This window comes from Nesterenkonia sp. (genome assembly GCF_029265375.1).
Classification (GTDB): domain Bacteria; phylum Actinomycetota; class Actinomycetes; order Actinomycetales; family Micrococcaceae; genus Nesterenkonia.
Genome location: NZ_JAJUJJ010000009.1, coordinates 1 through 93022, shown reverse-complemented (window position 1 = coordinate 93022; position 93022 = coordinate 1). Strand labels below are relative to the sequence as shown.

83 protein-coding genes, 1 tRNA gene and 6 pseudogenes are annotated in these 93022 nt (G+C 66.9%); 48 read left to right on the top strand and 42 right to left on the bottom strand.

Annotated elements, in window-relative coordinates; translation table 11 throughout:
• Positions 1–183 precede the first annotated feature (183 nt).
• Positions 184–696: an integrase core domain-containing protein gene (locus Q1K09_RS05650; protein WP_300343911.1), complete on the top strand. Its 513-nt coding sequence runs from the start codon at positions 184–186 to the stop codon at positions 694–696.
• 23 nt (positions 697–719) lie between these two features.
• Here Q1K09_RS05650 and Q1K09_RS05645 read toward each other — a convergent pair.
• A pseudogene (locus Q1K09_RS05645) lies at positions 720–893 on the bottom strand (ISL3 family transposase); the annotation flags it as partial.
• Positions 894–1271: 378 nt separating this feature from the next.
• Here Q1K09_RS05645 and Q1K09_RS05640 point away from each other — a divergent pair.
• Complete coding sequence (locus Q1K09_RS05640) at positions 1272–1652, top strand: metalloregulator ArsR/SmtB family transcription factor (RefSeq protein WP_300343905.1); 381 nt, start codon at positions 1272–1274, stop codon at positions 1650–1652.
• Complete coding sequence (locus tag Q1K09_RS05635; RefSeq protein WP_300343904.1) at positions 1649–3328, top strand: SulP family inorganic anion transporter; 1680 nt, start codon at positions 1649–1651, stop codon at positions 3326–3328. Before Q1K09_RS05640 ends, Q1K09_RS05635 begins: the two co-directional genes overlap by 4 nt.
• Before the next feature lie 204 nt (positions 3329–3532).
• Here the strand turns inward: Q1K09_RS05635 and Q1K09_RS05630 are convergent, their stop codons facing one another.
• From Q1K09_RS05630 to Q1K09_RS05615, 4 genes are all read right to left on the bottom strand, one after another.
• Positions 3533–3862 (bottom strand): hypothetical protein, encoded by a 330-nt coding sequence (locus tag Q1K09_RS05630; protein WP_300343903.1) that lies wholly within the window; start codon positions 3860–3862, stop codon positions 3533–3535.
• A gap of 115 nt (positions 3863–3977) precedes the next feature.
• Positions 3978–4706 (bottom strand): hypothetical protein, encoded by a 729-nt coding sequence (locus tag Q1K09_RS05625; RefSeq protein ID WP_300343902.1) that lies wholly within the window; start codon positions 4704–4706, stop codon positions 3978–3980.
• A gap of 336 nt (positions 4707–5042) precedes the next feature.
• Positions 5043–5357 (bottom strand): phosphotransferase, encoded by a 315-nt coding sequence (locus tag Q1K09_RS05620; RefSeq protein WP_300343900.1) that lies wholly within the window; start codon positions 5355–5357, stop codon positions 5043–5045.
• Positions 5358–5362: 5 nt separating this feature from the next.
• Positions 5363–5611: a hypothetical protein gene (locus Q1K09_RS05615; protein ID WP_300343899.1), complete on the bottom strand. Its 249-nt coding sequence runs from the start codon at positions 5609–5611 to the stop codon at positions 5363–5365.
• Positions 5612–5765: 154 nt separating this feature from the next.
• Between Q1K09_RS05615 and mobF the strand changes: the two are divergent.
• Positions 5766–9310, top strand: a pseudogene (gene mobF, locus Q1K09_RS05610) (MobF family relaxase).
• Here the strand turns inward: mobF and Q1K09_RS05605 are convergent.
• From Q1K09_RS05605 to Q1K09_RS05595, 3 genes are all read right to left on the bottom strand, one after another.
• Positions 9307–10548 carry an ATP-binding protein gene (locus tag Q1K09_RS05605; protein WP_300343898.1) on the bottom strand — a complete coding sequence of 414 codons (1242 nt, stop codon included), beginning with the start codon at positions 10546–10548 and terminating at the stop codon, positions 9307–9309. The pseudogene mobF and the gene Q1K09_RS05605 overlap by 4 nt on opposite strands.
• A 150-nt stretch (positions 10549–10698) precedes the next feature.
• Entirely contained in the window at positions 10699–11049 is a 351-nt protein-coding gene (locus tag Q1K09_RS05600) for a hypothetical protein (protein ID WP_300343897.1), read from the bottom strand.
• A 97-nt stretch (positions 11050–11146) separates the two neighbouring features.
• Complete coding sequence (locus Q1K09_RS05595) at positions 11147–12157, bottom strand: DNA-processing protein DprA (protein ID WP_300343896.1); 1011 nt, start codon at positions 12155–12157, stop codon at positions 11147–11149.
• Between the two features lie 216 nt (positions 12158–12373).
• Between Q1K09_RS05595 and Q1K09_RS05590 the strand changes: the two genes are divergently transcribed.
• Positions 12374–12727: a sulfate permease gene (locus tag Q1K09_RS05590; protein WP_300343895.1), complete on the top strand. Its 354-nt coding sequence runs from the start codon at positions 12374–12376 to the stop codon at positions 12725–12727.
• 338 nt (positions 12728–13065) lie between these two features.
• On the opposite strand, the gene Q1K09_RS05585 is transcribed toward Q1K09_RS05590, so the two are convergent.
• Positions 13066–14868 (bottom strand): ABC-F family ATP-binding cassette domain-containing protein, encoded by a 1803-nt coding sequence (locus Q1K09_RS05585; RefSeq protein WP_300343894.1) that lies wholly within the window; start codon positions 14866–14868, stop codon positions 13066–13068.
• Between the two features lie 134 nt (positions 14869–15002).
• Positions 15003–15461, bottom strand: a pseudogene (locus Q1K09_RS05580) (ATP-binding cassette domain-containing protein); the annotation flags it as partial.
• 190 nt (positions 15462–15651) lie between these two features.
• On the opposite strand from Q1K09_RS05580, the gene Q1K09_RS05575 reads away from it, so the two are divergent.
• Entirely contained in the window at positions 15652–16965 is a 1314-nt protein-coding gene (locus Q1K09_RS05575) for a serine/threonine-protein kinase (protein WP_300343893.1), read from the top strand.
• Here Q1K09_RS05575 and Q1K09_RS05570 read toward each other — a convergent pair.
• Entirely contained in the window at positions 16962–19241 is a 2280-nt protein-coding gene (locus tag Q1K09_RS05570) for a VWA domain-containing protein (protein WP_300343892.1), read from the bottom strand. The genes Q1K09_RS05575 and Q1K09_RS05570 overlap by 4 nt on opposite strands.
• 65 nt (positions 19242–19306) lie before the next feature.
• The gene (locus Q1K09_RS05565; protein WP_300343891.1) at positions 19307–20665 is read right to left on the bottom strand and encodes a hypothetical protein; all 1359 of its coding nucleotides are present in this window, start codon (positions 20663–20665) and stop codon (positions 19307–19309) included.
• A gap of 314 nt (positions 20666–20979) precedes the next feature.
• Here Q1K09_RS05565 and Q1K09_RS05560 point away from each other — a divergent pair, with 314 nt between their 5' ends.
• The 6 genes from Q1K09_RS05560 to pth all read left to right on the top strand — a co-directional run bounded on the left by Q1K09_RS05560 (position 20980) and on the right by pth (position 25567).
• On the top strand, positions 20980–21510 hold the full coding sequence (locus Q1K09_RS05560; protein ID WP_300343890.1) for a DNA-binding protein: 531 nt from the start codon (positions 20980–20982) through the stop codon (positions 21508–21510).
• Positions 21511–21542: 32 nt separating this feature from the next.
• Positions 21543–21614 (top strand) — tRNA-Gln (locus Q1K09_RS05555).
• Between the two features lie 31 nt (positions 21615–21645).
• The gene (gene glmU / locus Q1K09_RS05550; RefSeq protein ID WP_300343889.1) at positions 21646–23121 is read left to right on the top strand and encodes a bifunctional UDP-N-acetylglucosamine diphosphorylase/glucosamine-1-phosphate N-acetyltransferase GlmU; all 1476 of its coding nucleotides are present in this window, start codon (positions 21646–21648) and stop codon (positions 23119–23121) included.
• A gap of 29 nt (positions 23122–23150) precedes the next feature.
• Entirely contained in the window at positions 23151–24131 is a 981-nt protein-coding gene (locus tag Q1K09_RS05545; protein WP_300343888.1) for a ribose-phosphate diphosphokinase, read from the top strand.
• Positions 24132–24316: 185 nt separating this feature from the next.
• Positions 24317–24961, top strand: coding sequence for a 50S ribosomal protein L25/general stress protein Ctc (locus tag Q1K09_RS05540; protein WP_300343887.1), 645 nt, complete (start codon positions 24317–24319; stop codon positions 24959–24961).
• 27 nt (positions 24962–24988) lie between these two features.
• Entirely contained in the window at positions 24989–25567 is a 579-nt protein-coding gene (pth, locus tag Q1K09_RS05535) for an aminoacyl-tRNA hydrolase (RefSeq protein ID WP_300343886.1), read from the top strand.
• A 15-nt stretch (positions 25568–25582) separates the two neighbouring features.
• Here pth and Q1K09_RS05530 read toward each other — a convergent pair whose 3' ends face one another.
• Positions 25583–26083: a DUF2505 domain-containing protein gene (locus Q1K09_RS05530; RefSeq protein WP_300343885.1), complete on the bottom strand. Its 501-nt coding sequence runs from the start codon at positions 26081–26083 to the stop codon at positions 25583–25585.
• A 138-nt stretch (positions 26084–26221) separates the two neighbouring features.
• Here Q1K09_RS05530 and Q1K09_RS05525 point away from each other — a divergent pair, with 138 nt between their 5' ends.
• Entirely contained in the window at positions 26222–27424 is a 1203-nt protein-coding gene (locus tag Q1K09_RS05525) for a calcium/sodium antiporter (protein WP_366909043.1), read from the top strand.
• Positions 27425–27554: 130 nt separating this feature from the next.
• Positions 27555–27854: a thiamine-binding protein gene (locus tag Q1K09_RS05520; RefSeq protein ID WP_300343883.1), complete on the top strand. Its 300-nt coding sequence runs from the start codon at positions 27555–27557 to the stop codon at positions 27852–27854.
• A gap of 5 nt (positions 27855–27859) precedes the next feature.
• On the opposite strand, the gene Q1K09_RS05515 is transcribed toward Q1K09_RS05520, so the two are convergent.
• The 8 genes from Q1K09_RS05515 to Q1K09_RS05480 are packed head-to-tail and all read right to left on the bottom strand — an operon-like array spanning position 27860 to position 35158.
• Positions 27860–28096, bottom strand: coding sequence for a hypothetical protein (locus Q1K09_RS05515; RefSeq protein ID WP_300343882.1), 237 nt, complete (start codon positions 28094–28096; stop codon positions 27860–27862).
• Positions 28097–28102: 6 nt separating this feature from the next.
• On the bottom strand, positions 28103–29239 hold the full coding sequence (locus tag Q1K09_RS05510; RefSeq protein WP_300343881.1) for a S8 family serine peptidase: 1137 nt from the start codon (positions 29237–29239) through the stop codon (positions 28103–28105).
• A 43-nt stretch (positions 29240–29282) separates the two neighbouring features.
• Positions 29283–30212, bottom strand: a complete 930-nt coding sequence (locus tag Q1K09_RS05505; protein ID WP_300343880.1) for a DMT family transporter — start codon at positions 30210–30212, stop codon at positions 29283–29285.
• Between the two features lie 51 nt (positions 30213–30263).
• A complete protein-coding gene (locus Q1K09_RS05500) occupies positions 30264–31301 on the bottom strand; it encodes a nitronate monooxygenase (RefSeq protein ID WP_300343879.1) in 1038 nt (345 codons plus the stop codon).
• Positions 31298–32035 carry an aminoglycoside 3'-phosphotransferase gene (locus tag Q1K09_RS05495; RefSeq protein WP_300343878.1) on the bottom strand — a complete coding sequence of 246 codons (738 nt, stop codon included), beginning with the start codon at positions 32033–32035 and terminating at the stop codon, positions 31298–31300. The genes Q1K09_RS05500 and Q1K09_RS05495 overlap by 4 nt, the downstream gene beginning before the upstream one ends.
• Positions 32028–32555: a methylated-DNA--[protein]-cysteine S-methyltransferase gene (locus Q1K09_RS05490; RefSeq protein ID WP_300343877.1), complete on the bottom strand. Its 528-nt coding sequence runs from the start codon at positions 32553–32555 to the stop codon at positions 32028–32030. Before Q1K09_RS05490 ends, Q1K09_RS05495 begins: the two co-directional genes overlap by 8 nt.
• Complete coding sequence (locus Q1K09_RS05485; protein ID WP_300343876.1) at positions 32545–34176, bottom strand: AlkA N-terminal domain-containing protein; 1632 nt, start codon at positions 34174–34176, stop codon at positions 32545–32547. The genes Q1K09_RS05490 and Q1K09_RS05485 overlap by 11 nt, the downstream gene beginning before the upstream one ends.
• A 55-nt stretch (positions 34177–34231) precedes the next feature.
• Positions 34232–35158, bottom strand: coding sequence for a DUF4031 domain-containing protein (locus tag Q1K09_RS05480; protein ID WP_300343875.1), 927 nt, complete (start codon positions 35156–35158; stop codon positions 34232–34234).
• Between Q1K09_RS05480 and Q1K09_RS05475 the strand changes: the two genes are divergently transcribed.
• Positions 35120–35353 (top strand): hypothetical protein, encoded by a 234-nt coding sequence (locus Q1K09_RS05475; RefSeq protein ID WP_300343873.1) that lies wholly within the window; start codon positions 35120–35122, stop codon positions 35351–35353. The two genes, Q1K09_RS05480 and Q1K09_RS05475, sit on opposite strands and share 39 nt — an antisense overlap.
• 3 nt (positions 35354–35356) lie before the next feature.
• Here the strand turns inward: Q1K09_RS05475 and Q1K09_RS05470 are convergent, their stop codons facing one another.
• Positions 35357–36067 (bottom strand): maleylpyruvate isomerase family mycothiol-dependent enzyme, encoded by a 711-nt coding sequence (locus Q1K09_RS05470; protein ID WP_300343871.1) that lies wholly within the window; start codon positions 36065–36067, stop codon positions 35357–35359.
• Complete coding sequence (locus Q1K09_RS05465; RefSeq protein WP_300343870.1) at positions 36064–36729, bottom strand: VTT domain-containing protein; 666 nt, start codon at positions 36727–36729, stop codon at positions 36064–36066. The genes Q1K09_RS05470 and Q1K09_RS05465 overlap by 4 nt, the downstream gene beginning before the upstream one ends.
• Before the next feature lie 153 nt (positions 36730–36882).
• Here Q1K09_RS05465 and Q1K09_RS05460 point away from each other — a divergent pair, with 153 nt between their 5' ends.
• The 6 genes from Q1K09_RS05460 to mfd all read left to right on the top strand — a co-directional run bounded on the left by Q1K09_RS05460 (position 36883) and on the right by mfd (position 45307).
• Positions 36883–38205, top strand: a complete 1323-nt coding sequence (locus tag Q1K09_RS05460; protein ID WP_300343869.1) for a sensor histidine kinase — start codon at positions 36883–36885, stop codon at positions 38203–38205.
• Positions 38196–38873, top strand: coding sequence for a response regulator transcription factor (locus Q1K09_RS05455; protein ID WP_300343868.1), 678 nt, complete (start codon positions 38196–38198; stop codon positions 38871–38873). Before Q1K09_RS05460 ends, Q1K09_RS05455 begins: the two co-directional genes overlap by 10 nt.
• The gene (locus tag Q1K09_RS05450) at positions 38870–39700 is read left to right on the top strand and encodes a DUF4097 family beta strand repeat-containing protein (protein ID WP_300343867.1); all 831 of its coding nucleotides are present in this window, start codon (positions 38870–38872) and stop codon (positions 39698–39700) included. Before Q1K09_RS05455 ends, Q1K09_RS05450 begins: the two co-directional genes overlap by 4 nt.
• Before the next feature lie 111 nt (positions 39701–39811).
• Positions 39812–41038: a glycosyltransferase family 1 protein gene (locus tag Q1K09_RS05445; RefSeq protein WP_300343866.1), complete on the top strand. Its 1227-nt coding sequence runs from the start codon at positions 39812–39814 to the stop codon at positions 41036–41038.
• Entirely contained in the window at positions 41022–41648 is a 627-nt protein-coding gene (locus Q1K09_RS05440) for a VTT domain-containing protein (RefSeq protein WP_300343865.1), read from the top strand. The genes Q1K09_RS05445 and Q1K09_RS05440 overlap by 17 nt, the downstream gene beginning before the upstream one ends.
• A gap of 50 nt (positions 41649–41698) precedes the next feature.
• On the top strand, positions 41699–45307 hold the full coding sequence (gene mfd / locus Q1K09_RS05435; RefSeq protein WP_300343864.1) for a transcription-repair coupling factor: 3609 nt from the start codon (positions 41699–41701) through the stop codon (positions 45305–45307).
• Here mfd and Q1K09_RS05430 read toward each other — a convergent pair.
• The 7 genes and pseudogenes from Q1K09_RS05430 to Q1K09_RS05400 form a co-directional block, all read right to left on the bottom strand.
• A complete protein-coding gene (locus tag Q1K09_RS05430; protein WP_300343910.1) occupies positions 45297–46271 on the bottom strand; it encodes an acyltransferase family protein in 975 nt (324 codons plus the stop codon). The genes mfd and Q1K09_RS05430 overlap by 11 nt on opposite strands.
• Positions 46272–46315: 44 nt before the next feature.
• Positions 46316–46648, bottom strand: coding sequence for a hypothetical protein (locus tag Q1K09_RS05425; RefSeq protein ID WP_300343863.1), 333 nt, complete (start codon positions 46646–46648; stop codon positions 46316–46318).
• A gap of 39 nt (positions 46649–46687) precedes the next feature.
• Positions 46688–47383 (bottom strand): deoxyribose-phosphate aldolase, encoded by a 696-nt coding sequence (gene deoC, locus Q1K09_RS05420; protein WP_300343862.1) that lies wholly within the window; start codon positions 47381–47383, stop codon positions 46688–46690.
• Positions 47384–47423: 40 nt separating this feature from the next.
• The gene (locus tag Q1K09_RS05415; RefSeq protein WP_300343861.1) at positions 47424–49265 is read right to left on the bottom strand and encodes a phospho-sugar mutase; all 1842 of its coding nucleotides are present in this window, start codon (positions 49263–49265) and stop codon (positions 47424–47426) included.
• 36 nt (positions 49266–49301) lie between these two features.
• Positions 49302–50237 carry a purine-nucleoside phosphorylase gene (locus tag Q1K09_RS05410; protein ID WP_300343860.1) on the bottom strand — a complete coding sequence of 312 codons (936 nt, stop codon included), beginning with the start codon at positions 50235–50237 and terminating at the stop codon, positions 49302–49304.
• Positions 50238–50247: 10 nt separating this feature from the next.
• Positions 50248–51903 (bottom strand): annotated as a pseudogene (locus Q1K09_RS05405) (DUF885 domain-containing protein).
• A 20-nt stretch (positions 51904–51923) separates the two neighbouring features.
• The gene (locus Q1K09_RS05400) at positions 51924–53369 is read right to left on the bottom strand and encodes an NAD(P)H-quinone dehydrogenase (protein WP_300343859.1); all 1446 of its coding nucleotides are present in this window, start codon (positions 53367–53369) and stop codon (positions 51924–51926) included.
• Between the two features lie 146 nt (positions 53370–53515).
• Here Q1K09_RS05400 and Q1K09_RS05395 point away from each other — a divergent pair, with 146 nt between their 5' ends.
• Together Q1K09_RS05395 and Q1K09_RS05390 are read left to right on the top strand one after the other, a co-directional pair.
• A complete protein-coding gene (locus tag Q1K09_RS05395; RefSeq protein ID WP_300343858.1) occupies positions 53516–54490 on the top strand; it encodes a hypothetical protein in 975 nt (324 codons plus the stop codon).
• Positions 54491–55795 carry a phosphotransferase gene (locus tag Q1K09_RS05390; RefSeq protein WP_300343857.1) on the top strand — a complete coding sequence of 435 codons (1305 nt, stop codon included), beginning with the start codon at positions 54491–54493 and terminating at the stop codon, positions 55793–55795. It begins immediately after the preceding gene.
• Here the strand turns inward: Q1K09_RS05390 and Q1K09_RS05385 are convergent.
• Positions 55749–57536: a hypothetical protein gene (locus tag Q1K09_RS05385; protein ID WP_300343856.1), complete on the bottom strand. Its 1788-nt coding sequence runs from the start codon at positions 57534–57536 to the stop codon at positions 55749–55751. The two genes, Q1K09_RS05390 and Q1K09_RS05385, sit on opposite strands and share 47 nt — an antisense overlap.
• A gap of 57 nt (positions 57537–57593) precedes the next feature.
• Here Q1K09_RS05385 and Q1K09_RS05380 point away from each other — a divergent pair, with 57 nt between their 5' ends.
• The 3 genes from Q1K09_RS05380 (at position 57594) to Q1K09_RS05370 (ending at position 61249) form a co-directional block, all read left to right on the top strand.
• Positions 57594–58655, top strand: a complete 1062-nt coding sequence (locus Q1K09_RS05380) for a hypothetical protein (protein ID WP_300343854.1) — start codon at positions 57594–57596, stop codon at positions 58653–58655.
• Positions 58656–58718: 63 nt separating this feature from the next.
• On the top strand, positions 58719–59978 hold the full coding sequence (locus tag Q1K09_RS05375; protein WP_300343852.1) for a pyridoxal phosphate-dependent aminotransferase: 1260 nt from the start codon (positions 58719–58721) through the stop codon (positions 59976–59978).
• Between the two features lie 26 nt (positions 59979–60004).
• Positions 60005–61249: a pyridoxal phosphate-dependent aminotransferase gene (locus tag Q1K09_RS05370; RefSeq protein ID WP_300343851.1), complete on the top strand. Its 1245-nt coding sequence runs from the start codon at positions 60005–60007 to the stop codon at positions 61247–61249.
• A gap of 2 nt (positions 61250–61251) precedes the next feature.
• Here Q1K09_RS05370 and Q1K09_RS05365 read toward each other — a convergent pair whose 3' ends face one another.
• From Q1K09_RS05365 to Q1K09_RS05355, 3 genes are read right to left on the bottom strand one after another with little or no spacing between them, the layout of a single operon-like run.
• Positions 61252–61629: a hypothetical protein gene (locus Q1K09_RS05365; protein ID WP_300343850.1), complete on the bottom strand. Its 378-nt coding sequence runs from the start codon at positions 61627–61629 to the stop codon at positions 61252–61254.
• Between the two features lie 3 nt (positions 61630–61632).
• Positions 61633–62262, bottom strand: coding sequence for a hypothetical protein (locus tag Q1K09_RS05360; protein ID WP_300343849.1), 630 nt, complete (start codon positions 62260–62262; stop codon positions 61633–61635).
• A gap of 23 nt (positions 62263–62285) precedes the next feature.
• A complete protein-coding gene (locus Q1K09_RS05355) occupies positions 62286–63803 on the bottom strand; it encodes a hypothetical protein (RefSeq protein ID WP_300343848.1) in 1518 nt (505 codons plus the stop codon).
• A 125-nt stretch (positions 63804–63928) separates the two neighbouring features.
• Here Q1K09_RS05355 and Q1K09_RS05350 point away from each other — a divergent pair, with 125 nt between their 5' ends.
• Together Q1K09_RS05350 and Q1K09_RS05345 are read left to right on the top strand one after the other, a co-directional pair.
• Positions 63929–65812 (top strand): OmpA family protein, encoded by a 1884-nt coding sequence (locus Q1K09_RS05350; protein WP_300343847.1) that lies wholly within the window; start codon positions 63929–63931, stop codon positions 65810–65812.
• 536 nt (positions 65813–66348) lie between these two features.
• Positions 66349–66645: a hypothetical protein gene (locus Q1K09_RS05345; protein WP_300343846.1), complete on the top strand. Its 297-nt coding sequence runs from the start codon at positions 66349–66351 to the stop codon at positions 66643–66645.
• A gap of 4 nt (positions 66646–66649) precedes the next feature.
• Here the strand turns inward: Q1K09_RS05345 and Q1K09_RS05340 are convergent, their stop codons facing one another.
• The 3 genes from Q1K09_RS05340 to Q1K09_RS05330 are packed head-to-tail and all read right to left on the bottom strand — an operon-like array spanning position 66650 to position 68765.
• Positions 66650–67177: a hypothetical protein gene (locus Q1K09_RS05340; protein WP_300343845.1), complete on the bottom strand. Its 528-nt coding sequence runs from the start codon at positions 67175–67177 to the stop codon at positions 66650–66652.
• The gene (locus Q1K09_RS05335) at positions 67174–68409 is read right to left on the bottom strand and encodes a hypothetical protein (RefSeq protein ID WP_300343844.1); all 1236 of its coding nucleotides are present in this window, start codon (positions 68407–68409) and stop codon (positions 67174–67176) included. The genes Q1K09_RS05340 and Q1K09_RS05335 overlap by 4 nt, the downstream gene beginning before the upstream one ends.
• A complete protein-coding gene (locus Q1K09_RS05330; protein ID WP_300343843.1) occupies positions 68406–68765 on the bottom strand; it encodes a DUF192 domain-containing protein in 360 nt (119 codons plus the stop codon). The genes Q1K09_RS05335 and Q1K09_RS05330 overlap by 4 nt, the downstream gene beginning before the upstream one ends.
• A gap of 458 nt (positions 68766–69223) precedes the next feature.
• On the opposite strand from Q1K09_RS05330, the gene Q1K09_RS05325 reads away from it, so the two are divergent.
• From Q1K09_RS05325 to Q1K09_RS05265, 13 genes are all read left to right on the top strand, one after another.
• Positions 69224–69820: a hypothetical protein gene (locus tag Q1K09_RS05325; RefSeq protein ID WP_300343842.1), complete on the top strand. Its 597-nt coding sequence runs from the start codon at positions 69224–69226 to the stop codon at positions 69818–69820.
• Positions 69817–70644 carry a Flp pilus assembly protein CpaB gene (gene cpaB / locus Q1K09_RS05320; protein WP_300343841.1) on the top strand — a complete coding sequence of 276 codons (828 nt, stop codon included), beginning with the start codon at positions 69817–69819 and terminating at the stop codon, positions 70642–70644. Before Q1K09_RS05325 ends, cpaB begins: the two co-directional genes overlap by 4 nt.
• Positions 70644–72311 (top strand): AAA family ATPase, encoded by a 1668-nt coding sequence (locus Q1K09_RS05315; RefSeq protein ID WP_300343840.1) that lies wholly within the window; start codon positions 70644–70646, stop codon positions 72309–72311. Before cpaB ends, Q1K09_RS05315 begins: the two co-directional genes overlap by 1 nt.
• The gene (locus tag Q1K09_RS05310; RefSeq protein ID WP_300343839.1) at positions 72308–72715 is read left to right on the top strand and encodes a TadE family protein; all 408 of its coding nucleotides are present in this window, start codon (positions 72308–72310) and stop codon (positions 72713–72715) included. The genes Q1K09_RS05315 and Q1K09_RS05310 overlap by 4 nt, the downstream gene beginning before the upstream one ends.
• Positions 72716–72840: 125 nt before the next feature.
• Positions 72841–74157 (top strand): CpaF family protein, encoded by a 1317-nt coding sequence (locus tag Q1K09_RS05305; RefSeq protein WP_300343909.1) that lies wholly within the window; start codon positions 72841–72843, stop codon positions 74155–74157.
• Positions 74158–75087, top strand: a complete 930-nt coding sequence (locus Q1K09_RS05300; RefSeq protein ID WP_300343838.1) for a type II secretion system F family protein — start codon at positions 74158–74160, stop codon at positions 75085–75087.
• On the top strand, positions 75087–75989 hold the full coding sequence (locus tag Q1K09_RS05295; RefSeq protein ID WP_300343836.1) for a type II secretion system F family protein: 903 nt from the start codon (positions 75087–75089) through the stop codon (positions 75987–75989). Before Q1K09_RS05300 ends, Q1K09_RS05295 begins: the two co-directional genes overlap by 1 nt.
• Positions 75983–77161 carry a histidine kinase gene (locus Q1K09_RS05290; protein ID WP_300343835.1) on the top strand — a complete coding sequence of 393 codons (1179 nt, stop codon included), beginning with the start codon at positions 75983–75985 and terminating at the stop codon, positions 77159–77161. The genes Q1K09_RS05295 and Q1K09_RS05290 overlap by 7 nt, the downstream gene beginning before the upstream one ends.
• Entirely contained in the window at positions 77158–77862 is a 705-nt protein-coding gene (locus tag Q1K09_RS05285; RefSeq protein ID WP_300343833.1) for a response regulator transcription factor, read from the top strand. Before Q1K09_RS05290 ends, Q1K09_RS05285 begins: the two co-directional genes overlap by 4 nt.
• Before the next feature lie 117 nt (positions 77863–77979).
• A complete protein-coding gene (locus Q1K09_RS05280; RefSeq protein ID WP_300343832.1) occupies positions 77980–79812 on the top strand; it encodes an OmpA family protein in 1833 nt (610 codons plus the stop codon).
• A 137-nt stretch (positions 79813–79949) separates the two neighbouring features.
• Positions 79950–80162 (top strand): hypothetical protein, encoded by a 213-nt coding sequence (locus tag Q1K09_RS05275; protein WP_300343831.1) that lies wholly within the window; start codon positions 79950–79952, stop codon positions 80160–80162.
• Positions 80163–80186: 24 nt separating this feature from the next.
• Entirely contained in the window at positions 80187–80864 is a 678-nt protein-coding gene (locus Q1K09_RS05270; protein ID WP_300343830.1) for a pilus assembly protein TadG-related protein, read from the top strand.
• 93 nt (positions 80865–80957) lie between these two features.
• Positions 80958–81437, top strand: coding sequence for an A24 family peptidase (locus Q1K09_RS05265; RefSeq protein ID WP_300343908.1), 480 nt, complete (start codon positions 80958–80960; stop codon positions 81435–81437).
• 236 nt (positions 81438–81673) lie between these two features.
• Here the strand turns inward: Q1K09_RS05265 and Q1K09_RS05260 are convergent.
• The 4 genes and pseudogenes from Q1K09_RS05260 to xseA form a co-directional block, all read right to left on the bottom strand.
• Positions 81674–81814: pseudogene (locus Q1K09_RS05260) on the bottom strand (integrase core domain-containing protein); the annotation flags it as partial.
• A 54-nt stretch (positions 81815–81868) separates the two neighbouring features.
• Positions 81869–81970: pseudogene (locus Q1K09_RS05255) on the bottom strand (IS481 family transposase); the annotation flags it as partial.
• Positions 81971–82070: 100 nt separating this feature from the next.
• On the bottom strand, positions 82071–82337 hold the full coding sequence (locus tag Q1K09_RS05250; protein WP_300343829.1) for an exodeoxyribonuclease VII small subunit: 267 nt from the start codon (positions 82335–82337) through the stop codon (positions 82071–82073).
• Positions 82330–83616, bottom strand: coding sequence for an exodeoxyribonuclease VII large subunit (xseA, locus tag Q1K09_RS05245; protein ID WP_300343828.1), 1287 nt, complete (start codon positions 83614–83616; stop codon positions 82330–82332). Before xseA ends, Q1K09_RS05250 begins: the two co-directional genes overlap by 8 nt.
• Positions 83617–83685: 69 nt before the next feature.
• On the opposite strand from xseA, the gene Q1K09_RS05240 reads away from it, so the two are divergent.
• The 5 genes from Q1K09_RS05240 to Q1K09_RS05220 all read left to right on the top strand — a co-directional run bounded on the left by Q1K09_RS05240 (position 83686) and on the right by Q1K09_RS05220 (position 89510).
• Positions 83686–84618, top strand: coding sequence for a hypothetical protein (locus tag Q1K09_RS05240; RefSeq protein WP_300343826.1), 933 nt, complete (start codon positions 83686–83688; stop codon positions 84616–84618).
• Positions 84615–85730: a 4-hydroxy-3-methylbut-2-enyl diphosphate reductase gene (locus Q1K09_RS05235; RefSeq protein ID WP_300343825.1), complete on the top strand. Its 1116-nt coding sequence runs from the start codon at positions 84615–84617 to the stop codon at positions 85728–85730. Before Q1K09_RS05240 ends, Q1K09_RS05235 begins: the two co-directional genes overlap by 4 nt.
• A gap of 57 nt (positions 85731–85787) precedes the next feature.
• On the top strand, positions 85788–86546 hold the full coding sequence (locus tag Q1K09_RS05230) for a sulfite exporter TauE/SafE family protein (RefSeq protein WP_300343823.1): 759 nt from the start codon (positions 85788–85790) through the stop codon (positions 86544–86546).
• On the top strand, positions 86543–87721 hold the full coding sequence (locus Q1K09_RS05225) for an MFS transporter (RefSeq protein WP_300343822.1): 1179 nt from the start codon (positions 86543–86545) through the stop codon (positions 87719–87721). The genes Q1K09_RS05230 and Q1K09_RS05225 overlap by 4 nt, the downstream gene beginning before the upstream one ends.
• Positions 87722–87902: 181 nt before the next feature.
• Complete coding sequence (locus Q1K09_RS05220; RefSeq protein ID WP_300343907.1) at positions 87903–89510, top strand: DASS family sodium-coupled anion symporter; 1608 nt, start codon at positions 87903–87905, stop codon at positions 89508–89510.
• On the opposite strand, the gene rmuC is transcribed toward Q1K09_RS05220, so the two are convergent.
• The gene (gene rmuC, locus Q1K09_RS05215) at positions 89500–90642 is read right to left on the bottom strand and encodes a DNA recombination protein RmuC (RefSeq protein ID WP_300343821.1); all 1143 of its coding nucleotides are present in this window, start codon (positions 90640–90642) and stop codon (positions 89500–89502) included. The two genes, Q1K09_RS05220 and rmuC, sit on opposite strands and share 11 nt — an antisense overlap.
• 80 nt (positions 90643–90722) lie before the next feature.
• Between rmuC and Q1K09_RS05210 the strand changes: the two genes are divergently transcribed.
• On the top strand, positions 90723–91757 hold the full coding sequence (locus tag Q1K09_RS05210; protein ID WP_300343819.1) for a PPK2 family polyphosphate kinase: 1035 nt from the start codon (positions 90723–90725) through the stop codon (positions 91755–91757).
• Between the two features lie 173 nt (positions 91758–91930).
• A complete protein-coding gene (locus tag Q1K09_RS05205) occupies positions 91931–92923 on the top strand; it encodes a TerC family protein (RefSeq protein ID WP_300343818.1) in 993 nt (330 codons plus the stop codon).
• Positions 92924–93022 lie beyond the last annotated feature (99 nt).

The following is a 93022-nucleotide window of genomic DNA, read 5'->3' as shown; positions in this document are numbered from 1 at the left end:
CGGGAGGGGTGGGACATCGGGCGTGACCAGACCGCGCGGCTCATGAAGCTCGCCGGGGTGCGCGGGGTGGCGCGGTCGAAGAAGGTGTTCACCACGAAGTCCGACCCGACCATCGCGCAGCCGATGGATCTCGTCGAACGCAACTTCTCCGCTCCCGCGCCGAACCGGTTGTGAGTCGCGGACATCACGTATGTCGGAACGTGGGCGGGGATGGCGTATGTCGCGTTCGTGATCGACGTGTTCTCCCGCATGATCGTCGGTTGGAACGTCGCCGGGACGCTGCGCGCGGAGGTGCTGCCGTTACAGGCGTTGAACATGGCCGCGTGGGGCGCGCGCGGGTCGCTCGATGACCTCGTCCACCACGCCGATCATGGGTCGAACTACCTCTCGGTCGTCTACACGGATCGCATCAACGAGCTCGGCGCGACCCCGTCGACAGGGAGCGTCGGTGACAGCTACGACAACGCCCTCGCCGAGGCCGTCAACGGGCTCTACAAGACCGAGCTGATCCGTCGGAAGGGCCCGTGGCGGACGGTCGAGCAGGTCGAGCTCGCGACGCTCGAGTACGTGTGGTGGTGGAATAACGCTCGTCTCCACGGCGAGCTCGATTACCGCACGCCGGTCGAGGTCGAGGAGGCGTACTACGCTGGCCTCGAATCAGCCCAGCCAGCGCTCGCTGGACAGGGAAGCAGGTAGGAACAAAACCCAGGGCGATTCAGACCCTCTCCGCCGCAGTCGTGGCACCAGCGGTCGGGCTCGACGACCCGACAGGAGAGAACCGCGCGATCGGGCTCGAGGCGCTGCCCGATCACCGACAGGCCGAGGCCGTCGAGTCGGGCGAAGATGGTCAGGCCAGGCCGGCCGAAGCCGGCCGGCGGGGTAGCGTCGGGCACGTCGAGGTCTTCCAGATGTCAGGCGTCAGAACCTTCATCTTCGGAAGACCTCGACCCCCACCCGGGGACCGACGCGCCAGCAGGACCTACACCCTCATACGGGAAGAGCCGCTTGAGCGATGCCTTTGAGTGTGTCGAACTTGCGCACGCTCAGTCCGGACACAACCGGGAGGGAGAGCACGATGTCGGGGCCAGGGAAACTCTCGAATACCTGCCCGCACCGAAACTCTGCGCGGTGTCCGAAACGCGCGGCGAATCGTTGCTTGATCACGGCGGCCTGAGTGACGCGGATGCGGTTCCCGATCACCGCCTACGCCGCTGCCTCCCAAGGAGTCGGGAACAGCACCGGGTAACAGACTGTGGCATGATGATTTCATCATGCCACTAACTCACTTGCAGCGCCCCCTATACGAGGTCAAGGCGAACCTGTTCAAAGGGCTGGCGCACCCATACCGCATCCGAATCCTGGAACTGCTTGCCGGCGCCCCAGAGGTCAGCGTGGCTGAACTCCAAGAGGACACCGAGCTCGAAGCCTCCCACCTCTCCCAGCATCTCGCCGTGCTACGCAGACACCGCCTGGTGGTCTCACAACGGCGGGCGAGCCACGTCTACTACCGGCTGCAGGATCAACGCACCGCGGAACTGCTCGCCGTCGCCCGGGGCCTGCTCCTGACAATGCTGGAGGAGGACGAGGGCCGGCTCGCCGACGCCAGAGAACTCCCCGCCCTTCCGCCGACGGCCGGTGCCTCTGCTTCATGAGCAAGAACCGGACAGCCTCACGGTGGCGCGCCACGCTGCGGCACGGCACTTCGCTACTGCCCTCACCCGCTGACTACCGGGAAGCCCCACGGTCCTGGCCAAGGGATCTGGTTGCCGGAGTTACCACGGGGATTGTCGCGCTGCCTCTGGCCCTGGGCTTCGGAGTCAGTTCGGGGCTGAGCGCTGAACAAGGCCTGATCACCGCCATCGTCGCGGGATTCCTCGCCGCAGTCTTCGGCGGCTCACACGTCCAGGTCTCCGGGCCCACCGGCGCGATGGTCGTGGTGCTGGTACCGATCGTGGCCTCCCACGGTCCCGGAGCAGTGGTCGCAGTGACTCTCATCGCCGGGGTGCTGGTCCTGGCCGCCGGTCTGCTGCGGCTCGGCCGGGCAGTCTCCTTCATCCCCTGGCCCGTCATCGAGGGGTTCACCCTCGGGATCGCGGCGATCATCTTCCTTCAGCAGGTTCCGCTCGTCACCTCAGCGGGCTCACCTGGCCCTGGGGAGCACAGCACCAACGCGTTCATCGCCGCCGGCCAACTCATCACCGAGGCCGATTGGTCTTATGTGCCCTACAGTATGGCGGCAGTGGGCATCGTGGCAGTGTGCATGGTGCTCATTCCACGGATTCACCCAGCGATCCCAGGATCACTGATCGGCATCGCCGTAGTCACGGTACTGACCACCATCATCCCCACTCCGCTGGAGACGATCGGGGAGATCCCGCGCTCCCTACCCTCGCCCGCCCTGCCGGAGATCACCTTCGAAACGCTGGGCACTCTGCTACCGGCCGCTGGAACGATCGCCGCCCTGGCCGCTATCGAGTCCCTGCTCTCCGCTCGAGTAGCGGCGTCGATGTCAGACGCCGGCGCCTATCACCCGGACCGAGAGCTCCTCGGGCAGGGACTGGCCTCAGTCGGCTCATCCCTCTTCGGCGGTATGCCGGCCACCGGCGCCATCGCCCGCACGTCGGTGAACATCCGCTCCGGAGCCCGGACCCGGCTCTCGGCGATCATGCACAGCGTTGTCCTGCTGATGATCGTGCTTGCCGCCGCCGGTCCGGTGAGCCACGTCCCACTGGCTGCGCTGGGCGGAGTACTCTTCGTCACTGCGCTGCGGATGATCCATCTGGCCACAGTGCTGGCGATCATGCGTTCCACCCGGGCCGATGCAGTTGGCTTCGCGGTCACAGCGGTCATCACCGTCTCCTTCGACCTCATCGTCGCAGTGGCGATCGGAATGGTGGTGGCTGCCGTCTTCGCACTGCGCAGCCTTTCTCGGACCACCGGCGTGACAGTCGAGCGAACCCCCTCCATCAAGGAGCCGGAGCAGATGGAGCCGTCAATTGCGATCGTGCGATTCGATGGTCCGCTGTTCTTCGTCTCCTCCGATCGCATCTTCGAGGAGGTCACCCGGCTCGATGGCGTCAGCGTGGTGATCCTTAGGATGTCTCAGCTCGAGCTCGTCGACGCAACGGGCGCACGCATCCTCTCTGAGGTGGTGCGGACCCTGGAACGCCGAGGGATCACCGTGCTCATCAAAGGCGTGCAGGAAGGCCATCTCAAGCTGTTCCAGCGCATCGGGGTGCTCAGCGCGCTGCGCCACCACAAGCATCTCTTCGATGATCTCGATGCCGCCGTCGGCCATGCCCACTCACATGTGAACCGCGCTGGCTGATATCGGAGGCTTGAGAGGACGCCTCGGCACACCATGGCCACACGACCCTGCTCACCCCCAATTCCCGGTCGCACTCACGGAAACATCGGGCTCACGCTCCGCCGACTGTGGGCTCTGGCGATAACTGACATCCGGTACATGCCGAATCTTCCGGCGGCATCGTCGTCGCGCTCGGTCGGCGGGCCGCCCGGGTCCAAGTGTGGATTAGGCGTCGGTCGTGACGAGCTCGTTGGCGTGCGTTGTGGCCGGTTCGGCTGGTTTCTTGTATCGGGGGATGAGGAGGGTAAGGGCTACGGCGACGAGTGCGGCGGCGGCTCCGATGGTGAAACAGGTCTGGAAGGCGCCGCGTGCGGGGATGGCGGCCTCTGCGCCGGGGATGGTGATGGTCTGGCTGGTCAGGACGATCGCCATGACGGCGCCGGCGGTCGTGCTGCCCATCGAGCGCATGAGGGTGTTGACCCCGACGCTGGAGGAGGCCTCCTCGCGGGGGACGTGCTTCATGATCAGGCTCAGCATGGCGGCGTAACCGATCACCGGAGTTTGTCCTTGTTGGCGCCCTCTTTTGTCGTTACTGAGACCGAACCGGTGAATACGAGGGTACCGTCATCGGGAAAGGTCCGTGACGGATCGACGCGGCTGACTTCGCGTCTCAGCGCTGTTCGACGGTGGTGACGCGGGCCTCCTCGGCGGCCGCCTCCCACTCGTTCCAGGAGTCGAGCAGCGCAGTGGCGACGTCCGTGATGAATGTGTCGTCTTCGAGCATCGCGTTCGTCGGGGAGGAGTCCATCGCGCTGGCGGTCACGTCGATGCTGATGGTCCCGTCGACGCAGGTGAATGCTGAGGCGTAGCCGTCTTGCAGCGTCACCCACATGTCGCGTTCCGCGTCATAATCCTCGTCGTCCGGGGAGAGGAAGCTCTCACAGCCGGCCGCGTCGTCCCGATGGACGATGACCGTGACGATCTGGGAGTCGTTACTTTCCTCGAAGGCCCGGTACTCGCACTCCATGATCGGGTGGTTCTCCGGGGCGATCATCTCAGCCTGGGAGAGCCCGGTACCGGTGAACCCGGCGATCTGCTCGATCACGTCATCGGGGAACTGGTCGGCGCATAGCGCGTCGAACTCGTCATAGGCGCCGACGCGGGCGGCTTCACGCCAGCTGGCGACCAGCTCCTCTCCCGCCGCTTCGCCCTCCTGCCCGTCGTCCTCCTCGGTGCCGCCCCCGCTGGGCTCGCCGCCCTCCCCTGGCGCTTCCGTTGTCCCGGCCGTCTCGGCTGGCGGGTTCTCTTCCTCGTCGGAGCTGCAGGCGGTCAGCGCGAGCGGAAGCACCAGCAGCGCCGCGGCGGACGTGGCGAGACGGACGGAAGGACGGACAGGCATCAAGACCCCCTGACGCGATGAAGGCAAAACGTTCCAATCATAGTCCAGACCCCCACTTAGCCCCCTGCCCGAGCGAGGCAGGACGAGCTCCTCGACGTCCAAGAAGAACGGGTGCAGAGGTAGATCGCGGAGCGGACCTGTAGGAGCCCTATGTCGAAGCCCGTCGGGCTCCGCACAGCGCTGGCGCGGCAGCAGGTGCCGCTGTTCATCGACGGTGTGATAGGCACCTGTGGTGTTGCGTGGGGATGACTGGCGGCGTCGTGGGCCAAGACCAGCGTCGCTGCCTTGCCGCTGTGCGCGCCGCCGTCGCGGCCTGTGAGCGCCGGCGGTCCAGGGTCACAGGGCTACGCGCAGTTCCTCGAAGGCGCGGAGCTGGGCAGCCTCGTAGGCGATGTCGTCGGGGTCAGTTGCCGCTCCCCAGGTCCCGATGGTCTTGCTGTAAATGACGTCCTGCCGGGTCCGGTGCCGGACGAGCTGTACATACTCCTCGCGCGTCAGGGGGGTGGCAGTGCCGCCTGCTCCGGCATAGCGTCGCGCGAAGGCAAGGCCGGCGTCGATATCCAAAGTGCTGCGTCCGTTGGTCCACTCCCACGCGGCCCAGGCCAGCTCCTGTACGGGTGGGCCCACGAGGGCGTCGTCCCAATCGATCACACCGGTCAGGCGGTCGCCGTCGGCAGCGGCGAGGCTGCCTCGGGAACTGTGGTGGCGGCACCGGCGGCGACCCGGTAGGCCCATTCGAGTTCGGCGTCAGTACGCCAGGCGGGGCTGATGCGGACGATAAATCCGTCGCAGCGGAAGCTGTCGGACTCCTCGCTGCCCGACAGCGGTAGGCCCCGGTCAATCGACAGGCCCCAGTGCCTCGCGATCCCCTCACGAATGCGGTTCAGCGGATCGACAGAACTCACGACGTCGAGTATAGGAAGCGCCCACGGGGGACCGTCGCTGTTGGGCCGGATTCCCGCCCTAGGCCCAGACTTCGCTGGATGCTGAGACCTCACATCATGGCGGCATGTGCCTCGGCCTCTTGTGCCGAGTGGCCGTGTTGTTCACCTCGTCGGTATGACGGTGTCGATGCGGGTGATGAGCGCGGGCGATGGTTACAAGTACCTGCTGCGCACGATCGCTGCCGCAGACGGTGACAGGTCGCTCTCGACCCCGTTGACCAGGTACTACACGGAAGCGGGAACACCACCCGGCTCTTGGATGGGCTCGGCGCTGCCCGGCCTCGGTGACGGACGGATCGGTGCTGGGGATGAGGTGTCCGAGGCGCAGTTGCAGTTGCTCATCGGGATGGGCCGCGACCCCATCACCGGCGAGCCGCTGGGCCGGGCGTTCCCGCGGTACGTCTCCGTGACGGATCGGATCGAGAAGCGGGTTGCCGACCTCGACCCCGAGTTGGGGATGGGTGAGCGTGCCGAGCAGGTCGCCCGCATCGAGGCCGAGGAGACCGAGCGGGGCAGCCGTCGTGCGGTCGCGGGCTTCGATTACACGTTCTCGGTGCCGAAGTCGGTCTCGGTGCTGTGGGGCGTCGCCGACGCCGGTACCCAGGCGCTGATCGCTCAAGCACATCACGACGCAGTGGCCGAGGTGCTGGAGTTCATGGAGCGCGAGGTCGCAGCGACCCGCACCGGCTATACCGCCGCCGATGGCGCGGTCGCCCAGGTCGATGTCACCGGGCTGATCGCGACAGCCTTCGATCACTACGACAGCCGCTCTGGTGACCCCCAGCTACACACTCACGTCGTGATCTCTAACAAGGTCCAGACCGCGTTAGACGGGAAGTGGAGGTCGCTGGATGGCCGGCCCATGCACGCGGCAGTGGTCGCGTTGTCGGAGCATTACAACGCGGTGCTGGCCGACCGGCTTACCGGGATGCTCGGCCTGCAGTGGGAGGCGCGGGATCGGGGCCGGGATCGGAACCCGGCCTGGGAGATTGTCGGGGTCAGTGAGGAGTTGATCGAGGAGTTCTCCTCCCGGTCCCACGAGATCGATGCCGAAACCGACCAGCTCATCGCCGCCTACGTCGCCGAACACGGCCGCCGGCCATCTGCAAAGACGATCGTGCGGCTGCGTGCTCAGGCGACGCTCGCCACGAGGCCGGAGAAGCAGGTGCGCTCACTGGCAGACCTCACCGCCGGCTGGCGTGAACGTGCAACCGGTCTGCTTGGTGCGGACGCGACCGGCTGGGCCAGCATCATCACTGGCGGGCAGGCGGCCCGGCCGTTGCGGGCCGATGACATCCCCCTGGTGACGATCGCTGAGCTCGGTGCATCCGTGGTGGAGGTAGTGGGTGAGAAGCGGTCGACCTGGCGGCGGTGAAACCTCCACGCCGAAGCGAGCAGGCAGTCGATGGGCTGGCGATTCGCGACCGTCCAGGATCGGGAAGCGACCGTAGGGATGATCGCCGACGCCGCCGAACAAGCGTCGTTGCGGTTGACGCCGCCGGAGCTGGCATCGAGCCCGGCCGTGTTCCGCCGCACCGACGGGACATCGGTTTTTCGTCCGAAGCATTCGACGGTGTTCTCCTCGACCGTGCTGCTGGAAGCCGAGGATCGGCCGGCACCCGTACTGGCCCGGTCGTGGATGTCGGAACGGTGGAGCGAGTCGTCGCCAAGCCGGACCTGCAGGGGCGCCAGCTCGGGCCGGATCAGGCCGACGCGCTCATGCGGGTCGCGGTCTCTGGCAGGGTGCTCGATGTGCTGGTCGGGCCCGCCGGGGCGGGGAAGACCACGGCGATGAACGCGTTGCGCCGTGCGTGGGAGAAGCAACACGGTGACGGGTCCGTGGTCGGGCTGGCACCGTCGGCGGTGGCCACCCAGGTCCTCGGCGATGACCTCGGGATCGCCACGGAGAACACAGCGAAGTGGTGGCAGAACCACCTCATGTATGGCGAGACCTTCCAGTCCGGCCAGCTGGTCATCATCGACGAAGCATCGTTAGCGGGCACTCTGTCGCTGGATCGCATCACCGCCCTGGCCGCGGATGCGGGGGCGAAGGTGCTGCTGGTCGGCGACTACGGGCAACTCCAGTCGGTTGATGCCGGCGGGGCGTTCGGGATGCTCGTGGCCGACCGCCACGAAGATGCCCCAGAGCTGGTGGAGGTGCATCGCTTCACCCACCAATGGGAGAAGGCCGTCTCCCTCGACCTGCGCCACGGGCGCACCGAGGTGATCGACACCTACCTGGGCCATCACCGCATCACCGACGGGGACGCGGAAGCGATGATCGACGCCGCGTACACCGCGTGGCGCGCCGACCGGAGCGCCGGGAGGGCGTCTGTGCTGATCGCCGAAACAAGGGAGGACGTGACCGCCCTCAACGCGCGGGCTCGCGCCGACCTCATCCTCGAAGGCCGCATCACCCCGACAGGTGAAGTGACACTGGCCGAGGGCACTCAAGCCGGGGTCGGGGACACGATCATCACCCGACGCAACGACCGACGTCTGCGCACCGGGACGGGCCGGGATTGGGTACGCAATGGCGAGACCTGGCAGGTGACGGATGTGCGCGAGGACGGGTCGATCACGATCCGTAAGCCCGGCCGGCGGTTCGGGTCGATCGTGCTGCCGGCGGACTACGTGGCCGCGCACGTCGACCTCGGCTACGCGGTCACCGCCCACCGTGCCCAGGGCATCACCGTCGATACCGCGCATGTGCTGGTCGAGCCAACGACGACGCGGGAGAACTTCTACGTCGCCATGACCCGCGGCAAGACCTCCAACCGGGCCTACGTGGTCCTGGACCGACCCGACTCGGTCCATTCGGCTCCGCATCCCTCGGACAACGAGGAAGCGACTAGCCGGTCGGTGTTGTTCGGGGTGTTGCAGCACTCTGGTGCCGAGGTCTCCGCGCACGAGACCATCACGGCCGAGCAGGAGCACTGGGGTTCGATCGCGCAGCTCGCTGCGGAGTACGAGACCATCGCCGCAGCCGCCCAGCACGACCGCTGGGCCACCCTCCTCCGCACCAGTGGCCTCACCGAGGAGCAGGCCGAGGCCGCGTTGGGTTCGGAAGCGTTCGGGGCGCTGACCGCCGAGCTGCGCCGCGCCGAAGCGAACCATCACGACGTCGACGCGCTGTTCCCGCGCCTGGTCGCGGCCCGCGGGTTCGACGACGCCGAGGATATCGCCAAGGTCATGCACTACCGCCTCGCTCGCGCCACTGCCCGCCCTGCCGGGTCGGGCCGTACGAGGAAGGCCCCGCGGTTGATCGTCGGCCTGATCCCACACGTGCAGGGCCGGATCACCGCCGGCATGCGCAAGGCCCTGACCGAACGCCGCGAGCTGATCGAAGCCCGCGCCGACGCGATCTTCGACACCGCCCGCCACGCAGGCGAGCCCTGGGTTCAGTCACTCAGCGACCAGCCGGCCGGCCACCGTGAGCAGACGCGTTGGCGAGAGGATGCCCGCACCATCGCCGCCTACCGCGACCGCTACCAGATCAGCGACGATTCCCCGCTCGGCCCGGTGCCGGAGGCTGCGTCTCAGAAGATCGACCATGCCCGTGCCGCTGCCGCGTTGCGCCGCCTCGCCCCGTCGGAGCAGTCGCAAGACCCTGCCGCGCGCACTCCGGTCGGTATCGACCGGCAGGGACCTTCCCTCTAGCCCTCTGGAAGCGGCTCGATGACCTGGAGATAGGTCAGGCCGCCTTGGTTCACGCAGTCTTCGGCCAGCTCGTGCACCTGCCGATGGAAGTTGGTGTCCGAAACGGCCGCGGTCACGGTCGAGCGCACCGAGGTGAACGACCGGAGCGGGGTCGAGACCCCGTCGTAGGTGTAACCCGAGCCATCGACGGTCAGGATGCTCAATGCCTGTTCGCCGCTCCACTCGACGCCGACCCGAACGTCGTACTCATCGTGATGCGTGGTTCGGGCTGCGGCGCGGACGAGTGCCATGAAGTCGGCCACCGCGCATTCGATGCCCCGACCCTCAACCTGCCAGCCTTCGAAGTACCCATCGGAGCTCTTGCGGTGCCCGCCGATGGCTGCGGCCAGAGACACTGACCCGTCGTGATGGACGCTGGCCCATGCCTCTTTCCAGATCGAGCGCTCACCGGTCGCGATGTTCGGGGCGACCCACCGGCGCAGCCCCGGACGCGGGTTGAGAGGCTCGACGTTCTCCAGCGGGTGGACGCCGGTGTTCTTCGAGTACGACAGCGTGATCGCCCGGGCGTCCTGGAAAACCTCCCGTGCCTCGTCCCGGCTCAGACGGGTCAAGACCCCCGGAACGCGTGGATGTGCCACCGCAACCAGCCAGGCGCGCTTGCCTGTATCCCGCCCGTCCGCGGCCTCAGCGAAGAGGGAGTCCACGGCCTCGGTGGCGCGGCGTCGCTCATCGAATCGAGCCCGGTACATGGCCTCGATCTGCCGTTCCTTCATCCACGCGGTGTCAGCGTCGTTACGGATAGGGGCACCGAAAAAGTCGTTCCTGTAGATCAGGTGCGGCCCATCGACGCTGGCCGGGATGACCACGGCAACGGCCCGGCACTCGGCACCGAGGCGATACACCTCCAAACCGAACACCGGCGGAGAGGTCGCGGTGACCGCGACGCTGCGATAGGCGCGCTCGTGCCCCTCGGTGAACTCGCCCGTATCCTTGCGGCCGGTTGCCGCTTTCGCATGTTCCTCGACCCCATAGACGATCATCCCGCCACCGCTGTTCGCCATCGCGGCGATGTCCTTGGGCACATCTGTCTGGGACAGGCCTTTGATCGCAGGGAGCTCGGACTTCCAATCCAGATCGTCGGTCTCCATCACCCCTGCGGCCACCGCATCACTCAGGATCTCGTCCGTCAGAGGGCTCGGCGACAACCCGAGTGCTTGATGCAGCGGTGTGAAGTTCATATCTCAAGGGTAGTAACTGGGACGGCCTTGATGACTGATGCCGCCACAGGCAGCGCACCGCTAGTGCGCACGGTGCACACGTAGCGACGAAGGCTCCGTGCGACCGTCGTGAACGGGGTGGCGCAGAGCCCTCGGAGGCGACTTCGATACTCACGACGGCTGCCCGGTCACCTCCTCGATGACCTCGGCGAGTTTGCCACTGAGGCGGGCCGCGCTCTCCAACGAGACCTCAAGGTTCTGCGAGTCGTTGGCGATCGCCAACCAGGTCTCCCGGTCTCCGACGCGCCGGTAGACCGCGATCAACAATTCCTCGGCCACGACGACATCACCGGGGATGTTCCACCACCGCGGGGCGGGGCCTTGCAAGATGACCGGCACCAGCATCTGCACGCGCAAATGCTTGCGGTCCTCGGGGAACTCCTGGCCAGAATGATCGCCGTGACACCAGGCCGGACACGGCTCGTTCAGCCAGTCGGGACGCTCGGCATCGGTGGTGCTCATGAGGCTGGCTCCTTCCTGTCTGCACGGTGCAGACCAGCCTCCATCGAGTCGTCTTCATCCGTGCAGGGCCAGAGGCCGTCCGCATTCTGAGGCGGGACTAGAGGCCTGGCGCCTCCGGCGCGGCCACGTTCTGCGCCGAAGCATTGAGCTGATGGTCCGGCGCTTCCCGGTTCAACAGCTGCCCCGAATCGTGAAGGGAGTCCAGCAGCGCGGTCACATCCGCGCTATCGGTGATGATCTCGGCGCGTCCACCCTTGATGAGCTCGTGCGGGCCCGAACTTGCCGTAGAAGTCACCGGGCCGGGGACTGCGCCAACACTGCGGCTGTGCCGGTGTGCCTCTGTCGCGACCAGCAGCGCTCCTGACCGCAAGCTCGCCTCGGGGATCACTGTCGCTGCCGAGAGCACGCCGAGGAGACGGGCGCGGGCCATGAACCGAGACCGCGTTGGCATCGCCTCCGGGGGAACCTCGGAGGCCAGTACCCCCAGGGCACCGATCCGATCCAGCAGATCAGCATTTCCCCGCGGATACGGGCGGTCAACACCACAGGCCAGCACGGCGATCGTACTGCCACCTGTGGCGAGCGCGGTCCGATGTGCAGCGGCGTCGATGCCATAGGCACCGCCGGAGACGATCGTACGTTCCTCGTGGGCCAGGTCGCTGGCCAGGTGTCCAGTGACTTGCGGTCCGTATTTGCTCGCGGCTCTGGAGCCGGTCATCGTGACGCGGTCGGTGACGTCACCGGCAAGGAACGAGGTGGCCCCACGCGTCCACAGCAGGTACGGAGCACGGGCACCGAGGTCGTTGAGCGCGTGCGGCCAGTGCTCATCGGTCGGGATGAGTGTGGATATACCGCGCCGTTCCGCTTCCGCGATGCGGGAGGGAATGTCCGCTTCGATCCGCGGGGTGAGGCGGTCGCGCCAGGCGATGGCATCTGCTCTGTTCATCTCCGGCACCGTGGCCCGGTTGTCTTCGAGAAGACGGAGCGTCTCGACCCCGCCGACTCGATGCAGCAGCCGGCCGGTCGCCGCGTCGCCGGGTTCGGCGATCATCGACAACGCCATCCGCGCCTGCCGCTCACCGGCCACCTGCTCTGCAAGCCTCGCCATGATCACTGCCCCTTTCCCAGACGGTCACCAGCAAGGTGCACGCCTCGCGGCCGGGCGCAGCGGGGTGAAAGGGTATGGGGCTCCGTGTGCCACAGCTTCGGCGTAAAATAGAAGGCACGGAGGCAGAAGCCCCTCATCATGTAGGCCCTTCTGGGCCGTCCCTTCGGGACACTCCACACGTACTGCCTCACCACAGTTGCGTGCTTGGAGGCCGTCATGTTCCGACTCATCTGGATCGCCAGCATCCACATCCGCTACTTCATGCGCCGATCAATGCCCACCAACGTGGTGCTCGACAAGGTCCGCACCCGTAAAGGGCTCAAATGGGGTGTGCCGGCGATGCTGCTCGCGATCCCGTACCTCTACATCGCCAGCTTGCTGGCCATCATCGTCCGCGACGGCGGCCCCGGCTGGCTCAACATCTTCATACTCGTCGCGCTCTGGTCCGCGCTCAAGATGCTCTGGATCGGCCCCATCAGCCTGCTCCTGCTCGCCCGCACCCGTATCCACGAGCACACCCAGCGCAGAGATGAACGCCGCGCCCACCACGCGTCGATAGTCACGGCGTAAGGGGGGCGCGCGATGGGCAAGTACGTGAAGAAGACCAATCGACGCCGGCAAGAAGACCGGCACCTCTCAGTCAGAGCGGTGCATCGTGATCCTCCCGACCTGCACAAGCTCTCCGAGGCCCTGATCCGCCTCACCCTGCAAGACATGGGGGAATCACGAGCCAGGAGACCAGCCGAGGAGACTCCCGAGACCTACCGAGAACCGACAGTGCCCGAGACGACGAGCGAGAACGAGGAAACGCGCCAACCTGACTAACCGCTGACCCCGCACTACGTGAGTTCGCGCCTGCCCTCGGTACCGGCAGGCGCGAACTGCTGTCTCAGCGGGAGCCTTCCGTGTCAGGCGATCGATTCGGACAGTTCCAGCCAACGTTCTTCGAGCCGGGTGATCTCGCCCTCTGCGTCGCGGAGCTCATCGGTGTGACGCTGGAGGCCCTCGTAGTCGCTTTGATCGTGCTCTGCCAGACGCTGATGGATGCCCTTGATGGTTCCTGTCAGCTTGTCCATGCGGCGTTCGATCGCGCCGATCTCCTTCTGCACAGCCCGACGTTGGGCGCCGGACAACTCCGAGGACAACGTGGTCTTCTCGTTGGTGTTCTGGGCGCTCATCGGAGAAGGGGTGATGGCCTGATGCTCCTGCTCGTTGCGCAACTGCAGATACTCATCCACCCCTCCCGGGACGTGCCGCAGCTTGCCATCGAGGATGGCGTACTGCTGGTCGGTGACGCGCTCCAGCAGGTAGCGGTCGTGGGAGACCACGATCAACGTTCCCGGCCAGGAGTCCAGTAGATCCTCCAACGCCGCAAGCATGTCAGCATCAACGTCATTCGTCGGCTCGTCTAGGGCAAGGAGATTCGGTTCGCTCAGCAACAGCATTAGCAGCTGCAATCGGCGCTTCTGCCCGCCGGAGAGGTCATCGACTCGCGCCGAGAGATGCTCGCGGGCGAAACCCAGCCGTTCCAGCAGCTGCGCCGGAGTGAGGTCTTTGCCGTCGATGGTGAACGTCGTCTTGGTGCGGGCCAGTACCTCGCGCACCCGGTCACCGCCGATGTCGGCGAGTTGGGAGAACTGCTGATCGAGGATGCCGACCTGCACCGTCTTGCCGCGCTTGACCCGCCCCTCGGTCGGTTCGAGAGTGCCGCAGATCAATCCCAGCAGCGTCGACTTCCCAGCCCCGTTCGCCCCGAGAATGCCGGTGCGCTCGCCGGGGGCGATCCGCCATGTCACGTCATCAAGGACCTTCCGGTCCCCGAAGCTCACGCTCACGTCTTCGAGGTCCACGACCTGCTTGCCTTGCCGTGCCACCGCGACCCGCTGCAGCTCGATGGGATTACGTACCGGCGGCACATCAGCGATCAGCGCATTGGCCGCGTCGATGCGGAACTTCGGCTTCGACGTACGCGCCGGAGCTCCTCGCCGCAGCCAGGCCAGTTCCTTGCGCATCAGATTCTGCCGCTTCTGCTCGGTAGCGGCGTTGATCCGGTCACGCTCGACCCGCTGCAACACATACGCGGCATAGCCGCCCTCGAACGGCTCGACGGTGCCGTCGTGCACTTCCCAGGTCTCGGTGCAGACCTCATCAAGGAACCAGCGATCGTGCGTGATGACCAGCAGCCCACCAGAGCCTTTCGGCCAGCGCTTCTTCATGTGCTCGGCAAGCCAGGCGATGCCCTCCACATCAAGATGGTTCGTCGGCTCGTCCAGAGCGATGAGTTCGTAGTCACCGACCAGCAACGCGGCGAGCGCCACGCGCCGGCGTTGTCCACCGCTGAGCCGACCGACCACGGCATCCCACGGGATGTCCGAGACGAGTCCGCCGATCACGTCTCGGATGCGCGAGTCGCCGGCCCACTCGTGCTCCGGCGCATCGCCGACGATCGAATGCCCCACCGTGGCCTCGGGGTCGAGGTCGTCGCTCTGGTCCAGTACGCCCATGCGCACCCCACCGCGCCGCGTCACCCGACCCGCCTGCGGCTCGATCCGCCCGGAGAGCATCCCGAGCAGACTCGACTTGCCGTCGCCATTACGGCCGACGATCCCGATCCGGTCGCCTTCCTCGACCCCGACCGAGAGCGAATCGAACACCACCCGCGTCGGATACTCCAGCCGGAGCCCTTCGGCGCCCAGAAGAGGCGTAGCCATCAGCACCCCACCTTCCCGATCGGCGTAGCGAGACCCGGTGCGCAGGCACGCCCCACACGAGCCCGATGCCGAGCACCGGAGCATGACGTCTGCCCACCACGACGGTAGAATCGAGGCGTCCGGAAAGTACAACCCATCGAATTCCTGGGTTCATCGAGCATGATCACCTCATGCTGGCCCATCAGCAGCCGCGCCAGGGCGACGCGCCGCCGCTGCCCGCCGGAGAGCTCACCGACCGGCTGCTCCCAGTCCAGGCCGCCCAGCAGGCCCTGGGCGACGTCGCGCATCCACGGCTGGGAGGCCCATTCGTGGTCAGCGGCTCCGCCCACCACGGCCTCGCGCAGGCTCAGCTGATGGTCCAGGATGTCCTGCTGGTCGAGGAACCCCACCGAGACCCCGCCGCGCCAGGTGACCCGGCCTGAGTCAGGCTCGGCTCGGCCTGCCAGCAGCCGCATCAGCGTGGACTTGCCGTCACCGTTGCGTCCCACGAAGCCGATTCGATCGCCGGCGTCCACGCCGAGGGTGACATTGTCCAGGACAGTGCGTGTGCCGTAGGTGATGGAGAGCCCCTCGGCCCCGAGCAGATGCGCCATAGGTATCTATCTCACCATGGAATCGGCCGAGGCTGCGATCCGCAGGTAGCCTGGGCGGCTGTGAGAATCTCTCCAGTCACACGTGCCGTAGCCATCCTGCTGATCGTCCTGCTCTTCGCCGGGGTCGGTTTCAGCCTGCTGGGCCCGATGGGAGCCTGAGTTCGCCTCCGGGCGTATAGGGTAAAGCCCAGTGGGTGACGTATTCGCGGGACGGTACGAGCTGGTGGATCCCCTGGGGGAGGGCGGCGCCGGCGTGGTCTGGCGCGTCTGGGACTTCAAACATGGCCGCTACTGTGCGGCCAAAGTGCTCCGCCAGGTGGATGCGGCCTCACTGCTGCGGTTCATGCGCGAGCAGTCCTTCCGCCTGGACCACCCCCATGTGCTGGCTCCCACCGGCTGGGCCGGTGAGGACGATAAGGTACTGTTCACCATGCCGATAGTCCGCGGCGGGTCAGTGGCCACACTGGTCAACGATTTCGGTCCGCTGCCGGCGCGGCTGAGTGCCGTGCTGCTGGATCAGCTGCTGGCCGCGTTGGAGGCCATCCATGCCGAAGGCATAGTGCACCGTGACGTCAAGCCGGCCAATCTGCTGCTGGATGCCACCGGACGCAACTATCCGCAGCTGTGGCTGGGGGACTTCGGCATCGCCGCCGGGGACGACGCTCCGCGGCTGACTCAGGGGCCCTTTTCCATGGGCACCCCCGGATATGTGGCTCCGGAGTGCCTGAACCAGGGCTGGCAGCCCGATGCACGCGCGGATCTGTATGCGGCAGGCATGTGCGCCCTGGAGATGCTAACCGGGCTCACTCCGGAGGCCGACGCCGATGTGCGGCAGCAGCTCTCTGCCGCCCAGCCCAGCGAACCGGTGCCCCCAGAGCTGGCCGCTGTTGTGGCGGACCTGGGCCACGCGGCGATCGCCGAACGCTGCGCCAGCGCGGAGGCGGCCCGGAAGCAGCTGCGCGCGACCGGCCTGCTGAACTCCCAGGGACCGGAGGCGGTGCTCGGTGAGGTGGAGATCTTCGACCACATACCTGAACTTCCTGAGGGGTGGGGGCCCGACGGCCCAGCCGCAGCCCACGCTCCCGGACGCCCCACAGCCTCAACGGTGCCCGCGGGCTCCGGGCCGCCGACCCCGAGGCCGCAGCACCAGCCTGCTGCCGGCGCCCAGACCGGATCCGAACGCGCCGAGCGGCCAGGGGCGACCGACCGGACCGAGCTGCTGCAGCACCGACCCGAGCCGACCGCCGCAGTCGCTCAGCACCCGGGTACGCCTGCCCCGCGCCCCCAGGCGCAGCCGGTCCCGCCCCTGTCTGCCCCGCAGACCGAACCGCAGCACGCTTCTGCGCAGCCGCCTCCCGGCCAGGCTGCGAACCCCCGCTCAGCGCCGCGGGCTGCAGACGGCCACGCCCCGTCCCGCAGGGGACAGGGCGTGGCGATCGCGATGATTCTGATAGGGACGGGCGTGGTGTTCCTCGCCGTCACCCTCTACCTGGCGCTGGGCTAGGAATCGCGCCGGCTGGATTTCATCAGGTAGCCCAGGAACAGTCCGCCGCCGGCCAGCAGCAGCAGGCCGAGGGCGCCCAGTCCCACCAGGACGCCGGTGGAGGATCCCAGACCGCTGGTCTGCTCAGCGGCGACCGGCTCGCCGGTCTCGTCCTGCCCGTCTTCATCCGGGTCGGAGCCCTGCTCCTCGGCGTCGGTTCCGTCATCCGGCTCCGTGCTCTGTGCAGGGTCGGCAGCGTCCTCATCGTCCTCCTGGTCGCCGGAGGCTTCCTTGTCCTGCTCCTGCGGCGGTGCGGTCGGCTCCTCAGCTGCCAGGGCATCCTCGTCCGGATAGTCGGGAGTCTCGGCATCCAGGACCTCAAAGGAGTCCACCGTCAGTCGGTACGGCATGGCGAAGCTGACATTGTCCTCAGACGGGTCGGCACTGAGCACCACGAAGTAGTCTCCGGCGATGCTGGCGCTGGAGGGACCGCTGCTGAGGGTGTCGTAGCGGTTGGGCCACCAGATGGGGTGGCTGAAGCGGTGAAGAGTCGTGGCATTCTGCGGGTGGATCCGTTCCCGCCCGCTGCCGATCTCGGAGCCGCTGCTGGATCGGTTATCCGTGGCGGAGCCGCGATAGGGGCTGAGAATGTCGACGTGCACATTGGTGTAGTTGCTGGAGAGGTGCTCACTCAGTGTGCTGTCGGGTTCGGGGAAGAAGGCCTCCACCTGGATCTGCTCGTTCCAGTCCCCGGGGAGCCTGTAGACCTGCACCTCGCCGGGGAGGATATCGGTGTCATAGGTCTCCCCGGCCTCCAGCGGTGTGGCGTTGTTCAGTGAGGAGCCGGCATAGATGGTGTCGTCGTTCTCCCGGTCACGCTCCATCTCGATCCAGCCGAAGTCCTCATCGTCCCAAGGGAGTCCATTGCTGTCGTAGTCGTTGTAGTAGTCCTCCCCGTTGATCGGGTCCGACTCCTCCTCAACCACCAACTCGAAAGGCTGGCCCAGGATCTCATCGCCCTCACCGTATCGGCCGCCGGAGTGGATGGCCAGCAGCAGCTCCTCATCCTCGCCGCATCCTGCGTCCAGGTGTTCGGAGTCGTAGTACGGGGTGGCCGCCACCTGTGCGGTGCGGAACAGATTGGCTCCCGAGGAGCCCCACCAGTCCACCCGGCTGCGGCCGCAGGTGCGATTATCCCCCATGGTCAGCAGCTCAATCTCGGCCTGATCCCAGTGCTCTTCGCTGTCGTTGTAGGTTGCCAGGCCCACATGCAGGGTGGAGTTCTCCATGGTGCGCGGCACCCGGTAGTACATGGTCTCGTACTCGAAGGTGCCCACATACTGCTCACCGGGCTGCAGAGGCGGGGCGTTGTCCTGGTTGCTGCCCGGCTCCACCTCCTTCCCGTGAAGGCTGAAGGGCTGGAAGGCCCGATAGGAGAGCCGCTCCAGCGTATGGGTCAGGGTCTCTGCATCAGTGGCGTCGTGGTATTCGCCGCCGCCGGCCTCGGCGATGCACTGCAGCTGTTCGCGGGCTTCAGCAGCCTCGCTGTCTTCGATCTGGAATCCCACGGTATGGATGGCGACGTCGATTCCCTGCTCGGCGATAGCCTCGGCAGCTTCGCAGGGGTCCGGGGCGCAGTTCTCCTCACCGTCGGAGACCAGCACGATGGTGCGGTTGCCTTCTTCGCTGAGGTCCCCGGCCGCCTGCTCCAGGGCATAGGCCAGGGGAGTTCGGCCGCCGACGGCGTCATAGGCATCGATGGCTTCGCTCAGGTCGCTGCGGTTATCGCTGCCGACTTCCACCACCAGCTCGGAGTCCTCGCAGGCCTCGGGGGCGTCGACATCGGAGACCTCGGCGGCGAAGACCCGCAGGCCCACCTGCTGGTGATCCTCCAGGGAGTCCACCACCGAGTGCAGGGCCTGCCGTGCTGCTTCGATGCGAGTGGTGTCCCCGGCGTCTTGAGCGCTCATCGATCCGGAGGCGTCCATGACCAGGACGAGCTCGCTGTCCTCCATCTCGGGAGCCTCGGAGTCCTCGCCGCTGTCCTCCTCGGAGTCAGCGGCCTCATCCTGGTCCTCGGCGTCCTCGTCGCGGTCGTCCTCGCCGGAGGCCGGCGAGTAGCTCGAGGCCAGCACCGTCTCGCTGTGCGGGGCGGTGACTGCTACCGAGGCCTGCGAAGAGGGCGCAAAGGCCCCCACCATCAGGGCGCTGAGCCCCAGCCCGGTCAGAGTTCGGGCTGAGGCCGGCAGCAGGGCAGATCGTCGGGTCAAGGGTTCGTCATCGCGGTGGTGCTGCATGAGTTTCTCCTCACAGGTGTATTTGCGGGTGCAAATTTACTAAGTTGCGAAAGCAAAGTCAAGGGTCAGTCTGTGCGGCGCATAACCCGCACCAGGAACAGGCCGCCGGCGGCGATCAGCAGAAGGCCGAAAGCGCCGAGGCTCAGTGCGATCCCCGCCGCCGTCGAGATTCCTCCGGTCTGCTCCGCATCCACTGAGCCCGCCTCGGCGGAGCCCGAGTCGCCCGAGGGCGGCTGCAGGATGTCCTGCTCATACATCGGCTCCGGGGTCTCGGCAGTGGTAAAGGTATCAGCTGTGAGCCGGTAGGGGATGGCGAAGCCTTCTTCATCGTCCTCCAGCGGCTCGGCGGCCACCATGATGAAGTGCTCCCCGCTGGTGGAGGCGTTCCGGGCCTCAGCATGGGGCCGGTCCATGTATCGCCCGCTCCAGGTGACCGGGTAGGTCTGCGCGGTCAGCGTGGTGGCCCGAGTGTCATCGATGCGGCTTGAGAGGTTCTGCTCGCTGGGCGCGGCGCTGCTGTCCGGGGTGGCCGAACCGCGGTAGGGGCTGATGATGCCGACGTGGGCGTCGGTCCAGCTGCCCAGACTCTCGGAGAGCTCGCTGCTGGGCTCAGGGAAGAAGGCCTGCGCCTGGATCTGCTCGTTCCACCCGGCCTCGATGCGGTAGATGTGCACCTGCCCCGGTTCAATGCTGGTGTCATAGGTGGTGCCCTTCTCCAGCAGGGGAGCGTTGTGCAGGGAGCTGCCCGGCTCAATGGTGTTCTCCGAGTCGCGGTCCCGCTCCAGCGGCTGCCACTGCAGGCCGTCCTCCCAGCGGTCGGGGTCGAGATCCTGGCGCAGCTCGTCGACGTTGAGCGGCTCGGGCTCCTCGCCGACCACCAGCTCGTAGTCCTGGCCGATCAGCTCCTCGCCGTTGGCCTCCACGGCAAGCAGCAACTCCTCGGCGGAGCCGCAGGCCTCCACTGCCTGCCAGTGCTCGGGATCGTGCGGAGCGGTAGCGCGCACCTGTGCGGTGCGCACAAGGTTGGCGGCGGTGGAGGTGTGCCAGTCCACGGTGTCGTCATCGCAGCTTTCCCCGCTGAGGGTGCTCAGGCGCAGAGTGGCGTCGTCGTAGTGCTCCCCGGATTGGTCAAAGCTGCTGATGCCGATGTGCAGTGTGGAACCTTCCATGGTGCGGGCCACCCGGTAGTAGGCGGTCTCTTCGCCGAAGGTGCCTGTATAGCTGGCGCCGGGCTGCAGAGTGGGGGCCTCGTCCTGGTTGCTGCCGGGCTCCACAGTCTGGCCCTGCAGCGCGGAGGCTGATGCTGCCGCGGCCGGGGCGGCCAGCAGTGCTGCGGTGAGTCCCAGTGCTGCCAGGGTCTGCCGCGCGCTGGGCCGCAGTGCCCGGTGAGGTGCCGGTGATTGGATAGTGGTGGGCTGGGCCATGATTGTCCGCTCCTGGTGCCGATGAATGGCTTTGCGAGTGCAAATCTATTGGGTTGCATCTGCAAAGTCAAGCGAGGCCCGCACTTCGCCCCTCTTGGCCTTAGTATGCCCGACGGCGCGCCTGTGCGGGCTCCTTCCGGGTCCCTGGTCAGCCAGATGGCCCTGACCGGGTGTAATGCGTGGCGGCCCATTCAGCGAACCGAGCCGCATGCCGTCCAGCCGGGAGGCATCGCGGGCCGGTGGCAGCCGGCGACCCCATCCCGTAGACTTCACATACGCAAATATCAGGTCGCGGGTGCAAAGGAGTGCAGGGCATGAGTGAGACGACCCAGGCCAACCGGGAGGCCCAGCGCGCCGCCTACGGAGAACCGCTGAATGAGACGTTCGACCGCATCAAGCTCGCCTTCGGGCTGAACCAGGCGGCACTGGCCTCGGTGCTGGGACTCTCTGCCCCCATGCTTTCGCAGCTCAACAGCGGCCAGCGCATCAAGATCGGCAATCCTGCGGTGCTCAGCCGCGTGCATCAGCTCAATGACCTGGTCGAGCAGCATGTCGCCGGACAGGTGGAGCCGGAGGAGATCCCAGCGCGGCTGGAGCAGATCCGCACCTCCCGGGGGTCCTTGGGCCGGACCACGCAGCTGATGGCCGAACAGGCCTCCGATGCTGCCGTGGTGGCCGGGATCCGCAATCTGCTGCGCGCAGTGGCCTCCGGAGCGGAGCTGCGCAGCGCGGCTGAGCGGCTGTCCGAGACACACCCCCAGCTGGCCGAGGTGCTGCGGCTCTACGGCACCGGACCGGCGCACCCAGCGGTGGAGCACTACACACGGCACAAAGACCTCTTCTGAGACCGGTACCATGGACACCGCGCTACGCGTGATCCGCCATGGTGTAATCGGCAGCACACCGGTTTTTGGTACCGATAGTCTAGGTTCGAGTCCTAGTGGCGGAACGCATCAGATGATCGTCGACAGGAGCCACCCGTGACCGAGTCCGCTGCGTCGCAGTCCGGCCCCACTGCCGTCATCGTTCTCGCAGCCGGAGCCGGGACCCGCATGAAATCGCGGACTCCGAAGATCCTGCACACCCTCGGCGGGGTGTCGATGATCGGACACGCCCTGAGCACCGCACGGGCGGTGAACCCGCAGCACGTGGTGGCCGTGGTGCGCCATCAGCGGGAGAAGGTCGCCGCCCATATCGCCGAGCACGACGCCGAGGTGCTGCTGGCCGACCAGGACGAGATTCCCGGCACCGGCCGCGCGGTGGAGTGCGGCCTGCAGGCTCTGGCTGAGGCGGGATCCCCGGCGCAGACCGGAACTGTGGTGGTCACCTACGGGGATGTGCCGCTGCTGAGTCCGCAGCTGCTCAGCGAGCTGGTGGCCGAGCATGAGGGCCGCGGCAATGCGGTGACCGTACTGAGCACAGTGCTCGCCGACGCCGCCGGCTACGGTCGTATTCTGCGGCAGGGCGAGGAAGTCACCGGGATCGTGGAGCATAAGGACGCCACTGAGGAGCAGCGCCGGATCGGCGAGATCAACTCCGGCATCTACGCCTTCGACGCCCAGATGCTCAGCGCCGCTCTGGGCGAGGTGTCCACCGACAACGCCCAGGGGGAGAAGTATCTCACCGATGTGCTCAGCATCGCCCGCAGCCGCGGTGGACGCGTCTCCGCCCTGGTCACCCAGGACCGCTGGCAGGTGGAAGGAGCCAACGACCGTGTACAGCTGCAGGCGCTGGCCGCAGAGCTGAACCGGCGCACGGTCACCGCTGCGATGCGCGCCGGCACCACCGTGGTGGATCCAGCCACCACCTGGATAGACGCCACTGTCACCCTGGAGGAGGACACCACCGTCCTGCCGGGGACCCAGCTGCACGGTGTCACACACATCGGCCGCGACGCGGTGGTGGGCCCGGACACCACGTTGACCGATGTCACCGTGGGAGAGGGCGCCCAGGTGATGCGCACCCACGGTGCGGGCGCCCAGATCGGCCCCGGCAGCGTCGTCGGACCCTTCACCTATCTGCGCCCGGGCACAGTGCTGGGGGCAGACGGCAAGATCGGCGCGTTCTACGAGACCAAGAATGTCCAGATCGGACGCGGCTCCAAGCTCTCCCACCTCGGCTACGCCGGGGACGCAACGATTGGGGAGCACACCAATATCGGCTGCGGGAACATCACCGCAAACTATGACGGTGAGAACAAGCACCGCACGGTCATCGGTTCGCATGTCAGGACCAGCTCCAATACAGTGTTCGTCGCCCCGGTTGAGGTCGGCGACGGCGCCTACACGGGTGCCGGGGCTGTGGTGCGCAAGGATGTGCCGCCCGGGGCCCTGGCCCTTTCGGTGGCTCCGCAGCGCAACGCGGAGAACTGGGTGAGCAGCAAACGCCCGGGCTCAGCCTCGGCTCAGGCTGCTGAACGGGCTCAGAACAACGACGACGGCGACCGCCGGCAGTAGTCACAACACACAGTTGAGGGCAGAGACGCATGGATGAAATCAGGCAGAGCACGGAGAAGACGCTGGTGGTCGCCACTGGGCGGGCTCACCCGGAGCTGGCTCAGGAGATCGCCGATGAGCTGGGCACTGAGCTGCTGCCCCTGAGCGCCTACGACTTCGCCAACGGAGAGATCTACGTGCGCTCCTCCGAATCAGTCCGGGGCAAGGACGTCTTCCTGCTGCAGTCGCATCCGGCTCCGCTGAACAACTGGCTGATGGAGCAGCTGATCATGATCGACTCCATGAAGCGAGCCTCGGCCAAGCGCATCACAGTAGTCTCCCCGTTCTACCCCTACTCCCGTCAGGACAAGAAGGGCCGGGGCCGCGAGCCGATCTCCGCCCGACTGGTGGCCGATCTCTACAAGGCCGCCGGGGCGGACCGGATTATGAGCGTGGATCTGCACACCGACCAGATCCAGGGCTTCTTCGACGGTCCGGTCGACCATCTCTTCGGCGTCCCGCTGCTGGCCGACTACATCCGCCAGCAGGTCGCCGGCGACGAGGTCACCGTGGTCTCCCCGGACACCGGCCGGGTCCGCGTGGCTGAGCGGTGGGCCGACCGGCTGGGTGGGGTGCCGCTGGCATTCGTGCACAAGACCCGGGATCTGACCCAGCCCAATAAGGCTGAGTCCAAGCAGGTCGTCGGGGAGATCGAGGGCCGCACCTGCGTGCTGATCGATGACATGATTGACACCGGCGGCACGATTGCCGGGGCCGTGAGCATCCTCAAGGAGGCCGGGGCGAAGGACGTCATCATCGCTGCGACCCATCCGATCCTCACCGCACCGGCCACCGAGCGGCTCTCCAACTGTGGGGCGAGGGAAGTGGTGGTCACCAACACGCTGCCCATCCCTCCGGAGAAGCGCTTCGAGCAGCTCACTGTGCTCTCGATCGCACCGATCCTGGCCCGCGCGATCCGCGAGGTCTTCACCGACGGCTCGGTCACCACCCTGTTCGAAGGTCGCTCCTGAGCACCGATCGCCCGCGGTTGGGCGCCCGTGCTAGACTCGTGCGCTGTGCCCAGGCGAGGGGGCCGCGTTGGTGACGCAGCCCCGTGATCGACAGGGTGGGATCATTCCGGCGCGATCTGCGCCGTCGACTCACTCCTTCCGTCAGCCTGGCGATGAGACCGCATCACTGACGAAGGACACCTCTCATGGCAGACAAGATTCAGATTTCCGCTGAGACTCGCACTGAGTTCGGCAAGGGTTCGGCCCGCCGCGCGCGCCGGGCCGACAAGATTCCCGCCGTCATCTACGGCCACGGCGATGACCCCCGCCACGTGCTGCTGCCCGGCCACGAGACCTCCCTGGCCGTGCGCAACCCCAACGCCCTGATCACCCTGGACATCGAGGGTGAGGAGCAGCTGGTGGTGCCCAAGGACATCCAGCGCGACCCGATCAAGCCGTTCATCGTGCACCTGGACCTCCTGGCAGTCCGCAAGGGCGAGAAGATCGTGGTCGACGTACCCGTCGAGGTCGTCGGCGAGCCGGCCACAGGATTCGAGTACATGCTGGACCAGCCCACCGTCCCGGTGGAGGCCGATGCGCTCAACCTGCCGGAGTCCATCAGCATCGACATCACCGACCGCGACGAGAACGCGCTTCCGGACGCTCTGATCCTCCCCGAGGGCGCCGAGCTGGCCCTGACCGACCTGGAGTCCCCGATCGTCTCCATCTACGAGCCGCAGGAGCAGCCGCTGGAGGACGAGGACGCCGAGGCTGAGGCCGAGGGCGAAGAGGCCGCCGAGGAGGCCGAAGGCGAAGAGTCCGGTGAGGAGTCCGGCGAGGACAGCGAGTGATCCTCACCCTCGACTAGTCTGGACGCTATGGCTTCAGACACCTGGCTGATAGCGGGTCTCGGCAATCCCGGGGCCCGCTATCGCCATACTCGGCACAATATCGGGCACATGGTCCTCGATGAGCTCCTGGAACGCATGGGCGCCAGCTATACCCGCACCAAAGTGGGGGCAAAAGCCGTGGGGGCTCGGCTCTCAGCCGCCGGGCCCAAGGTGCTCTTCGCCGTCTCCGAGGGGTATATGAACCACTCGGGCAAGCCGGTGCGCGCCCTGATGGACTACTTCTCGGTGGATCCGGCTCGGCTGGTGGTGGTCCACGATGAGGTCGACCTGGACTTCGGCCGCATCAAACTCAAGCGCGGCGGGTCCGAAGGCGGGCACAACGGACTGAAGTCGATCACCCAGCACCTCGGCGGGCAGCGCGACTACCTGCGTGTCCGCGTGGGGGTGGGCCGTCCGCCCGGGGCGATGGACACCGCCGACTACGTGCTGCAGAACTTCTCCGCCGAACAGCGCGATGAGCTGCCGCAGCTGGTCGGGCGTGCCGCCGACGCCGTCGAGCTGCTGCTCACCGAAGGTCTGACGGCCGCTCAGAACAGAGTGCACTGAGCGGCCGGCGCAGCCTCACCGCGAGCTGAGGAAGGCCGAGACCTCTTTGGCCTGCAGCTCCACGAACTTGGCGATATAGGGCTCGGCGGCCGATGCCACCTTCTTGCCCACAATGGGAATCTTCACCTCGACCTCACCACGCACAGTGGCGCGGGTCTCGGTCTCACCGCGGGCATGCAGGGTCTGCGAGGCGGTGCCCTTCACCGGGGCTCCGGCGACGTCGACCACCGTCTCTGAGCGGCGCGAGCCTGAACTGTCCGGCGCACTCCAGGTGTCGGTGATGGTCACAGTCACCGTCCCCTTCAGGACCTTGCGCGCAATATCGGGAAGCCGGTCCACGCTCATCGCCTGCATACTGACAATCCTGCGGCCGCCTTCGGCCGTGGTGCTGGACTCAAAGCTCTTCAGCTGCGAGCCGACCTTGCCGGCCAGGTGCTGGTGAAACTCACGGGAGGCATAGGCCTCCACAATCGCGTCCGCGCTGTGCGGGATGACCTTCTCCGACTCAATGGCCACGAGTGCTCCTTCTGTTGGGGACGGCGGGTGCCACAGTCCATCGTAGCCCCGGGCACAGCACATGCTCCCACCTGAGACGATGTCTACTTTCGTCTAATACTTGTGCTCAGCTCGGGGTAAGCTGGGAGAGTGACACTTATGAGTCTCCTCCTGCTGATCAGCGGTTTTGTGCTCCTCGTGCTGGGAGGCGAAGCGCTGGTGCGCGGAGCGGCGTCCCTGGGGAAGACCGTAGGGCTCTCATCGCTGGTCATCGGCCTGACCGTGGTCTCCTTCGCCACCTCGGCGCCGGAGCTGGCGGTGAGCGTCGGCGCCGCTTTGAGCGGAACTCCGGGCCTAGCGGTCGGCAATGTAGTGGGCTCCAATATTGCCAATATTCTCTTCGTGCTGGGCCTCACCGCACTTTTCGGCGGACTGATGGTCAAGGTCCAGCTCATCAAAGCTGATATCCCGGTGATGATCGGCCTGTCCGTGCTGACCCTGGTGCTGGCCTTCGACGGCGACTTCTCCACCGGGGACGGTGTGCTGCTGTTCGCGATGCTGCTGGCCTACCTGGTCGGCACTCTGTGGTACGCACGGCGCCAACGCGCCCGCGGAACAGAGGCAGAGCTGGCCGTAGAAGAGGTGCTGGCCGCCAGCCCGGGCGGGCGGCTGACCTCCAGGCTGCGTGCCACCACACTGGGTTCCACCACAGTGGACCTCATACTCGTGCTGGCAGGCGTGGGCCTGCTGGTGCTGGGCGCCCGCTTCCTGGTCAGTGGGGCGACGAGCATCGCTGCCTCCCTGGGAGTCAGTGACCTGATCATCGGCCTGACCGTGGTGGCCATCGGCACCTCGCTGCCGGAGCTGGCGACCTCAGTGATCGCTGCGATCCGGGGACAGCGCGATATGGCCGTGGGCAACCTGGTGGGCTCGAATATCTTCAACCTCGGCGCAGTACTGGGCCTGACCAGCATCATCTCTCCCATCGGAATCTCAGTGGAGCCGGCCGCGGTGAACTTCGACCTGCCCGTCATGCTGGCCGTGGCACTGGTGCTGCTGCCGATGGCGTTCACCGGGCAGGCCATCGGCCAGATGGAGGGCGGCCTGCTTGCCTGCATGTATGTGGCATATGTGGTCTACCTGGTGCTCTCCGCCTCGGCCCACGATGTGCTGGAGCCCTTCAGCGCCGCCATGCTCTGGTTCGTGCTGCCGATCACCGCGCTGTGGGTCACCGCCCTGGCAGGCTACGAACTGGGCCTGCGCCGCGGGCGACCGCGGCACCAGGATGAGGAGCCGCTGGAGTACCTCAGCTCCCCGCCGACCCGCCCCACCCCGATCATTGAGCAGAAGCCCAGCCGCTAGAGAACGTTCTGCACGGCCCTGAGGAGACCGGCCGGCCGGCACAGCGTCGCTGGGCCCCTGCGGCAGGGGTTCAAAGAGCCCGGGGTCCCGGCGTAGGCTGGCCGCACCCATACCGTAGGAGGTCTCAGACATGTTAGTCGCATTCTCCGTAGCACCGACCACCGCCGACCCCGAGGACGACGGCTCCGTCGCTCGGGCCGTGGCCGAGGCCATTGCAGTGGTCAAAGACTCTGGGCTGCCCTATGAGTACAACGCCATGTTCACCCTGGTGGAAGGCGAGTGGGACGAGGTCTTTGACGTCATCCGGCGAGCCACCGACGCAGTGGTCGCCACCAGTCCGAGGGTCAGTCTGGTGGTCAAAGCCGATATCCGCCCCGGGCACACCAATCAGCTGACCGAGAAGGTCCGTCGGGTCGAAGAGCAGCTCTGAGCCGGCTACTGCACCTCTGAATCCGGCGGGGAGAGGCGGATCTGACGCGAAGCGTCCACTGAGGACACCCCGGAGACGTCAGCAGCCCGACGGGCGCAGGCCTCATCGCCGGATGCGGTGACCTGCCCCAGTGAACGCAGCACCTGCCCGATCTCCATTCCGCATTCGCGCAGCTGCGCCACCACCTCGTCCATCCGGTCGAGGTGCTCATCCGCGAGGGTGATGATCCACTCCTGGCCCATTGCGGATCAGTCCTGCGATTCGGAGTCTGGTGCGCGCACCAGCCCGGCGCCGACGTCCTCGGCAGGCTCATCCAGCTCCACGGCCGAGTCGACCAGCGCGTCCCAGAGCTCCTGGCCACGGGCGCCGGTGGTCTCGGCGATCAGCGCCGCCACCCCGGAGACGTGCGGACAGGCCATAGAGGTGCCGCTGATGCTGCGGTGCCCGCCGCCGGTCCAGGAGGAGTAGACCTCCACTCCCGGGCCGGCCAGGTTGACCTCTCCGCCTTCCTCCGGCACCGACCGGGAGGAGAAGTCCGCGATCCGCAGGGACGAATCCACTGCGGCTACTGCCATCACTGCCGGGCTGTTGGCCGGCGCCCCGACGAAGCCGGGATCACCGGCGCTGCGGCTGGCATTGTTCCCGGCAGCCGCGATGATCACCGAACCCTGCTCCAGGGCGCGCCGTCCGGCAGCCACATAGGGCGGATGGACCTCGCGCACATCAGCACCCAGTGACATCGAGATCACCGCGCAGTCGTTCTGAAGGGCCCAATCGATGCCGGCCAGGATCGAGGTGTCAGATCCGGAGCCGTCGTCACCGAGCACCTTCCCCGAGTAGATCTCCGTCTCCGGAGCCACTCCGTAGCCCGGCCTGCCCTGCCGCGGTCCGCAGGCTGTGCCGATGCAGTGGGTGCCGTGCCCGTGGGCGTCTTCGGGGCTCTCGCTCTGAATGAAGGACTCCACCGTCACCGCCCGTCGGGCAAAGTCCGGATGGTCCGGGCTGAATCCGGTATCCAGCACCGCTACCCGGATGCCTGCTCCGGTGGCGCCGGACTGTGCGGCTCCGACCGCCTGCAGACCCCAGGTGAACTCCTCGGTGTCTGCATACTCCGCGGTCTGCGGGGAGATCGCGTAGTAGGTCAGCTCCGGGGCGTAGCGCATAGGCTGGCGCCGTTCTGCGCAGCGCCCGCTGAATGCAGCCAGGTGCTCAGACTCACCGTCCACCACGCCGATTCCCAGGCGGGGGAAGTACCAGTCAGTGGAGAAGCCCTCGGCGCGCAGCAGCGCAGGCGCATCGTGTTGGAGGATCTGGGCGTCGGCAGTGTCGAACACCACCACATAGCGTCCGGCTCGCGGCTGGGACCCGCCGTGCTGAGTAGTCATCTTCTGCTCCTTCCCTCAGCGACGGTGTGAGCCCATCGTACGGTCAGACCCGGACAGGGGGAACAGCCCGACGCCGCCCGCGGCTCAGCTGGGAGATCGCGACTCCGGCCAGGCAGATCGCGCCGCCTGCCACCGCCAGCGGCGGGGGAATCTCGCCCAGCGTGACCGCAGAGAGCCCCACCACCACCGCCGGGACGGCCAGAGTGGCCGAGGCAACCCGGCCGGTGGGGAAATGGTTCATGGCATAGCCCCAGAACCAGAAACCCAGAGCGGAGGGCCCGATCCCCATATATACCGCCGCCGCCAGCGTTGCGGTGCTGAGACCCTCCCATTCAGCCACGGTCTGCGGGGCGAACGGCATCAGCGCAGCGGCCCCGGCAATACATCCCAGCCAGGTGGCGGTCAGCGGGTCCACATCGCGCAGCACCAGCTTCTGCAGCAGCATTCCTGCGGCATAGAGCAGCGCGGCGGCGAAGGCCACGGCCAATCCGGTCAGGGCCAGCTGACCCACGCTGCCGGCCGCGGTGATCAGCCCGATCCCGCCCAGGGAGACCAGCATTCCCAGGAAGAGGCCGCGGGAGAAAGTCTCCTTGAACAGCACCACTGCGCCCACCCCCACCAGCAGCGGGGCGATGTTGACCACCATGGCCACAGTGCCGGCATCCAGAAAATGCCCGGCCCAGTTGAAGGCCAGCGTGTAGACGGCGAACCAGCTGACACCGAAGGCGACGGTCAGCCACAGGGCCCGGCCGCTGGGCAGGCGGATCCGTCCTCGGCGGGCCCACAGCAGCAGCACTGTCAGGGTCGCCGAACCGGCTGTCAGCCGGATCAGCGCCAGGGGGCCGGGGGAGATGTCCGGTGCGGCCCAGCGCATCAGCACGAAGGTGGAGGCCCACATCAGCGCAGTGAGCACGATGGCGGCCAGCGGCAGCAGGTGCCGGAGGGCAGGCTCGCGAGATTCGGTGGTGGTCACTGTCAGCTCAACTTCCTTCACCCCCGCTTGATTCCGTCCGCCCGTGCCGGCTCAGGCGCCGGCGAGCCTGCGCAGGGCGTCTGCGGCGGGCTCCTCGGCGGCGTGCCGCCACCCGGTTCCGGCCCACAGGTTCAGCGCCGTGGGGTCACCGGCGGCAGCGGCGGCCCGGCGCAGCGGGGTGGTGAGATGGTGCAGAGCAGGGAACCCCAGGGGAGCGGCCGGGGTCATGGCGTCGGTGAACTCGGTGCGCAGAGCCCGGGCGGGGCGCCCGGAGAACGCGCTGGTGACCACGGTCTCCGCATAGGCCGCGCTGGCCAGAGCGCGCCGGTGGGCCGGCTGCGTGCCGGCTTCCGGGCAGCGCAGCAGCGCGGTCCCCACGCAGGCAGCCTCCGCACCGGATGCCAGCACCTCCCGGACGGAGTGAGAGGTGGCAAGGCCTCCTGCGGCCCAGACCGGGCACGGCACCACCGGTGAGATCTCAGCCACCAGCTGGGCCGCGGTGATGGACGGCACCGACCCTCCCGGGCTCCAGGTTCCCCAGTGGCCGCCGGCGCACGGGGACTGGGCCACCACGGCGTCGACGCCGGCTGCGGCGGCCTGCTGGGCCTCCGCCCGGCTGGTCACCGTCTGCACCACCCGAGTCCCGGCGCGCTGGAAGGCGCGGATGGTCTGCTGCGGCGGCAGCCCGAACGTGAAGCTGACCACCGGCACCGGGTCCTTCAGCAGCAGCTGCAGCTTGGCGTCCCAGGCGTCGTCGTCCTCCTGCGGCTGCTGCGGCAGCTCAGCCCCGTATCGGTCGGCCCAGGGCTGAAGCGCCGTCCGGTAGGCGCCGAACGCTTCGGCGTCCACCGGGACGGGATTGGGCGCGAAGAGATTGACGCCGAACAGCTCGGTGCGGGCGCGGACCTGGTGGATCTCATCGGCCAGCCGATCAGGTGTCTTGTATCCGCCGGCGATGAAGCCCAGCGTCCCGACGGTGCTTGATGCGACGACCAGCTCCGCAGTGGTGGGCCCTCCGGCCATAGGGGCGGCGATCACCGGCAGCTGTGCACCCAGCTCGGACAGCAGGCCCGGTCGCAGTCGGCTCATGATCCGGCCTCCCACAGGTCCCGGTAGTAGGCGATGCGGTCCGGATCCGGCGTCACGCCGTAGCTGGCGAAGAACAGGTCGTCGTAGCTGCGGCCGAAGTTCACCGGCCACCTGATGCTCCAGCTGGCGATCGCCAGATCAGCCCATCGCTCGCCCAGCCCCAGCTGGCCCAGGTCCACGTGTGCGGCGAAGCGGCCGTCGCGGTCCAGCAGCGTGTTGGGCACGCAGGGGTCGCCGTGGCAGACCACCACGTCCTCGGCGCCGGAGTCGAGTCCAGGGGCCGCCCATCGGCAGGTGAACGGACAGTCGGTGGGAAGCGCGTCGTGCAGACGGCGCAGCCCCACCGCAATGGCCCGCACCGCAGTCTCCGGCTCGCTGCGCCACCGCGGGTGGTAGGCAGAGGTGCCGGACACTGCGGCGGTGAGCAGCCAGGCGCCGTCGTCGTTGGTCCCGGTCTGCAGCACCTGCGGCACCGCGGTGAATCGGCCGGCCCACGTGGTGCGCTGCGCCTCTGCCTGCAGGTCCACGTGCTCGGGATGCCGGTCAGTGTGCGGCTGCCATTTGGCGTATCGGTCGGAGCCCAGTGCGAAGGTGGTTCCGCCCAGCTCATTGCGCCATATCGGCCGCACCTGCGCAGCCCCGGCCAGCTGCCGGATCGGCTCGGGGACTGCCACCGGCTCCTGCGGCACCCCGGCGCTGACTGTCTCAACCTCCGTGTGCCGGGTCTCAGGCACTGCGGGCCTCCCGCTGCAGCAGGCTGTGTTTGACCGGCAGACCGTAGCGGAAGCCACCGAGGCTGCCGTCGCTGCGGATCACCCGGTGGCAGGGCACGAACAGCGCTGCCGCGTTCGCCGCGCAGGCTCCGGCCGCTGCGCGGACCGCCCCGGGGCTGCCGGTGCGGGCAGCATAGGCGGCGTAGCTCAGCGGCGAGCCGGGCCCTACCTGACGCAGCACCTCCCAGGCGCGCTGCCGGTAGGGGCCCGAGCGCTGCCGGACCGGGACGTCCAGGATCCCGCTGAGGTCGCCGTCGTAGTAGGCGGCCACTGCCTGCAGCGCCTGCTGCGCGATCCCGGCAGGCGGTTCCGCTGCAGAGCCGGCCGGGGCCACCGGTCGGCGCAGGCTCGGGTGGATCAGCGCATGCAGAGCCAGGGGGTCCTCGGTCCAGCCGGAGGCCAGCACGGAGCTCTCATCGGTGAGAACGGTGAATACGCCGTCAGGGGTGGAGATGCGGCCCACGGTCAGCTCAGTGCTCATCGGTGTGTCCTTTCGATGGGGAGGCGGCGGCCCACAGGTGCATCGCCGCATAGGAGCGCCACGGTGCCCAGCGCTGAGCATGCTCGGCCAGCTGGCGGTGCTGTGCATTCCGGTGCTGGGCGCTGCAGTGGTGGGCGGCCCGCTGCGGGCCACCCCCACTTTGCGCGGCAGTCCGAGCAGCTGCAGGGCCGAGCAGACCCAGGTGCTGCGCCCCGGCGATCAGCGCCACGTCCCCTCTCATCCACGTGTCCGGGTGGCCCAGCACGCGCAGCTGAAGATAGCTGGCAGTCCATTCGCCGATCCCCGCAACAGCAGTGAGCTGGCGGCGCATCTGCGCAGGCTCGGCCCCGGAATGCAGCTGCATCTCTCCGCTGAGCAGCGCCTGCGCGGCCGCGCGCACAGTGCGGAGGCTGCGGGCCGGCAGCCGCAGCGGGCGGTGGGGATCCAGCGGTCCTTCACCCGGATCCTCCACCGCAGCCAGGATCTGCTCGCTGCTGGGGAAGAGCGTATCCAGTCCGGCGAAGCCGGAGACGTATCCGGTGCCGGTGCGTGCCACCAGCCGGGACAGCTGGGTGCGGGCCGCGGCCACCGAGATCTGCTGCCCCACGATCGCGCGGATGAGGTACTCATGGGCGTCGGCTGTGCCGGGCAGCCGGATGCCCGGGGTGCGCTCCACCAGCGGCCGAAGCGCGGGATCCTCACTGAGTGCGGAATCGACTGCGGCAGGATCGGCGTCGAGATCCAGCAGCCGGCGCGCGGCGGCGACTGCGGCAGGCACATCGGAGAGGGTGCTGACCTCGCAGCGGACCTGCACACCGCCGGCCGCAGAGGTGAGCTCGAGGGCGCCGGGGCCACCGGGGAGCCGCAGTGTGCGAGCGTAGCGCAGACGCTTCGGGCTGATCTCAGCAGCCTCCACTCCGGGCAGTGCGCGCTCGGCCAGGAACCCGAAGACTCCGGCTGCGTCGAAGGGCGCCCGCACCGGCAGCTCGATCTCCACAGTGAGCGGGGCCGCTTCTGCAGCAGCCTGGGTGCGGGAAGACCCTGGGAGACGACGACGTCGTCGGGCGCGGATCTCTGCCGGGGTGGAGTCGAAGATCTGGCGGCAGGTGTGGTGGAACTGGCGGACGGAGGAGAAGCCGGAGGCGAAGGCCACATCGGAGAGCGGCAGATCGGTGCTGACCAGCAGCGTCCTGGCCGTCTGGGCGCGGTGGGCGCGCGCCAGGGTCAGCGGCCCAGCCCCGAGCTCGGCGGTCAGGGCCCGATGCACCTGACGCGAGCTGTAGCCCAGCGCGCTGCTCAGCTCCGCCACGCCGCCGCCGTTCATGATGCCCTCGCGGATCAGCCGCATGGCACGGGCCGCCAGGTCCTGCCTGAGGTTCCACTCGGGAGTGCCCGGAGCAGCCTCGGGCAGGCATCTGCGGCATGCCCGGAACCCCGCCTCATGGGCGCCCGCCGAGGTGCTGAAGAACGTGATGTTCTCCGGCTTGGGGGTCCTGGCCGGGCAGGAGGGGCGGCAGTAGATGCCGGTCGTGGTGACAGCGAAGCAGAACTGGCCGTCGAACCGAGCATCGCGGGCTGCCACGGCGCGGTAGCGCTGCTGAAACTCTCTTTCCCGGTCCACACCTCTATCCCACTGCTGCAGCACCGGGATGTCCAGCGAAAATCGGACACGGCATTCAGGCGGGGCCGGCCTGATCCTGCAGCTGCGCCAACTCGCGCTCCATATTGCGGCAGGCCTTCGCCTGCCACAGCTGCCGGGCGGTGCGGGTGCGGTAGAGCTGCGAGGTTCCCAGAAGGCGGCGCAGCACAGCCGCACGGCCCGCGGCGAACTGGTCATCCGGCACATGCGCGTAGTCCTGCCGCACCTGCTCGGTGTAACGCCGGTAGTCCGGCCAGTCCCGGCCGAGGACCTCCAGGTCGGCGTCGACCAGCACGGACCCGGCGGCGTCGTCCTCCTCAGTACTGTGGTGCGCGGTCAGCCGCACCAGCCGGGCCGTCTCGGCCACCTCCGCGCTCCCCAGCAGCCCATCCAGCAGATCTTCTGCCAGGCGGGCGGAGACCTCTTCATCCGCACCGGCCTCACCGCGGTAGACGGCGTCGTGGAACCAGCCGGCCAGAAGCACCGGCCGGCGCAGGGGCGCAGGCAGCTCCCCGTCACGTTCCAGGTTTGCGCAGACGCGCAGCACCGAGCCCAGGTGGGGGAGCGCGTGATAGCTGCGGTGCGGCTCGGACCAGCACTGCAGAAGCCGGCGGCCGATCTCCTCCCACCGCTGGGCAGCCGGCCCCTTTTCGGGCCCCAGCCGGGCCCAGCGCCGCTGGAGTCCCCGCTGCAGCTTCTCGGGGCGTTCGCGGGACCGGATGCGCAGGCCCGAGTCGGCCAGGACCCTGACCAGCTGGCTGCCGGCGACGGGGACCGCCCCTGCGTCCACCAGCTCCTGATAGCGGTGGGCCGGGGCGTCATAGTGGTCGCGGTCGAAGGCCCGCTCGCTCAGACCCGCACTGCGGGCGAAGGCGTGCAGCTCCTCCAGCGAGGCGGAGGAGATCACATGGGAGAAGACCGTCCCATGGGCCGGCCAGACCGGCGGATCGATGTAGATCGTCATGCAGCTCCCATCATACGAGGCCGCACCGACGATCGACTCTGGGAGGCCTTCGACGACGAGCTGACCGACTTTGAGACCGGCAAGGGCAGCGTCAAGCTTCCCTACACGCTCAGCCAGCTGCCCGCGGACCTGCTGACCCGCATGATCCGCTATCGCATCGCTGAGCACGTCGATGGCGGCGTGAAGTGGATGTAACCGTCAGGGGACCAGAGCGCGGCTGAGCAGGGACTCGGCCTCTGCTGGGCCCATCTGCTGCCTCCAGGGGATCCGCTGCCACACCACCAGCAGCAGCTGCTCGGCCGGGGCGGTCACCGCCACGGCCTGCTCCGCCTCACCGATGGTCACCGGATCGGCATCGACATCCGTGGCGGTGAGGACCAGACGCTTCGGCAGCGGCTCCACACGCTTGGCGCGCAGCATGCGCGGATACATCACCTCGGCCACCTCCGCCACACCGTCGAAGGCCAGCGCCGGGTCCAGAGCGGCGGTCTGACCCACAGCGTGGTGGGCATCCCAGAGGTGGACCATGGTTTCGTGCACCTGCCGGCGCTGCCAGAACAGGGCCGTGCCCTGGTGCCGGACCAATGTCCAACAGGGAGCCTCCGGTCCGGCCTCGGCCAAGGCCTTGCGCAGCGCCTCCGCGGCGGAGGCGTACCACCGGCTCAGGCTCTGCCCGGCGGGCTCATCCCGAGGGCGTTGGCGCGGATCAGCGCCCTGCACGATCCCCGCTGCCCACAGGTGGGTCTGCCCCAGGTGGACGCCGAGTGCGCGCAGGTCCCATTCCGGGCATGCGGCAACCGGTGAGTCCAGGGCGCCGTCGTCCTCTTCCGCTGCGGCCAGCACGTCCCGGAACCGTCCGGTGGAGGCTGCCAGCTCATCCAACCATGGTCTTCCTGTGGGGGAGATCACGTATTCGAGCATACCGCCCGTCGCTGCGGCCATCGCCGGCGCTGGAAGGAGAATCTCTTCTCGCCAGTGCGGATCAGACGATCCAGAATCAGCCCGATCAGCGCCCCGGCAACGATCCCCAGGGCCATGGCCAGCAGCGGGCTGTCCCTGAACAGGTGGCCTGCGCCGACTCCCATTGCCGCGGAGCTGACAGCCCAGAGCACCGAGGCCAGGCAGGCCAGAGGCATGAACCGGGTGAAGCCGAAGCACACTGCCCCCAGGGTCATATTCACCGCCACCCGTCCCACCGGGACGAACCGGCCGGTCAGAATGATGCTGCCGCCGTGTGCCGCCAGCGCACTTCTCGCCCCGCTGAGGGCTGCCCGGCCCCGGGGCCCGCGGAGCATCCGCAGCTGGTCCACCGGGACCCGCGAACCGATGCAATAGGCGATGAGGTCGCCGAAGAACGCGCCCACAGCGGCAGCCAGCACCAGCAGCAGCAGGTAGCTGGCCGGCATATCGCCGGCCACAGCCAGCACGGCGGCGGCAATCACCACCGACTCGCTCGGCACCGGCGGAAAGAATCCGTCGACGCAGGACAGGACAAGAACCGCCACCACCAGCCAGGGAGAGGGGCCAAGAGCGACGACGGCAGACTCAATGCTGCTGAGAATCTCGTGCATAGCCTCACGCTATGAACCCTCCCGGGCGGGCAGAATCCAGCTGACTCCACAGCGGCGCGCAGCTTCGCCCCGGCCTGCGGTGCAGTTTTCTGCACCGTGATCGCAGAGCCAGCTGCAATCCCGCAGCCCCGCCCGCTGGAATATGGTCGTAGAGTGAACACAGACCCTGCCGTCCGCACCGGTCGCAGCCGCGGCGCACTGCGCAGGATGGCGCACCATGCCGTCTACCTGACCACCGGCGGCCTCATCTTAAGCTCCCCAGCGATCGGTGTATTCGCCCTGGTCAGCACCATCCTTTCCACGGTGATGCTCAACCACCCGGTCGCCGGACTCTTAGAAGAGGACATCTTCGTGCCGGCCCGCGCCGCGCTGATCGTGCTGGCCTGCCTGATCGGACTGGCCACTGTCATCCTGTGCTGCTTCTTCGGGCGGCTGCACCGCTCACGGGCCGCCGCACTCATGAGCGCCTCCGTGCCCAAGCCCCAGCGAGGCCGGTGGAGCTGGCGGAGAGTGGCCATGCTGGGTGTGAGTCCCTATGGCCTGCGGCTGCTGGTCTACCACCTGCTGGGTCTGCTGTGGGGCCCGATCATGGTCAGCGTCGTGCTGGCCTGCCTGGTCGGCGGACCGGCATCGCTGCTGCTGGGTCTGCGCCTGAACTCCGGCCAGCCCGCGGCCGGCATCCTGACTCTGATCGACGTCCTCTTCATCATCTGCGGAGCCGTTCTGCTGCTGGGCTCCCCATGGATCCTGCGTGCCGTCGCCCTAGCAGATCTGGCGCTGGTCAAGTGGGTCAACGGAGTGGATGAGAAAGCGGCACTGGCCCAGCGGGTCGAGCAGGTCACACAAGCCCGCTCCGGCGTGGTGGCCGCAGCGGACGCGGAGCGGCGCCGCATCGAGCGCAATCTGCACGACGGGGCTCAGCAGCGCCTCACTGCCCTGGCCGTACACCTGGGTATCGAACGCAGCCGGCACGTCAAGGCGGCAGCCTCGGGCACGCCGGTGGACCCGCAGGACACTCAGGACGCCTTCCAGCATGCCCAGGCCGAGGTGCAGTCCGCGCTGCAGGAGATCCGGCACCTGGTTCGGGGCCTGCACCCGGCCGTTCTGGAAGACCGAGGGCTCGACGCCGCGGTCTCCGGCATCGCCTCCCGAGCCCCGTTCCCGGTGGCAGTCACCGTGGATGTGCCCCAGCGGCCCTCCCTGGATGTGGAGGCAGTGGCCTATTTTGTGGTCTCTGAGGCGGTCAACAACATCATTGCCCACGCCCAGGCGAAGCACGCCGAGGTCACTGTCAGACGCATCGGCCGGACGCTGAGCATTACGGTGTCCGATGACGGGGTCGGCGGCGCCGAGGAGTCTCGCGGCACCGGCCTGACCGGACTGCGTCAGCGCGTCGAATCCGTGGACGGAACCCTGAATATGACCAGCCTTCCCGGAGAGGGAACCCAGATCAGAGTGGAGCTGCCATGCGCGTAGTCATTGCCGAAGATTCCGTCCTGCTGCGCGAGGGCCTGGCCAGGCTGCTGGACTTCGCGCAGATAGAGGTGGCCGCCGCCGTAGGCACCGCCGTCGAGCTGCTCCCCGCTGTGGAGGAGCATGCACCGGACCTGGTGATCGTCGATGTGCGGATGCCGCCGAGCTTCACCGACGAAGGCATCCGCGCAGCCTTGGAGCTGCGTCAGCGCGATCCGGAACTGGCCGTCATCGTGCTCTCCCAGTATGTGGAGGAGCGGTATGCCGTGGAGCTGCTGACCGGGGAGACCTCCGGGGTGGCCTATCTGCTCAAAGACCGCGTGGCAGATGTGGACGAGTTCCTCTCCGTGGTCCGCCGGGTCGGCGACGGCGGCTCGGTGCTGGACCCGGAGGTCGTCTCCCAGCTGCTCACCCGGCAGCGTAGGGACAATCCGGTGGAGGAGCTGACCGACCGTGAGCGCCAAGTGCTCGCTCTGATGGCCCAGGGGCGCTCCAACGCCGGAATATGCGAGGAGCTCTACCTCAGTGAATCTGCTGTGACCAAGCACATCAACGCCATCTTCACCAAGCTGGGCATACCGCCCACCGGAAGCGCCAACCGCCGCGTACTGGCAGTGCTGCAGTACCTGGCCGCCAACAGCACCCCGGACCGCGGAGGCAGACAGCCATGACGACGCCGCACAGCACACCGGGGCACGCCTCCCCGGCAGTTCGCAGAGCCTGGCTGATCTTCGGAGGGCTGCTCACAGCAGCACTCCTGGCCGTTGGTGCCTTCCTGACCTGGTCGCTGCTGGCCGGCGGCGGGATGAGCGAACAGACCGGACAAGCGTCACTGTCCAGCGGTCAGACACCTGAGACGGTGGCCATCGACGGGGCCGGAGCAGACGTGGAGCTGATCGGGACGCAGACCGATGAGGCCACCGCGGAGCTTGCCACCAGCTGGTATGCCAGCGAGCGGCCGGCAATCGAGGAGACCTGGGAGGACCAGACCTGGTCGGTGGATTTGGGATGCCGGCACCAGGGCGTCCCCCTGTGGTTCGCCCCGGGCTGCGGGATCACCTATGACGGGACGGTTCCCGCGGACTCGTCCGTGGAGGTCAGCCTGACCTCAGGGGCGGTGTCCGTGGAGAACATCGGCGGGGCAGCGGATCTGCAGACCACCTCCGGCAGCATCACCGCCTACGATGTCTCCGGCGACCTGACAGCGGAAGCCACCAGCGGCAGCATCCGCGGAATCGGCCTCACCTCGGACAACGTGACAGCGCAGGAGACCTCCGGCAGCATCTCGCTGGAATTCGCCGAAGCACCGGCGCAGGTCCGCGTCTCGACCACCGCAGGGGATATAGAGGTGCTGATTCCGCGGGGCCAGAACTATCGCGTTCTGTCCGACACCTCCAGCAGCGTGGTCAGCATCGAGGTCGCCACAGACCCCGACGCCGGATCCATCATCGACCTGCGGACCACCAGCGGGAACATCACGGTCGCCTACTCCGACTGAACCGCGGAAAGCCAGGGTGCAGTTTCCTCCACCGAAGGACTGCAGGGATCCTCTTGGATACCGGCAGGCAGCTGGATTCCGCGCAGTTCCGGGCCTCCATAGCGTGAAGGTATGCGAGAAACTCCTCCTTCAGAACTGCTGGCCTGCCGGTCCCTGCGCGTGCTGGTGGTCACCGAATCTTTTCTGCCGCAGACCAACGGGGTCACGAATTCCGTCTGCCGAGTCCTGGAGCATCTGGCCCAGCGCGGACACACAGCTGCGGTGATCGCCCCGACCGGACCTGCGCAGTACGCGGGCGCCCCGGTGCACCGAGTTGGGGGCCTGGACCTTCCCGGCTATGACGGTTTCACCGTCGGCATGGCCACCCGCCGCAGGCTTCGGGGCCTGATGGCCGAATTCCGCCCAGACGTGGTTCATGTGGCCTCCCCGTTCGTGCTGGGCTACGCAGCGGTCCGGGCTGCCAACAGCATGCAGATCCCCGTGGTCAGCATCTATCAGACCGATGTGGTCGGCTTCGCCCGCCGCTACCGGATGCGTGCGACCGAGGCGCTGATCCGCCACCGGCTGCGGCGCATTCACATCCAGTCTGATCTGACCCTGGCCCCCTCCGCCGCCAGCATCCAGCAGCTCCAGGAGCTGGGCATCCCGCGCCTAAGGTTCTGGCCCCGAGGTGTCGACACGGCACGGTTCTCCCCGCAGAACCGTTCGGAGTCCCTCCGGGCACGTCTGCTGGCACAGCCCTCTGGCGGCTGCGCCGGGGACGTCCTGGTGGGGTATGTGGGTCGCCTGGCCAGGGAGAAGGACCTCCACCACCTGCAGGCGATCAGCGGCATCCCAGGGATCCGACTGGTCCTGGTGGGAGAGGGGCCGGAGCGCAGCGCCCTGAAGGAGCTGCTGCCCGGGGCGCTCTTCCTGGGGGAGCAGCACGGCGAGCAGCTCGCCCAAACCCTGGCGAGCCTGGACATCTTTGTGCACACCGGGGCCGAGGAGACCTTCTGCCAGGCCGTTCAGGAAGCACTGGCCTCGGCGGTGCCGGCCGTAGGACCCAGCGCCGGAGGACTGAAGGACCGGATCACACACGGGATCAACGGCCTGCACTACGCTCCCGGCAAGCTCGATGAGCTGCGTGCCGCAGTGGCCCGACTGGCCCAGGACGCCCCGCTGCGCCGGTCACTGGGCCAGGCGGCGCACCAGGGGCTGGGCTCGTCCTCCTGGACAGCGGTGAATGACCTGCTCCTGGAGCACTACAGGGATGCCATCACCGGGGCCCAGCAGACCAGCGCGGCGGAGGCGGACCCGGTCTACCGCAGGAAGGGCCTGCATGGACTGGCTGTCTGAGCTGACCTCCAGCCCGGCCCTGCCGCACTGGGCACTGCTGCTGAGCCTGCTGGTGGTGATGGCGATCCCGATGGGGCCGGCTGAGCCCACCGCGCTGGCGGCAGCAGCCCTGGTCAGCACCGCGGCGCTCCCGCCGCTGACCACGGTGGTGGCCATCGCGGCAGGAATGACGCTGGGTGACGCACTGACCCACCGAGCCGCCGGCCCGCTGCTGCGGAGGATGCGGCAGAAGCCGCATGCTGCCGGGCGGCTCCACAAGTGGTCCCAGCGGTTGCAGCGCCAGAGGTACGGACGCGATGCGGCGGTGGCCGGACTGCGCCTCCTCCCCGGGGCCCGAACCCCGGCGGCGCTCGCCGCCCGAGCCGCCGGGATCAGCAGCCCGCGCTTCCTGCTGCTGGCCGCCGCCGGCTCCCTGATCTGGGCCGCGCTCTGGGTGCTTGGGGGAGGAACGCTGCTGCATACCCTGCCGACATGGGCCGCGGCGGCCGGTGTGGCTGCTGCGCTGCTGGCGGGACTCACCGTGCCGGTTCGGCGCAGGGTCAGAGAGCAGCGCCTCAGCTGCGGCGGGCGCTCTGCGGGAGTTGTCGGGAGGCCATTGCCAGCACGGTAACCTAGGGGAGGTCTTTTTCTCCCCGGTCCCTGTGTGGCGAGGTGTTTGGTGTGTCTCTGAAGGGTCTGCGCACTGCGCTGTCTGCGGCGTCGTCGTACTCCCGCGTAGTCTCAGCGGCGAGCCGTCCCGCCGGCGAACGCACTGACGAGCTGCAGATCGGGGCCACCTCCGGGCTGCGGCCGGCCCTGATCGCGGAGATCGCCGAGGCCATCCGGGGTGCAGGTCAGGCCCCGGGCGGTACAGTGCTGGCGGTCACCGCCACCGACCGGGAGGCAGAAGAGCTGCAGACCTCCCTGTCCGCCTTCGCCCCCGAAGCCGAGGTGGCCCACTTCCCGTCATGGGAGACGCTCCCGCATGAGCGGCTCTCCCCGCGCTCAGACACGGTCGGCCGTCGGCTGGGCGTGCTGCGCCGGCTCGCCCATCCGGAGCAGGCCGGCCGGCTCGACGTGGTCGTCGCCCCCATCCGCGCGGTTATCCAGCCCATCGTGGCAGGCCTGGGCGACCTGGAGCCGGTCACGCTGACCACCGGTGAGTTCTACGAGTTCGACGATGTGGTCTCCCGGCTGTCCGCTGCCGCCTACCACCGGGTGGACATGGTCACCCGGCGCGGCGAGTTCGCCGTCCGCGGCGGCATTCTGGATGTCTTCCCCCCGAATGAGACCCACCCGGTCCGCGTCGAGTTCTTCGGCGACGAAGTGGAGCAGATGCGGCACTTCTCGGTGGCCGACCAGCTCTCGGTGGATGCCGAGGAGCCACCCACCACAGTGCAGGCCGTACCCTGCCGAGAACTGCTGATCACCGACCAGATCGCCGAGCGTGCCAAGTCCCTGATGCCCAGCATGCCCCATGCAGTGGACATGCTGGAGAAGATCAGTCAGCACCAGGCGGTGGAGGGCATGGAGTCGCTGACCCCGGTGCTGGCCGAGCAGATGGTGCCGCTGGTCTCCGAGCTTCCCGCCGGCTCCCTGACCGTGGTGGTGGAGCCGGAGAAGGTCCGGGCCCGCGCCCACGACCTGGCTGCCACCAATGAGGAGTTCCTGGCCGCGGCCTGGCAGGCCACCTCCGACGGGGCGGCGGCACCCATCGATGTCACCGACCAGGAGCTGACCAGTCTGCGGACCGGAGCCTTCGCCTCCCTGGCCGAAACCCGGGACGCTTCCTTGGAGCACGGCGCCGGGTGGTGGTCGCTCACCTCCCTGGGCGTGGACGAGGAGCTGGAGCAGGACGCCGATGTGATCTCCGTGGATTCCCGCGAGCCGATCGGCTACCGCGGCTCGGTGGAGCAGGTGATGGAGTTCCTGGCCGGCCGGGCCGCCGACAAATGGTCAGTGGTGGTGACTACCGGCGGTGCCGGTTCGGCCGCCCGCGTGGCCGAGCTGCTGGGCGAGCACGAGGTGCCGCATGAGCAGGTGGAGAGCCTCACCGACGCCCCGACGCCCGGTACTGTCACCGTGACCACCGCCAATGCGTCCCAAGGCTTCGCGCTGGATTCGCTGCAGCTGGCGCTGCTGACCGAATCCGAGATGCTGGGCCGCTCCATCCGGCAGGACTCACGTGCCGGCGCCAAGCGCGCCACCCGCCGGAAGAAGAACCCTGTGGATCCGCTCTCCCTGACCAAGGGCGACTATGTGGTCCACGAGCAGCACGGCATCGGCCAGTTCGTGGAACTCATCCAGCGGCCGGTCGGATCCCCGCAGGCCATCCGCGCCGGCACCGCCGGTATGCGTGAATACATGGTGCTGGAATACGCCTCCTCCAAGCGCGGGGCGCCGAAGGACCGGCTGATGGTGCCCACCGACCAGCTGGACCAGGTCTCCCAGTACGTAGGCGGAGACGAACCGAAGCTCTCCAAGATGGGCGGCTCCGACTGGGCGGCCACCAAGCGCAAGGCCCGCAGAGCCGTCAAGGAGATCGCCGCAGAGCTGATCCGCCTCTACGCCGCCCGCATGGCCTCCCGCGGACACGCCTTCGCCCCGGACACCCCCTGGCAGGCCGAGCTTGAGGACGCCTTCCCCTATGTGGAGACCCCGGACCAGCTGACCGCCATGGAGGAGGTCAAGCGGGATATGGAGGCCGAGGTGCCCATGGACCGGCTGATCTCCGGGGATGTGGGCTTCGGCAAGACCGAGATCGCCATCCGAGCCGCGTTCAAAGCAGTGCAGGACGGCAAGCAGGTGGCGGTGCTGGTGCCCACCACGCTGCTGGTCTCCCAGCACTACGAGACCTTCACCGAACGCTATGCAGGCTTCCCCGTGCGGGTCCGGGCGCTGTCCCGGTTCCAGACCGCCAAGGAGTCCAAGGAGGTGCTGCAGGGGCTGCGCGAAGGAACCATCGACGTCGTCATCGGGACCCACCGGCTGCTGGGCAGAGAGGTTCAGTTCAAGGACCTGGGCCTGGTGATCATCGATGAGGAGCAGCGCTTCGGTGTGGAGCACAAGGAGCAGCTGAAGAAGATGCGCACGAATGTGGATGTGCTGGCCATGACCGCCACTCCCATCCCGCGCACCCTTGAGATGTCGCTGGCCGGAATCCGCGAGACCTCTGAGCTGAACACCCCGCCGGAGGAGCGTCACCCGGTGCTCACCTATGTGGGACCCTATACCGATAAGCAGGTCTCGGCCGCGATCCGCCGCGAGCTGATGCGTGAAGGGCAGGTCTTCTACGTCCACAACCGGGTGGCCGACATCGACCGGGTTGCCGCGCGGGTGCGCGAACTGGTGCCCGAAGCCCGCGTAGAGGTCGCCCACGGACAGATGAGCGAGACCCAGCTGGAGCGGATCGTTCAGGACTTCTGGGAGCGGCGCTTCGATGTGCTGGTCTCCACCACCATCATCGAGACCGGCCTGGACATCTCGAACGCCAATACGCTGATCGTCGACCGCGCCTCAGCCTTCGGCCTCTCCCAGCTGCACCAGCTGCGCGGACGCGTCGGCCGATCCCGGGAGCGCGCCTACGCCTACTTCCTGTACCCGGCGGAGAAGCCGCTGGGGGAGGACGCGCTGGAACGGCTGAAGGCCGTGGCCGCCCACAATGAGCTGGGGGCCGGGTTCCAACTGGCCAAGAAGGACCTGCAGCTGCGCGGGGCCGGCAATCTGCTCGGCGGCGAACAGTCCGGCCACATCGAAGGTGTGGGCTTCGACCTGTACCTGCGGATGGTCGGCGAAGCTGTGGCCGACTACCGGGGCGAGGAGGACCGCCACACCCAGGAGGTCAAGATCGAGCTGCCGATCAACGCTCATCTGCCCTCCGACTACGTGCCCAGCGAACCGCTGCGGCTGGAGGGATACCGAAAACTCGCCGCGGCCGACACCGATGAGAAGGTCGACGACGTCGTCGCCGAATGGACTGACCGCTACGGAGAGCTGCCTGAGCCGGCGCAGAACCTGGCGGAGGTCTCCCGGTTCCGCAACCGCGTGCGCGAGGTGGGCATCACCGATGTGGGGGTCCAGGGCAAGTTCATCCGCTTCGCACCGGTTGAGGAGCTTCCCGAATCCCGGCAGCTGCGGATGGAGCGGATGTACTCCGGCCAGCACCGGCGCTCGCTGAAGCAGGTGCTGCTGCCCAAGCCGACCACCGCCCGCATCGGCGGTGAGGAGCTGGCCGACCAGGCTCTGCTGGCGTGGCTCACAGGCGTCTACGAGGCGCTGTTCAAGCCCTAGCGCCAGCCGGGCGGGGCAGCCCGGTCAGATAGGGGCTGAGCCGGGTGCGGTTGACCACCACTCCCAGGGACCAGCACACCACCAGCGCGATCAGCACCCGCACCGGCGGGGCCTGCACCGCGCCCCAGATCACGAACAGGATGTAGGGGTGGAGGAAGACCACCAAGGTCCCGGTGCGCACCAGCTGCGAGATCACCGACCCGGCGGCCGGAACCGCACGCACACCTGCCTCGGCCCAGGTGCCGAACAGGATGGTCAGCCCCACACAGATCAGCACCGCCAGGGCAGGGGAGAGCAGGAACGTGCCGAAGCCGGACCATTTCATGTTCATGCTCTCCGCGCCCAGCGCCACTGAGCCGATGCCGACGGCGATCAGGGCCACCCCGGCCGGCCCGCCCCACACTGACCGCACCGCACGGGAGCCCGCGGCCGTTTCGGAGAACCGTCGGAACCAGAAGCCGGCCAGCATATAGGCCGCGCACGCAGGAGCCAGGCCCACTCCCAGCACGGTGTAGGACATCGCTGAATCGGGCGTCTCGGCCAGCCAGAGGCCCGCCACCGCGGCAGCCGCCTGAACCCACCAGGGAAGCTGCACCAGCAGCCGGACCAGCAGCGCGGCGACGAACAGCACCGAGATGAACCAGAACGCCAAGAACGGCATATCGGTCCGCCCGCCGCCGATGAGCGCCCCGGTGACTGTGGCCCAGGTGTCCTCAAAGGGCCAGGGCGTGAAATGGTGCCCGATCACCAGGGCGCTGAGCACCACCAGCCACACCAGATAGGGGATGCCCAAGGTGCGCCACCGGGTGCTCAGCTCGCCGCCGAAAGTGCGGGTGACTGAGAGGAAGTAGCCCGAGAGGAAGAAGAACAGCGGCATCCGCCAGATCTGCAGGTACTCCTCGCCCGGCATGAACGGCCAGGCATGGCCGACGACGACGGCCGCTACGGAGATGACCCGCAGCAGATCGATGCCCAGATTCCGGGCAGCAGGTCTCAGGGCGACGCCCCTCAGTGCTGGGCCGAGGCCTTGCGCTCTCTGCGGGGAGCACTCGACTCAGCCTCCCGGGAGGCCATAGCGTCCAGCGGCTCTCCGTGCTCACCGTGGAGCTGCTGCTCCTCCAGGGTGTCAGAGCGGCCCACGACCTCCTTGGCCACCAGGAAGGCGGCGGTGTAGAGACCCAGGAACAGCGCGCCGGGCAGCCACACCTGATCCAGATCCCAGAAGTTCAGAGCGATGACCGCGCCGAGCAGCAGCCCGAAGACGAAGAGGAATGCGACGAGGTTGCCGAGGAAGTGGCCCTGGCCTGAGTAAGCCTTGACCTGACCCTTTGCATCAATCATGCGGTGCGCCTGTCTTTCAACGTTGTGGTGGGCGGCGGCTCAGTAGCCGGCCGCGCCTGAGGTGCCGTTTCCTGCCCCCACAATATCAAGCGAGGCGCTGGCGCCGATGCGTGTGGCACCGGCTGCGACCATGGCGGCCGCATCCTGGTAGGTGCGCACCCCGCCGGAGGCCTTGATCCCCAGGCGTCCGCCGACCAGAGATTGCATCAGCTCAATGTCTTCCACTGTGGCTCCGCCGCCGGCGAAGCCGGTGGAGGTCTTCACAAAGTCGGCTCCGGCCGCCTCGGCCGCCCGGCACACCAGGGCCTTGGCCTCCTGGCTGAGCAGCGCAGTCTCCAGAATCACCTTCAGCAGCGCTCCGCCGGCGTGGGCAGCCTCGGCCACCGCGGCGATCTGGGCGCGCACGGCCTCAGCATCACCGGCATTGGCGTCTGCGATGTCCACGACCATGTCGATCTCCTCCGCCCCTGCCGCGGCGGCCTCCCGAGCTTCGACCACCTTCGCTGCGGTGGTGCTGGCCCCCAGCGGGAAGCCCACCACTGTGCAGGTCTTCACGCCGGTGCCGGCCAGCAGCTGCACGGTCAACGGCACCCACCGGGGGTTGATGCACACGGCGGCGAAGGCATGCTCCGCCGCTTCGGAGCACACGCGGCGGACGGTGGCCTCGTCAGTGTCCGGCTTCAGGGCCGTGTGGTCGATCATTCCGGCCAGTTGGGCCGCAGTGGGGCTGTTCATCTTTTCCTCTCAGGCGTGCCAGTCTTAGGGTGCGGGCGTCTCAGGCGGTCAGGACGGATTCCATAGCGGAGCGCAGCTCCTCCAGCCGCTGCGCGGCGCTGCGCCGGGCCGAGGATACCTCCTGCGGATCGGCCGATCCGGGCTCGGCCACCGCCTCCAGATAGCATTTGACCTTCGGTTCGGTGCCCGAGGGCCGGACGATCACCCGGTCGCCGGCCTCGGTGAGGTAGATCAGCGCGTCGGTGGACTTCGCCTCAGTGAACTCCCGGCCCGGCAGCGGCTGGTGCGACAGGTCAAGGGTCTCCACCACCGCCGAGCCTGCGATCCGCTCAGGGGGAGCGGCGCGCAGGGCCGCAGTGACCTCTCCGAGCTGGCTGAGATCCTCAACACGCACCGTGACCTGCCCAGTGACATGCACTCCCGCCTCGGCGGCGATCTCATCCAGCGCGTCCAGCGCGGTCTTGCCCTTGGCCTTCAGATCGGCGATGAGCTCGCAGAAGATCAGCGCGGCAGAGACACCATCCTTGTCGCGCACGTGGACGGGGTCCACATCGAATCCGATGGCCTCCTCATACCCGAAGACGATATTGGGGACCCGCGCCAACCATTTGAAACCGGTCAGCGTCTCTTCGTGCCCGATCCCGCGGGATTCGCACAGCTTGCCCAGCAGCCGGGAGGAGACCACCGAGTTGGCGATCACCGGACGGTCTTGGCCCGCAGCGGTCTGCCATCCGGTTCGCAGCGGCCCCCGGTCGATGATGTGGCGTCCCAGCAGGGCTCCCATCTCATCTCCGCTGAGCTGCCGCCAGGATCCTGCCGAGTCGTCATAGACAGCCGCAGAGAGCCTGTCGGCGTCGGGATCATTGGCCAGCACCAGGTCGGCGTCGTGATCCGCGGCAGCCTGCAGCGCCAGGTCCAGGGCGCCGGCCTCCTCGGGATTGGGGAACTCGGCGGTGGGGAACTCCGGATCGGGTTCGAACTGCTCGGCCACCGGGAACACCTCGGCGAAGCCGGCAGCATGGAGCAGATCGGTCACCGCCTGGCCGCCCACTCCGTGCATCGCGGTGTAGACCACCCGCAGGTCCCGGTGGGGGTAGTTCTGCTGATCCAGCAGCTGCAGCGCCTCACGCTGGAAGTCGATCCTGGCCTGCTCGCCGATCGTCTCCACCCCTGAGGGCAGGGGGACCTCCGGGCTGGGGGCTGCCGCAGGTGTGGGGGAGTCCGCGGCGAAGTCGGCCTCGACCGCCTCGGCGATCGTGGCTGCGATCTGCTGATCCACCGGTGAGACGATCTGCGCGCCCACACCCTGACCGTCCGGCTCCAGATAGCGGGAGAGCTCTCCGCCGAGGTAGACCTTGTACCCGTTGTCCTGCGGCGGATTGTGGCTGGCGGTGACCATCACACCGATCTCGGCGTCGAGCACCATCACCTGGCGCGCCAGCAGCGGCGTGGGGCCCGGCCGGTCGAAGAGGTGAACCTCCCAGCCGGCGTCGCGGAAGATCTCGGCCGTCTCATAGGCGAACTGGTCCGACTGGTGCCGGGCGTCGAAGCCGATCGCGATCCTGCGGGCCCGCGAACCCTCTGCATCATGCGGGTTGTCGATCTGCTGGTGAGCCTGGCGCAGCTGTGCTTCGGCATAGCGCAGCAGACCCGTGGCGGTCTGCCTGACCACCAGTCGGTTCATGCGCATGGGCCCGGCCCCCAGCTCAGCGCGCAGACCCGCGGTTCCGAAGGCCAGCCGTCCAGCGAACAGCCGCTCCAGGGTGTCATAGGCGGTCTGGTTCTGCTCAGCGTCGTCGAGCAGCTCCTCCAGCTCAGTGCGGGTGGTGGGGTCGGGATCCAGCTGGATCCACCGTGCCACGGTGCTCAGCAGCTCACTCACAGGTCAGTGCTCCTTCTCATCTCAGGCAGATGCTTCTCAGGAGGCCGGCGCCAGGCTGCGGCGCACCACCTCGGCCAGCAGCCCGGCGATCCGCGGTGCTGCGGCCTGGCCGGCCTCGATGACCTCTTCATGGCTCAGCGGCTCCTCGGAGATCCCGGCGGCCAGGTTGGTCACCAGCGAGATGCCGAAGACCTCCATTCCGGCGGCCCGGGCGGAGATGGCCTCCAGCGCTGTGGACATTCCTACTAGGTCCGCCCCGACGGCGGCCAGGTACCGGATCTCCGCCGGAGTCTCATAGTGCGGGCCGGGCAGCTGGGCATAGACGCCCTCTCGCAGCTGCGGGTCCACCTCGCGGGCGATCCGGCGCATCCGCGGGGAGTAGAGGTCGGTCATATCCACAAAGTGGGCCCCGCGCAGCGGTGAGGCGCCGGTGAGGTTGATGTGGTCGCTGATCAGCACCGGTGTGCCCGGAGGATTCAGCGGACTCAGCCCGCCGCAGCCGTTGGTGAGCACCATAGTGCGCGCCCCTGCGGCGGCGGCTGTGCGCACTCCGTGGGCCACCGCATCCACTCCGCGGCCTTCGTAGTAGTGGGTGCGCGCCCCGATCACCAGCACGTGCTGCCCCGCCGAGGTGCGGATGACTTTCAGCGACCCGGAGTGTCCAGGCACCGGGGAGGTGTGGAACCCCGGCACCTGCTCGGCGTCGAGCTCCGCGACCAGCTCGCCCAGCTGCCCGGCCGCACCTGACCAGCCCGAGCCCAGCGTGCAGGCCAGGTCGACCCTTTCCACCCCGGCCGCAGTCAGCAGCGCGTCGGCGGCACGGGAGGCCTGCTGGTTCACCGGGCAGGTCGGATCATTGGTGGGGGCGGCGGCCACCGGGTCCTGGCCCCCGGCGGCGTCGGTGGTGACATGGCCGAAGCCTTCAGTCGTCTGGTCGTCGTCGGGCTGCTCGGTCTCCCGGGGTGTGCTCATAGGCTCAAATCTACCTGCTCATGGCGAAGCGCAGCGTGTCCAGTCCGAGTCCGCCCAGCTGCAGCAGCTCGGTGTGGAAGGACTTCAGGTCGAAGCCCGGCTGCTGCTCGCGCTCGGCCCGGATCTGCTCGATGATCCGCTGACCGACCTTGTAGCTGGGCGCCTGGCCCGGCCACCCCAGATACCGGGTGAACTCGAACTGCAGCTGAGCCTCTGAGATGGGCAGGTGGGCGCGCAGGAACTCCAGGCCGGTCTCCGGGGTCCAGATCTCACCGCCCCAGTCGGCCGGGGCGCGGAACCCGCAGTGCACGCCGATGTCGAAGACCACCCGGGCCGCCCGCATCCGCTGCATGTCCAGCATCCCCATCCGGTCGCCCGGGTCGTCCAGGTATCCCAGCTCGGTCATCAGCTGCTCGGCGTAGAGCGCCCATCCTTCGGCGAAGCCGGACGTGTTGGCCAGGTACCGCCGCCAGGAGTTCAGCCGGTCCTTCACCAGCACGGCGGTGCCGATCTGCAGGTGATGCCCCGGCACGCCCTCGTGGTAGACCGTGGTGGTCTCGGCCCAGGTGGTGAACTCGGTGTCCTCCGGAGGCACTGACCACCACATGCGCCCCGGCCGGGAGAAGTCGTCGCTGGGCGGGGTGTAGTAGACCCCGCCGTCCTGGGTGGGCGCGATCCGGCACTCCAGGCGGTCCATCGGCTCCGGGATCTCAAAGTGGACGTCCTTCAGCTCTGCCACCGCAGCATCGGAGAGTTGCTGCATCCATTCGCGCAGCGCCTCGGTGCCGCGGATGATCCGCCCCGGATCAGTGTTGAGGAGCTCTTTGGCCTCGCTCACCGAGGTGCCGGGCCGGATCTGCTCGGCCACCTCCTGCTGGGCGGCCACGATCCTGGCCAGCTCCTCAAGCCCCCACTGGTAGGTCTCCTGAAGGTCCAGCTTCGCGCCGGTGAAGGACTGGGAGAACAGCTGGTAGAGCTCGATCCCGACGGCATCGCGCTCCGGTGCCTGCGGCAGCAGCGTCTCGGTGAGCCTGCCGGCGAAGACCTGGTAGGCCTCTGCGGCGGTCTGCACGCCGGTGCGCAGACGCTCCAGCACAGTCTCGGAGACCCCAGCGGCCTGCGCCGCAGTGATCAGTGATGCCAGCGCCCCCACAGGCTCGGCCCAGGAGGCGGCCTGTTCGGCAGCGGCACGAACCTGCCGGGCGGGGGCCACATGCCCGGCGGCCTGGGACTGCTGCAGGGAGGCCCAGTAGCCGTCCAGCGCCTCCGGTATGTTCTGCAGCCGCCCGGCGATATGGACGAAGTCCTCATCGGTGGACTGGGGCATCAGCTCCAGCACCATGCGGATGCTGTGGGCGTCGGAGGAGATATTGTTCAGCTAGGTCCGGCCGGTCTCATGCAACGCCAGGTCCAGTTCGATCCGCTCACGCATGGCATGGACGGTCACCTCGTCCACCGCATCGGCCGGCTGCAGCGACTCCAGCTGCGTCAGGGCCTGGCGCTTCAGCTGCGCGAACGCCTCCCGGCCGGCGGGGGAGTAGTCCCGGTAGAGGGTCTCCACGCCGGGCCGGCCCAGCATAGTGGCTTCCTCCGGTGCCAGCTGCAGTAGCTGCTCGAAGTGCTGCTCAGCGAATTCGTCGACGGCGGTGGGGGTGCGAGTGCTCATGCGCCTGAGCCTATCGCGGCTCAGTCGTCGTCGCGGGGGTCCACCGTGTGCAGATGCAGCCTGCGCGCCGCCTCAGAGAGCGACCCGCTCAGCGAGGGGTAGACGGTGAAGGTGGAGGCCACATCGTCCACGTGCAGCTTATGCGTCACCGCCAGAGCCAGCGGGAAGATCAGCTCTGAGGCGCGGGGGGCGACGACGACGGCGCCGATGACTGTGCCGGAGCCCCTGCGGGAGAAGATCTTCACAAAGCCTTCGCGGATGTTCATCATCTTCGCCCGCGGATTGGTGGTCAGATCCAGCTTCGCGACGTCGGCCTGGTACTTTCCGGAGTCCACCTGGGCCTGGGTGACTCCCACGGTGGCGATCTCCGGGGAGGTGAACACATTGGAGGAGACTCGGTGCAGCTGCAGCGGCTTGACCGCCCCGCCCTGCATATGGGCCACCGCAATCCGGCCCTGCATCGCCGCCACTGAGGCCAGCGGCAGCATGCCGGTGCAGTCGCCGGCGGCGTAGATGTTGGTGGCGGTGGTGCGGGAGACGGTGTCCACCCGGATGTGCCCGGACTCGGTGGTCTCCACGCCGGCCTCCTCCAGGCCGATGCCGGCGGTGTTGGGGATCCCGCCGACTGCCATGAGGCAGTGCGATCCGGTGAGCACCCGTCCGTCGGTCAGCCTCACACTGACGCCGTCGTCGGTGCGCTCCACCGACTGCGCGCGGGACTTCGCGGCGACTTTCACCCCCACCCGGGCGAAGGCGTTCTCCAGCACGGAGGCGGCGTCGGAATCCTCGCCGGGCAGCACCTGCTCCCGGGAGGAGACCAGCGTGACGTCTGCGCCGAGCCGCCGGTAGGCGGAGGCGAACTCGGCGCCGGTGACCCCGGAGCCCACCACGATCATGTGCTCGGGCACATCGGTGAGGTTATAGGCCTGGGTCCAGTTCAGGATGCGCTCGCCGTCCGGCTTGGCGGTCTCCAGCTCCCGGGGGTGGGCTCCGGTGGCGATGATCACCGCATCGGCCTCCACCACAAAGGTGTCGCCGCCGGCGTCGGTGACCTCCAGGCTGGTCGGGGGCAGCAGGCGCCCGCGCCCGGAGACGATCCGCACCCCGGCCGCGGTCAGCGAGGCGTGAATATCCCGGGACTGGGTCTGCGCCAGCTTCAGGAGCCGCTCGTTGACCTTGGAGAAGTCCGCCCACGCTTCGGTCTCATAGTGGTCGTCCTCGTGGCTGCCGAACCGAACGCCGAAAGAGGTGGAGGCATTGACCCGCCGCATCGCATCGGCAGTGGCCACCAGCGTCTTCGAGGGCACCACATCGGTCAGGACCGCCGAGCCGCCCAGCCCCTTCTCCTCCACCACGGTGACCTCCGCGCCGGCGTCTGCGGCCACCATGGCGGCCTCGTAGCCGCCGGGGCCGCCGCCGAGTATGGCAATCCGGTCAGGGGCGAAGCGCTTGGCATGAGTAGTCACGTGCCCCATTCTTGCCCAGAAGCTCAGAGGTTGTCACAGCGCCGTGTGTATGTCGCAGAACAGCGGCGGGCATCGGCTACCCTGGACAGATCAGCGGCACCCCCGTCGCATCCCACACGTGAGCACAAGGGCAGGTGGAGACACGCATGACGCTGGGTCCCCGGCCGGAGTCGGCCGGAGTCATCGACTGGATCCCCAGCCTGCCCATCCACTCCTCACTGCTCATCGTGGTGATCGCCGGGCTCTTCCTGGCGGCGCTGATGCTCAGGGCCCAGCGGCTGCCCGCGCAGTCGCAGCGCAGAGCGGGGCTGACCACGCGTCAGGCCCGTGCGGCACGCCGCCGCGTGCTGGCCGAACGACCACAGACGAGTGAACCAGGTGCTGATGTGACTACTGATGCCAGGGAAGAGACCAGACGCAGCCATGAGAACGCCTCCTTCCGCATCCACTGGGGCCGCACCCTGCTGGCGCTCACCGGATGCCTCGCGCTGCTGGGAGCAGCAGGCACCGCCGTCGCCGCCTGGCTGACCGGGCTGGCCTGGACTGTTCCGGCTGTCTGCGCAGGAGCGTTCCTGCTCAGCCTCGCCGGGCTGCAGGCGGCCGCCGCCGTCCGGCGTCGCCGGGCCCGCCGCGCCAGGGTCGAGCGAGCCATGCAGGAGGCGATGACCGTGCCGGAGGAGACGGCCGAGCAGATCAGCCGGCAGCAGCGCGTCGCCGCCCAGGCGGAGGCCCCGCAGCGGGTGCGTCCCTTCGATGCGCTGAGCTCCGACGCCGAGGGATTGGGCGGCCCAGACTCGCTGGTCACCCTGGATGAGGATGGCCTGCCGGAGAATCCGGAGCGGCTCTTCGGCAAACAGGCTGCAAAGGATCCCGAGGCCGCCGAGGCACTGTTCGATCAGTCCGCCCCGGCAGAGGACTGGCAGCCCCGCGAGGTCCCGCAGCCGAAGTATCTTGTGGCCGAGAAGGTCGAACGCCCAGAGCCCGAACCGGTGGCCGAAGAGCCTGCCCCCACGCCCAGCGCGGACACCAAGCTCAAGCAGCCCAGCGCCGCCGCAGCGCCGAAGCCGGAGCCGGAGCCCTCCATGGACCTGGACGAGGTCCTCAAGCGCAGGCGAGCCTGATTGAACCCCGTCCATCCCGCGCCCTCGGCCGGGCGGGCCGAGGCGGAATCCCGGCAGCTGGGATTCCTGCAGTCCTATGACGCCCACTCGCCCATCTCAGCTGCGCTGCAGCAGTCAGGGGTCTACGCCACCAGTGTGCACCTGGAGTCGGTCCAGCACCGGCCCGGCGCCGGGGTGACCGGGATCTACCGCGTGGCCACCGCCCGGCCGGTGCTGGCCAACAGCAGCTCCAACGGCGTCTACACCGAGACCAGCGACCACGTGGACGAGCTGTATGTGGGAATGACCACCGAACGGGTCGACGACGACGCCGAGGGCGTGGTCTTCTCGCACTGTCCCTACGGACGGCTGGCCATCTGGCAGCACCCTCTGGACCCGGCGCTGCCCGGCCTGCGGCTGGCCACCGACCCGGACTCTGTGGCCAGCATCTGGGGAGCAGGCCGGGTACTCACCGGGTTGGAGACCGTCAGCTACCGTCCGCTGCGCCGGGCAGTGATCGCCGCAGACTTCTCCGACGGATCCCGGCTCTACCTCAAAGTGCTGCGCAGCGGCCGGGCGGTGGACCTGGACGCCCGCCACCGGATGCTGCTGGAGGCCGGGGTGCCGGCACCGGTGCCGGTCAGCGACCCGGTCAGCGATGTGGTGGCCCTGCAGCGCGGCGATGGAGTGTCCCTGGCGGAATACTTTCTGGCCGACGGCGCAGCGACGGTGCGCCCGAAGGACTTCGTGGCGCTGCTGGAGCAGATGCCGGAGGAGGTGATGACGCTGCCTGCCCGGGAGGCCTGGACCGACCGCCTGCCGTCCTACGCCTCGGCGGCCGCCTCCGCGCTTCCGAGTCATGCCGACCGGATCGCGCAGCTGGCGGAGACCATCATGCAGCGGCTTCCCGCCGCCGACCGGGGGCCGGTGGTGCCCACCCACGGGGACTTCTACGAGGCCAATGTGCTCATGCGCGATGCGCAGATCTCCTGCCTGCTCGACGTCGACTCGCTGGGCCCGGGCCACCGGGTGGATGATCTGGCCTGCTTCCTGGGGCATCTGGCAGTGCTGCCCGCAGTGGATGAGCGATATATTCACGCACCGGCGGCCTTCGACCGCTTCGCCCGGGCTTTCGCCGAGGAGGTTGATCCCGAATCGCTGCGGATCCGCTCGGCCTCAGTGGCTCTGTCCCTGGTGGCTGGCGCGCGCGACACCCGGCGCCGCGGCTGGTCGGCTCAGGCGGAGCACCGGCTCCGCTGCGCAGAGATCCTGCTGGACCTCATCCCTGCGGCGGGGGACCTTCCTCGCTGGCCAGCCTCGCTTTGAGCTGGCTGAGCTGGTCCTCGGCCGCATCCGCCTCCTCGGTGCGGCCCAGGCTGCGCAGCGCCTCGATCCGACCCTCCAGGGCGGTGGCCAGCAGCGCCTCGGACAGATCCCGGTCCTCAGCGGCCATCCGGAACATCGCCTCAGCCTCCTGGGCCTGACGCATCTGCAGCAGCACTGTGGCGGCGAAGATCTCCGCGTCGGCGGCGGCCTCCTCATCGGCCGCCTCTGCGAACTGGTCGGCAGCCTCCAAGGCGGAGGCCACCGCCTCGGAGCCGCGGCCCAGGGCGGTCAGCGACCGTGCCCGGGTATCGATCAGATCCGCCTGCTGCCACTGGGTGCCGTGCTCGGCGACGATGCGCATCGCCCGGTCCAAATAGTTCAGCCCGTCCGGGTTCTCATGCCGGCACAGCAGGTGGCCCAGCGAGTGCAGCGCCTGCAGCAGCATCAGCGGGTCGGTGTCATCGCCCTGATCGGCCAGGCGCAGGCCCTGCTCATAGTGGTGCCGGGCTGCCTCGACCCGGTCCAGGGAGGCCGCCAGCGCTCCGGCGGCCAGATGCGCGCGGGCAGCCTCATCCACCTCGTCGGCGGCCAGGAACTGCTCCGCGGCCTCCTCCCAGTGGGCCATAGCCTCCAAGGGACGCTTCTGCTGGGTGACGGCGTGGCCCAGACCCATCAGCGCCCGGCCTCGGGTGGAATGCTCATCCTCAGCGGAGGCCAGCCGGACAGAGAGCGCGTCGAGCACCTTCTCCGCTTCGGCGTGATGCTCCATCTCCAGCAGCTGCTGTCCCAGCGCCAGGGTGAGCATGCGGGATTCGCTGAACTCTCCCAGCTCGGCCTGCTGCACGGCCACCCTCCAGGCCAGCACAGAGACCTCGGCGTAGTTCAGGCCTGAGGCGACACCGGCCAGCAGCGCGGCGGCCGAGGCTGCGCCCTTGCGCACACCGCAGGCCGCGTAGAGCTCGGCAGACTGGATGGCGTCCTTCATCGCTGTCAGGGGCCGCTCAGACTGGTGGTGGACCGTGGCGCGCAGCATCGCCATCGCGCCGCGGACCGCCCGGTTGGCGGGCCCGGAGAGCACCAGCTCCGCGGTGTCCAGTGCCTGCTCTGTCTCCGAAGCCAGCAGCTGGGCATGGGCCAGGAACATTCGGGCTCCGGTCAGCGCCTGCGGCCGCTGAAGCTCCTCCAGAATCCGGCAGGCCTCGCTGATCACCGGCAGTGCAGCCTCCGGGCCCTCGTCGTGCAGCTGACGCACCGCCAGTGAGGAGAGCACATCAGCGCGTTCCAGGCGCGGGGTGCCGTCGTCGAGCTCCTCGGCCATCCGGGCCAGGATTTCGGCTTCCACCCGGTCAGGCTCGCGCAGCAGCATCGGCCCCAGTTTGGCCTCCACCTCCGCCTGCTCGGACCGGCCCAGTTCACGCAGCAGGTCGATGCGCTGCTGCAGGTAGGGGGCGGAGAGTCCGGACTCGCCGCGCATCTCATGGACCCCGGAGAGGATGCGCAGCAGCATCAGCCGGTTCTCCGGGTCCTGGCCGCCGGGAGCGCGCAGCCCCCGTTCGGCAGCGGCAGCGGCGGCGGCATAGCGTTCGCCGTAGGCGGCCTCATAGGCCAGATCCACCCAGCCGCGCGCGGTCTGAGCCTCCGCCTGCTCGGCGCTGGGCGCGTGCAGCAGGGCCTGCAGACGCGCACTCAGCGGAGCCGAGCCGGGGATCTCCACATGCAGGTCAGCAGATTCGCCCTTCATCCTTTCTAGAGTAGCGGCCCAGCCTGAAAGAGTTCACGCCCGTAGAATTGAGCGGTGATGCCAGACTCCCCGCGCCTCCGCTGCCGCCTCACTGCCGCCGCCGCGGGGGCCGCAGTTCTGCTCAGCAGCTGCTCCAGCCCTCCGCCGCCGGCTCCGGAGCCCACCGGGGCGCAGCTGGAGCGTGCCTGGCGTATCGCAGTGGGGGAGGACCCCCTGGACCAGACCATCGCCCAGCTCTATGCCCAGGTGCTCAACGCCCATGAGACTCCCGCCGTGGTCGTCGAGGGTGAGCAGGATGCGGCCTCGCTGGCCGCGGCGCTGGCCGAAGAACCTGAGCCGGCCGCCCCGGAGGAGGACGCGGAGGAGTCCCCGGCAGCCGATGAACGCTATGAGATGGTGCTGGCCCGCACGATGCCGCTGGCTGAGCAGCTGGACGCCGAAGGCTATGCGGCCCTGATGGACGGGGACATCGCCCCAGCCGCCGCTCCGGGCGACCTCACCGGCCTGGTCCAGGATCAGCTGACAGAGGCAGAGCTGCTGGAGCCGGCAGCGGTGGTGATGGGCACCGACGTCCTGGTCACCACCATCACCGCTGAGCAGCTGGAGGTGGAGGCCGAGGAGGAGGCCTCCCTCCAGGCGCTGGCGGAGATCTGCGACGAACTGACCGTCGGCACCGCTGCCCAGCAGGCGGAGCCCGCCCAACAGTCCGAAGCGGCTGAGCAGTCCGTCCTCGCCCAGCAGCTGGAGGAGGTCTACGACTGCGAACCCGAGGAGCTGGTCACCGCGGAGGAGGACGAGCTCATCGATCTGCTCATCACCGCTGAGATCGACGCCGCCCTGCTCAGCCGCACCCATCCCGGGGCTGCCGAGAACGCCCTGGTCGACCTGCCGGACGAGGAGCGCGCCTTCGCGGAGGACCAGTACGTCCCGGTCGTCTCCGTGCGGATCTCCGATCAGGTGCCCGACGTCGTCGACGACGTCTCCCGCGCCCTGAACGAGGAGGCGCTGGAATCTCTGCGCCGGCTCACCCACGGTCCCGAGGGGCTCAGCCCGGAGGAGGCCGCCGAGTACTGGCTGGTTGAACACGGTTTCATCGCGGCTCCTGACTCCTGGGGATAGCAGCGCGCAGAACACACGTGCCTCTATTGGCAGATTGTTGACAATATGAGGCAGAATCTGGTCATGGAGGAATTCGAGGACTTCACGCAGGCGCATAAGCTGCGCAATGTCCGCTATGACGTCCGTGGCCCCATCGCCGAGGAGGCCGCCCGCCTGGAGCGCGCAGGCCACCGGATCACCAAGCTGAACATCGGAAACATGGCCCCCTTCGGGTTCGAGGCGCCGGACTCGATCATGATGGACATGATCCGCCACCTGCCCACCGCCCAGGGTTACTCGGATTCCGCCGGCATCTACTCGGCACGCACGGCGGTGGCCCAGTACTACCAGACCAAAGGCATCAAGGATGCCGATATCGATGACGTCTACCTGGGCAACGGGGTCTCCGAGCTGATCACCATCACACTGCAGGCGCTGATCAACCCCGGAGACGAGATCCTGATCCCCGCTCCGGACTATCCGCTGTGGACCGGTCTGACCGCGCTCTACCAGGGCATCCCGGTGCACTACATCTGTGATGAGGCCAACCGGTGGTGGCCGGATCCGGAGGAGATTGAGTCTAAGGTCACCGACCGGACCAAGGCGCTGGTGATCATCAACCCGAACAATCCCACCGGGGCGGTCTACCCCCGGGAGGTCCTGGAGGCGATCGTCGACATCTGCCGGCGTCATAATCTGATGCTGCTGGCTGATGAGATCTACGAGAAGATCGTCTACGACGACGCCGAGACCATCAACGCCTGCACCCTGAGCGACGACGTCTTCACCATCACCTATTCCGGGTTGTCGAAGACCTGGCGGGTGGCCGGGTACCGCTCGGGATGGATGTTCATCTCCGGGCCGAAGCAGCGGGCGAAGAACTACCTGGAGGGCCTGCAGCTGATGAGCAACCTGCGCATGTGCCCGAATGTGCCCGGCCAGCACGCAGTGCAGACCGCGCTGGGCGGCTACCAGTCCATCGATGAGTTCATCCAGCCCGGCGGCAGGCTCTATGAGCAGCGCAATCTGGCCTACACCATGCTGAAGGACATCGAAGGGGTGCAGGTTCAGCAGATGGACGGGGCGATGTACCTCTTCCCGCGGCTGGATCCGGAGATCTATCCCATCGACAATGACGAGAAGTTCGTCATCGAGCTGCTGCGCCAGCAGAAGATCCTGGTCTCCCACGGCCGGGCGTTCAACTGGATCGACGACCAGCATTTCCGGCTGGTCACCCTGCCGCCGGTCGAGGAGCTGGAGGAAGCCATCAACGGGATCGCCGAGTTCCTGGCGGCCTATCGGGACGCTTTCGCCCGAACGGACTCTGTGTCAGTCACCGCATAGCGGTCCGCTGCCTCCATAATGGGGGGATGCGCCCATTCGCTGAAGAGTTCGTCCAGTCGCCCAAGCTCGCCTCTGTCCGCTATGACGTGCGCGGACCCATAGCCCAGGAGGCCGCCCGTCTGGAGCGCGAAGGACACCGGATCACCCGGCTGAACATCGGCAATCCGGCGCCGTTCGGCTTCGAGGCCCCGGATTCGATCCTGCAGACTATGATCCGCGAGCTGCCCACCGCGCAGGGATATTCGGACTCCCAGGGCATCCACTCCGCCCGGGTGGCGATCGCCCAGTACTACCAGACCCGCGGCATGCAGGACGCCTCACCGGAGGACGTCTGGCTGGGCAACGGAGTCTCCGAGCTGATCTCCATGGTGCTGACTGCTCTGCTGGGGCCCGGTGATGAGGTGCTGATACCCGCGCCGGACTATCCGCTGTGGACCGGCGCCACCAAACTGGCCGGGGGCACCCCGGTGCACTACATCTGCGATGAGGCCAACCGGTGGTGGCCGGATCCGGAGGAGATCGAGTCCAAAGTCACCGACCGGACCAGGGCGCTGGTGCTGATCAACCCGAACAACCCCACCGGGGCGGTCTACCCCCGGGAGGTCCTGGAGGCGCTGGTAGATATCTGCCGGCGGCATGACCTGATGCTGCTGGCCGATGAGATCTACGAGAACATCACCTTCGACCAGGTGGAGATGGTCAATGCCTGCACGCTGAGCGATGACGTGCTCACTGTGACCTTCTCCGGGCTGTCGAAGACCTGGCGGGTCGCCGGCTTCCGTTCGGGCTGGATCTACATCTCCGGACCGACCCACCGGGCGAAGAACTACCTGGAGGGCCTGGCGCTGCTGATGAATATGCGCATGTGCGCCAATGTCCCGGCCCAGCACGCCATCCAGGCGGCACTGGGCGGCCACCAGTCCATCGAGGATCTGATTCTTCCGCAGGGACGGCTCTACGAGCAGCGCAACACCGCCCATGAGCGGCTTGCGCAGATCGAGGGCGTCACAGTGGAGAAGGCCGACGGCGCGCTCTACCTCTTCCCGCGGCTGGACCCGGAGATCTACCCCATCGACGACGACCAGCAGTTCGTCATCGAGCTGCTGCGCCAGCAGAAGATCCTGGTCTCCCACGGCCGGGCGTTCAACTGGATCGACTCCCAGCACTTCCGCCTGGTCACTCTGCCCAGCGTGGAGGACCTGGAGACCGCAATCGACTCCATCGCCGAGTTCTTGGACGGCTACCGCAGCGGGGCGGTCGCGCGGGTCTAGGCTCAGTAAGTGGCGTGGGAATCGACTTTGTAGCTCAGCAGCCACCGTGTGAGCATGACGAGCCCCAGTCCGACGGCGGCCAGCGCGCCCGCCTGCACGATCGCCAGACCCAGTACGCCCCACTGCTCCGCCGTGGAGGGGATCTGCTGAAGCACCGCCCAGTAAGCGTTGAGCAGCATGGGGACTGGCAGCACGGCCACGAAGTGCCGAACCCATCCGCCGATCCCGCGCTCAGCGTGATAGAGCGAGGCGGCGGTGCCGGCGAGCATCGGGCACAGGGCATACAGCAGGTGCATCGAGTACCCCACGGTGATGCTCAGCGCGAAGTTGATTGCCAGGTAGACAGCGGCTGAGATGATCCATGCGCGCAGCAGGTCCACGGCTCAGCCCGCCTGGTCCGGATGGAATTCGATGCTCTCGCCGAAGGCCTCCAGTTCGGCCTCATCCACGCCGACTCCTGCGTATTCCACAGCCGAGACCACGTCGTTCGAGCTGTCCACGGCCACCCAGATCCGGCCGATGACCGGCTCGTCGTTTGCGCTGGTGTAGGTGAAGTCGGCTTGCACCGCCGCCTCGGCACCGGGGATCTCGGCCGCCTCCTGCCCAGTGCCTCGGCAGTCATCAGCGTAGACATCGGTGAACCGGCATACAGAGATCAACGTGTTGACTGCTGTGGAGGCATCAGGTACGGAATCGACGTCCGGCATCGCCCGCAGATAACTCGTGGCGTCTTCGAGACTGTCTGCGTAGCCGACGGTCCAGGCATGCTCGGGCAACTCGCCCTCCACTGGCTCCTGTTGCCACCCTTCGGGAACTTCAAAGCTCAGAGGCCCCTCCTGCGCTAGCCCCTGCTCGGAACCCGCCGTCTGTCCTGCCTCGTCCTGCTCTGAATTGTCCTGATTGTCCTGCTGGGCGGGGGGCTCGTCGGCGGTGGCACTGGGCTCGTCCTCTCCGCAAGCGGTGAGCAGTCCAGCAGTTACCAGCAGGGTGGTCCAGGGAAGCAGTCTTTTCATAGGGTGTCCTTCGTTCTTGTCACTCAGCACGGAGTCTCTTCGATGGATCGGGTGCCGCCCGGGGTGTCGGGAGGTGCCAGGTATCCGGCGTCCACCAGCTGCTCAGAGCTGGAGGACGTGGACTTCCCGAAGCCGCCGCCGATTGAGGCCAACTTGGCGCCGATGCCCCAGCCCCCCTCTTCAGAGGTTCCCGCATGGGTCTCGTGCGAGGTCACCCCGGAAGTATAAAGCAGCTGCTCGAAGTCACTCTGCGGGCTGCCGTCCTGAGTCGGAGCCTCCCGGACGCCCTCGGCGCTGGGGATGTCTTCGCCGCCCTCCAACCAGGCCTCCACGATCTCGCGCTCATGTTCCGAGTCGACAGAGATCTCCGTGGTCCACGTTGTGCTCTCGTAGTCGGCGTCCTGGTAGTCGGTGTCGGAGGTGACGCTGCCTTCACGCAGGGTGATCCCGGTGATTTCCCCGTCGGCGTCGACGTCAATGGTCATCGACTCTGAGCTGCCTCGTTGGGTCTGGTCGTTCCAGCTGAAGAAGTTGCCTGATGCGTCACCGGACTGCTGGGTGCCGAAGATGATCGAGGTGGTGTCATCGGAGGGGTCGTCGAGGTCCTCGCCGTGGTCGACCTCGATGATGGCTTCATCGGAGATGGAGCCGCCGGCGGAGAGCTGTGGGAGCCAGTCGGCGTTGAAGCCCAGCGAATCATCGGAGCCGTCCTGCCCAGTGGCTCCGCCGCTGGAGTCGCCGCCGGAGCTGCCCGAGTCGCCCTCGGAATCGCCCTGATCATTGTTGTTCCTATTCTTCTTCTTACCGCCCACGGAGGGCCCCACCTGGGCGTTGGCGTTGGCGAAACCTTCAGTTCTCATGACTTCTCGAGTGATCTGCGGCGGGATGTCCTCGCCTGGGGGCGAGTGAAACATGCCGCCCATTTTCCAGTAGCTGCCGTTGGCGTCGACGTAGTTCTGCACTTCTTCAGCAAAGGCCATCGCCTCGGCCTCTGAGTCGAAGACACGCGTCTCGCCCAGGTTCATATGGTCCATGAACCCGGCACCGAGTCCGACGTCGAGAAGCGGACCGGCATTGAGTTTGAGCAGATCCAGGCTGGCTCCGACTGCGCTGTCGTCCATGTAGGTGACTGCGTACGTGCCATCGCTGAGCTCTTCAACCACCATGGAGGCGCCGTCGCTGCCCTCAAGGAAGAGAACGGAGCCATCCAAGCTTGCGCTCTGAGCTCCGCGGCTGAGCATGCACTGGTCCGGCTGGAAGTCCTCCTCGGTCATCAGGCCCCCACCCTCGCAGGACCCCCCCGTGCCCGGCACATTGGCGGCGATGCTGCAGATAACGTTGTGGAATGTGGCTGTGACCTGCGGCAGCCAGGGCACCAGCGCCAGCGCTAGGACGACGACGGCGGCAGTCACCGCGATACCCAGATACTCCAGATTTCCTGCGCCGCGCTCGCTCTTCAGCTGTGACCACGCATCCGCAAGCGAGGGCCTCTGAGCCGGGTACAGATGCCTGCGTCTTGACCGGCGGACTACTTTTCTCACGAGGTCAACACTATGTGGTGCACCAGTGAAGAGCATGATGCTGGCGGCTCAGTCTGGGGCCCAAAGCCAGTAGGACTCCTGGTCCCGGACGGGCTCTGTGCGCCCGCAGCGCATTACACTCACCTATGACGGTGGAGCGATGGATCGGGGGTCATATGCACGAAGCGCGTCTGCAGCGCGCCCAGGCGCTGGCTGCCGCGATGGTGATTGGCTCACTTCTGGTGGTCTCCTGCGGACAGGCGGAGTCCCCGGCGGAGGACCAGGGCCACGAATCCTCGGTCACAGAGCCGGGTGTGGCGGCTGACGGCGGGTACTGGCGGGACGAGTCCCTGCCAGAGCCGCTGGTGCAGACCACGCTGAGCCTGCCTTCCCCGCAGGACAGTGCAGAACTGGCCACAGCTTCCCTTGAGGTGCTCTCCCTAGATAGAGATGGCGACTACGTCCGACTGGTCATGGCGTGGTTGCCCCCAGTGGAGGGACCGGCGTTGGGATCGATCGTCTTGAGCTCGCATAAGCACCGTTATGAGGCCACGCCGTTCATCCGTTTGGTGGATCGGGAGTCTGGTGAGCTGATCGAGCCGCTGCGCGGGGACTCCAACCAGTTCAGCTACGAGGAGCCCCCCGACATTCAGGACGCGCAGGAGACTCCGCCGGCTGGCGAGACGGGAGACGGAGCGCCGCAGGACCAGGCCGCGCAACCTCCAGACCCTGAGGAGGGCGGCGTCCCCGGCCGGGGTACGTGTATCTGCTCAATGCTCTCGGGAGCGGCAGAAGACCCCCCGGAGCGCACTGAGCTGATCTTCGTGGACTTTCCGGCTCCCAAGGCAGACTCCGTGGACATCGTCCCGGGGGAGTGGGCCGAGCCTATCCGTGACGTGCCGGTCAGCACCGGCGAGCCGTTTGCCCGCCCAGATGAGTCCTCATCCTGGTTCTTCACCCACGCCTCAGGGGAAGATCCACCTGCACACTACGGCGCGGGCGCGCGCTATGCCGTGCGATACCCGGTAGCAGCCCGCACCGAGGACCTGAACGGCGTGACCACCACCATTGAGGAGGAGACTCAGGAAGTCTCGCTTCCCTCAGACGTACTCTTCGAGTTCGGCTCCGCCGAGCTGACCGACGAGGCGGCCGAGGTGATCGAATCCGCCGCTGAAAAGCTCAATGAGGAAGCAGCTGGCTTCACCGTGACGGTGGAGGGCCATACCGACAACGTCGGCTCTGCGGAGCTGAACCAGCAGCTCTCCGAGGACCGCGCTCGCGCCGTCGCGGGGGCGATCAGCGAGCATCTGGAGGAGAGCATCACGTTGGAGACCGTCGGCTACGGATTCTCCAGGCCTCAGGTCCCCAACACTAATGCTGACGGCGACCCCATCCCTGAGAACCAAGCGCGCAACCGCAGGGTAAGCTTCCGTTATCCCGTGGTGGTGCAGGAGGCGGGGGTCGAGATCGATCTTGACCAAGCCGGTCTAGTGGACCTTCCGACCGCGCGGCAGATCTCGGCGGCTGAAGGTGCGGCGGCGTCCTTCGTTCTGGAGCCCCCCGAGGGTGACACCTCGGAGACCGCGCTGCGTTTCGACGTGCTTGGCGCCGAGCGTCACGCAGGGGTGGTGACTATGCGCTTCGCCCTTGCGGCTGCCCCTGGAAATCGTCACCACGGCACCGTCTTCACTGGCAATCCTGAGCGCGGCGGACGCCAGCATTTCGGGCACAATCCGCAGGGCGACGGTGACTCACCGGGCCTGGCCAATATGAGTCTGATCGATATCGAAGCCGAACGTCAGTATTTTCCGCTGAGCTCGGGAGACCGGGGGTGTCTGTGCACTGAAGTGGCGGGGACCGTGGAGAACCTGCCGTCCAGTCAGAGCCCTATGTATGCGCAGTTCCACCTGCCTGAGGCTTTCCAGGGACAAGTGCTCGTGTACCTGCCCGACTCGGGCCAGTTCGCCCTCCCCCCGGAGGTGGTGGAACAGATGACCGACTCGAGCCGCAACGGGACAGAAGGCGAGTAGAATCATTCGGCATGGGGAGACGGCCATTACTCGGCGGCGCCAGGCGGCAGCAGCAGGCGCTTGAGCGGCAGGATGCGGAACAGTCCTGGCACGAACAGGCGGAAGCAGCCGCGGCCCCGGGGAAACCCCGCTGCGCCACCCCGCAGCAGACTGAGCCCCAGGTGCTGGCTGCTGCGGAAGACTTCGCCTGGAAGGCAGGCGTGCCCGAGGCGGAGCGGCAGAGGCAGGATCAGGCCGCGGAGCCGCAGCGCCAGGAGAGGTCCGACGTCGACGTGCCTCAGGATCTGAGCTGGAGGCCCCAGGCCTGGTCGCCGCAGCGCCGGACTAGCGAGGACCGGATCTCACGCGCGTCAAAGGTCCGAAGCCGGCTCCCACAACGTCAGGCTCAGACGCGTCACGGGTCCGATGCACCTCGTGATCCCGAAGGACAGCCTGGCCCCCACACGAAGGATGAACCTGCAGCCTCGCCCGAGGATGGTCCTCTGCGCCAGCATGAGACGCATCCCAGCCATGCTGCAGACTCCGCAGCTGGCGGTGTGACTTACCGTCAGATCCAGTGGGAGATCGACGGGGTGCCGGCCCAGTCGGTGTTCCGTGGACTGGAAGAGTGGAGCACTGAGGGGCTGGAGTCCACACACGCCGTTGAGCCTGCCTCGGCGGGGGTCCCCCCGGGGGTGACCGAGAACCCGCCGCATGACGAACTCCAGGACAAGCCCGATGAGGATCTTTTGCTCCTCGCCAGACGGGACGCCAGGCACCGGAGGTTTGCCCGGTTCGGCTGGGTGCTGCTGGTGATAGTGCTTGTGTTGACTGCAGTGCTTTCGCTCTGGTGAGGCTTCAGACGTTGAGTCGGGCTTTGGCCCTGTGCTCGGCGAAGCTCTCCGAGATCTCCTTGACTACTGGCAGCTGAGACGCGTCGAAGAGGCGGCGTCGGTAGCGGCGCTTGGAGCGCGAAGCGATCAGCGCCCCGGAAGCCGTCGCGGCAAGGGCCAGCAGACAGTCCAGCACCATGAACAGCGTCGCGGACGCGCCGGCGGTCACCATTGCGGTGCTCGCCGAAACCCCCAACACGGACAGTGGGAAGAACACCGCCGCGTATCCGGTTCCGGCGGCGCTCAGGGTGGTGCGGAGCACCAGCCCCGGAGTCGCCCACACCGCCCAGAGCTGGCGAGCAGTGAGGTAGCCGGCGAGCGCCCGACCAGATACGGCCACCAGGGCGATCAGCGCGGTCACTACCTGCCCCCCGACCAGCCAGGCAAGCGGGGGACCGATGATCACGGCAAGCGCGAGCACGGTGACGCCCCACGTCAGATGCAGCAGCGTACCAGCACGGAAGGCCGGCCAGTAGAGTGTGAACCGTCTCACAATAGCCCCTTCCGAACGTGGTCGTCCTCGTTCTCGTCCGGCTTCGGTTCGCACGTCAGCAGCGGGTCGAACGAGGCGCTGCTGATCAGCAGATCAGCGGTGCGGGCGCTGACCAGGCGTGTCTCAGGCGAGGCGGTGTTTCCGGCCTGGACCACCAGCCCCTCGACTGCCGCGAGGACTGTTTCTTCGCCGGAGTCGGCGTCCTGCAGGGTATGCGTGGTCTCCACGGCCACGGCCCCGCTCCTAACGCGTTCGATCACCTGGGAATAGAGCTCGGAGCGCTCCCCGGACGAGGTCCAATCCTCGGCGGTCAGCAGCGGCGCTGCAGTCCCGCTGACGCTCTCCATCGCGAAAATCTCCCGGTACAGGGCTGTGTTGGCGCGCTGGGTGAGGTCCAGGACGAAGCTGCGCAGTACAGCCTCCCCGCTCTCAGCGTATCCCGGTAGCTCGTCGGAAGCAGAGCTGCGCGGAATCCCTGCCGCTGAGCGCAGCTGAGTCAGTGACCAGCCCTCGGAAGCCGGCCCTCCGAAAATCAGACGGTCCGGCTTGAGCTCGAGTCCCAGGTCGATTGTGTAGCTGATGAACCCCCAGATGCCGAGAGCGGCAGCGAAATCCTGCAGTTCTGCGGTGGCCTCATCCAGCGGCATGACCACGGTGACCTGCACTATCTCGCCTTGGGCGTTCTGACGGAGCACACCGTGGCTGCCGGGGCCCGAGGGCTCATTGACCTGGACAGTGGTAGCCACAGGCTCCAGTTCCGCCTCATGGTCCAGTCCAGTGAGCCGCAGCATACGCAGATACCCGTCGCGGATGGGCTGTCCGGTAGGACCAGCGGCCGCGCCGGCGATGCCCCTGAACTGACTGGAATGATCCATGACCCAGCGCTGGGCGTCCTCCCATCGCAGAAACCCGTAGACCTCGGCGCTGTCGTCGTCGCCGGGCACGATGACCTCGGCAGAGTCGTCGCCGAACTGGATGAGGCGGGCGCCCTCCACTGGCGTCTGCTGGGCAAAGGCGAAGGATTCGCGGGCTACCACCCGGTCCCGGCCGGCGTAGTGGCAAACCGGCGGAGAGTCAGGAAAGGTGCCGCAGTCTCCCGCATCGGTGCATGCCGCCAGGGTGAGCTGGTGAGCGATGTCCCTGCCGGAGACCAGCATTATTGACATGGCCAGCAGCACCAGAAGCAGCAGTGCCGTACTGGCGGTGGGAAGTGTGGGCGAAGGGCGTTTCATGCGGCTTGGAACCTCAGCAGTGCCCCCGGCGTCAGGCCCAGCTGTGCGAATGTGCCTTCGGGGGCCTCCCAGGCGGCCTTCGCTCCTCGGCGTGGCCGGTGCGCCCGCCAGGGTTTGAGCGCAGCGACATCGAGGACGGTCCCGTCCCCAGCGATGTAGGCCACGTCGAGACTCCGGCGCATGCCGATGCCGTGCACCGACGAGCAGGGACGCAGCAGCAGTTGCTCGCCCCCGAAGAGCAGACCTCGGAGCCGGCGCAGGTAGGTTCCCGCCTGAGGCACCTCCACAGTCCCGATGTTCTCAGAAGAGATCCGGACCGAGCGGACTCGCCCAGGAACATCGTTCAGCGTTGTCATCTCCTATACTCCTGACATTCGAGCTCCGCGCAAGCAGCGCAGTCTGATCTGGCACCAGCTTGGTGCATGCACCCGGACCCACTATGGGGCGCGGGTCTCAATCTGGGGCCCAAGTTCTGTCCGATCGGCCTCAGAATTAGGCCGGGCGTCACATTTACACGTGACCTCTGTGGTTACACTATTCTCGAGCGGGACTGAACGACAGTTATATGACGTGGGGGCAATAACTGATAATGCGAACGGAGAATGCGCCGTCGCTTGGGGTAGTGGCGATGGCGCCGGGCTCCATTGACGATGCACTTGAGCTTATTCACCGTGGTGCAGATTCATGGGTGGTGCTGATCAGCCCTCATCGCTCGCACGCTGAAAGCAGGCGCCTGGTCTATCAGGCCAGAGCTGCTCGGGAAGAGACGCTCATCGCGTTTCATCCCACGCGACTTTCCCCGCTGGGAGCCCAAGTGCTGCATGAGATGGCCCAGCCGCTGATGAAGGCGCTGCCGGCCCGGCTCATCCTTCCGGCACTTGCGGTCCTGGAATCACAGATTCGTTGCCTGGCTGTGACCCCCACGGTGATCGATATGAACGAACCTAAGGTGCCGCTGTGGCTGCACGCGCGCAGCTGGATCCCGGGAGGCACCTATCTTGCCGAACGGGGTGAGCGGGTCCGTCCCCTGTCCGCTAAGAAGCCGGAGAAGGCGCTCCAGCATGTGGATGTTGCCGAATCCTCCAGCATCGCCCTGGTCGCGGAGTCCGTCAGTCAGAAGAAGCGCGGTGCCCGGGTCAATGTGGCGCTGGAGAAAGTGCTGGAGCATCTGGCTCCCAAAGACATTGTCTATCGTCCCAATCAGCATCCCGATTGGTGGGGCTCGAAGGACACCGCCCAGATAGTCCTGGCGCCCAGCAACCTGGGCGCAGCTGCCCGACAGGCCATCGAAGCCCAGCCGGCGGCCGATGATATTCCTGCCCGCGAGTTGGTGGGCGCCACCGCTCCAGTCCTTTCCGCGCCGGTGGATGAGGACTCGGCCGAGCATGATCTTCAGGAGGACAACGGGTGAACCCCAAACAGCTGCGCGGCGTGATCACGCTGATCATCGCTGTGATCGGTGCCGTGATCGTCTTCCTCGGCGTCACCTCCTACGTCAGTGAGGTGCGCGCCGAGGTGGGTCCGACCACCGAGGTCTATGTCACAACCGAAGATGTTGGTATTCACCAGCCCATCGACCTGAGTCTTGTTGAGGCTCGGGAGGTGCCGGATAAGTACCTCAACGATCAGATGGTCACCCAGCAGGAAGATCTGGTGGGGATGAAAGCCTCTTCCGCCATCGCTGCGAACTCATATCTGCAGACCGACATGATTGAGCCGGCTTCCTCGCTGGAGGATGGCGAACGTGAAATCTCGGTGAACTTCGAAGGCGACCAAGGCATCCACGGACGCGTGCAACCGGGCGACAGGGTCGATGTCGTCGCTTCCTTCGCCAGGGACCGCGGTGGCCCAGAAGTCGGGGACGTCTCCTACCGCCGCGCGGATATTCCCTACAACGTCTCCGGCGTTCTGGTCCAGAATGCTGAGATCGTCTCCGTGGGGCAGCCGGTGGATGCCGGGGTCGCCGCGGGCGCTGCATCAGAAGGCGGAGATCCGGGCATGGTGGTGCCGGTGACCTTCGCCGTAACAATCGGAGAGGCAACCAAGCTGGCCTATGGAGAGTCTTTCGCCGTCTCGATGCGCATCATCCGTTCAGGCAACAACGAAACAGGGACCGCCTTCGAGGAGAGCGATCAGTCATTCCAGGACCCCGACCTGGGACCGAACTTTCAGGAAGCACCTGAACCGCGAGACGAAGAGGGCGAGGAGCAAGACGCTGAGGAAGAGGGCGACTGATGGCTAAAGCAATGCTGTGCAGTGGGGACGACCAGCGGGCGTGGGAGGTCCGGCAAGCACTGTCCGACTCTGGACTCGATGTCGACCGCTCCTATCAGTCCACCCAGGCGCTGCTGGCTGCTTTGGCCCAGTACGGTTCTGACGGTGTGGATGTGCTTGTGATCGATGAGTCCTCTACACCGATGCCAATGTGGGACCTAGCGGCCGAAGTCTCCGGCCGCTACCCCTCCATTGCGGTACTGACAGTGGTCAAGGAGCCCACCAGCACCGACTATGCCACCGCTCTTGACTCAGGCTCCCGAGGCGTCATCACGTACCCGCTGAACTTTGAGAATGTCTCGGCACGCGTCCACGCAGCTGTGTCATGGAGCAGCTCGCTTCGGAAAGCCGTCCAGCGCAGCCAGCAGGACGACGGCGCACTGGGTGCCGGCAAGATGATCGCCGTCGCCTCCGCTAAAGGTGGGGCAGGGTCCTCAACCGTGGCGCTGCACCTCGCGCTAGAGGCTGCACAGACCGAAGGCCGAAAGGTGATTTTGGTCGATCTTGATCTGCAGAAGCCGGATCAGTCCATTCTGATCGACGCCCCCAGGCAGAGAGACATCACAGACTTGCTCAGCGTGATCGACGAGCTCTCGCCCCGTTTCATCGCCGATGTGATCTTCGACCATCCCAACGGGCTCTCCGTCCTCTTTGGGCCGGTGGAAGGAGAGCAAGGTGAAGCCATTACTGAGCCTGCAGCCAAGAAGATCCTCGGGGTGCTGCGCTCATGGTTCGACGTCGTGGTGGTCGACATCGGCTCGGTCATGGGAGAAGCCAACGCCACTGCAGTGGAGATGGCAGACGAGGTTTGCGTGGTATCCCAGGCCAATGTGCTGTCCCTGCGTGGTGTGCGCCGTCTGGTCTCTCTCTGGGAACGGATCGGAGCCCGGCGCTCGGAAAGCGTGAAGGTCGTTCTCAACGGTGTCCACCGTACAAGCGACATCCAGCCCGAGTCCGCTCGCAAGATCGTGGCGCTGCAGACCTACGACACCGTACTGCCCCGGATGGACCGGGCACTTGAGCAGGCGGTCAACCGACGGGAGCCGGCAGTGGCCGGCTCCGAGTGGACCCAGAAGGTCAGAGACCTGGGGCGTGAAATGCAAGTGGTCCCTCCAGCCTCGCTGGCTAAGAGCCCCCGTGGCAAGCCCTCCCGCGAGGGGCGGAAGGAGCGCCGCGCCAAGAAGGACCGGAAACCATCGCGCCAGGCCGAGGCGGCGGAGAGCCGGCTGCCTGGAAACGGAGAGCTTCAGCTCACCGGCCCAGGCGCCCAGACCAGGCGCGCTGCACGCACTGAGCGTGAGCGTGGCCAGGCCAGCATCGAGCTCATCGGAATCTTCGCCATGGTCCTGGTGCTCGCCGCCATCGCCTTCCAGGCGGTGCTGGTCGGTGCCACCTGGGTGATGGCCTCCCATACCGCCAGCGAAGCCGCACGTGCTGCGGCGGTGGGACACTCCATCGTCGAAGCCGCGGAGGCCAGCACGCCCGGACCTTGGCGGGAGGGACTATCAGTCCACGAGTCCCCCGACGGGAGGGTCCAGGTCTCGATGAACACCCCGGTGCTGCTGCCCGTCGCGAGGAGCAGCGCCCTGCCCATCAGTGCCAGCGCAGGAATCCTGGAGGAACCGTGAGATACGCAGATACTCACCCTCGCACCCCGCGGCACAGTAAGGAGCGGGGCTCTCTGAGCATCGAATTCGCCGGAACCATGGTGTTCGTTCTGCTCATGGTGTTCTTTGCCTGGCAGGGACTGCTTGCCATGCATGCGCTGAGCCAGGCCAATTCGGCAGCCCGTGACGCTGCCCGGGCGGAGTCCATCTCCGTCGGCAGCGGATATTCCTCGGGCATGAATGCGCTGAGCCGCTCGCTGCAGCCAGGATCCTCGATCCGTTGCAACAGGTCGGCCCATACTTCGAGGGTGACCTGCCAGGCCGAAGTCAACGTCCCGATCATCCGTATTGGAGTTTTGGGGGACGCGCTGCCCTCGACCACGATCAACCGTTCGGCCACCATGCCGATCATTGAGGCACGCTGATGGCACTTCTGCGCAGAGTTGAGGCCCATCGCCTCAGGCAGGGCGCCCGGGCGTCGGACGCAGATGAGGCTCAGAACTCGGCGGCTGCCGCAGAAGCGGCTAAGCGGAGCAGGTCCCGCGGCACAATGGTCGGAGCCGTACAGGGCAGTGGAGGTGTCCAGGAGCGGGCTGCTGCCGAGTACCGCCGACTGCTGCTGGAAGAGATCGACCTGGCCGAGCTCTCGCGTCTGGAGCCTACGCAGCAGCGGGTCCGCCTCGAGCGGGTGATGAGTCATCTGCTGTCTCGCCGCGGACCGGTGCTATCCGGCCGGGAGCGGCAGGCGATCATTCGCCAAGTGGTGGACGAGGCGCTGGGTCTGGGCATCCTGGAGCCGCTGCTGGCTGATCCCACCGTCACTGAGATTATGGTCAACGGCCCAGACGACATCTTCGTGGAACGGGCCGGGAGGCTGGAACGCCTGGAGTACGGGTTCTCCAGCAATGAGCAGCTCATGCAGACTATCGACCGCATCGTGGCGGCCGTAAACCGCCGGGTGGATGAATCCTCGCCCATGGTGGATGCACGCCTCCCCACCGGTGAACGTGTCAACGTTATTGTGCCCCCGCTGTCACTGGACGGTGCTGCGGTGACAATCCGGCGGTTCCCCACGCCGTTCACCTTGTCCGACCTGGTCGACAAGGGCAGCTTCTCCCTGGAGACTTCGGAACTGCTCAGGGCCTGCGTGCGAGGTCGGTTGAACATTGTGGTCTCCGGCGGTACCGGCACAGGCAAGACCACGCTGTTGAACGCCCTGTCCGGCCAGATTCCCGACCGTGAGCGCATTGTCACCATTGAGGACTCTGCGGAACTGCAGCTGCAGCAGCCCCACGTCATCCGTCTGGAATCCCGTCCTGCCAACATCGAAGGCAAGGGACAGATCACCATCCGCGACCTGGTGAGGAACAGCCTGCGTATGCGGCCCGACCGCATCATCGTCGGTGAGGTCCGCGGCGGCGAAACCCTGGACATGCTCCAGGCCATGAACACCGGCCACGACGGATCCCTGGTCACCGTGCACGCCAACAACAGCGAAGACGCCGTCTCCAGACTGGAGACCCTGGCCTCCATGAGCGAGCTCGATGTTCCCTACGATGCAATCCGTGACCAGATCAATTCCGCGGTGGACATCATCGTCCAGCTGAACAGAGGCGCCGACGGATCACGACGCGTGGTGGAGATCTCCACGGTCACCTCTTCCCGACGGGAGGAGTTCACCCTGCGGCCACTGATGCGCTTCGAACAGGAGCCCCCCGGTCCAGACCGTCAGGTGCGGGGGACGGTCCGCCAGTTCGCAGTTCCGGCAGCATTGGCAGATCGGCTCTGGCTCTCAGGCAACCCTCTGCCGGCCCATATACCTGTCGAGGACGGAGCAGCCTGCCGCCAGCCGGGGGTGACCGTCTAAGTGGCCCCCGATGTCATTCTGCTGGTCCTGGCGGGCGTGCTCGCCATTGCGTGCATCGGCCTGGTTCTCTTCGCCTCCGGCTCTGCCGATCAAGCAGCGGTGGTCCGTGCCGAATCCGGCGGGCTGCGCGGAACGTTCCGCGGCAGTATCCTGCGGCCGCTGGACCAGGCGTTCGGAAGGACTGCTCTGGGCGGACGCCTCACCACGCAGCTGGTGGAGGCGAACCTGCGGTCACTCATGCCTCTGGAGTACGCGGTCATTGGACTGACCTTGGTCATGGGGGCATTCTTCATCGCCCACACTCAGGTGACGGTGCTCTGGGCGTTGCTCATGGCACTGGGGGTGGCCGCCGGCTTGGGACTGCTGCTGACTTTTCTGCAGCAGCGTCAGTACAGGCTGTTCCTTCAGCAGCTGCCGGAACTGGCCCGAATCTTGGCCAACTCGACCAATGCAGGACTTTCCATCCGCACTGCCCTGCAGATCGCTGCAGCGGAGATGTCGGATCCTGCTGGGCGTGAACTTGCGATGCTCAATCATGAACTGGCCATCGGAACCCCAATAGATGTAGCCCTGGAGCGTATGGAGAGCCGCATCCCCGGCAGGGATCTGACAGTGCTTATCGGAACTCTGGTCATCTCCCAGCGATCGGGCGGTTCGCTGATCACTGCGCTGCGGGGCATGGCCCAGGCCCTGGAAGACCGCAAGGAGACCAGCCGCGAAGTCCGCACGCTGGTGACTCAGTCCAGCTACACCGGGTACATGGTGGTGGGGCTGGGCGTGGGTCTCGTGCTGCTGTTCAATCTGATTTCACCGGGCCTGCTCTATGACCTCACCAGCAGCCTGCTGGGGCAGATCACCCTGGTCTTCACCGGCATCACATACGCCATCGGTCTCATCCTGATCAATCGGATCAGCAAGGTGAATATCTGATGCATCCGGCACTTTGGGGCGCTGCCGCTGCCGTCGTTCTTGTACTGGCCGTCCGCGGCTACACGCTGGTACGCGCCGATCCCTTGGGGCACCTGGCCCAAGAAGACCGGTTGCTGATCAAGGAACCCGTGAGGAGGCGACGCCGCAAGAGTCCCTTCACCGCCTTCGGCCAGTGGCTGGGTCCGGAGATCTCCGGGCTGATGGGTGACGGGTACAGTCGGTTCATCACCAAGCGCCTGATGTACGCGCAGGCGGATCAGTTCCCCACCGCAGCAGACTTCTTCGCTATGAAAGCCAGACTCTTGCTGATCTTCGGACTCGGTGGCGTCGCTGTCTTCATGATGGCGCAGAACCTCTGGCTCAGTCTGCTGCTGGTAGTGCTGGGTTTCTTCCTCCCGGATCTGGCTCTGCAGTCCGCCGGCCGGAAGCGGCAGGAGACCATCGAAGGCGACCTGCCCGATTTCCTGGATGTCCTTTCTGTCACTGTGTCAGCCGGCTTGTCCTTCAGGGGCGCTCTGCAGCGAGTTATCGAACGAACCGAAGGTCCGCTGGCCGACGAGATGCGCCTGACCATGCGCCACTTGGATGTCGGGACCTCCCGCTATGACGCTTTCCGAGAGCTGAAGGAGCGCACTCGATCCCAAGCAATGGAGGCCTTCGTGACCTCCTTGATGCAGGCTGAGGAACTTGGGTCTCCGCTGGTGGAGTCTCTGGAGCAGATCGCCACCGATATCCGCCAGAAGCGCGCGCAGCGGGCGCGCCAGCAGGCGTCCAAGGCGTCGCCGAAGATTGCCGCAGTAGTCACCTTGGTCATGGTGCCCGGCACACTGGTGCTCATGCTGGTCAGCATCTACTACACCGCTGATATCGATCTGGGCGCGATGTTTGGAGACTCATGGTGACGTCTCGGACCGCCGGCGGTCGGCCCAGTGACCGCAGGGCCGGCTATGTGCTCATCAAATGCGGCAAAATCGCTCTGGTGCTGCGGCTGGTGTGTACATATCCCGTGGCCGTCGCCGCAGCTGAAGGCGGCAGCCTGAGCGAAATGGTGCTCCTACTGGTGGTAGTGAGTGCGTCCCTGGCCACACTGCTGGGATGGGAGAGAGCGGCACCGTTCATCTCTCGGCACCCGCTGTTGGTCGCGGTGGATATCGTCTTGACCTTGGTGATCTTTGCCAGCACCCAGTCACCCACCGCCTATACAGGCTATCTGGGCTCCACTGCCGTGCTGATCGGACTCTTCTTTCCTACTCTTGGACAGGTTCTTCTCACAGCACTCCTGGCTGTGGGCTTTCTGTCGGTGGTCCTTGTGATCAGCGGGGTCGAGGGGGGCTGGGTGGTCAGCCCCCCTGCGGTCCTGGCCTCGATGGCGCTCTTTGCCAGCGCCACCTATGTTGGCCGGGCGATGCAGCGATTGCAACGACAAGTTGACGCGACTGTTGAGCAGGCGCGATCTGCTGCCGCGGACGCAGCCTTGGGGCAGGAGCGCTCCCGGCTGGCCCGTGAGCTTCACGACTCCCTGGTGAAGAGCTTGGAGGGAATCTCGCTTCAGGCCAAAGCAATGAAGATGACCGGCAAGGCTGTCGAGGAAGCGACCATGATCAGTCAGGCAGCAGCACAAGCGATTCATGACTCCAGGCAGCTCCTGACAGATCTGCGTGACGCATCAGTTCCCCCACTGGCGGATTCTCTGCAAGCCCTGGTGGATGAGGTGGAGGCGTTGTACGGGGTCCAGGCGGACCTTGACGTGGAAAATTGTGTCAACCTACCGCTGGATATTCGTTACGCGGCCCACAAAGTGGCCGAAGAAGCACTGTGTAACGCTGCGACCCATTCTGGTTCTCAAAAACTGGAATGCTCGGCACAGTGTTCAGCGAAGGAGCTGAAGGTGACAGTCCGGGACTTCGGCCGGGGCTTCAAGACAAAGGGTGCGCGGAAAACGAATCACTACGGGCTTATCGGAATGCAGGAAAGGGCGGAAGAGGTCCAGGGCAAGGTGTCGATCATCTCCAAAGCGGGACAGGGCACTGTGGTCAACCTGTCCATCCCGCTGAGCTGGAAGGAAGAAGTATGAGTGCAATCCGCGTCCTCATCGCAGACGACAACAGCGTCGTTCGCACAGGACTGGCGCAGATCCTCAACGCTCTGCCGGATGTGGAATTGGTGGGAGCGGCCGCCGACGGTAAGGAAGCCATTGAGCTTGCAGAGCAGACCAAGCCCGATGTCTGCCTGCTGGATGTGCGGATGCCGGTGATGAACGGAGTGGAGGCCACCAGGGTGATCTCAGAGCGCTGCCCGGTGGTGATGCTCACCCACAGCGAGGAGCATGAGGTGGTCAGTGCAGCCCTGCGCAATGGGGCGCGGGGGTACGTGGTCTACAACGAGATCGAGATGGAGGATCTCTCCAAGGCCCTCCACTCGGTCGCCGCGGGAGCATCGCTGATGTCCCCCAGCGCAGTGACAGCGATCATGGCAGGAGCGGTGCCGGTTGAAGTGCCCAGCGGAGAGGGGGTTGCTACGCTGCCGGAAGCTCCGGCTGAGCCGCACCAGTCGGAGCTCGCAGAGGTTGTCCGGGGCCGTTCTCCCTTCGGGCTCAGTGGGCGCGAGTCGCAGATTATGGAGCTGGTGGCCGATGGTCTTCCCAATAAGGAGATTGCCGCGCTGCTCTTCCTCAGTGAGAAGACCGTGAAGAACCATATCAATCGGATCTTCTCAAAAATGGGAGTGGGGTCTCGCGCCGAGGCTGTCAGCGTTTGGTTCCGCAACCAGCTGTAGTTCAGGTTTGGTGCCTTAAATCCTGGTTTGAGCCGAAGAATGATCGTGTGATGAGACGGAGGGACTGCTAGATACATGAGTGCTTACACATCGCGAACTGCCGCGCATCCTGGAGGCGTGCTGCGTTCCTATCGCGCCCTACTGGCGGGGGCCGTCGTCGGCTCCGTGCTGCTGGCCGGCTGTGCCCCGCAGGATGGTCTTGAACCTGAGCAGGAGGGCAGCGCGGCTGCGGCGCCAGAGGAGACGGAGTCTGCAGAGAAGGAGCAGCCCACCGACCCCGCGTCCGAGGACGACCAGGGGCAGGAGGAAGAACCGGAGTATGCGCTCTCGGGGGGTTTCTGGCGTGCGAACACGCTGCCTGACCCGGTGGCAGAAGCGGTGGTGGAAGCACCGCAGAGCTCCGCCGGCGGAGAGCGTGCCTCGGCGAAAATGCAGGTGCTGTCTCTTGATCGTGATGGCGACTATGCCCGCCTGGTGCTGGCCTGGCTGCAGCCCGAGGACGGGGAGTGGCTCAGGCCGGACTCACTGCGGGCGCTCAGCGCTGTGACCGACCCGGATAAGCCATGGGTGCGCCTGGTGGATCGCGAGGCCGGGGAACTCATCGAACCGCTCAGAACTGACGGTCAGCGTTCCTTTGATCCAGAGGCTGAACCAGAGGTGGAAGACACCAGCGGTGATTTCGAGACCGCCAGTCTGCCAGCGAACTGCATATGCTCTTCGGTCACCAGCGGATCCAACGAGGCGGGGTCTAGAACGTATCTGATCTATGTTGATTTCCCCGCACCTGAATCCGATGAGGTGGATGTGCTGGCGGGCCAGTGGGTTGAACCGCTGAAGGATGTTCCGGTCAGCGAAGGGGAACCCTTCGAACTGCCTGAGGACGGCCTGTCCCGCTTTGTGGGGCAGAACAGTGAACTCCCGGCGATCTACGGCGCCGATGCCCGGTACCAGCGGATCACTCCATTGACAGCGCGCTCACGCAGCCTCACCGGTGTCACCACAGTCATCGACGGTGACACTCAGGAGGTCACGCTGCCATCTGATGTGCTGTTCGAATTCGGTGAGCACACCCTGACAGATGAGGCGCAGTCCATCATTGAAGATGCCGCCCAGAAGCTCAATGCCGAAGCGGCTGGTCAGACAGTGGTCATTGAGGGGCATACGGATAATGTCGATGGCCACGACGTCAATCAGCCGCTGTCCGAGAACCGCGCCCAGGCGGTGGCAGAAGTCATCGAACCGCTGCTGGACGAGGGGATCACTATCGAGACCGAGGGGCACAGCTTCAACCGCCCGCTGGTGCCCAATGAGGACGCTGATGGCAACGACTTGCCGGAGAACCGGGCGCTGAACCGCCGGGTGAGCTTCCGCTACACCGTGGTGGAGGAGGATTCCGGCACCGAAATTGATCTTGGCTACGAGGAGATTGAGGAGCTTCCCGAAGCTGAGGAGACCCAAACCGCCGAGGGCGCGCTGGCCTCCTACCTTCTGGATCCTCCAGAGGATGATCCCAGCGATCTGCGGGTGCGCTTCGACATTCTCGACGCTGCGCGTTCCGATGACGGTGTCATGATGCGGTTTGCCATCGCGACACCTGAGGACGAGGAATACGACGAGTCAGCCTTCAGCCATTCGATCGATACAGGTGAACACTTCGGACCGAACCCCTACTTCTCAGCGAGTCTCCCCACGGCTGCCAATATCAGCCTGGTCGATGACCAGGCCGGTGAACAGCATTTCCCGGTCTCAGCAGGGCCGCTCCACTGCCTGTGCACAGAAGTGGCTGCAGACGGTCCCGGGCTGGGACCACAGCCCTCGCCGCTCTTCGCTGAGTTCCAACTGCCGGAGAACCTTCAGGAGGGCCAGATGACCATCCGCATTGCAGAAAGCAACCAGTTCCAGATGCCCCAGGCCGTCCTTGAGCGACTCGGCGAGGAAACCGACCAATAGCACTGCCACGCTGATTGGGTCTTGGGTTGGGCCTGGTGACCCTGGGCTGAGGGGGTGGCGTTTGGAATGCTGGATCCTGCGAGGCACCGGAGAGGGTGCGGCGTAATTGGATTGGAATCTTGGAAGGGACTTTTGACATGTCTTCTCTGTACCTCAAGCTGCAGAACGCTATGAACGACCGTCGTGAGGATGGTCAGGGCACTATTGAGTACCTGGGTATTGCTGTGGTGATCGCTATTGTGGTGATTGCTGTGGCTTCGTGGTTCAGCAGCACCGGTAATTCTTCGATCACCGATGCCCTGAATAACATCATTGAGCAGGTGAGTGGCCGGTTCGCTGGGGAAGGCTGACGGCTTGACTTTGTGAGTGCGCTTATGAAACGCCTAGTGCGGAAGGACGACGGTCAGGTTTCTCTGGCCGTCGTCCTTCTTGGGCTTGCGGTGCTGCTGATGGGTATTGGGCTGATGGTGCTTGGTCAGGCCAGCGACGCCCGCGGGAAGGCGCAGAAGGCAGCTGACGCGGCAGCCCTTGGTGCTGCCGATTCGGTGCGGCAGCAGTGGATTCAGGCTTGGGTGAACGGTCAGCGTCCACCGTCGGATCCGGGCGATCCGGTGCGGGTACTTCCTTTTGGCTTCTTTGGTGAGGCAGCTTCGTTGTATGGGTATGACTCTGCGGTGGGGTATGCGCGCGCCAACAGCAATTCCCGGGTGGCGGATTATTCGGTCCTGGTGCCCGAGCCTGGGGCGATTCGGGTATCAGTGGAGACTGTGTCTGAGCAGACCGAAGTGGTTGGTACTGGTGATCGGCTGGTGGGTGCTCCGCGGGGGAGTGCTTCTGCTGTTGCTGAGGTGCGGTTGCGTCCGGGGGTGCATTGCCGCGGGTCAGCTGAATGGGACGGGGAGGATGAGGAGGAACTGGAGTCCTGGACGGTACGCTGCACTGGGGCGGGATTTGGCGCGGTGCGAGTGATCTATCGGGCTGGAGGTCATGGTGGAGTGAGTTATGACCCCTCAGAGATCGGCAGACTCTTCGAGATCCGCCTCACCAGCTGAGTCCCGATGTTCCCCCTTCTAGTACACGGAGCTGCCTCACAGCGATTCTGGGTATCCATTGCCGGGGCTTCTCTTGTGCTCGCCTCCTTGGCGATGGTGATCACCGACAGCCCGTGGCCGGCCAAGGGCGCACCTGTGGTCTTTGCCGCAACGGGTCCCCTCCTCGCCGCCATCGACTGGCGGGAGCGGCGACTTCCGGACATCATCACCTTGCCCCTGGCGGCGGCATGCTTCGTGGTCCTCTTGAGCTCCGCCGTTCTCAGTGGTGATTTTTTGCGCCTGGCAATGGCGGTGGCATGCTCTGTGGGATCGGTGCTCTTCTTCTTTGTGCTGTTTGTTCTGGCACCTTCACAGCTGGGTTTCGGCGACGTCAAGCTGATGCTCTCCGCGGGCCTTGTCCTGGGCTGGCACGGCCCCGTAGTTACTGTGATGGGCATCGTGATGGGGCTTCTCTTCGGTCTGCTCTACGGCGTGGTTCAGATCGTGCGCGGGCGGGCGCACCGGCGCTCACATATTGCGCTGGGTCCCCACCTAATCGCCGGGACGCTGGTGCTGGGGCTGCTGCTGTACTGAAAGAGCAGGCGAACCTGGGTCTGGGGCCCCAGATTCGCTGTTTAGGTTTTGGGCCTGGTCTGGTGTCAATGGCCAGTGAGAAGTGGATGGCCTGGGGCATGCTCTGGCCAGTTGCGCATCGCGATTGAATCGGCCTGGGAATGATGGAGGCTCGGTGAATCAGGCTGCAGCGGTGTTGCTGCGGTCTTGGTGAGCATCATAGTAGGCCTGCTCGAACTCCTCCGGGGGATGTCTGCGAGGCTGCCGTGCAGGCGTTGGTGGTTGTACCAGTAGACCCACTCGGCGGTGGCGGCCTCGACCTGTCTCCACGAGGACCAGGTGGACCTCTCGTGGTCGATGACCTCGACCTTGTAGAGCCCGATCGTGGACTCCATCAGCCCCATCGCTGGAAATGGACTCCGGCGAAAGGTGGTGAAGACGAATAAGGTTGTTGAGACCTGGAACCGTTCAGCGACCCGGTGTTGGGGCCAGCCCTGCTCAAGGACCATCCGGGCCCTACCAGCAGGAGTCAACGGAACACTACGGTGAACCATAGGAGACCTCTGTATTGGGTTGTGGGTGTGGTTGCCCACACCGATATCGGAGGTCTCCGTTTCTGCTCAAACCCGTTCGCAACGTGTCGAGGAACTACATCTAGTCCTCTTCGTCAGCCTCGGGCCCGGACAGCTGCCGGCGGACTTCGTCGAGACGTTCGGCCGCGCCGTCGAGCCAGCGCTCGCAGCGGTCGGCCAGCGCCTCTCCGCGCTGCCACAGGGCCAGGGACTCCTCCAGCGGAGCGCCGCCGGTCTCCAGTTTGGTGACCACGGCGATCAGCTCCTCGCGAGCCTGCTCATAGGACATCTGCTCAATGTCCTCAGTCTCAGCGGTGCTGAAGTGTGCGTTGCTGGGGGACTCACTCATCTGTGGGCTCCTTGTAGACATCGGTGACAACTGCAGAGAACTCGCCGCGAGCCACCATCACCTGCACCGTCTTCTCCGGCTGCAGCTGCCCTGCGTCGCGGATGATCTGCCGCTGGTGCTGCACCACTGCGTAGCCGCGGTCCAATGTCGACTGCGGTGAGAGCGAGGTCACCCGCGAACGGGTTCCGGCCACCCAATCCCGGGCGCGGTCCACCGCCGTCTGGGTGCACACCAGTGCGCGGTGGCGAAGACTGTGCACAGCTTCAGCACGTTGGGTGATCATCTCCTCCGGCCGGGCCAGGACGGGCCGGGAGCGGATCGTCTCCAACCATTCGGCCTCCCGCGTCAGCCGGCGCTGCAGCCCCTGCGACATGCGGGTGCGGGCCTGGGCGATGTTCTCCCGCTCCAGGGCCTCCTCCGGCACCAGCAGCTTGGCCGACCCGGTGGGCGTAGAAGCCCGCACATCGGCGACCTCATCGAGCAGCGGACGGTCGGCCTCATGCCCGATGGCCGAGACCACCGGGGTCTGCGCCTGGGCGACGGCACGCACCAGCCGCTCGTCGGAGAACGGCAGGACGACCTCCTCCAGCGCGCCGCCGCCGCGTGCGATGACGATGACGTCCACACCCTCGGCCGCGTCCAGACGCTGCAGAGCCGCGGCAACCTCCGCAGGAGCCGCCGGACCCTGGGTGGCGACCTCCTCCACTGCGAACCGGGCTGCGGCCCAGCGGGCGGTGACATTGCGCAGAATGTCCTTCTTCGCATCCGAGTCCCGGCCGGTGATCACCCCGATGGTCCGCGGCAGCACCGGCAGCGGCTTCTTCCGCTCCGGGTCGAACAGGCCCTCGGCGGCCAGCTGCTGCTTCAGCCGCTCCACCCGCGCCAGCAGATCGCCCAGCCCCACCGGCTCCATGCGGTGGGTGACCAGGGAGAGACGCCCTGACTTCTCCCACAGCGAGGGCTTGACCAGCGCCACCACCCGGGAGCCGGGGGCCAGGCCCTTCTCCTGCAGCCCGCCGGCCACATTCCGCCAGGCCACCGCGGTGAAGGAGATCTCCTGCTCCAGGTCCCGCAGGGTCATCCACGCGGTCCCGTTGCGCAGGTTGAACTCCACCAGCTGGCCCTCCACCCAGGTGGGGGTCACCCGGTCGATATGAGCGCGCAGCTTCCCGGAGAAGTGGCTCAGCGGCCACGGTGTCTCCTCCGAGGTCTCCTGGGACGAGGCCGGCATGGCCGACAGCGGCGCGCGAGCTTTGGCGTGCGGCTCCTGGTAGTTCATACTCCCTACAGACTACTGCCTGCCCCCGACACCGCAGATGCCCCCGCCTGCTGGTGAGGAGACGAAAGAATGCGCCGTGTGATCAGCCTGCTGTGCCTGCTGCTGGCCGGTGTGCTCTCTGCCGCCGCCCTGGCGGGCCACCAGGTGGACCAGCTGCTGCGCGAACCGGAGCCGGTCCGCGAGATCGCCGGTGCGCTGCCGGAGGATGAGGCGTTCTCCGAGGCGGTGTCGCAGATGCTGGTGGAGCAGACGGTCTCCTCCCTGCCGGACGCCCTCGGCGCTCTGGTGCCGGGCGGCCTCGAGCACCTGGTGGGACCGGTGGTCGATCAGGTGCTGAACAATGAGCGCACCATCGCCGCCTGGGACGAGGTGCTGCAGACCACCCGTCAGGACTACACCGCGCAGCTGGAGGGCATCTTTGCCCGCGGCACCACCGGTGACGTGCGCGAGCTGGACCTCAGCGTGGAGCTGACCCCGGTCACCGATGCGATGACCGCCCCGCTGCGGGAGCAGGCCGAATCGGTGCTGCAGCTGCTGCCCGGCCTCGACGCCGAGGATGTGGAGATCCCCACTCCGGAGTTCGTCGTCGATATCGAAGCCGCAACGGATGAGGGCGCCGATCCCTACACCTGGGCCACAGCCGCTGCGGCCAGCCAGCACTGGATGCTCTTCGCCGGCGCGGCGGCGGTGCTGGCAGCGCTGGGATTGGCGATCGGGCCGCGCAGGACCCGGTGGATCGCACTGGCCGTCGGGGCGCTGACCGCGGGTGCGCTGGGACTGTGGATTGCGACGACGGCGGCCTCACCGGATCTGACGCACTCCGAGGGCATGCCGCAGGCAGCCGCCGCGCTGCTGGAGCACGTCCAGACGCGCTTCACCGAGTGGGCTCAGCCGTCCTGGTGGATCTTCACCGGGGTGTGCGGGTTCCTGGCCGTGATGGGAGTTCTCGCCGCCGTCGCCGTTCCGCGTGTTCAGCCACGGCCGGTAGACTGGCGCGCATGAGCACCACCACCCCGGAAGCTCCCGCCGTCCAGCGCCGCAAGCACATTTCGGTGCCCACCCCGCAGGTGCCGCGCAAGCGGCGCAGCCCGGAGGAGATCGCCGCAGCCACCACCGTCGAGGGTCCCAAACGCATCCTGCTGGCCGCCCCGCGCGGATACTGCGCAGGAGTCGATCGGGCCGTCGTCGCCGTGGAGAAGGCCCTGGAGCGATACGGCCCCCCGGTGTATGTGCGCAAAGAGATCGTGCACAACAGGCATGTGGTGGACACCCTCACGGAGAAGGGTGTGATCTTCGTGGAGGAGGCCGATGAGGTCCCTGAGGGGGAGCTGCTGATCTTCTCCGCCCATGGGGTCTCGCCTGCGGTGAAGCAGACCGCCCAGGAGCGTGGGCTGCAGACCATCGACGCCACCTGCCCGCTGGTGACCAAGGTGCACCGGGAGGCGGTGCGGTTCACCACCAAGGACGACTACCACATTCTGCTGATCGGCCATGACGGTCACGAGGAGGTGGAGGGCACTTATGGGCATGCGCCGCAGAGCACCACGATCGTCAACGGTCCGTGGGAGGTCGACCAGATCGAGGTTCCAGATCCGGACCGGCTCATCTGGCTCTCGCAGACCACGCTTTCGGTGGACGAGACGATGGAGACGGTTCAGAAGCTCAGGGAGCGGTTCCCGAATCTCCAGGATCCTCCTTCGGATGACATCTGCTACGCCACGTCCAACCGTCAGGCGGCGATCAAGAAGGTCGCCCCGGAGTCGGATCTGGTGATCGTGGTCGGCTCCGCCAACTCCTCCAACTCCGTGCGCCTGAAAGAGGTGGCCGAAGAGTACGGGGCCAAGCGCGCCGAGCGCGTGGACTTCGCCAACCAGGTGGACGAGTCCTGGTTCACCGAGGCAGCCACCATCGGAGTGACCTCCGGGGCCTCGGTCCCCGAGGTGCTGGTCCAGGAGGTGCTGCGCCTGCTGGCCGACTACGGCTACGGCGAACCGGAGGAGATCGTCACCGCCGAGGAGGACATCGTCTTCTCCCTGCCCAAGGAGATCCGCAAGGCCCTGCAGGAGGCCGGGCATGAGGACGTGGGCCGCGGCGGACGCAAACGCCAGGACTGAGCCCGCGCCCCACCCCTGCCGCCGCCCGCGTTCGGCCCTGAGGTTTACGATGGCCCGGTGAGCATTGTGGGCACTGTGGCGGCGATCGTCGCCGCCGTGCTGGCCGGCACCGTGCTGCAGCGGCTCTCGGGAACCGGAGTCGGGCTCGTCGTCGCGCCGGTGCTCTCGCTGCTGCTGGGGCCGGCGTTCGGCGTGCTGGTGACCAATAAGACGACTGTGGTCTCCGGGTTCCTGATCATGCTCAGCGTCTGGGCGCATATCAGCTGGAGTCGCTTCTGGCTGATCATCCCCGCAGCACTGGTCGGGGCCTGGCCCGGAGCTTGGCTGGTGGGGGCACTGTCCGCGGGGTGGCTCTCCATCATTCTGGGATCCATTGTGGTCATCGCCCTGCTGGTCACCGTGAGTCTGCGCCGTCTGCCGGAATGGACCAGCCGGACCCCGGCGGTGATCGCAGGCCTGCTGGGCGGGTTCTTCAACACCACTTCCGGCGTGGCGGCCCCGGTGATGGTGATCTATTCGAGGCTGGCCCGCTGGGAGCAGCGGTCCTTCGCGGCCACCCTGCAGCCGATCTTCATGACTATGGGCGCCGCCTCGGTGCTCAGCAAGCTGAGTTTGGGCTCGGTGGAGGCCAGCGGCGAGGCCGGGCTGCCGCTGCTGTGGCTGGCCCCCGCAATTGTGGCCACTGTGCTGGTGGGCACGGTGATCGGGGCCAGACTGGCCAGGCGGGTGCCCGTCTCCGCGGCACGTACCCTGGCGATGACGCTTGCCGGACTGGGCGGGGCCGCGGCGATTGTGCGGGGAGTGATCCTGCTGTGAGCCGGCTGCAGCCGGGCACTGCGGGGTACCGGCGTCTGCTGGCGGCACTGTTCTTCATCGGGGTGGCGACCTTCGCCCAGCTGTATTCCCCGCAGGGCCTGCTGCCGCTGATCGCCGAGGACCTGCAGGTCCCTCCGGACCGCGCGGCGCTGATGATCTCCGCCGCCACCCTGGGCCTGGCCGCCGGTGTGATCCCGTGGTCCTATATCGGCGACGCCATGGGCCGGAAACCCGCTATGGGCACCGCCATATGCCTGGCGTGCCTGTTCGCGCTGCTCACCGTGGTGATGCCCAGCTTTCCGCTGGCGCTGGTGATGCGCTTCGCGGAGGGCTTCATGCTGGGCGGGATCCCTGCCCTGGCGGTGGCCTACCTCAATGAGGAGGTCAGTCCGCGGGCAGCGGCGGTGGCGGCCGGGACCTATATCTCCGGCACCACGATCGGAGGGCTGTCCGGCCGTGTGATTGCCGCCCCGGTGGGGGAGCAGCTGGGATGGAAGCCCGGCATGCTGGTGGTCACCGCGCTGGCGGTGGTCTGCGTGCTCATCTTCCTGCGCACTGCCCCCGCCGCAGCGCATTTCACTCCCGGCGGCACCAGAGTTCGCGCCGCGGCTGCTGCGCTGTTCGGCAATCTGCACTCTGCCGCACTGTGGGTGATCTACCTCCAGGGGTTCCTCACGATGGGCGGGTTCGTGGCCATGTACAACTTCCTGGGCTTTCACGTGGCCGCCCCGCCGTTCTCCCTGCCGATCTGGTTGGCGTCCTTCATCTTCTTCGCCTATCTGGCAGGCACCCTCTCCTCGCCGCGGGCCGGGGCGCTGGCGGCCCGCCACGGCAGGCGTCCGGTGCTGATCGCCGGGAACCTAGTGATGATGGCGGGGGTCGCGATGACGCTGATTCCCCACCTGGGGGTCATCATCCTCGGCATGGTGGTGCTCACCGCCGGGTTCTTCGCCTCGCATGCGGTGGCCTCCGGGTGGGCCGGCGCCTCGGCGGTGGCCGGCAGGTCCCAGTCGGCGTCGCTGTACAACCTGGGCTACTACGGGGGATCCTCTGTCTTCGGGTTCCTGGGCGGAACGTTTCTGCATGCCGCCGGCTGGCCCGGCACGGTCGGGATGGTCATGGCGCTGGCGCTGACCGCCACTGTACTGGTGGCCCTGGTGCTGCCCAGAAATTAGTTCAACCCCGGGTGCAGGGTCAGCCTGGCACAGCGTCGGTGAACTCTGTCACAGTGTGTGCTGTCAGCTGCCGTATCGCAGAGCACAGGAGATGACGATGACGCCCCCGCGTTCCCGAGTCACCGGCGCCCATCTGAAGCAGTACGACCCCGCTGAGCAGTCCCAGCGGGAGCAGGCGGCCATGTCGGCGGGCCTGCAGGCTGAAGGGTTCGCCAAGCCCACCCTGCTGCGCAGGCTGATCGGGCTGTTCGGCGGCATCGCCTTGGCACTGCTGGTCTACGCGATCATGCCGGGGGACCTGGAGGTCTGGCCCCGGCTGACCGCAGCCACCGCGGTACTGATGGCGGTGTGGTGGATGACTGAGGCCATCCCGATCCCGGCCACCGCTCTGCTGCCGCTGATCATCTTCCCCGTGCTGGTGCCGGAAGGAGACTTCGGTTCCGCCGAGGAAGCTGCCGGGGGCGTTTCGGTCGATGACATCGGCGCTTCCTACGGGCACAACATCATCTTCATCTTCATGGGCGGCTTCATGCTGGCCCTGGCGATGCAGCGCTGGAACCTGCACCGCCGCATCGCGCTGGTCACCCTGCGCGCGATGGGATCGAAGCCGGCTAACCTCATCGCCGGCTTCATGATCGCCACCGGATTCCTCTCCATGTGGGTCTCCAACACGGCTACAGCGGTGATGATGCTGCCGATCGGCATCTCGGTGCTGATGCTGGTGCGCAAGATCCTCGCCGGGGAGGACCCCGCCGATGCCGCCGAGACCGAAGCGGACCAGGAGCAGGGCAAGAAGGATGCCATCAAGTCCAATTTCGGCACGGCCCTGATGCTGGGCATCGCCTATGCCGCATCCATCGGCTCGCTGGGCACCATCATCGGCACTCCGCCCAATACTCTGCTGGCCGGCCATATGAGCAGCAACCATGATATGGACATCAACTTCGGCCAGTGGATGCTGGTGGGAGTGCCGGTATCGGTGGTGATGATGGCCTTCGCGTGGTTCATGCTCACCCAGGTGATCTTCCGCCCCGAGATCGACGACATCCCCGGCGGGCGGGACCTCATCCGTGAGCAGCTGGACCGGCTGGGCAAGATGAGTCAGGGAGAGATCCGGGTGCTGCTGATCTTCGTGCTCGCCGCAGCCTCCTGGGTCACCATCCCGCTGGCAACCGAGCTGCTGATCACCATGGAGGTCCTCGGTGAGGACGCCGAACCGTTCATCAGCGACGCCGGCATCGCCATGACGATCGCAGTGCTGCTGTTCCTGCTTCCGGCCGGTGGGGACGCTAAGAAGGGCGTGCGGCTGCTGGACTGGGAGTACGCGGTGAAGCTGCCCTGGGGCATCCTGCTGCTCTTCGGCGGCGGTCTGGCGCTGTCGGGACAGTTCGGCTCCTCGGGACTGTCCAATTGGCTGGGCACGCAGATGGAGGCCCTGGCCGGCATTCCCGTGTGGGTGCTGGTGGCGATCGCTGCCCTGGGCGTGCTGGTCCTCACCGAGATGACCTCCAATACTGCGACGGCGGCCACGTTCCTGCCGGTGGCATCCGGCGTGGCCATGGGCACCGGCGTAGAGCCGCTGATCCTTGCGGCACCTGTGGCGCTGGCCGCCACCTGCGCGTTCATGCTGCCGGTGGCAACCCCGCCGAATGCGATCGCCTACGGCTCCGGCTATGTGACCATCGGCCAGATGGTCAAAGGCGGACTGTGGCTCAACGTCGCCTCGGTGGTCGTGATCACCCTGGTGTCGGTGACCGTGCTGATCTGGGTCTTCGGGCTCAGTCTGTAGCCTCGCTGAGCCGCGGCCCGAGGGGGCGGACCTGAGTATCCACACGTGAGACGGAGAGGGTCTCTCCCAGGTCCTCCAGCTCGGCGGGACTCTCCTCCTCCACCTCGAGCCGGCTCAGCGCCTCCACCTGCGGAAGCACACGCAGCTCCACGGTGCCGATCAGCCGGTTATAGGCCTCCACACTTTGGGTGATGCGCCGGCCCACGTCCTGCAGATAGCTGCTCATCCTGGCCAGCCGGGTGTACAGCTCGCGCGAGTGGTCCACGACCTCTTTGATGTTCTGCGCCAGGCGCTCCTGCCGCCAGGCGGCCTCCACCGCTTTGAGCGATGCCAGCAGCGAGGCCGGCGAGACCAAGGTGACACCTTTGGCCAGGGAGGTGTCCAGCAGCGCCGGGTCCGCCTCCAGCGCGGCGGAGAGCAGCGACTCAGCCGGGACGAAGCAGAACACGACGTCGGGGGAGAGCTCCACTGCTTCCCAGTAGCGCTTCTTGGCCAGCTCATCGACCCGGGCCCGCAGGGCTTTGGCCTGAGCTGCGGGGTCTGCGGGGTTCAGCGGCGCCTTGGCGTCGATCACCAGCTGCCTGCGGCCCGGCAGGTGCACCACCATATCGGGACGCAGGGCGCCCTCGTGCCCGGAGTGCTGCTCAGTGAAGTCCACATGCGGCAGCATCCCGGCTGCCTCCACCACTCGCCGCAGCTGCACCTCACCCCAGTGCCCGCGCGCCGAGGTGGAGTGCAGAGAACCCAGCAGCGCCTGGGTGGATTCGATGATCTTGGCATCGGACTGCGCAGCGCGGGCCAGCTGCTCGGCCAGTTGGGAGTGCTGGGCGGCGCGTTCACGCTCGATCTCTTGGACACGCCGCCGCACCTCGGTGACCCCCTCGCGCACCGGCTGCAGCATCTCCACCAGGGATTCGCGTTCGCGGGCGGCTTCGGCCTCCTGCTGCCGCCGTCGTTCTATCTCCTGGAGCTGGCCGGTGGCCCAGGCCAGCTCCCGCTGAGCTGAGGAGAGGTCCTGCTGGGCCGAGGACAGCTCGGAGCGCAGTGCTGTGGCCTCGCGGCGGCCGCGGCGGCGCATCAGCATAAACGTGACGGCGGCGCCGAGCAGGACGCCGAGCAGTAGGAGTTCCATGTCTGACACTCTGCCACCTGTCACGGACATCGGCGGTGACATTCGCGCCCACTAGGCTGGCTCTCTGGGAGGAGATGCGAATGAGCCTGCATGTGGAGCTGACCGGTTATCCCGGGCCCGACGCGGAGAGCGGTGTGCCCTTCGAGGCTGACCCGCGCAGCCTGTGGCGGGTGAGCCAGCACCCGGTCCCGCTTCAGCTCTCCGATGTCCCGACCCGCGCAAAGACCGGGTTCCGCGGGGGAAAGAAAGCGGGCCAGAAGGCTTTGGCGGCGCGTTCCGAGCTGCTGGCTGAGCTGCAGGAGCTGCTGTGGGCCCATGTGCTGGCCGCACCGGAGAGCGAGCGGCAGGCGGTGGTCGAGGCGATCGCCGAGCGCGCCTCCGCAGACGACGACGCCGAGGAGTCCCGCCGCAGCCAGCTGTTCCCCTCGAAGGTGGAGAAGGCGATCGAGGGGATCGAGCGCGGACCGCGGCTGCTGCTGGTGCTGCAGGGAATGGATGCTTCCGGCAAGGGCGGCACGGTCAGCTCCGTGGTCGGCGCCATGGATCCTCTGGGAGTCAGCGTCGCAGCCTTCGGGAAGCCCACCCCTGCCCAGCTGCGGCGGCATTACTTGGAACGGATCATCGCGCGTCTGCCCTCACCGGGCCATGTGGGCGTTTTCGACCGCTCCCACTATGAGGACGTGCTGGTGCCGGCGGTCGCCGGCACGCACAGCGAGGACGTGCTCGCTGAGCGGGTGGAGACGCTCCAGATGTTCGAACGCGAGCTGGTCCGCCGTGGGTTCGTCATCGTGAAGGTGATGCTGCACATCTCCGCCGAGGAGCAGCTGGAGCGGCTGCTGGCGCGGCTGGACAGGCCCCACAAGCAATGGAAGTACGACCCCTCCGATGCTGACGCGCGCGCGGAGTTCGCCACATTTCAGACCGTCTACGCGTCCTTGATCGAGGCCACGGACACCGACTATGCGCCCTGGCACGTGGTGGGGGCCGACCGCAAGTGGTACTCGCGACTGGCAGTGCAGGAGCTGCTGATCGCAGCGCTGGGGGACCTGAACCTGACCTGGCCGGCGGCGGACTATGACGTGGAGCAGGAACGACGACGGCTGATGCAGGCATAGCCGCAGCAGGACGTATACTCGTGCTGGTGGAGGGGAGTATCCCACTCGCGGCGGTCTCGTCAGCACGTACTGACATCAGTTCCGGGGCCGTCGGCCGCCGGTGAGTCCGGCGGCGGGAGAGACCTCCGGTACCGCGCCGCACCCTGCGGCGCCCGAGTTCCGGAGGTCCTTGAATGGATGTGTCCCTGTCCGTGTGGCTGATCACCGTTGCGGTGATCGCTGCGTTCTTCGTCTTCGACTTCTTCTCCCATGTGCGGACCCCGCATGAGCCGAGCCTGAAAGAATCCGGCTTCTGGTCGGCCTTCTACGTGGGACTCGCCGTGCTCTTCGGTGTGCTGGTGACCTACGTATGGGGCGGCGAGTTCGGCGGTGAGTACTTCGCCGGGTATGTGACGGAGAAGGCGCTCTCGGTCGATAACCTCTTCGTCTTCCTGGTGCTGATGTCCAGCTTCGCGGTCCCGCGGGCCTATCAGCAGAAGGTCCTGCTGATCGGTATCGCGATCGCCCTGGTGATGCGGGGCGCGTTCATCGCTGTGGGTGCTGCCGCCATCAACGCGTTCGCCTGGGTCTTCTACCTATTCGGCATCTTCCTGGTCTACACCGCGGTGAAGCTGGTGATCGATCATGCGCGGTCGAAGGAGGAGACGACGGAGGATTCGGCTCCTGTGCGGCTGATGAAGCGCATCCTTCCCACCACGGAGGAGTACCACAGTGACCGGTTGACGGTGAAGCTGAACGGCAAGCGAATGGTCACCCCCATGCTGCTGGCCCTGGTAGCCATCGGTATGACCGACCTGATGTTCGCGCTGGATTCCATCCCAGCGATCTACGGTCTCACCCAGGAGCCGTATCTGGTCTTCACCGGGAACGCCTTCGCTCTGATGGGGCTGCGTCAGCTCTACTTCCTCATCGGCGGGCTGCTGGACAGGTTGATCTACCTGTCCTACGGCCTGTCCATCATCCTGGCGTTCATCGGCGTCAAGCTGGTGCTGCATGCTCTGCACGAGAACACCCTGCCCTTCATCAATGGTGGGCAGCCCGTACCGGTGCCGGAAGTCACCATCGGCGTTTCGATGGCAGTGATCGGCACTGTTCTGACCGTCACCATCGCAGCCAGCCTCATCGTCAGCCGCCGGCGGGGGCGTGCTCAGGCGGTGAGGATGTAGTGGTGGGCTTGGTGGAGGTCGATGGTGGGGTTGACCGGCAGCGGTGCGGCTGCTGGTGGGCTGGCCCGCTCGGGTGGGCTGGCCCTCTCGGCTGAGCCG

What these genes read in the sequence shown, in the direction of transcription:
- Q1K09_RS05640 (WP_300343905.1), top strand. Translation starts at nt 1,272, where the DNA reads ATGCCACTAACTCACTTGCAGCGCCCCCTATACGAGGTCAAGGCGAAC.
- xseA (WP_300343828.1), bottom strand. Translation starts at nt 83,616, where the DNA reads ATGAACTACCAGGAGCCGCACGCCAAAGCTCGCGCGCCGCTGTCGGCC.
- Q1K09_RS05250 (WP_300343829.1), bottom strand. Translation starts at nt 82,337, where the DNA reads ATGAGTGAGTCCCCCAGCAACGCACACTTCAGCACCGCTGAGACTGAG.
- Q1K09_RS05455 (WP_300343868.1), top strand. Translation starts at nt 38,196, where the DNA reads ATGCGCGTAGTCATTGCCGAAGATTCCGTCCTGCTGCGCGAGGGCCTG.
- Q1K09_RS05520 (WP_300343883.1), top strand. Translation starts at nt 27,555, where the DNA reads ATGTTAGTCGCATTCTCCGTAGCACCGACCACCGCCGACCCCGAGGAC.
- Q1K09_RS05265 (WP_300343908.1), top strand. Translation starts at nt 80,958, where the DNA reads ATGGTGATCACCGACAGCCCGTGGCCGGCCAAGGGCGCACCTGTGGTC.
- Q1K09_RS05275 (WP_300343831.1), top strand. Translation starts at nt 79,950, where the DNA reads ATGTCTTCTCTGTACCTCAAGCTGCAGAACGCTATGAACGACCGTCGT.
- Q1K09_RS05290 (WP_300343835.1), top strand. Translation starts at nt 75,983, where the DNA reads ATGGTGACGTCTCGGACCGCCGGCGGTCGGCCCAGTGACCGCAGGGCC.
- Q1K09_RS05525 (WP_366909043.1), top strand. Translation starts at nt 26,222, where the DNA reads ATGAGTCTCCTCCTGCTGATCAGCGGTTTTGTGCTCCTCGTGCTGGGA.
- Q1K09_RS05220 (WP_300343907.1), top strand. Translation starts at nt 87,903, where the DNA reads ATGTCGGCGGGCCTGCAGGCTGAAGGGTTCGCCAAGCCCACCCTGCTG.
- Q1K09_RS05490 (WP_300343877.1), bottom strand. Translation starts at nt 32,555, where the DNA reads ATGAGCACTGAGCTGACCGTGGGCCGCATCTCCACCCCTGACGGCGTA.
- Q1K09_RS05595 (WP_300343896.1), bottom strand. Translation starts at nt 12,157, where the DNA reads ATGGCGAGGCTTGCAGAGCAGGTGGCCGGTGAGCGGCAGGCGCGGATG.
- Q1K09_RS05295 (WP_300343836.1), top strand. Translation starts at nt 75,087, where the DNA reads ATGCATCCGGCACTTTGGGGCGCTGCCGCTGCCGTCGTTCTTGTACTG.
- Q1K09_RS05500 (WP_300343879.1), bottom strand. Translation starts at nt 31,301, where the DNA reads ATGAGCCGACTGCGACCGGGCCTGCTGTCCGAGCTGGGTGCACAGCTG.
- Q1K09_RS05450 (WP_300343867.1), top strand. Translation starts at nt 38,870, where the DNA reads ATGACGACGCCGCACAGCACACCGGGGCACGCCTCCCCGGCAGTTCGC.
- deoC (WP_300343862.1), bottom strand. Translation starts at nt 47,383, where the DNA reads ATGAACAGCCCCACTGCGGCCCAACTGGCCGGAATGATCGACCACACG.
- Q1K09_RS05395 (WP_300343858.1), top strand. Translation starts at nt 53,516, where the DNA reads ATGACGCTGGGTCCCCGGCCGGAGTCGGCCGGAGTCATCGACTGGATC.
- Q1K09_RS05360 (WP_300343849.1), bottom strand. Translation starts at nt 62,262, where the DNA reads ATGAAAAGACTGCTTCCCTGGACCACCCTGCTGGTAACTGCTGGACTG.
- Q1K09_RS05285 (WP_300343833.1), top strand. Translation starts at nt 77,158, where the DNA reads ATGAGTGCAATCCGCGTCCTCATCGCAGACGACAACAGCGTCGTTCGC.
- Q1K09_RS05235 (WP_300343825.1), top strand. Translation starts at nt 84,615, where the DNA reads ATGAGCACCACCACCCCGGAAGCTCCCGCCGTCCAGCGCCGCAAGCAC.
- Q1K09_RS05605 (WP_300343898.1), bottom strand. Translation starts at nt 10,548, where the DNA reads ATGAACTTCACACCGCTGCATCAAGCACTCGGGTTGTCGCCGAGCCCT.
- Q1K09_RS05240 (WP_300343826.1), top strand. Translation starts at nt 83,686, where the DNA reads ATGCGCCGTGTGATCAGCCTGCTGTGCCTGCTGCTGGCCGGTGTGCTC.
- Q1K09_RS05635 (WP_300343904.1), top strand. Translation starts at nt 1,649, where the DNA reads ATGAGCAAGAACCGGACAGCCTCACGGTGGCGCGCCACGCTGCGGCAC.
- Q1K09_RS05350 (WP_300343847.1), top strand. Translation starts at nt 63,929, where the DNA reads ATGACGGTGGAGCGATGGATCGGGGGTCATATGCACGAAGCGCGTCTG.
- Q1K09_RS05305 (WP_300343909.1), top strand. Translation starts at nt 72,841, where the DNA reads ATGGTCGGAGCCGTACAGGGCAGTGGAGGTGTCCAGGAGCGGGCTGCT.
- Q1K09_RS05465 (WP_300343870.1), bottom strand. Translation starts at nt 36,729, where the DNA reads ATGCACGAGATTCTCAGCAGCATTGAGTCTGCCGTCGTCGCTCTTGGC.
- Q1K09_RS05565 (WP_300343891.1), bottom strand. Translation starts at nt 20,665, where the DNA reads ATGGCCCAGCCCACCACTATCCAATCACCGGCACCTCACCGGGCACTG.
- Q1K09_RS05315 (WP_300343840.1), top strand. Translation starts at nt 70,644, where the DNA reads ATGGCTAAAGCAATGCTGTGCAGTGGGGACGACCAGCGGGCGTGGGAG.
- Q1K09_RS05625 (WP_300343902.1), bottom strand. Translation starts at nt 4,706, where the DNA reads ATGCCTGTCCGTCCTTCCGTCCGTCTCGCCACGTCCGCCGCGGCGCTG.
- Q1K09_RS05515 (WP_300343882.1), bottom strand. Translation starts at nt 28,096, where the DNA reads ATGGGCCAGGAGTGGATCATCACCCTCGCGGATGAGCACCTCGACCGG.
- Q1K09_RS05330 (WP_300343843.1), bottom strand. Translation starts at nt 68,765, where the DNA reads ATGACAACGCTGAACGATGTTCCTGGGCGAGTCCGCTCGGTCCGGATC.
- Q1K09_RS05545 (WP_300343888.1), top strand. Translation starts at nt 23,151, where the DNA reads ATGGATGAAATCAGGCAGAGCACGGAGAAGACGCTGGTGGTCGCCACT.
- pth (WP_300343886.1), top strand. Translation starts at nt 24,989, where the DNA reads ATGGCTTCAGACACCTGGCTGATAGCGGGTCTCGGCAATCCCGGGGCC.
- Q1K09_RS05480 (WP_300343875.1), bottom strand. Translation starts at nt 35,158, where the DNA reads ATGACGATCTACATCGATCCGCCGGTCTGGCCGGCCCATGGGACGGTC.
- Q1K09_RS05270 (WP_300343830.1), top strand. Translation starts at nt 80,187, where the DNA reads ATGAAACGCCTAGTGCGGAAGGACGACGGTCAGGTTTCTCTGGCCGTC.
- Q1K09_RS05205 (WP_300343818.1), top strand. Translation starts at nt 91,931, where the DNA reads ATGGATGTGTCCCTGTCCGTGTGGCTGATCACCGTTGCGGTGATCGCT.
- Q1K09_RS05570 (WP_300343892.1), bottom strand. Translation starts at nt 19,241, where the DNA reads ATGCAGCACCACCGCGATGACGAACCCTTGACCCGACGATCTGCCCTG.
- Q1K09_RS05445 (WP_300343866.1), top strand. Translation starts at nt 39,812, where the DNA reads ATGCGAGAAACTCCTCCTTCAGAACTGCTGGCCTGCCGGTCCCTGCGC.
- Q1K09_RS05380 (WP_300343854.1), top strand. Translation starts at nt 57,594, where the DNA reads ATGCCAGACTCCCCGCGCCTCCGCTGCCGCCTCACTGCCGCCGCCGCG.
- Q1K09_RS05335 (WP_300343844.1), bottom strand. Translation starts at nt 68,409, where the DNA reads ATGAAACGCCCTTCGCCCACACTTCCCACCGCCAGTACGGCACTGCTG.
- Q1K09_RS05440 (WP_300343865.1), top strand. Translation starts at nt 41,022, where the DNA reads ATGGACTGGCTGTCTGAGCTGACCTCCAGCCCGGCCCTGCCGCACTGG.
- Q1K09_RS05210 (WP_300343819.1), top strand. Translation starts at nt 90,723, where the DNA reads ATGAGCCTGCATGTGGAGCTGACCGGTTATCCCGGGCCCGACGCGGAG.
- Q1K09_RS05560 (WP_300343890.1), top strand. Translation starts at nt 20,980, where the DNA reads ATGAGTGAGACGACCCAGGCCAACCGGGAGGCCCAGCGCGCCGCCTAC.
- Q1K09_RS05385 (WP_300343856.1), bottom strand. Translation starts at nt 57,536, where the DNA reads ATGAAGGGCGAATCTGCTGACCTGCATGTGGAGATCCCCGGCTCGGCT.
- Q1K09_RS05475 (WP_300343873.1), top strand. Translation starts at nt 35,120, where the DNA reads ATGGGCCGGCCAGACCGGCGGATCGATGTAGATCGTCATGCAGCTCCC.
- Q1K09_RS05510 (WP_300343881.1), bottom strand. Translation starts at nt 29,239, where the DNA reads ATGACTACTCAGCACGGCGGGTCCCAGCCGCGAGCCGGACGCTATGTG.
- Q1K09_RS05590 (WP_300343895.1), top strand. Translation starts at nt 12,374, where the DNA reads ATGTTCCGACTCATCTGGATCGCCAGCATCCACATCCGCTACTTCATG.
- Q1K09_RS05375 (WP_300343852.1), top strand. Translation starts at nt 58,719, where the DNA reads ATGGAGGAATTCGAGGACTTCACGCAGGCGCATAAGCTGCGCAATGTC.
- Q1K09_RS05370 (WP_300343851.1), top strand. Translation starts at nt 60,005, where the DNA reads ATGCGCCCATTCGCTGAAGAGTTCGTCCAGTCGCCCAAGCTCGCCTCT.
- Q1K09_RS05600 (WP_300343897.1), bottom strand. Translation starts at nt 11,049, where the DNA reads ATGAGCACCACCGATGCCGAGCGTCCCGACTGGCTGAACGAGCCGTGT.
- Q1K09_RS05410 (WP_300343860.1), bottom strand. Translation starts at nt 50,237, where the DNA reads ATGAGCACACCCCGGGAGACCGAGCAGCCCGACGACGACCAGACGACT.
- Q1K09_RS05540 (WP_300343887.1), top strand. Translation starts at nt 24,317, where the DNA reads ATGGCAGACAAGATTCAGATTTCCGCTGAGACTCGCACTGAGTTCGGC.
- rmuC (WP_300343821.1), bottom strand. Translation starts at nt 90,642, where the DNA reads ATGGAACTCCTACTGCTCGGCGTCCTGCTCGGCGCCGCCGTCACGTTT.
- Q1K09_RS05425 (WP_300343863.1), bottom strand. Translation starts at nt 46,648, where the DNA reads ATGATTGATGCAAAGGGTCAGGTCAAGGCTTACTCAGGCCAGGGCCAC.
- Q1K09_RS05585 (WP_300343894.1), bottom strand. Translation starts at nt 14,868, where the DNA reads ATGGCTACGCCTCTTCTGGGCGCCGAAGGGCTCCGGCTGGAGTATCCG.